Source organism: Leptospira jelokensis (assembly GCF_004769635.1).
GTDB lineage: Bacteria > Spirochaetota > Leptospiria > Leptospirales > Leptospiraceae > Leptospira_A > Leptospira_A jelokensis.
Window position 1 is genome coordinate 57672 of the sequence record NZ_RQGH01000033.1, and the last position, 115343, is coordinate 173014.

110 protein-coding genes (2 of these 110 cut by a window edge) are annotated in these 115343 nt (G+C 39.7%); 42 read left to right on the plus strand and 68 right to left on the minus strand.

All coding sequences use genetic code 11. The annotated features are described in order from the left end of the window. Both EHQ62_RS15745 and EHQ62_RS15750 read right to left on the minus strand, forming a co-directional pair. On the minus strand, nucleotides 1-768 hold the 5' portion of the coding sequence (locus EHQ62_RS15745) for a hypothetical protein (RefSeq protein ID WP_135644593.1). Its footprint begins 435 nt before the window's first position; 768 of the gene's 1203 nt are visible here — the first part of the coding sequence; it begins with the start codon at nucleotides 766-768; the stop codon falls past the left edge of the window. Nucleotides 769-838: 70 nt separating this feature from the next. Next, on the minus strand, nucleotides 839-1504 hold the full coding sequence (locus EHQ62_RS15750) for a lytic transglycosylase domain-containing protein (protein ID WP_135644595.1): 666 nt from the start codon (nucleotides 1502-1504) through the stop codon (nucleotides 839-841). Nucleotides 1505-1661: 157 nt separating this feature from the next. On the opposite strand from EHQ62_RS15750, the gene EHQ62_RS15755 reads away from it, so the two are divergent. From EHQ62_RS15755 to EHQ62_RS15770, 4 genes are all read left to right on the plus strand, one after another. After that, complete coding sequence (locus EHQ62_RS15755; RefSeq protein WP_135644954.1) at nucleotides 1662-4043, plus strand: HAMP domain-containing sensor histidine kinase; 2382 nt, start codon at nucleotides 1662-1664, stop codon at nucleotides 4041-4043. Nucleotides 4044-4187: 144 nt separating this feature from the next. Beyond that, nucleotides 4188-4994: a hypothetical protein gene (locus EHQ62_RS15760; RefSeq protein ID WP_135644597.1), complete on the plus strand. Its 807-nt coding sequence runs from the start codon at nucleotides 4188-4190 to the stop codon at nucleotides 4992-4994. 40 nt (nucleotides 4995-5034) lie between these two features. Further along, on the plus strand, nucleotides 5035-5841 hold the full coding sequence (locus EHQ62_RS15765) for a hypothetical protein (RefSeq protein ID WP_135644599.1): 807 nt from the start codon (nucleotides 5035-5037) through the stop codon (nucleotides 5839-5841). 159 nt (nucleotides 5842-6000) lie between these two features. Beyond that, the gene (locus EHQ62_RS15770) at nucleotides 6001-6783 is read left to right on the plus strand and encodes a hypothetical protein (RefSeq protein ID WP_135644601.1); all 783 of its coding nucleotides are present in this window, start codon (nucleotides 6001-6003) and stop codon (nucleotides 6781-6783) included. Nucleotides 6784-6896: 113 nt separating this feature from the next. Here EHQ62_RS15770 and EHQ62_RS15775 read toward each other — a convergent pair whose 3' ends face one another. The 4 genes from EHQ62_RS15775 to EHQ62_RS15790 all read right to left on the minus strand — a co-directional run bounded on the left by EHQ62_RS15775 (nucleotide 6897) and on the right by EHQ62_RS15790 (nucleotide 12058). Next, nucleotides 6897-10073 carry an efflux RND transporter permease subunit gene (locus EHQ62_RS15775; protein ID WP_135644603.1) on the minus strand — a complete coding sequence of 1059 codons (3177 nt, stop codon included), beginning with the start codon at nucleotides 10071-10073 and terminating at the stop codon, nucleotides 6897-6899. Next, nucleotides 10051-11463, minus strand: coding sequence for a TolC family protein (locus tag EHQ62_RS15780; RefSeq protein WP_135644605.1), 1413 nt, complete (start codon nucleotides 11461-11463; stop codon nucleotides 10051-10053). Before EHQ62_RS15780 ends, EHQ62_RS15775 begins: the two co-directional genes overlap by 23 nt. Before the next feature lie 4 nt (nucleotides 11464-11467). After that, a complete protein-coding gene (locus tag EHQ62_RS15785; protein ID WP_135644607.1) occupies nucleotides 11468-11692 on the minus strand; it encodes a YgaP-like transmembrane domain in 225 nt (74 codons plus the stop codon). Between the two features lie 99 nt (nucleotides 11693-11791). Continuing rightward, on the minus strand, nucleotides 11792-12058 hold the full coding sequence (locus tag EHQ62_RS15790) for a metal-sensitive transcriptional regulator (protein ID WP_135644956.1): 267 nt from the start codon (nucleotides 12056-12058) through the stop codon (nucleotides 11792-11794). 44 nt (nucleotides 12059-12102) lie between these two features. Here EHQ62_RS15790 and EHQ62_RS15795 point away from each other — a divergent pair, with 44 nt between their 5' ends. Continuing rightward, complete coding sequence (locus EHQ62_RS15795) at nucleotides 12103-12864, plus strand: class I SAM-dependent methyltransferase (protein WP_135644609.1); 762 nt, start codon at nucleotides 12103-12105, stop codon at nucleotides 12862-12864. Between the two features lie 7 nt (nucleotides 12865-12871). On the opposite strand, the gene EHQ62_RS15800 is transcribed toward EHQ62_RS15795, so the two are convergent. Further along, nucleotides 12872-14125 (minus strand): NAD(P)-binding protein, encoded by a 1254-nt coding sequence (locus EHQ62_RS15800; RefSeq protein ID WP_135644611.1) that lies wholly within the window; start codon nucleotides 14123-14125, stop codon nucleotides 12872-12874. Continuing rightward, complete coding sequence (locus tag EHQ62_RS15805; RefSeq protein WP_135644613.1) at nucleotides 14122-15624, minus strand: succinate CoA transferase; 1503 nt, start codon at nucleotides 15622-15624, stop codon at nucleotides 14122-14124. The genes EHQ62_RS15800 and EHQ62_RS15805 overlap by 4 nt, the downstream gene beginning before the upstream one ends. Before the next feature lie 71 nt (nucleotides 15625-15695). On the opposite strand from EHQ62_RS15805, the gene EHQ62_RS15810 reads away from it, so the two are divergent. Further along, complete coding sequence (locus EHQ62_RS15810; RefSeq protein ID WP_135644615.1) at nucleotides 15696-16106, plus strand: zinc ribbon domain-containing protein; 411 nt, start codon at nucleotides 15696-15698, stop codon at nucleotides 16104-16106. Between the two features lie 71 nt (nucleotides 16107-16177). Here the strand turns inward: EHQ62_RS15810 and EHQ62_RS15815 are convergent, their stop codons facing one another. Beyond that, entirely contained in the window at nucleotides 16178-18061 is a 1884-nt protein-coding gene (locus EHQ62_RS15815; RefSeq protein ID WP_135644617.1) for an ABC transporter ATP-binding protein, read from the minus strand. Nucleotides 18062-18063: 2 nt separating this feature from the next. Between EHQ62_RS15815 and EHQ62_RS15820 the strand changes: the two genes are divergently transcribed. Continuing rightward, nucleotides 18064-19557, plus strand: a complete 1494-nt coding sequence (locus EHQ62_RS15820) for an ABC transporter substrate-binding protein (protein ID WP_135644619.1) — start codon at nucleotides 18064-18066, stop codon at nucleotides 19555-19557. Here the strand turns inward: EHQ62_RS15820 and EHQ62_RS15825 are convergent. Genes EHQ62_RS15825 through EHQ62_RS15855 form a run of 7 tightly spaced genes read right to left on the minus strand, consistent with a single transcriptional unit; the run spans nucleotide 19514 to nucleotide 30013 of the window. Next, nucleotides 19514-21997, minus strand: coding sequence for a transglycosylase domain-containing protein (locus tag EHQ62_RS15825; RefSeq protein ID WP_135644621.1), 2484 nt, complete (start codon nucleotides 21995-21997; stop codon nucleotides 19514-19516). The two genes, EHQ62_RS15820 and EHQ62_RS15825, sit on opposite strands and share 44 nt — an antisense overlap. Then, a complete protein-coding gene (gene lon / locus EHQ62_RS15830; RefSeq protein WP_135644958.1) occupies nucleotides 21994-24366 on the minus strand; it encodes an endopeptidase La in 2373 nt (790 codons plus the stop codon). Before lon ends, EHQ62_RS15825 begins: the two co-directional genes overlap by 4 nt. 13 nt (nucleotides 24367-24379) lie before the next feature. Next, nucleotides 24380-26374 carry an excinuclease ABC subunit UvrB gene (gene uvrB / locus EHQ62_RS15835; RefSeq protein WP_135644623.1) on the minus strand — a complete coding sequence of 665 codons (1995 nt, stop codon included), beginning with the start codon at nucleotides 26372-26374 and terminating at the stop codon, nucleotides 24380-24382. Between the two features lie 6 nt (nucleotides 26375-26380). Next, on the minus strand, nucleotides 26381-27049 hold the full coding sequence (locus EHQ62_RS15840; protein WP_135644625.1) for an ATP-binding protein: 669 nt from the start codon (nucleotides 27047-27049) through the stop codon (nucleotides 26381-26383). Nucleotides 27050-27097: 48 nt separating this feature from the next. Beyond that, the gene (locus EHQ62_RS15845) at nucleotides 27098-27565 is read right to left on the minus strand and encodes a tRNA (cytidine(34)-2'-O)-methyltransferase (protein ID WP_135644627.1); all 468 of its coding nucleotides are present in this window, start codon (nucleotides 27563-27565) and stop codon (nucleotides 27098-27100) included. A gap of 7 nt (nucleotides 27566-27572) precedes the next feature. Continuing rightward, the gene (locus EHQ62_RS15850) at nucleotides 27573-28727 is read right to left on the minus strand and encodes a S1 RNA-binding domain-containing protein (protein ID WP_135644629.1); all 1155 of its coding nucleotides are present in this window, start codon (nucleotides 28725-28727) and stop codon (nucleotides 27573-27575) included. Beyond that, nucleotides 28724-30013 (minus strand): hypothetical protein, encoded by a 1290-nt coding sequence (locus EHQ62_RS15855; RefSeq protein WP_244241811.1) that lies wholly within the window; start codon nucleotides 30011-30013, stop codon nucleotides 28724-28726. The genes EHQ62_RS15850 and EHQ62_RS15855 overlap by 4 nt, the downstream gene beginning before the upstream one ends. A 117-nt stretch (nucleotides 30014-30130) precedes the next feature. Here EHQ62_RS15855 and EHQ62_RS15860 point away from each other — a divergent pair, with 117 nt between their 5' ends. Then, nucleotides 30131-30829: a histidine kinase gene (locus EHQ62_RS15860; protein WP_135644633.1), complete on the plus strand. Its 699-nt coding sequence runs from the start codon at nucleotides 30131-30133 to the stop codon at nucleotides 30827-30829. Nucleotides 30830-30836: 7 nt separating this feature from the next. Beyond that, complete coding sequence (locus tag EHQ62_RS15865; RefSeq protein WP_135644635.1) at nucleotides 30837-31679, plus strand: glycosyltransferase family 2 protein; 843 nt, start codon at nucleotides 30837-30839, stop codon at nucleotides 31677-31679. Here EHQ62_RS15865 and EHQ62_RS15870 read toward each other — a convergent pair. Then, on the minus strand, nucleotides 31587-31931 hold the full coding sequence (locus EHQ62_RS15870) for a hypothetical protein (protein ID WP_039928508.1): 345 nt from the start codon (nucleotides 31929-31931) through the stop codon (nucleotides 31587-31589). The two genes, EHQ62_RS15865 and EHQ62_RS15870, sit on opposite strands and share 93 nt — an antisense overlap. Nucleotides 31932-32006: 75 nt before the next feature. Here EHQ62_RS15870 and EHQ62_RS15875 point away from each other — a divergent pair, with 75 nt between their 5' ends. From EHQ62_RS15875 to mutS, 5 genes are all read left to right on the plus strand, one after another. Beyond that, nucleotides 32007-32897, plus strand: coding sequence for a shikimate dehydrogenase family protein (locus EHQ62_RS15875; RefSeq protein ID WP_135644637.1), 891 nt, complete (start codon nucleotides 32007-32009; stop codon nucleotides 32895-32897). A 28-nt stretch (nucleotides 32898-32925) separates the two neighbouring features. After that, entirely contained in the window at nucleotides 32926-34140 is a 1215-nt protein-coding gene (locus tag EHQ62_RS15880; protein ID WP_135644639.1) for a folylpolyglutamate synthase/dihydrofolate synthase family protein, read from the plus strand. Nucleotides 34141-34202: 62 nt separating this feature from the next. Then, nucleotides 34203-34823, plus strand: coding sequence for a TetR/AcrR family transcriptional regulator (locus tag EHQ62_RS15885; protein ID WP_135644641.1), 621 nt, complete (start codon nucleotides 34203-34205; stop codon nucleotides 34821-34823). Between the two features lie 16 nt (nucleotides 34824-34839). Further along, complete coding sequence (locus EHQ62_RS15890) at nucleotides 34840-35472, plus strand: phosphoribosylanthranilate isomerase (protein WP_135644643.1); 633 nt, start codon at nucleotides 34840-34842, stop codon at nucleotides 35470-35472. Then, complete coding sequence (gene mutS / locus EHQ62_RS15895) at nucleotides 35456-37978, plus strand: DNA mismatch repair protein MutS (RefSeq protein WP_135644644.1); 2523 nt, start codon at nucleotides 35456-35458, stop codon at nucleotides 37976-37978. The genes EHQ62_RS15890 and mutS overlap by 17 nt, the downstream gene beginning before the upstream one ends. On the opposite strand, the gene serB is transcribed toward mutS, so the two are convergent. Genes serB through bioD form a run of 7 tightly spaced genes read right to left on the minus strand, consistent with a single transcriptional unit; the run spans nucleotide 37949 to nucleotide 44548 of the window. Further along, nucleotides 37949-38866: a phosphoserine phosphatase SerB gene (gene serB, locus EHQ62_RS15900; RefSeq protein ID WP_135644646.1), complete on the minus strand. Its 918-nt coding sequence runs from the start codon at nucleotides 38864-38866 to the stop codon at nucleotides 37949-37951. The genes mutS and serB overlap by 30 nt on opposite strands. Nucleotides 38867-38868: 2 nt before the next feature. Beyond that, nucleotides 38869-39636: a GDSL-type esterase/lipase family protein gene (locus EHQ62_RS15905; protein ID WP_135644647.1), complete on the minus strand. Its 768-nt coding sequence runs from the start codon at nucleotides 39634-39636 to the stop codon at nucleotides 38869-38871. Beyond that, nucleotides 39614-39793, minus strand: coding sequence for a hypothetical protein (locus EHQ62_RS15910; RefSeq protein WP_002975048.1), 180 nt, complete (start codon nucleotides 39791-39793; stop codon nucleotides 39614-39616). The genes EHQ62_RS15905 and EHQ62_RS15910 overlap by 23 nt, the downstream gene beginning before the upstream one ends. A gap of 24 nt (nucleotides 39794-39817) precedes the next feature. Next, on the minus strand, nucleotides 39818-41365 hold the full coding sequence (locus EHQ62_RS15915) for an MFS transporter (RefSeq protein ID WP_244241813.1): 1548 nt from the start codon (nucleotides 41363-41365) through the stop codon (nucleotides 39818-39820). A gap of 59 nt (nucleotides 41366-41424) precedes the next feature. Next, on the minus strand, nucleotides 41425-42480 hold the full coding sequence (gene bioB / locus EHQ62_RS15920) for a biotin synthase BioB (protein WP_135644649.1): 1056 nt from the start codon (nucleotides 42478-42480) through the stop codon (nucleotides 41425-41427). Nucleotides 42481-42537: 57 nt separating this feature from the next. Then, entirely contained in the window at nucleotides 42538-43866 is a 1329-nt protein-coding gene (gene bioA, locus EHQ62_RS15925) for an adenosylmethionine--8-amino-7-oxononanoate transaminase (protein ID WP_135644651.1), read from the minus strand. Further along, complete coding sequence (bioD, locus tag EHQ62_RS15930) at nucleotides 43856-44548, minus strand: dethiobiotin synthase (protein WP_135644962.1); 693 nt, start codon at nucleotides 44546-44548, stop codon at nucleotides 43856-43858. The genes bioA and bioD overlap by 11 nt, the downstream gene beginning before the upstream one ends. A gap of 58 nt (nucleotides 44549-44606) precedes the next feature. Here bioD and EHQ62_RS15935 point away from each other — a divergent pair, with 58 nt between their 5' ends. Further along, nucleotides 44607-45128 carry a cyclic nucleotide-binding domain-containing protein gene (locus EHQ62_RS15935; RefSeq protein ID WP_015676953.1) on the plus strand — a complete coding sequence of 174 codons (522 nt, stop codon included), beginning with the start codon at nucleotides 44607-44609 and terminating at the stop codon, nucleotides 45126-45128. After that, nucleotides 45125-46183 carry an AI-2E family transporter gene (locus tag EHQ62_RS15940; RefSeq protein WP_135644653.1) on the plus strand — a complete coding sequence of 353 codons (1059 nt, stop codon included), beginning with the start codon at nucleotides 45125-45127 and terminating at the stop codon, nucleotides 46181-46183. The genes EHQ62_RS15935 and EHQ62_RS15940 overlap by 4 nt, the downstream gene beginning before the upstream one ends. 59 nt (nucleotides 46184-46242) lie before the next feature. On the opposite strand, the gene EHQ62_RS15945 is transcribed toward EHQ62_RS15940, so the two are convergent. Next, nucleotides 46243-47157 carry a DMT family transporter gene (locus tag EHQ62_RS15945; RefSeq protein WP_135644655.1) on the minus strand — a complete coding sequence of 305 codons (915 nt, stop codon included), beginning with the start codon at nucleotides 47155-47157 and terminating at the stop codon, nucleotides 46243-46245. A 43-nt stretch (nucleotides 47158-47200) separates the two neighbouring features. Here EHQ62_RS15945 and EHQ62_RS15950 point away from each other — a divergent pair, with 43 nt between their 5' ends. The 4 genes from EHQ62_RS15950 to EHQ62_RS15965 are packed head-to-tail and all read left to right on the plus strand — an operon-like array spanning nucleotide 47201 to nucleotide 50234. After that, complete coding sequence (locus tag EHQ62_RS15950) at nucleotides 47201-48412, plus strand: hypothetical protein (RefSeq protein ID WP_135644657.1); 1212 nt, start codon at nucleotides 47201-47203, stop codon at nucleotides 48410-48412. After that, a complete protein-coding gene (ung, locus tag EHQ62_RS15955) occupies nucleotides 48345-49058 on the plus strand; it encodes a uracil-DNA glycosylase (RefSeq protein WP_167482890.1) in 714 nt (237 codons plus the stop codon). The genes EHQ62_RS15950 and ung overlap by 68 nt, the downstream gene beginning before the upstream one ends. Further along, the gene (locus EHQ62_RS15960; protein ID WP_135644659.1) at nucleotides 49048-49935 is read left to right on the plus strand and encodes a DMT family transporter; all 888 of its coding nucleotides are present in this window, start codon (nucleotides 49048-49050) and stop codon (nucleotides 49933-49935) included. The genes ung and EHQ62_RS15960 overlap by 11 nt, the downstream gene beginning before the upstream one ends. Next, nucleotides 49932-50234, plus strand: a complete 303-nt coding sequence (locus EHQ62_RS15965; RefSeq protein WP_135644661.1) for a 4a-hydroxytetrahydrobiopterin dehydratase — start codon at nucleotides 49932-49934, stop codon at nucleotides 50232-50234. The genes EHQ62_RS15960 and EHQ62_RS15965 overlap by 4 nt, the downstream gene beginning before the upstream one ends. 151 nt (nucleotides 50235-50385) lie before the next feature. Here EHQ62_RS15965 and EHQ62_RS15970 read toward each other — a convergent pair whose 3' ends face one another. Further along, entirely contained in the window at nucleotides 50386-51318 is a 933-nt protein-coding gene (locus EHQ62_RS15970; RefSeq protein WP_135644663.1) for a porin OmpL1, read from the minus strand. Nucleotides 51319-51589: 271 nt separating this feature from the next. On the opposite strand from EHQ62_RS15970, the gene EHQ62_RS15975 reads away from it, so the two are divergent. The 3 genes from EHQ62_RS15975 to EHQ62_RS15985 are packed head-to-tail and all read left to right on the plus strand — an operon-like array spanning nucleotide 51590 to nucleotide 53406. Next, a complete protein-coding gene (locus tag EHQ62_RS15975; RefSeq protein WP_244241814.1) occupies nucleotides 51590-52063 on the plus strand; it encodes a hypothetical protein in 474 nt (157 codons plus the stop codon). 46 nt (nucleotides 52064-52109) lie between these two features. Further along, nucleotides 52110-53195, plus strand: a complete 1086-nt coding sequence (gene carA / locus EHQ62_RS15980) for a glutamine-hydrolyzing carbamoyl-phosphate synthase small subunit (protein WP_135644667.1) — start codon at nucleotides 52110-52112, stop codon at nucleotides 53193-53195. 25 nt (nucleotides 53196-53220) lie between these two features. Then, nucleotides 53221-53406 (plus strand): DUF5808 domain-containing protein, encoded by a 186-nt coding sequence (locus EHQ62_RS15985; RefSeq protein WP_135644669.1) that lies wholly within the window; start codon nucleotides 53221-53223, stop codon nucleotides 53404-53406. Here the strand turns inward: EHQ62_RS15985 and EHQ62_RS15990 are convergent. The 16 genes from EHQ62_RS15990 to EHQ62_RS16065 form a co-directional block, all read right to left on the minus strand. Then, nucleotides 53368-54411 carry a hypothetical protein gene (locus EHQ62_RS15990; protein WP_135644670.1) on the minus strand — a complete coding sequence of 348 codons (1044 nt, stop codon included), beginning with the start codon at nucleotides 54409-54411 and terminating at the stop codon, nucleotides 53368-53370. The genes EHQ62_RS15985 and EHQ62_RS15990 overlap by 39 nt on opposite strands. A gap of 17 nt (nucleotides 54412-54428) precedes the next feature. Beyond that, the gene (locus EHQ62_RS15995; protein ID WP_135644672.1) at nucleotides 54429-55826 is read right to left on the minus strand and encodes an MBOAT family O-acyltransferase; all 1398 of its coding nucleotides are present in this window, start codon (nucleotides 55824-55826) and stop codon (nucleotides 54429-54431) included. A gap of 8 nt (nucleotides 55827-55834) precedes the next feature. Continuing rightward, the gene (locus tag EHQ62_RS16000; protein WP_135644674.1) at nucleotides 55835-57982 is read right to left on the minus strand and encodes a GAF domain-containing protein; all 2148 of its coding nucleotides are present in this window, start codon (nucleotides 57980-57982) and stop codon (nucleotides 55835-55837) included. A 1-nt stretch (nucleotide 57983) separates the two neighbouring features. Then, entirely contained in the window at nucleotides 57984-60299 is a 2316-nt protein-coding gene (locus tag EHQ62_RS16005) for a hypothetical protein (RefSeq protein WP_135644676.1), read from the minus strand. Between the two features lie 9 nt (nucleotides 60300-60308). Then, a complete protein-coding gene (locus EHQ62_RS16010; RefSeq protein ID WP_135644678.1) occupies nucleotides 60309-60605 on the minus strand; it encodes a polysaccharide biosynthesis/export family protein in 297 nt (98 codons plus the stop codon). Between the two features lie 47 nt (nucleotides 60606-60652). Beyond that, the gene (gene atpC, locus EHQ62_RS16015; protein WP_135644680.1) at nucleotides 60653-61033 is read right to left on the minus strand and encodes an ATP synthase F1 subunit epsilon; all 381 of its coding nucleotides are present in this window, start codon (nucleotides 61031-61033) and stop codon (nucleotides 60653-60655) included. A gap of 5 nt (nucleotides 61034-61038) precedes the next feature. Continuing rightward, nucleotides 61039-62445 (minus strand): F0F1 ATP synthase subunit beta, encoded by a 1407-nt coding sequence (atpD, locus tag EHQ62_RS16020; protein ID WP_135644682.1) that lies wholly within the window; start codon nucleotides 62443-62445, stop codon nucleotides 61039-61041. Between the two features lie 21 nt (nucleotides 62446-62466). After that, nucleotides 62467-63336 (minus strand): ATP synthase F1 subunit gamma, encoded by an 870-nt coding sequence (atpG, locus tag EHQ62_RS16025; protein ID WP_135644684.1) that lies wholly within the window; start codon nucleotides 63334-63336, stop codon nucleotides 62467-62469. Nucleotides 63337-63347: 11 nt separating this feature from the next. Further along, nucleotides 63348-64862 (minus strand): F0F1 ATP synthase subunit alpha, encoded by a 1515-nt coding sequence (atpA, locus tag EHQ62_RS16030; protein ID WP_135644686.1) that lies wholly within the window; start codon nucleotides 64860-64862, stop codon nucleotides 63348-63350. Continuing rightward, on the minus strand, nucleotides 64859-65422 hold the full coding sequence (atpH, locus tag EHQ62_RS16035) for an ATP synthase F1 subunit delta (RefSeq protein ID WP_135644688.1): 564 nt from the start codon (nucleotides 65420-65422) through the stop codon (nucleotides 64859-64861). Before atpH ends, atpA begins: the two co-directional genes overlap by 4 nt. After that, nucleotides 65419-65943 carry a F0F1 ATP synthase subunit B gene (locus EHQ62_RS16040; protein WP_015677608.1) on the minus strand — a complete coding sequence of 175 codons (525 nt, stop codon included), beginning with the start codon at nucleotides 65941-65943 and terminating at the stop codon, nucleotides 65419-65421. The genes atpH and EHQ62_RS16040 overlap by 4 nt, the downstream gene beginning before the upstream one ends. 2 nt (nucleotides 65944-65945) lie before the next feature. After that, complete coding sequence (gene atpE, locus EHQ62_RS16045) at nucleotides 65946-66230, minus strand: ATP synthase F0 subunit C (RefSeq protein WP_002975055.1); 285 nt, start codon at nucleotides 66228-66230, stop codon at nucleotides 65946-65948. 48 nt (nucleotides 66231-66278) lie between these two features. Further along, on the minus strand, nucleotides 66279-67358 hold the full coding sequence (gene atpB / locus EHQ62_RS16050; protein WP_425269548.1) for a F0F1 ATP synthase subunit A: 1080 nt from the start codon (nucleotides 67356-67358) through the stop codon (nucleotides 66279-66281). Beyond that, nucleotides 67327-67707, minus strand: coding sequence for a hypothetical protein (locus tag EHQ62_RS16055; protein WP_135644692.1), 381 nt, complete (start codon nucleotides 67705-67707; stop codon nucleotides 67327-67329). Before EHQ62_RS16055 ends, atpB begins: the two co-directional genes overlap by 32 nt. A 230-nt stretch (nucleotides 67708-67937) precedes the next feature. Beyond that, nucleotides 67938-68315 carry a MarR family winged helix-turn-helix transcriptional regulator gene (locus EHQ62_RS16060; protein ID WP_208720716.1) on the minus strand — a complete coding sequence of 126 codons (378 nt, stop codon included), beginning with the start codon at nucleotides 68313-68315 and terminating at the stop codon, nucleotides 67938-67940. A 49-nt stretch (nucleotides 68316-68364) separates the two neighbouring features. Beyond that, the gene (locus tag EHQ62_RS16065) at nucleotides 68365-68850 is read right to left on the minus strand and encodes a glutathione peroxidase (RefSeq protein ID WP_135644696.1); all 486 of its coding nucleotides are present in this window, start codon (nucleotides 68848-68850) and stop codon (nucleotides 68365-68367) included. Nucleotides 68851-69179: 329 nt separating this feature from the next. Between EHQ62_RS16065 and EHQ62_RS16070 the strand changes: the two genes are divergently transcribed. Beyond that, nucleotides 69180-70469 (plus strand): ammonium transporter, encoded by a 1290-nt coding sequence (locus EHQ62_RS16070; RefSeq protein WP_135644698.1) that lies wholly within the window; start codon nucleotides 69180-69182, stop codon nucleotides 70467-70469. Between the two features lie 5 nt (nucleotides 70470-70474). Next, complete coding sequence (locus tag EHQ62_RS16075; RefSeq protein WP_002975072.1) at nucleotides 70475-70822, plus strand: P-II family nitrogen regulator; 348 nt, start codon at nucleotides 70475-70477, stop codon at nucleotides 70820-70822. Between the two features lie 50 nt (nucleotides 70823-70872). Here EHQ62_RS16075 and ilvB read toward each other — a convergent pair whose 3' ends face one another. The 3 genes from ilvB to lepB all read right to left on the minus strand — a co-directional run bounded on the left by ilvB (nucleotide 70873) and on the right by lepB (nucleotide 74110). Continuing rightward, nucleotides 70873-72591 (minus strand): biosynthetic-type acetolactate synthase large subunit, encoded by a 1719-nt coding sequence (gene ilvB, locus EHQ62_RS16080; protein ID WP_135644700.1) that lies wholly within the window; start codon nucleotides 72589-72591, stop codon nucleotides 70873-70875. Nucleotides 72592-72848: 257 nt separating this feature from the next. Continuing rightward, a complete protein-coding gene (locus tag EHQ62_RS16085; protein WP_135644703.1) occupies nucleotides 72849-73076 on the minus strand; it encodes an AtpZ/AtpI family protein in 228 nt (75 codons plus the stop codon). Beyond that, nucleotides 73073-74110 carry a signal peptidase I gene (gene lepB, locus EHQ62_RS16090; RefSeq protein ID WP_135644705.1) on the minus strand — a complete coding sequence of 346 codons (1038 nt, stop codon included), beginning with the start codon at nucleotides 74108-74110 and terminating at the stop codon, nucleotides 73073-73075. Before lepB ends, EHQ62_RS16085 begins: the two co-directional genes overlap by 4 nt. A 111-nt stretch (nucleotides 74111-74221) precedes the next feature. On the opposite strand from lepB, the gene EHQ62_RS16095 reads away from it, so the two are divergent. Together EHQ62_RS16095 and EHQ62_RS16100 are read left to right on the plus strand one after the other, a co-directional pair. Then, nucleotides 74222-75013 (plus strand): aldolase, encoded by a 792-nt coding sequence (locus EHQ62_RS16095; protein ID WP_135644707.1) that lies wholly within the window; start codon nucleotides 74222-74224, stop codon nucleotides 75011-75013. Nucleotides 75014-75265: 252 nt separating this feature from the next. Further along, the gene (locus EHQ62_RS16100; protein WP_341866984.1) at nucleotides 75266-76786 is read left to right on the plus strand and encodes a DUF2079 domain-containing protein; all 1521 of its coding nucleotides are present in this window, start codon (nucleotides 75266-75268) and stop codon (nucleotides 76784-76786) included. Nucleotides 76787-76849: 63 nt separating this feature from the next. On the opposite strand, the gene EHQ62_RS16105 is transcribed toward EHQ62_RS16100, so the two are convergent. The 3 genes from EHQ62_RS16105 to EHQ62_RS16115 form a co-directional block, all read right to left on the minus strand. Next, nucleotides 76850-77872 carry an MBL fold metallo-hydrolase gene (locus tag EHQ62_RS16105; protein ID WP_135644710.1) on the minus strand — a complete coding sequence of 341 codons (1023 nt, stop codon included), beginning with the start codon at nucleotides 77870-77872 and terminating at the stop codon, nucleotides 76850-76852. A gap of 9 nt (nucleotides 77873-77881) precedes the next feature. Continuing rightward, nucleotides 77882-79060, minus strand: a complete 1179-nt coding sequence (locus EHQ62_RS16110) for a MaoC family dehydratase (RefSeq protein ID WP_135644712.1) — start codon at nucleotides 79058-79060, stop codon at nucleotides 77882-77884. A gap of 71 nt (nucleotides 79061-79131) precedes the next feature. Then, complete coding sequence (locus tag EHQ62_RS16115) at nucleotides 79132-79314, minus strand: hypothetical protein (protein WP_015677483.1); 183 nt, start codon at nucleotides 79312-79314, stop codon at nucleotides 79132-79134. 84 nt (nucleotides 79315-79398) lie between these two features. On the opposite strand from EHQ62_RS16115, the gene EHQ62_RS16120 reads away from it, so the two are divergent. The 3 genes from EHQ62_RS16120 (at nucleotide 79399) to EHQ62_RS16130 (ending at nucleotide 83888) form a co-directional block, all read left to right on the plus strand. Beyond that, the gene (locus EHQ62_RS16120) at nucleotides 79399-81003 is read left to right on the plus strand and encodes an NADP-dependent glyceraldehyde-3-phosphate dehydrogenase (protein ID WP_135644714.1); all 1605 of its coding nucleotides are present in this window, start codon (nucleotides 79399-79401) and stop codon (nucleotides 81001-81003) included. Nucleotides 81004-81073: 70 nt separating this feature from the next. After that, nucleotides 81074-82384, plus strand: coding sequence for a DUF1554 domain-containing protein (locus tag EHQ62_RS16125; RefSeq protein WP_135644716.1), 1311 nt, complete (start codon nucleotides 81074-81076; stop codon nucleotides 82382-82384). A 226-nt stretch (nucleotides 82385-82610) separates the two neighbouring features. Next, nucleotides 82611-83888 carry an esterase/lipase family protein gene (locus tag EHQ62_RS16130; protein ID WP_135644718.1) on the plus strand — a complete coding sequence of 426 codons (1278 nt, stop codon included), beginning with the start codon at nucleotides 82611-82613 and terminating at the stop codon, nucleotides 83886-83888. A gap of 1 nt (nucleotide 83889) precedes the next feature. Here EHQ62_RS16130 and EHQ62_RS16135 read toward each other — a convergent pair whose 3' ends face one another. Both EHQ62_RS16135 and EHQ62_RS16140 read right to left on the minus strand, forming a co-directional pair. Beyond that, complete coding sequence (locus EHQ62_RS16135) at nucleotides 83890-84825, minus strand: histone deacetylase family protein (protein ID WP_135644720.1); 936 nt, start codon at nucleotides 84823-84825, stop codon at nucleotides 83890-83892. Beyond that, nucleotides 84822-85385 carry a hypothetical protein gene (locus tag EHQ62_RS16140; protein ID WP_135644722.1) on the minus strand — a complete coding sequence of 188 codons (564 nt, stop codon included), beginning with the start codon at nucleotides 85383-85385 and terminating at the stop codon, nucleotides 84822-84824. Before EHQ62_RS16140 ends, EHQ62_RS16135 begins: the two co-directional genes overlap by 4 nt. Before the next feature lie 86 nt (nucleotides 85386-85471). On the opposite strand from EHQ62_RS16140, the gene EHQ62_RS16145 reads away from it, so the two are divergent. Further along, complete coding sequence (locus EHQ62_RS16145; protein ID WP_135644724.1) at nucleotides 85472-86431, plus strand: putative glycoside hydrolase; 960 nt, start codon at nucleotides 85472-85474, stop codon at nucleotides 86429-86431. A 107-nt stretch (nucleotides 86432-86538) separates the two neighbouring features. Here EHQ62_RS16145 and EHQ62_RS16150 read toward each other — a convergent pair whose 3' ends face one another. The 6 genes from EHQ62_RS16150 to EHQ62_RS16175 form a co-directional block, all read right to left on the minus strand. After that, a complete protein-coding gene (locus EHQ62_RS16150) occupies nucleotides 86539-87561 on the minus strand; it encodes a lipase secretion chaperone (RefSeq protein WP_135644726.1) in 1023 nt (340 codons plus the stop codon). A gap of 111 nt (nucleotides 87562-87672) precedes the next feature. Continuing rightward, complete coding sequence (locus tag EHQ62_RS16155; protein WP_135644728.1) at nucleotides 87673-88584, minus strand: esterase/lipase family protein; 912 nt, start codon at nucleotides 88582-88584, stop codon at nucleotides 87673-87675. A 111-nt stretch (nucleotides 88585-88695) separates the two neighbouring features. Beyond that, nucleotides 88696-89733, minus strand: coding sequence for a hypothetical protein (locus EHQ62_RS16160; protein ID WP_135644730.1), 1038 nt, complete (start codon nucleotides 89731-89733; stop codon nucleotides 88696-88698). Nucleotides 89734-89826: 93 nt separating this feature from the next. Beyond that, a complete protein-coding gene (locus EHQ62_RS16165) occupies nucleotides 89827-90939 on the minus strand; it encodes a lipase family alpha/beta hydrolase (RefSeq protein WP_135644732.1) in 1113 nt (370 codons plus the stop codon). Between the two features lie 343 nt (nucleotides 90940-91282). Continuing rightward, nucleotides 91283-92650, minus strand: a complete 1368-nt coding sequence (radA, locus tag EHQ62_RS16170) for a DNA repair protein RadA (protein ID WP_135644734.1) — start codon at nucleotides 92648-92650, stop codon at nucleotides 91283-91285. Then, complete coding sequence (locus tag EHQ62_RS16175; RefSeq protein WP_135644736.1) at nucleotides 92650-93288, minus strand: ribonuclease D; 639 nt, start codon at nucleotides 93286-93288, stop codon at nucleotides 92650-92652. Before EHQ62_RS16175 ends, radA begins: the two co-directional genes overlap by 1 nt. 54 nt (nucleotides 93289-93342) lie before the next feature. Between EHQ62_RS16175 and EHQ62_RS16180 the strand changes: the two genes are divergently transcribed. The 4 genes from EHQ62_RS16180 (at nucleotide 93343) to EHQ62_RS16195 (ending at nucleotide 99226) form a co-directional block, all read left to right on the plus strand. Next, entirely contained in the window at nucleotides 93343-95229 is a 1887-nt protein-coding gene (locus tag EHQ62_RS16180) for a glycoside hydrolase family 36 protein (protein ID WP_135644738.1), read from the plus strand. A 69-nt stretch (nucleotides 95230-95298) separates the two neighbouring features. Then, on the plus strand, nucleotides 95299-95763 hold the full coding sequence (locus EHQ62_RS16185; RefSeq protein WP_135644740.1) for a putative lipoprotein: 465 nt from the start codon (nucleotides 95299-95301) through the stop codon (nucleotides 95761-95763). A 224-nt stretch (nucleotides 95764-95987) separates the two neighbouring features. After that, on the plus strand, nucleotides 95988-97613 hold the full coding sequence (locus tag EHQ62_RS16190) for a hypothetical protein (RefSeq protein ID WP_244241815.1): 1626 nt from the start codon (nucleotides 95988-95990) through the stop codon (nucleotides 97611-97613). Continuing rightward, on the plus strand, nucleotides 97610-99226 hold the full coding sequence (locus tag EHQ62_RS16195) for a dolichyl-phosphate-mannose--protein mannosyltransferase (RefSeq protein WP_135644744.1): 1617 nt from the start codon (nucleotides 97610-97612) through the stop codon (nucleotides 99224-99226). Before EHQ62_RS16190 ends, EHQ62_RS16195 begins: the two co-directional genes overlap by 4 nt. On the opposite strand, the gene EHQ62_RS16200 is transcribed toward EHQ62_RS16195, so the two are convergent. Genes EHQ62_RS16200 through EHQ62_RS16210 form a run of 3 tightly spaced genes read right to left on the minus strand, consistent with a single transcriptional unit; the run spans nucleotide 99183 to nucleotide 102038 of the window. Further along, on the minus strand, nucleotides 99183-100295 hold the full coding sequence (locus EHQ62_RS16200; RefSeq protein ID WP_135644746.1) for a SpoIIE family protein phosphatase: 1113 nt from the start codon (nucleotides 100293-100295) through the stop codon (nucleotides 99183-99185). The genes EHQ62_RS16195 and EHQ62_RS16200 overlap by 44 nt on opposite strands. Nucleotides 100296-100323: 28 nt before the next feature. Beyond that, the gene (locus tag EHQ62_RS16205) at nucleotides 100324-101139 is read right to left on the minus strand and encodes a hypothetical protein (RefSeq protein ID WP_135644748.1); all 816 of its coding nucleotides are present in this window, start codon (nucleotides 101137-101139) and stop codon (nucleotides 100324-100326) included. Then, nucleotides 101139-102038: a histone deacetylase family protein gene (locus EHQ62_RS16210; protein WP_135644750.1), complete on the minus strand. Its 900-nt coding sequence runs from the start codon at nucleotides 102036-102038 to the stop codon at nucleotides 101139-101141. Before EHQ62_RS16210 ends, EHQ62_RS16205 begins: the two co-directional genes overlap by 1 nt. Nucleotides 102039-102130: 92 nt before the next feature. On the opposite strand from EHQ62_RS16210, the gene pyk reads away from it, so the two are divergent. Beyond that, a complete protein-coding gene (gene pyk / locus EHQ62_RS16215) occupies nucleotides 102131-103567 on the plus strand; it encodes a pyruvate kinase (RefSeq protein ID WP_135644966.1) in 1437 nt (478 codons plus the stop codon). Here pyk and EHQ62_RS16220 read toward each other — a convergent pair. From EHQ62_RS16220 to EHQ62_RS16250, 7 genes are all read right to left on the minus strand, one after another. Continuing rightward, nucleotides 103560-104804: a BaiN/RdsA family NAD(P)/FAD-dependent oxidoreductase gene (locus EHQ62_RS16220; protein WP_135644753.1), complete on the minus strand. Its 1245-nt coding sequence runs from the start codon at nucleotides 104802-104804 to the stop codon at nucleotides 103560-103562. The two genes, pyk and EHQ62_RS16220, sit on opposite strands and share 8 nt — an antisense overlap. Before the next feature lie 3 nt (nucleotides 104805-104807). Next, nucleotides 104808-105230 carry a VOC family protein gene (locus EHQ62_RS16225; protein ID WP_135644755.1) on the minus strand — a complete coding sequence of 141 codons (423 nt, stop codon included), beginning with the start codon at nucleotides 105228-105230 and terminating at the stop codon, nucleotides 104808-104810. Between the two features lie 15 nt (nucleotides 105231-105245). After that, entirely contained in the window at nucleotides 105246-106430 is a 1185-nt protein-coding gene (locus EHQ62_RS16230) for a sterol desaturase family protein (protein WP_135644757.1), read from the minus strand. A 166-nt stretch (nucleotides 106431-106596) separates the two neighbouring features. Beyond that, complete coding sequence (locus EHQ62_RS16235) at nucleotides 106597-107208, minus strand: ABC-type transport auxiliary lipoprotein, LBF_0736 family (protein WP_135644758.1); 612 nt, start codon at nucleotides 107206-107208, stop codon at nucleotides 106597-106599. A 5-nt stretch (nucleotides 107209-107213) separates the two neighbouring features. Further along, nucleotides 107214-108161, minus strand: coding sequence for an MlaD family protein (locus EHQ62_RS16240; RefSeq protein WP_135644760.1), 948 nt, complete (start codon nucleotides 108159-108161; stop codon nucleotides 107214-107216). After that, the gene (locus EHQ62_RS16245) at nucleotides 108158-108925 is read right to left on the minus strand and encodes an ABC transporter ATP-binding protein (RefSeq protein ID WP_135644762.1); all 768 of its coding nucleotides are present in this window, start codon (nucleotides 108923-108925) and stop codon (nucleotides 108158-108160) included. Before EHQ62_RS16245 ends, EHQ62_RS16240 begins: the two co-directional genes overlap by 4 nt. Beyond that, nucleotides 108922-110046, minus strand: a complete 1125-nt coding sequence (locus EHQ62_RS16250; protein WP_135644764.1) for an MlaE family ABC transporter permease — start codon at nucleotides 110044-110046, stop codon at nucleotides 108922-108924. The genes EHQ62_RS16245 and EHQ62_RS16250 overlap by 4 nt, the downstream gene beginning before the upstream one ends. Nucleotides 110047-110135: 89 nt before the next feature. Between EHQ62_RS16250 and EHQ62_RS16255 the strand changes: the two genes are divergently transcribed. The 6 genes from EHQ62_RS16255 (at nucleotide 110136) to fliE (ending at nucleotide 114206) form a co-directional block, all read left to right on the plus strand. Next, nucleotides 110136-111224: a helix-turn-helix domain-containing protein gene (locus EHQ62_RS16255; protein ID WP_135644767.1), complete on the plus strand. Its 1089-nt coding sequence runs from the start codon at nucleotides 110136-110138 to the stop codon at nucleotides 111222-111224. Nucleotides 111225-111337: 113 nt separating this feature from the next. Continuing rightward, the gene (locus EHQ62_RS16260; protein WP_135644769.1) at nucleotides 111338-112192 is read left to right on the plus strand and encodes a sterol desaturase family protein; all 855 of its coding nucleotides are present in this window, start codon (nucleotides 111338-111340) and stop codon (nucleotides 112190-112192) included. Nucleotides 112193-112268: 76 nt separating this feature from the next. Continuing rightward, nucleotides 112269-112730, plus strand: coding sequence for a hypothetical protein (locus EHQ62_RS16265; protein ID WP_135644771.1), 462 nt, complete (start codon nucleotides 112269-112271; stop codon nucleotides 112728-112730). Nucleotides 112731-112823: 93 nt separating this feature from the next. After that, nucleotides 112824-113255, plus strand: a complete 432-nt coding sequence (flgB, locus tag EHQ62_RS16270; RefSeq protein WP_015676362.1) for a flagellar basal body rod protein FlgB — start codon at nucleotides 112824-112826, stop codon at nucleotides 113253-113255. 10 nt (nucleotides 113256-113265) lie between these two features. After that, nucleotides 113266-113727, plus strand: a complete 462-nt coding sequence (gene flgC, locus EHQ62_RS16275) for a flagellar basal body rod protein FlgC (protein ID WP_012387770.1) — start codon at nucleotides 113266-113268, stop codon at nucleotides 113725-113727. Nucleotides 113728-113840: 113 nt separating this feature from the next. Then, on the plus strand, nucleotides 113841-114206 hold the full coding sequence (gene fliE, locus EHQ62_RS16280; protein ID WP_135644773.1) for a flagellar hook-basal body complex protein FliE: 366 nt from the start codon (nucleotides 113841-113843) through the stop codon (nucleotides 114204-114206). A gap of 37 nt (nucleotides 114207-114243) precedes the next feature. Here fliE and EHQ62_RS18760 read toward each other — a convergent pair whose 3' ends face one another. Then, nucleotides 114244-114723 carry a DUF4430 domain-containing protein gene (locus EHQ62_RS18760; protein ID WP_244241816.1) on the minus strand — a complete coding sequence of 160 codons (480 nt, stop codon included), beginning with the start codon at nucleotides 114721-114723 and terminating at the stop codon, nucleotides 114244-114246. Between the two features lie 10 nt (nucleotides 114724-114733). Then, nucleotides 114734-115343, minus strand: partial view of an MBL fold metallo-hydrolase gene (locus EHQ62_RS16290; RefSeq protein ID WP_135644775.1) — the 3' portion only. 323 nt of this gene lie beyond the right edge of the window; 610 of the gene's 933 nt are visible here — the last part of the coding sequence; the start codon falls outside the window, past its right edge — the gene reads right to left on this strand; its stop codon occupies nucleotides 114734-114736.

Sequence of the window (115343 nt, forward strand, 5' to 3'; positions counted from 1 at the left end):
GGAACCGTCTTGTAAAGAATCAGTAAACACTCCATTAAACTCGGCTGGGATTGATGGACTGGAAAAAAAACTAGAGGTCAGAGTTGTTTTTAAGTTTTCAGGGCCATACGTAATGTCTGTAACGAGAGACATTTGCCCCCAATCTGCTTTTTGTGGTTTCCAAGAAAATGTATGGATGTTGTCTCCTCGTGTTTGGTCACCATCGGTTCCATTATCATTCACAGAAGCACTGACGACACCATACCTTTGTCCTTCCCATTCTTTGAATACTTGGTGGGAGTCTATGGATACCTTGACACGATTCCTTGATTTGTCACGGCATTCTAAGGTAACATACATCATGTCCTTGTTACCAATGACAGCCCATGTTTTAGGTTGGAACAAACAAACGTATCCAGTAGGTTCGTTCGTTTTTGCATCGATTGTATAATCAGGTGATGTTTCAATGATGAAAGGGAAGGCTAAGTCATGATTGAGAATGGACATTGGTCTTGAATATGGTGGGTATTCGGCCCATTCCATGTACTTTTCTAAAATGAATTCAGGTGTCGCACCATCATCTGGAATCCCATCACTGCCACCACCGTTCTCTCCACCTGATTCATACCCTTGCGTTGGATCAGAACTACTGGCCATTCTTTCTTGTCTTTTTTTTTCTTTGGAATCAGAATCGGTACCAAAACCATCTCCTGAAAAATAAAAAAACAAACCCACAACCAACAGTATAACAATGATTAGATACAATCCGTATCTACGAAATAAATCCATACGCTCCCTTCCTTTTCTTTAATAAAACGGTTAAGAGCCTTTTCGGTTTTGAAACGATGTAAAGTAAAATTTAAATCGAAATGAGACTGGCCAATGTTTCAGAAATTGGAATCTCTTGTGGGATAACCATCCCTTTCCATTCATCATAGTATTTGTATACTGTTCGTGAATAAGCAGGAACACCACCAAATCGTTTGTATCCACCGAGTCCTGCATTATAAGCTAACAGAGTCGCTTCGAGTGAATCAGTTCGTTCCATCAGGTAATTCAAATAAAGAACACCGAGTAAAAGATTGGTTTCTGGTTCATACAGTTCGTTTGCTTGGGAAAAGGAAATCCCTTCTTTTTTTGCAAGCCACTTCGCAGTTTCAGGCATCACTTGCATAAGCCCAAGCGCACCTTTATGGGATTTCGCATGTGTATGGAACTGTGATTCGGTTTGGATGAGACCCACAAGAAAACCCAATCGATCGACTGGGGGCGTATAGGAAACTTGGTTCCTTTTAGGAAATTGTAAGAGTTGTGATGCCCTCAAAGTGGCCTTTACCAATTGGTTCCTCTCTTTTTCTGAGAGACCTGGCCGATTTTTTGCGATCAGAAATTCCAATTTGCGTTTTGCATTTTGGTTTTGGGCTTCGTTCCCAATCGAATCCAATTTGCCGTACGATTCAAAGAAAAAGAGGAAAATCACTAGGATTCCCGTGAAAATTTTGGGGAAATGATTTGTTTTTCGCATGGTGACTGGATGTCTCCTTATTGTGCATCGCACAATAAGGCCAGTTTCCGGGATGCCGCTCTCATGGCAAGGGGAAAATTGTGCATCGCACAACGAATTCCAGAACCGAAAGGGAAATGCTTGCGGAAACTCCGTTTTTCGGTATATCTGGATGGGCTTGGTTCCTTCTCTCAACCTATACAGTTTCTTTTATTTTGGGCTTAGTTTGGTGAGTGGGATCGCCTATGTCTACTTTCGCTCTAAAAAAGAGGAACTCACTCCTAGTTTTCGTGGCCTCCTCATCCCACTTCTCAGTTTATTTTTTTGGTCCATCGCTTGGTCCATTTGTAATTCTTTTTTGAGCCCTCTCACAGCCTATGTATTTGTTTTTTTAAAAAATCCCGCCATTTTACTATTAGGTGTTTCTACCTCTGATTTGGCATTTCGATTCCACAAAGACTTGTTCCCCAAATGGAGGGAAGTGAGTCAAAAAATCCAAACTGGGATTGCCATCATTGCCGGTGCCTTCAATGCGATTGGTTTTTTCCAAAGAAGGATTCTCTTCGATCCCAAAATGGAATTTTATGTACCGGAACAATCCTCTCCCAATCTTTGGATCCGGCTTTCGATTTTATCGATCGCCATTGCACTTTGTTTCATTTTAATCAACACACTAACTTCACTCTTTATGAAATACAAACGATTGGAGGGTGTGCAAAAAAAAGCAACTGCTGGATTTATCATTGCCATCTTTGGGATTCTGGCTTTGGCTTTTGCCGACATCTTGGTGGATTTAAATTATGTTAGCAAACCAACTTACCTATTTATTTTAACCAACCTAACCATCATCATTATGACCATCCTTGTCCTTGTCTCTTTAAACCAAGAGACAGTGCCTTCTTCGGTTGGTTTCAAGATCATGACATTTAACTTAACGATCTTGTATTTGATCTTATCCATTGTGGCCAATTTTTTATTCAATCGGTTTAGGATTGATATCCAAAACGAGATGAGTCGCGAAAAACATAATATCAAAACACAACTTGAATTAGGCAATGTGTATCCGTTTGTGTATCTCACTGATTTAGTCATCGATATGCAGGCAAACAATTTTAGAATCAATAAAATCAGTTTTCCACAAAACAATATCCAAAACTTAAAAAATAGAATTCCTTCTTATGAAGAATTTAAAGTAGAAACGTTTACCAATTTACCCACAGGCATCTATTGGACTTCCGATTTTTATGCAAAAAACCATCATTTTTTAATCGCAATCCCTTATCTCGAATACCGATACAAAGTCCACCAAACCGTTGTTTGGCTCATAATCACCCTCCTATTTTCTATTTTTACGATATTTATGTTATACCCAGTTTTACACAAAACAAGTATTGTATACCCTCTCACTAGATTACTTTCTGGAATTCGAAGGATGCAATCAGGGGATTTGTTTGTTTCTGTTGAAGTTACAAGTAAAGATGAAATTGGTGAACTTTCAAAAAGTTTTAATGATATGATTTCGATTGTAAGAGAAGCAAGGTTCCAACTCGAACAAAAAATAGAAGAACGAACCGTTTCACTGAACAATACCATCTTAGAGTTACGAGACACCCAAGAACAACTTTTACATGCAGAACGAATGTCGACACTCGGTAAAATTGCAGCAAGTGTTGCTCATGAAATCAATAACCCTCTCGCTGCCATCAAAGGAAGCATACAATTCATAAGAGACAGCCAATTTTCGGAAGAGAAGGAAATCCTATCCAGTTTAGAAGTACAAGCCGACCAATTGATTGCCACATTTAAAAACCAAAAACGTTCTGAAGTCACGTTCCGTTTCAAACGAAAACGAGAGTTAACTCAATTTTTTAAATCCAAACAAATCCAAGATCCAGTTTCTTTGGCCGATACTTGTTTTGACTTTCACATTGAAACAATTCCAAATGAGTACCTCCACCTCTTTGATACAGAGGAAGGAAGGGAAATCTTTCAGGCACGTTTGAACGAACATGTTGTACGGTTCCACCTGGGCATCATTGAAACGGCCGTCGAACGTGCATCCAAAATCGTATTCGCATTGAAACACCACTCCTATTCGGGACCCAGAGAAACCCAAAAAGTCCTTTCGATCAAAGAAGGAATGGAATCGGTTCTCAGTATGTACTCAAAAAGTTGGAAACCCCATGTGGAAATTGATTGGGTATATGAAGGAGACCCATTGGTTTTGGGGCATGCGGACGAACTCATCCAAGTTTGGACCAATTTGATTTACAATTCCTTCCAAGCCTGCCCGAGTGAAAATGGCCGGATCCAAATCTCATTACGGCAATCCCAGACAAATGCCATCGTTCAAATCGAAGATAATGGAAAAGGAATCCCTCCCGAGATCCTACCGAAGATATTTGAACCCTTTTTCACAACGAAGGAACTGGGAATGGGCACTGGCCTCGGCCTTTCCATCGTACAAAAAATCATCGAAAACCACAAAGGCACCCTCTCTGTGGAAAGCCAACCTGGCAAAACCCTCTTCTCCATCACCCTACCCCTAGCAAATTCCTAGGATTTTTCTCGTAACTTTGTCATGGAATCAGCGACAATGGCAAAAATATGTTAATTTTCTGTCGAAATTAGGCAAAAAATTTCTTGTCAAACTTTTGCCAAACTTATACAACAAAGGAAACACCAATTGGAATAGGAAAAGACAATGCGAACTCTCCTCACAGCGATCACCACTTTACTTCTAGCCGGCTCACTCAGCGCGCAGTCATACACCATCTTCATTCATGGAAAGTCTGGAAAGAACCATAACGGAATTGGGACAACAGATGTGAACAGTTACTGGGGTTCCTCGGTGAATTCTGTCAGCGGGAATCGAATTTTCATCGGATACGATGGAACCACGGACCCAAGAACGTATGGTTCGTCCCGTGCCCAAACCAATATTTCCACTGGGCTCACAAACTATTGTAAGGCAGGCAAAACTTGTAAGATCGTTTGCCACTCGGCAGGTTGTTATGCGATTGAATACTGGTTGTCCAACTTAGGTTCTACGGCTTCTGCAAAAGGATTTAATATTTCAAAAGTGACTGCACTGGCAGCGGCTTCTGGTGGATCTGAACTTGCAAATGCCCTAAACGGAATCACATTCGGATTTGGTGGAAACGCCATGGATAAGTCCCTCATAGTCACAACAGCTCGCGGTGCTTTCAATCATAACAACACAGGTGGCGTTGCCGTAAACCATGTGCCTGGATACAAAGGGATGTTTGGTGCTTCGGCCATCCTTCCTGGGGAAGATGATTATGCAGTGGCATACCACTCCTCTTGTGCTTACAACCGTGCAGGGGGACTCAACAAATGCCAAACTTCACTCACACAATATGAAGGCCTTTGGCCATTTGGTTCGAACAGAACCTACACACAATACAGCGGGCATTACCGTGCTCCGTCTGTTTCTTCCACTGGATTGTATCTAGACCATGGTCAGATCAAAACAGAAGGTTGGAGATAAATTTTAGGAATCATTGAAAGAAAGGAAAAGGAAAATAGAGATGCGTAGCTCAATCACAACAATACTTGCGTTCCTGGTAGCGGGATCGCTTAGTGCACAAACCTATACCGTGTTCATTCACGGTAAGTCGGACAAAAACCACAATGGTGTGGGAACAACAGATGTAAATGGATACTGGGGTTCATCCACTAGTACCGTTTCTGGATCTAAAATTTTCATCGGTTACGATGGAACAACAGACCCTAGAACTTACGGAACAGCGAGAGCCCAATCAAACATCTCCACTGGTCTCACAAACTACTGCAAGGGTGCTAATTCTTGTAAAATCGTTTGCCACTCTGCTGGTTGTTATGCGATTGAGTATTGGTTGTCTAACCTTGGTTCTACTGCATCGGCAAAAGGTTTTAACCTAACTAAAGTGACTGCCCTTGCAGCTGCTTCTGGTGGATCTGAACTTGCTTCTGCTCTGAACGGAATCACATTTGGCTTTGCTGGAAACGCAATGGACAAGTCCCTCATCGTATCCACTGCTCGTGGTGCCTTCAACCATAACAACACTGCCGGTGTTGCTGTGAACCACGTACCAGGTTACAAAGGGATGTTTGGAGCTTCCGCAATCCTTCCAGGAGAAGATGACTATGCAGTGGCTTACCACTCTTCCTGTGGTTACAACAAAGCAGGTGGCCTAAACAAATGCCAATCCTCTCTCACTCAAAGTGAAGGGATCTGGCCATTCAACTCCAATGTCACTTACACACAATACAGCGGACACTATAGAGCGCCTTCTTTGACAGCAACTGGTCTTTACCTCGACCATAGCGAAATCAAAAAAGAAGGATACCGGTAATATCGGATCCTAACTCCAGACTACCTCAATTGTAGCTGTGGGTGCGAGACCAGCCAAATTGGCTGGTCTTTTTTTTGCCCTAATATTATTCAAATTGACACATTTGACTTATTTATGGAATTTGTGCTTAAATAAAGAAAATCAGGAAAGGGAAAATAGATGCGAAGCACCATCACAACAGTACTAGCGTTCCTCCTCGCAGGATCACTCAGTGCACAAACCTACACCGTGTTCATCCACGGAAAATCAGACAAAAACCACAATGGCGTGGGAACGAGTGACGTGAATTCGTATTGGGGAACCTCTGCGAATACCGTTTCTGGATCTAAAATTTTCATCGGCTATGATGGAACCACAGACCCAAGAACGTACGGAACAGCAAGGGCCCAAACAAACATTTCCACAGGACTTACCAACTATTGCAAAGGGGCAAACTCTTGCAAAGTTGTCTGCCACTCTGCGGGGTGTTATGCCATTGAGTTTTGGTTGGCAAATTTGGGATCCACTGCTTCTGCAAAGGGTTTCAATCTTACAAAAGTGACTGCACTTGCAGCTGCTTCTGGTGGGTCGGAACTTGCATCCGCTCTGAATGGCGCTACATTCGGATTTGGTGGGAACGCAATGGACAAGTCACTCATCGTATCCACAGCTCGTGGTGCGTTTAACCATAACAACACGGGAGGAATTCAGATCCACCATGTACCTGGTTACAAAGGTGCATTTGGACCATCTGCCATCCTTCCAGGAGAAGATGATTATGCAGTGGCTTACCACTCTGCTTGCGGATACAACCGTGCAGGTGGCCTAGACAAATGCCAATCTTCCATCGTAAGTGGTAGCACTACTTATACACAATACACAGGTCACGTGAGAGCTCCGTCTCTAACGGCAACTGGTTTGTATAAGAACCATAGTGAAATCAAAAACGAAGGGACAAGATAATCGTAGGTTAAAAAAAACCCAACTAAGAGATTAGATGGGTTTTCATTTGAGAAGCTGAAGGGAAACCTTCAGCTTTTTTTGTTTAGAAAACAAAGTTATTTGTGTTAAAACGTTTATCCGTGTTTGATCACACCTTGTCTTGATTTTCCAATGAACCAATAATACAACACTGGCACTGCAAATCGACTGAGAACTGTTGCCGCAATCTCACCAAACATAAGGGAGATGGCAAGACCTTGGAAGATGGGATCAAATAACATCACAAAGGAACCAACCACTACCGCTGAGGCAGTGAGTAACATAGGCCGAAATCTTACCACACCTGCATGCACCACAGCCTCTTTTAACTCAACTCCCTTTTTGATTTCTCCTTCGATGAAATCAACGAGGATGATGGAGTTACGAACAATGATCCCAGCACCTGCAATGAAGCCAATCATTGACGTGGCAGTAAAATACGCACCCATCACCCAGTGGCCTGGTAAAATCCCGATAAGAGAGATAGGAATGGGAGCCATAATGATAAGAGGGACGGTATAACTTTTAAACCATCCAAGCACCAATACATAGATGAGAAGGATCACCACTGCAAAGGCCCCTCCAAGATCGCGGAACACTTCATAGGTGATGAACCACTCCCCGTCCCATTTGATCACAGGTTTTGTTGTGTTCCAAGGCACATCGGCAGTTTGGGTTTCATATTTAATTTTTGGTGCCAGTTTTAACATTCCATATACAGGTGCTTCTTCTTCCCCAGAAAGTTCACTCATCACATAATTAACTGGTTTTAAGTTTTTACGAAAGAGTGCTCTATCTTCTTCGGTGTAAGGATTTCCTAACACTCGTTCGGAGGAAACCACTCCAGATTCCATCGACATGATGTTTTGGTTTTGGAAGGGAGACTTGGAGCTACGAACATTTTGTTTCACGGAAAGGCTTACGGAAACTTCTTCTGGTTCTTTAGCCGTCGCCAAACTCACAAGGGGTGATTCTGAAAAAAGGATGTTCCCTGTGTATGCAAGGGCAGAGGTTTTGATTCCAAAAAGTCCCGACTTTTCAAAATCGATTGGGTAAACCATCTTTGGCCTTCCATTCCGAAGGGAAGTGTCCAAATCAACCACACTTGGTTCCTCTTTGAAGATTTGGTAAATTTCTTCCGTAACTTTTTTCCTTTCGGAAGCAGATGGACCATAGACTTCAGCCACCATCGTTGCCATGACTGGAGGACCTGGTGGGATTTCTAAGACCTTTGTAACAGCATGATGGCTTTCTCCAAAGGATTTGATTTCATCTCTTAGGGACTCGATGATTTCATGGCTTGATTCTTTACGATCGTTTTTGTTTTTTAAAATGATCTGTAAGTCATTCATGGAATCCAAATTACGAAGGAAGGAGTGTTTCACCATTCCCGAGAAAGAAAAGGGAGCCGCTTCACCTCCGAAGATTTGAATCTTTTCTACATTCGGATTTTGTAATAAGGTTTTGGCCAACATTTCCGACTGTGACATACTTTCTGCCAAAGTTGTTTTTGGTTCATAATCAATCAGAACTTGGAACTCTTCTTTGTTATCAAAAGGTAACATTTTTACTTTTACCCATTTGAAAGCAACAAATGCCATGGATACAACGAGAAGTCCAATGGTGATGGCACCAAATACACTTGCATTTTTTTTAGTACCTAACAGCCAATTGGTGAACTTAATGTAAAGTTGGTCAAGTTTGGAAACCTGATGGCCCATTTCTTTTTCAGGATGGTGGTTTGGTTCTTTTAATAATCGAACAGAAGCCCACGGAGTGATCACAAATGCTACGATAAGAGATAAAATCATGGCAAGGCTTGCACCCACTGGGATCGGTTTCATATAAGGCCCCATAAGTCCTCGCACAAATGCCATGGGAAGAATTGCCGCAATCACGGTAAAGGTAGCAAGGATGGTTGGATTGCCCACTTCGGAGACCGCAATGAGAGTTGCCCGAATGATCCCAAGTTTTGGATTTTCTTCCAAATGCCTTTCGATGTTTTCGACGACGACAATGGCATCATCCACTAATATCCCAATGGAAAATATCAAAGCGAAAAGGGTCACGCGGTTGAGTGTATAACCAAGGAAATAATAAATCGCCAAGGTGAGAGCAAGTGTCACAGGGATTGCAATGGCAACAACAAGTGCAGACCTCCATCCCATCCAAAGCGCAATGAGAATTGTCACAGAAATAGTGGCAATGAGTAAATGTTCGATCAGTTCATGGGATTTATCTTCCGCAGTGCTACCATAGTCACGAATGATGCTAAAACTAATTTCTTTTGGTAAATCTTTTTGGAATAGTTCTGCCCTTTCGATGAGGTCCTTCGAAAGGTTGACTACGTTTGTACCTTTTCGTTTCGCAAATACAATGGTAACAGCATTTCGTTTTGATTCTCCAATGGATTTGTCATAAAGTATGGAAGATCTCGTTCTTTCTTCAGGTCCCTCTTCCACAAGAGCTAAATCTTGGATGCGAACCACTCGTCCCCCTCGTTGGGCAACTGGGAGTCGTTTCACATCGGCTATATTTTTTAATACCCCACCCACTTCCGTATCAAAAACAGATTCGGAAGACCAATTTTTCCCTGCTGGGATCAAAGCATCGTTTTGTTTCAAACTTTCAGCAACTTCAATGGAGGTGACACCGAATCTAGTCAGTAAATTTGGATCTATTTTCACTCGAACTGTTTTCTTTAGACCACCTAACATTTGCACACTTGCTAAATCAGGTGTAGACGATAATTCTCTTGCAAGCGGTGCCACTTTTTGTCTGAGTTCATAATCATTCATGGATTCTGAACTAAAACTAAGAGCAAGGAAAGGAACATCATCAATTGAAAATGATTTTACGATGGGTGGTAAGGTATTCCTTGGAAGGACGTTTTTTGCTTCCATGAGTTTGTGATGGATCTTCACAAGGGAAGGTTCTATTGGTTCCCCCACTTTGAATCGAACTGTTATGTAACTTCCATGCCATTTACTTGTGCTGTAAATGTATTCCACACCTTCGAGTCCCCAAACAGCTCTTTCCACTGGTTCCGTTACTTTGCGTTCCGTTTCCTCTGGGGAAAAACCAGGGCTTGGGATTTGGATGTCAATCATAGGAACCGAAATTTGCGGTTCTTCTTCTTTGGGAGTGAGATACACGGCAAATAATCCAAGTACCAAACTAGCTATCGCTATGACAGGTGTTAACCTTGAATGTAAAAATGTTTCTGCAAGTTTTCCTGCAAAACCGGCTCTAATTTCTTCCAATGGTTTCATTTGTGTCGTCCTTTTTTGAAAATATCGAAACTTCAGTTCTCACTTGTAATAACGCAATCTCTGATTCCATTAATACCCGTGATAACTCTAAAGATTTATTGAGTGTTTCTGCAAATTGAAGTGCGTTGATGGCTCCACTTTGGAATAACCTTTGCATGTTTGATACTTGCTCCTCTTGGTATTTCAAAGTTTCTCTTATGATTTCCAAACTTTCTTTTAACGTGATTTCTTTTTGGATAAGAGACTTGACGTGTGCTTCTTCTTCTTTTGTTTTTTCTTCAATTTTTTTAAGAGCTGACTCTGCATTTAATTTTGCTTCATCAACAGCACCCATATCTTTTGGATTATACAGATTCATTTGCAAATACACACCTGCTTGGTATGCGTTGGAAATATTTCGACTTCCTTGGTATCCGTAGGCTTCCGAATACGCCCCCACTTTGGGTAAAAATTTAGCCATCTCCAAATCCGCTTTCAGTTTTTCCCCTTCCGCATACTTAATCTGTGCATTCATCTGATTGGATCTTTCATAACCGGTGGGCCGTTTGAAATATGTATCTAAAAATACATTTAGATCCGATTCCACAATCTCAAGTTCGCTAGAAGGAACATCAGACAATACAAATAATGTTTCTTTGTAATCGCTGATTTGCAGTTCTGATTGTTTTTCAAGAACAGAGATTTGGTTTTTGATCGATTTGAGAGCGAGGTATCCCGCATATCCGACAGGATTTCCCTTATTGCCTAATGCATAGTTGGATTGGAATCGGTTTTCCACTTTTTTGATTTGTTCCAATCTCTTCCGATAATCATATAAAGTTTGAATGGCCCGGTAATAGAAACCAGCTTGTGCAAATTCTCTATCACGGATGGCCAACCATTCAAATTTCAAACCAGTGCTTCTTTTTTCATTCATTGCAGCAAAGGTTTTACCCGAACCACCTTCATACAAAGGTAAGTCTAGTCCAAGAGTCCCTCGTGAGTATTGATGGCTTCCCGGATAATTGAGAGTATCCTTTGCAAACAGATTCATCGTATCGGCATTAAGTGTCGTATACGGTTGGTTATTCGAATCTAAAAAGTTACTTGGTCTTGTGCGAGTAGACGCAGTGGAAAAGTCTGCATCCGTAGCACTCCTTTGGCTGAGTTTTCCCATAAAGTTGAGTGTTGGATCGTTTGTTTGGAAAGTTCTAAGATCTGCATACACTCTGGGTAACCAATGTTTGTCGGACCTATCCTTTGCAATTTCACCAGCTTTCCATTCCAAATATTTGGATTTTCTTGCTGATGAATTTTCTTCGATTTTTTTCCAAAGTTCGTTAAAACCAACTCCTTCAGCTGATAGATAAATCGGTGCCACAAGGAATAAAAAGCTAATGAAACGTTTCATAGGATTAGTCCTTTACCTTTGGTGTTGCACCAAGTTTGTTCAAAAGGATCGCCATGGGACAAAAACCTACCGTAGAAAACACGACTAAGTTTAACCCTACGAGTAGGTTTAAAAGATACCACCATGACGATACATAGGTCCCGAGTGCCACCCCTACCAAACTAAACACCCCTGCGATAAGAAATACCAATCGCTCCAAATACCATGTTTTTGTAGATGCCAAGAACATTACCATACCCCCTATAGTATATGACCTAAATCCACATATACCCTTCGGGGTATATGTGGCAAGGATTTTTTATAGGGTTATTTAGGAGGGAAAACGAATTTAGAGAGAGAATGCGGCTGAAATGGCTTTTTTTACATCTGTTTCGATGTTTTGAGTGGACTTCTTTTCTTTGAAGCAGGTATCCATATATTCATGGATGTAGGCTTCACCAAACTTTTTCATGGCCTGGTGGGCCGCTTTGAGGAGGAGGATTGCTTTTTCACAGTCTTGTTCCTCTGCTACAATGGTATTTTTGATCGCTTCCAACTGACCTTGGATGCGATTGATGCGGTGGATGAGTTTGGTTTGGTTTTCAGAAAGAGCCATTCCTATATACCCAGCAGGGTATGTAAATGTTGCAAGTAAAAAAAATGACACCCTTCCCATTTTCTAAATCCCCCGTCACGGAACTTTCCCAAACCCCTCCCTACTATGTTTCCAATTTTGGATTTTGGACAGGAGTCAGTGATTACAAAGAAGCAGGCATTCAATTTTTATCTGAATTTGCAACTGAATGTGCTCTAAAAAACAATGCTTTGATTTTAGAAGTTGGTTCAGGGCTTGGGGGAAGCCTTGTGTATTGGAAAGATCATTTCCATCCCAAAAAACTTTCTGCCATCAATTTGAGTGGGGAACAATCAAACTTCGCAAAAGAATTGTTTCACGAAATGGAGATGGTGGTCGATCCCTTCTTAGAAGGAAGTTGGGAAACAATGAAATCCTTACCTACAAATTCCTATGATTATATTTTTTCAGTTGATGCAGCATATCATTTTAAACACACCAAAGAGTTTTACATAGAGGCATATCGTTTGTTAAAGCCAGGTGGAAAATTTGTTTTTAATACATTTAATTTTGAAAAAGAAAACAAATTTCATTTACATTTCATATTACATCTTTTTTTAATTCCACCTAACGAAATCAAAACGAATGAAATTTCTATCAAAACACTCGAAGGGATCGGCTTTACAATCGAAAAAAACTTAGATTGGACAATACCTGTCATTCATGGATTCATCCAGAACTCAAAAAAAATGAATTTTTCTTTGCGTAGTTTTAGCTCCTTACTAAACGCAACAACGAAATCCCTTGGGCTTTCTTATCGTTACTTTGTCGCGATGAAACCACACTAAAAAGATTTTAGTTGTTGATGATAGAATTCACTGACTTATTTAAAATTTTAGAAGTCACTTGTAATGCAGATTTAGCCCCTGCTTCTAATAGTGGGATTCCATATAACGAATAGGAACCACATAACCATAACTTGCAATTTGGATTCTCATGGAGAGATACAATCCGATCAATTGCCAATCTTGTCCTTTCATCCATCACAGGCCTTTCAAATTTGGCAAGTTTCAAAGTATCATTTTTGTGTGGGAGTTTGTGTGGGTTCCAAGTTTGGAATACTTTTTTGCCTTGTAACTCAGGGATGATACGACCTAAGTCTAAGGTCACTTCAGGTTTGTCATAACCTTCTCGTATGTTAAATACCAGAGAGACATTCGGATTTTTAAAATAACTAGGGTCGGTGTGTAAGACCACATCACTTGCCTCATATCGGAACTCGGAAAGAATTTCCTTTTCTAACTCAAAACCTTTTCCTAATAAATGGTTTGCTTGGTTGGCCTGGGTAGAAAGGATCACATGTTCAAATTCTTTTTCTTCTGATTCAAATTCGATGATGGTCTTTTTGCCCTTTTTGACAATTTGTTTTATCTTGGCATCTAAGTGTAGGTGTTGTAAACCCTTTGTCATTCGATTCACGATGTCTCGTGTACCAAATTTTGCAGTTTCTTGGGGTGTATACGAATAACCTCTTGAGTGATAACCAATGATGGTCTCTGCAGGGTAAAGAGCCACCGTCTCTGTTTTACATGTATTGACCAAAGCAAAGGTTGGTAACAAAAACTCGTAAATGAACTCATTGGAATAATTGTAACGTTTTAAGAACTCCAAAATTGTGATTTTCGGATTTTCGTTTTTCCAATCCGCTTTTGCATTCGCATAAAACTTAAGTAAGTCAGAAAATATGGTTCTTCCTTTTTGGGATAAAAATACTTCTGAAGTAGGAATACCAAAATGAAACCCTAGAATATTTTTAGAAAAAAATCCAAATACAGATTCATCATTTGAATCCACACGAAAAGAATAATCAACTACCCTTGTTTCTATCCCAACCCGATCGAAAACTTGAAATAATGTAGGATAATAATCTTTTTTGATGGTACGAAACGGTATATCAAATTCGACTTCCGTCTCACCAATCATTTGTTTGGCGCCAAAGGCTGCCATTCCAATTTCAGGGTGTTTTTCATATAATGTGACTTCCCGAAATTGATTCAATGCCCAAGAAGCGGTTAAACCTGTAATCCCGGATCCGATAACAGCTATCACTTCATACTTCCTGTTTTGAGAAACTGGACATGCCAAGACAAAGCATTTTCCAAATCATGAGGAGTGTGTTTTCCTTTGGAAACTTTAAGGGCTGTTTCATAATAAGCGCGAAGTTTATCTTTGTAAATGGGGTGGGCGCATTTTTCGATGATGAGTTCCGCGCGTTTTTTTGGAGGGCATCCTCGTAAATCAGCCAATCCATTTTCTGTGACAAATATCATCGTCGAATGTTCGTTATGGTCCGTGTGGGAAACCATTGGAACGATGGCAGAAATATTTCCCTCTTTTGCAAGTGATGGAGTCATAAAAATACTGAGGTGAGAATTTCGAGTGAAGTCACCCGACCCACCAATTCCATTCATCATCGACGTTCCCATGACATGTGTTGAATTTACGTTGCCATAAATATCAATTTCGATTGCCGTATTCATCGCAATAAGACCCATTCGGCGAATGACTTCTGGATGGTTTGAAATTTCTTGTGGCCTGATGATGAATTTTGATTTCCATTTCGAAATATTTTCATGGAAACGTTTCAAACCTAACTCGGAAAAAGTAAGGGCAGACGTTGATGCAATTTCTAATTTCTCTGCATCAATCAAATCAAATACAGAATCTTGCACCACTTCCGTATACATTTGGATTGCATGGAAATTCGGGTCTTTTGCCATACTCGCAAGTACTGCGTTTGCGATATTACCAACACCATTTTGAAAGGGTAAGTATTCTTTTGGAATCCTTCCCATTTTGATTTCGTGTTGGATGAATTCGAGTACGTGAGCGGCAATGTTTTGGCAATCTGCATCCGGTGTTTTGAATACAGTGGCAGCGTCAGGTTTATTAGAACGAACAATTCCTTTTATTTTTTCAGGGGTTACTTGTACATAGGGATGCCCAATCCGATCATTTGGGTGGATGATGGGAATTGGAACAGATTTTGAATGGTGGTCTGGTAAATAGATATCATGGTAAGTTTTTAGTTCTAATGGGTGTGTATCGGTTAACTCGATATAGACGGACTCGGCATTTTTTAAATACGTGGCACTCATTCCCGATGAGGTCGATAAATAAATTTTCCCATCTGTTGTGACATCAATGGCTTCAACAATGGCCACATCAATTTTAGGCAAAATTCCATGTTCGATGTACTTTACCACATGGGAAAGATGCATATCTATGAAATCCGTTTCCCCTTGGTTGATCAAATTACGTAAATGTGAATTGGATTGGTATGGAATTCTTAGTTTTAAAACACCTGTTTTTGCAAGAACACCATCTAACTCTTCTCCGGTGGAAGCACCTGCATATAAATTGATGGAAAAAGTTTTACCAGATTTTTTTTCTTCTTCAATCCTTTTGGCGAAAGCTGCTGGGATGAGTTTTGGATACCCGGCGGGAGTGAATCCAGAACAACCCAATGTAACATGATTGGGTAATAATTGAGCAATTTCTTCGGCAGTTTTTAATTTTTTTTCAATCAGAGGATTGGTTACAGTCATAAATCTAAAATCTCTTCTTAGACCAAAGATAAAGAGATTGCCTAAAAATAAAAAGTCCAAATTCTGAACGTATGGATTTTCTCTTGTATTTCTATTCGGTATTATTTGGAATCATTCTGATTGCTCCTTTTGTATTGTTTTACTACAGGTTCCAAGTAGACGAATCTCCTTTTGGAAAGGAATCAGAAGCCCATCTAAAATCGATTCTTGAGAAAAAAAGAAATTTATTGGATTCTTTACGAGACATCCGTTCTGACTTTGATTCAGGCAAATTAACAGAAGAAGAATTCCAATCACAATCCATTCCCTACATCGAAGATCTAGAAAAGGTAGAATCGGATTTAACGGAAAAACGTAAACAGACAGCCACAGTGCCACAACCAAAAATCAATGAAAACTGGACCTGTGACAATTGTGGATCTTTTGTCCCTGTTCCCAATGCAAAATTTTGCCCCAACTGTGGGACAAGCCGAATGGCATAAAGAAGAACTTAAAACGATAAGGATCAAAGTTTAGATTTCGATTTTATCCTATTGGCTTGGACTGGTTCCATTCAATTGGAATTTGAAAACTGCATATCATACAATCGTTTGTATTTGGAATTGGGATTTTGTAGAAGTTCGGTATGGCTCCCACTTTCAACAATTTCTCCATTCTCCAAAAAATAGATTGTATCTGCAATTTTAACAGTCGATAGACGGTGTGCAATGATGATGACTGTTTTGTTTTCATACAATCGGACAAAAGCTTGTTGGATCAACCTTTCTGATTCTGTATCCAGGGCAGAGGTTGCTTCATCTAAGATGAGAACTTCCGGGTTTGCAAGTAAAGTGCGAGCAATGGATATCCTTTGCCTTTGACCACCTGACAACATCACTCCCCTTTCACCTACGATTGTATCATAACCATCTTCAAATGATTCGATGAATTCGGAAGCAAAGGCATCTTCTGCCGCCCTCCTGATTTCTTCTTCTGAGGCATCGGGTTTTCCAAAGGCAATATTTTCGCGTATGGAGCCATTAAACAAAAATATATTCTGTGAAACCACACCGATCCGTTTGCGAAGGTTATCTAAGCTTAAGTCCTTTGCATTCACTCCATCCCAAAAGATCCCACCATCTGTAGGATCAATGAGTCTAGGCAAGAGATCCACTAACGTTGATTTGCCGGCTCCGGAAGACCCAACAATCGCAATGGTTCCACCTTTCGGTAATGTTAAATTGATATTATTAAGTGCAAATAAATCAGTGTTTGGATAAACATAGGTGACATTTTTATATTCAATCGCGTTTGTCAAACTTCCAAGCGGTTTTGGCGAAGTTGGTTCTTTGATGCCATCATCACGACCTAGGATTTCAAATACTCGGTCACTTGCAATGACAGATGCTTGGATCAAATTCACTAAAATGCTCATTTGTTTGAGTGGACGCATCAGAAAAATCAATGTAAGAAAAAAGGCAATGAACATACCTTTTGAAAAACTAGCATCTTCTAATAAATAAGCACCAATACCCAAAAATACCATCGTCACAACTGAACCCGATAACTCTGTTAAGGCGGGACCAATCTGGTGGTAAAAGTGAGTTTTGAAGGTTTTATCGGATAGGTTTTGGTTAACCTTAAAAAACCGTTCTGCTTCTTTGTCTTCCATGGAAAAAGCCCGTATCACACGGATTCCAGAGATCACTTCTTGTAAGTCACCGTTCAGTTCCGACAACTGCTCTTGTTGGTTTTTGGTGGTTCTACGAATTCGGTCAGCGAATGTACTCACAGGACCCACAATCAAAGGGATCACTATGAACAGTAAAAAAAACAATTTCCAACTTAACACAAGTAAGATGATTAGATGTGTGATGATATAAAAAAAGTCATTGATGGCATCTTTTAAATCATTAGATACCACTTTTCCGACAATGTCTACATCATTGATGACACGGCTCATGAGAACACCCGTTTTCTCACGGTAAAATTCATTCAGTGGCAATACTTGTAATTTTTTATACAAGGCTTGGCGTAAGTCTTTGACGGCGAGTAACCCAGCTGAATTGACAAAGTATACTGTTCCCGCAAGACAAAGGAGTTTTAAAAAATAAATGGGTAGGATGATGAGGCAAAATAAATACACCAAATCGTCTGGTTTTTTTTCAGCCAGTTCTGCATTGGTTTTTTCTTTGAGATTGGCAAACTGCCATTCCCAGTATGTTAGCCCTTGTAATCGCTCTGGATTCTTGTGTTCGTTTAAAAGGTTTTGGTCTTTTTTTGTAAGGGCAATTTGGAATTTGTAATTTTCACCGGTGCCTAAGGAATCAAAAATTGGGATCAGGGAAGTGAGCGAAGCCCCGTTAAAAATAGAAACAAATATAGACAGAAAAACTCCTAAGCTCAGTCTGTATTTGTATTTTGCCAAATATGGCCAAAGTTTTCGGTAAATCTTCACGTATGAGAACCTTATCCCTCGTTTTCTTTCTCTTGTCCCTCACTTTTTGTGGGAGAGAAACGGAGGAGTTTGCCATTCAAATTGCTCTCCCTTCAGACCCTGCCCATTTGGATCCCTTGTTTAGCACAGACCTAACAAGCCAAAAACTAGCAAGATTCCTCCACCAAGGAATTTTCCAAGTGGAAAAGGAATCATTTGTTTCGCCCTGGATTTCCAATGCAAAACGAGTGAGCAATGCTTCGGAAGAAATTTGGCGTATCGAGTTCAATGAGACAAGTCCTCCCATGGAAGACATCCATTTTAGTTTATCCAGATTGATCTCTGAATCCTATCCAAGAAAAGCAGACTACCAATTCTTAAAATCGATTCGGATACTTCCTTCACAAGTTGCCGAGCCTTCTCCCTCTTTGTTAAGATCAAATGATCCTTCTGCATCCAAAGCCCATTCTAAATTTTCACTCGAGTTCCATTTCCAAAAGGGAACCACTGAAACAGAATGGAAAGAAAAGTTCAGTTTGCCTTTCGCATCCATCATTGGAAAAGAAGAATGGCAGGATCATCATTTAAAATCCTATGGGAAATACAAACTCAAACAATGGAAAAAAAATGAATTCATTGATTTAGAAGCCCAAAAAGAATTAACGGAAAACTTACCTAACTCGATACGATTTCGTATTTTACCCCAATCCACAACATCGTTATTTTTGTATCGCAAATCAGAACTGGATGCATTTAAACTCTCTGATTTTTTACTTTCCATCCCAGAAGCAACTTCTGAGTATACTCTCACCAAAAAAGGAAGGTCCGTACAATACGTAACCATCAACCAAACCAATCCTTGTTTTGATCTCCATTTTCGGAATGCATTAAACTTCAGTATTCCAAGGGAACAAATCATTCAAAAACTATTGGAAAATCATGCTGATTTGACTTATGGACCCGTCCCTTTGCCCTATGTAGAGAAGTTAAAACTCAACCTAAAGAAAATCGAAATAGGTTATCATAAAGAAAAGGCTAACTCTGAATTAAAACTTTCTAAGTGTTATCCAAACATCCTAAAAAAAGAAATTGATTTTCGGATGAGAGGGGATGATGAAAACCAAACCAAAGGAAGAGCCATTAAACAAGCATTAGAAGAAATAGGTTTAAAAATTAAATTGAGACCAATGGAAAAAGCCCCTTTATACAAAGAAAATGGAGAAGGAAAAGGAGACCTAACGCTACTTACATGGTATTCTGATTACGATTCCATTTGGAATTTTTTAGATCCACTTTTCCATCCAGAAAAAACTGGGAATGGTGGCAACCGGTCCTTTTACCAAAACCATATGATTGGCCAACTACTTAGTAAACCCAATCGTAATTTAAATGATGCCAAACAGGTGATCGAAACTGTCACAAAAGAGAAACCTTGGATTTTCCTTTGGTCCATCCAAGAAAACTATCTTATCTCTAAGGAGTTTCTTCGTTATACCGAACTCGCCGATTATCTATAAGTGGCGGTTCTAACTCAACGGAATCCACTGCTGTAGGCTGTATTTTCGTCCCATCTGACTCATAAGTGGAAATTTCAGAATCTTCTTCCATAGCACCATTTGGCACATTACTGATATTAGGTTGTGGATCCGATTTATTGAAACCACTTCTCTTCGGTGGCAAATCCCCAATATAATAATACTGAGCATACAGTGGGACTTTACATACATATTCAGGACTTTGCTCAATCATAGTTCCATCATCAGCACATACATCAACTTTGACAAAATCACCAACAAAACTCGAAATCAATTGGTTCCCCATGCCCAATTTCGATTTCACATTTTGGATGTATTTGTACCAAATACCACCGGATACTCCTGAACCAGATCCAGGGAATGGCGCACCTTCGTCATGACCGACCCAAACAACTGTTACATTTCGTGGAGTGAGTCCTGCAAACCAGACATCCCTAACACCTTTGATGCCTTTCCATTTTGATGATTTAAGTTTGGGTGATTGGACCGTTCCCGTTTTTCCCGCATACAAAAAAGGTTCCCCTTCTTTTCGTTTTAATGTCATGGTCCCTTCTTCCGTTAAAACAGATTGAAGGGTATTCACTGCCATTGCACAAGCTACAGGATCTAATATTTGTTCTGCGGCCTCATTGGGGACGGTATTATAAAATTCGTTCCCATCCATATCAGTGATTTTAATGATTTTTCTAGGTGTGACCCGTCTTCCCCCATTCATCAGTGTCGCATAAATCACTGATAACTCCATGGGACTAAGTTCCCCAGAACCAAGCGCTAGTGATAAGTTCCTTTGGAATCTTTGTTCGGCTTCTTCTTCAGGTATGGAGAGAATGGCACTGAGTTTTTGGATGAAATAAGAAATACCAACTTCATGGAGGAGTTTTACAGAAACAGTATTCACCGATTGAGCCAAGGCTTGTCGGACTGTGATTTCCCCTTTATACCCTTTGTACCAGTTTTTTGGTGAGTAACCAGAGAAGTCTAATTTTTCATCTTTGATCTTTGATGAAGGATTCACGATTCGTTTTTCAAATGCAAGTGCATATACTAAAGCTTTGATTGTAGATCCCGGTTGCCTTCTTGCTTCTTCTGCGCGATTGAAACGAAAGACGTTGGATATTTTATACCCTCCCACAAGTGCTTCCACATCTCCAGTTTCTGGATCAAGTGAAATCATGGATCCACTGAGTTGAGGTAAAATACTCCTTGTCACTTCTGCTAAGTCAGCTTTTCCATTCCCTTGGTATTCTAACTCTTGTTTGGAGAGGTCAGACCGAACCGAATCAACTCCAATTCGTAACGCTTCTTCCGCGAATCTTTGTTTTTCCAAATCAAGTGTGGTATAAACCAGTAACCCACGTTCCTCCAAATCTTCGTTTGAAAATTTTTCTAAGATAAACCTTCTGATCTCTGCATTGAAATCAGGTGCTAGGTTGACCCTAAAATCTTTGTCTGCACCATACTTCCCAATTTCGCTGGAATATTTGGGATTTCCTTCATCGTCTTTTGTTTCTTTCACCTTATAGATGGTTCGAAATCGTTTTAAGTTCACTTCAATGGAATCAGAAAATTTAACTGGGATATCTTTTTGGGATGGATGTAATTCGGGATTTCTTGCCATGTCATATAACACTCGTTTTTGGCGAGAGAGGGCAATATTTAAGTTCCTTACTGGATTGTAAACACTTGGTGCAGGGATGATCCCCACAAGTAGTGCGGCTTCCTCAGGACTGAGTTCGGATGCTGGTTTACGAAAATAATACCGCGCCGCTTCTTCTACACCAGTATTGCCTTCTCCCAAAAAGATTTGGTTGAGATACATGGCTAAAATTTCTTCTTTTGAATGATGGCTCTCTATATAAAACGTACAGTATAACTCCGTAAGTTTATTAAATAAATTTCGTTTGCCAAGATTGAGAGTAAGCTTTGCTAACTGTTGTGAGATGGTCGAACCACCTTGTGACAAACGAAACTGCACCAAATTGGTGACAACAGCCCGCATAATGGCCGTATAATTAATACCTGAATGTGAAAAAAATTCTCTATCTTCTGAAGACAAAACAGCCCAAACAATCACATTGTGTTTGTTTAGATTATCCGTACGAATGGGACGAAAATTGCGACGGTAAAACTCACCCATCACCTTCCCACTTCGATCAAGGATCTTCACTGATTTAGGTTGGAAAGTGTCATAAAAATTTGAAACTTCTGATCTATATTTTTCTAAGGATTTATGTACCCTAGTTTCCTCACCAGACCAGACGACGTAGGCTCCACCCAAAAAGAAAAAAGTAAGAAATACACCGGAAATGAACCCAATCACCAAAACCTGGTTTTTCTTTTGCCATAAAAACCGCATTAGGTCCGTTAGATGTCCGTACAATACTTCTAAAATCAAATAAAAGGAATTATTTTTATAGTTCATTTTTTCTTACTCTTTGTTTTAGGAAAAACCAATGCCTCAACTTCTTCAAACCTTGTAACAGGATAAAAGGTAACACCTTTTTTTACATAATCCGGGATTTCTTGGAAAGCTTTTTCATTATCTTTCGGGAAAATGATTTTTTTGATTCCCACTCGTTTTGCCGCCACTATTTTTTCGCGTAATCCACCGATTGCCAAAACTTCACCTGTTAACGTTAGTTCACCTGTCATTCCAAATCCAGGATTTACCACTCGGTTTGTCACAAGAGACAAAATGGCTGTTGCCATAGTAATCCCAGCACTAGGCCCATCCTTTGGAGTGGCACCGTCTGGCACGTGTAAGTGGATGGCTTTTTTCTCAAACAAACCATCGTTGTTTAAATAATTTTTTACAAACGAAAAAGCTATGTTTGCGGACTCTTCCATCATTTTACCCATTTGGCCAGTAAGTGTTAATCCACCTTTCCCAGGGATTAAAACCGCTTCGATGAGTAAAGTTGATCCACCAGCATTGGTCCATGCCAAACCCAAAGCAGTTCCTCGTACTTTTGGAATGGTCATCCTGTCATCCACAAATGGAGGTGGTCCTAAGTATTCCACCAGATCTTTTTCTCTGATTTCTTTTGAGAATTTTTCCTTTAACACTTGTTTGAGGGCAAGTTTACGCACCAATTTATCAAATGTTTTTTCGAGACCGCGTAACCCTGATTCTCTGGAATAGGAGTTGATGAGATGGGTCACGGTCTCTTTTTTCATTGTAAACAAATCAGGGTTTAATCCATTTTTAATAAAAATTTTACTCCATAGATATTTTTGGAAAATCTGGACTTTTTCTTCTGTGATATAACCGGAAAGTTGGATCACCTCCATCCGATCGAGTAACACTCGCGGAATGGGTTCAAAGGTGTTGGCTGTGGCGATAAACAACACATCCGATAAATCGAAAGGTAAATCTAAATAATGATCTCTGAAATTAAAATTTTGTTCTGGATCGAGTACTTCTAACAAGGCCGCTTGCGGATCACCTTGGTATCCTTGTGACATCTTATCAATCTCATCAAGTAAGATCACTGTATCCCTTTCTTTTGTGATTTTCAATGCGTTGATGAGTTTTCCTGGCATGGCACCAATGTAAGTCCTACGATGCCCTTTGATCTCAGCTTCGTCCCGAACTCCACCAACACTAAATCTGTAAAATTTCCTACCAAGTGCTTCCGCAATGGATTTTGCAATTGAAGTTTTACCCACACCTGGTGGGCCAACAAGACATAGGATGGATCCTTTACTTTTTGGATTGAGTTTGTGTACTGCCAAAAATTCAAAAATCCGTTCTTTTACATCTTCCAATTTATGGTGGTCACGATTTAAAACTTTTTTGGCATGAAGTAAATTGATATCTTTGGGTTTTGGTTTTTCCCACGGCAGGCTATCCACCAAATCTAAATAGTTTCGAATTACATTATAATCACTAGAAATTGGATCTGAGTTTTTGAATTTATCGATTTCCCTTTCCACTTCCACAATAATTTCGTCTGCAACTGGAATTGATTTCAAACGTGTGAGCAATTTATCGTATTTTTGTTCGGTTTTATCTTCACCAACACCTAATTCTTGTTGGATGGCTTTTAATTGCTCTCTTAAAAAAAACTGCCTTTGTTGGTTATCAATTTTATCATTGATTTGTTCTTTGATTTTTTTCTGTAATACAACTAACTCGATTTCTTTTTTTAAAAATAATAAAACCTTTTCTAATCGGTCATTGATTTGGATGGCTTCAATGACCGACTGGTATTCTTCTTTTTCTAAATTGAGAATGGAACATACAAAATCAGCCATTTTTGCAGGTTCGTTCACATTCATCATGGTTAACTTCATGTCTTCCGTGAACAATGGATTGTTTTGTGCCAATTCTTTTGTTAAGATGAGTAAAGTTCGCATCAATGCCTTAATGTTATTTTTGCTTGTACCCAATTCTTCTTCCGGATAGGACACATTTGCGATTAACATTGGTTCTTTGGTGTGAATTGAATTGATTTTAAATCTTTGGATTGTGTTGACTAAAATATTCATCCCACCATCAGGTAGGTTGATTTTTTTGAGAATCCTTGCAACCACTCCAATCTGAAAGATATTATCTTCTGAAGGAAGTTCTGATTCATCTTCTTTCAGCAATATAAGTCCAAGAAAACCTGCTCCTTTCGACGATTCTTCAATGGACTGGATGAACCTGCCTGGTGGTACGATAAGAGGTGTGATGATTCCAGGGAAAACGGGTCGCACTTTGATCGGAAGTAAAAAGATCTGTTTGGGTAAAGTGTCTTCTAGTCTTGCCAATTTGTTTGGGTTTTCCCAAAATTCATTTGTTTCCAATCCGTATCCTTCCTTATGTTTCAATTTTATCTGGACCAAGTGCTAACATTTTATCGCGAAACATGGCCGCTTTTTCAAAATCCAAGTCATTCGCGTAACGTAACATTTCACGCTTCAAAGCTTCACGTAACTTGTCTTTGGTTTTGTATTTCTTCAAGGTAAATTCTTTTTCCAGGTCTTTTAAAGCTTCTTCTTTGCTATCTTCTTCCGCCATTTCTCTCGGCAGGATATCATGAATTTCCTTTCGGATCGTTTGCGGAGTGATTCCCATTTTTTGGTTATGAGCTTCTTGGATCAATCGCCGGCGTTCCGTTTCACTGATGGCTTTTTTCATGGAATCGGTCATACGATCCGCATACAAAATTGCTTTGCCATTCACATTCCTTGCGGCCCGACCTATGGTTTGGATAAGAGATTTATAGTTTCTGAGAAAACCCTCTTTATCTGCATCAAGGATGGCAACAAGAGATACTTCAGGAATGTCTAGACCTTCTCGTAATAAATTGATCCCAACGATACAATCATACACACCCTTTCGTAAGTCCCGAATGATTTCTGTTCGTTCGATGGTATCGATTTCCGAATGGAGGTATGCAATTTTTAAGCCCACCTCTTTGTAATAGTCCGTTAGATCCTCTGACATTTTTTTTGTGAGAGTTGTGATGAGGATCCTCTCTTTTTGTTCGATACGAAGTCGGATTTCGTTGAGTAAGTCTTCGATTTGATTAGTGGTTGGTCTCACTTCCACAATTGGATCAAGAAGGCCCGTTGGTCGAATGATTTGTTCAAACACCGCTTCACTTTTTTTGATTTCATTCTCATCCGGTGTGGCTGAAACATATAAAGTCCTTGGTGTCATTGCTTCAAATTCTGTAAAATTCAAAGGCCGGTTATCCAAAGCACTCGGCAAACGAAACCCAAAATCAACTAACGTCTGTTTTCTGGACCTATCTCCTGCATACATCCCTCCAATTTGAGGAAGTGTAACATGGGACTCATCAATGATGAGTAAAAAATCTTTTCCTGGAAAATAATCGAGTAAACAAGCTGGCCTTTCCCCTTCCGACCTACCCGTCAAATGTCTAGAGTAGTTCTCAATCCCACTGCAATAACCAAGCTCAAGTAACATTTCCATATCGTAGTTGGTTCTTGATTCGATTCGTTCCGCTTCAAGGTGTTTGCCTTGTTTTAAAAAATATTCTTTTTGTGCCGCCATCTCTTCTTTTATCTTTTCCATGGCGTCTTTGATTTTAGGACCAGAAGTGATAAAGTGTTTGGCAGGATATACGACAACTCTGTCGAGTTTTGTTTTTACCTTTCCCGTAAGAGGATCAATTTTAGAAAGGCCATCAATTTCATCTCCAAATAGTTCGATCCGAATCCCTTCTTCTTGGTAGGAAGGCATGATTTCAATTGTATCCCCACGCACTCGGAAATTTCCCCGACTAAAATCGATATCGTTTCTTGCATATTGGATGTGCAAAAACTTACGAATGATTTGGTCACGATCAATTTTATCCCCCACATGTAACATGACAACCGAGTTCATGTAATCTTCCGGAGAACCCAAACCGTAAATACAAGATACGGAACTTACAATGATCACATCATCACGTTCCAAAAGGCTAGATGTTGCACGTAACCTAAGTTTGTCGATCTCCTCATTCATCGACATATCTTTTTCAATAAAGGTGTCAGACGATGGGACGTAAGCTTCGGGTTGGTAATAGTCGTAATAGGAAACAAAATACTCTACAGCATTCTCTGGAAAAAATTCCTTAAACTCACGGAATAACTGTGCCGCCAATGTTTTGTTATGGGATAAAATTAACGTGGGTTTTTTGACTCGTGTGATGACCTCGGCCATCGTAAATGTTTTTCCAGAACCAGTCACACCAACGAGTGTGATTTTGTTTTTACCTTCACCGAATGACTTTGCAATATTTTCAATTGCTTTCACTTGGTCTCCGGCAGCTTTGAAGGGAGAAACCATTTTGAAATTTGCCATAGGAACCTATGTTAATTTACGAGTTGCTTTTAGAATAGCTTGTTTTCTGTTATCAGTGATTTCTAAATCCACTGAATCAAAAAGTTTTTGCATGACCATCATGCCACGCATCAGGGTTGCCGTAGAAGAAAACTTGCCCCTTTGGATATCGTCTTCCAAATTAAAATCTTTTACTGTATTGATCATTTCAATCGTAAAAACTTTTTGTTTATCGATTTGGAAGGTGACTTCCACTCCACCACCATCCCCATACTTCGCCGCATTTTCCACGGCTTCGACTGTGGCAATGCAAAGGTCCATCCGTAACTCTTCATCAATCCCATTCCGTTTGAGAAAATAGGCAAGCCTTGCACGAACATACTGCATAGGATTGAAGTGGAGCGCACCAAGGATGACAAAGGTTTCAGAGTTACCCATTTTACGAACAATGGGAGATTCGTCTGTGATGTAATATTCACGAGGGTCGATTGGATTTGTGGTGATGAGTCCATCTTTCACAAACTCATCCATAACCGTAATGACCGTTTCCAAAGTTGTATTTGGTACATCTTTGAACTTTCTCTGGGTTTCCATAATCACCCAAGAGTAAAAATCGTTCACATTCCCCGAAAGTCCATTGGAGAACAAAGTTTTGATTTCTTTCTCTAACTCGGTTCTGGAGAGAGGGAACGGCATATATTCCCATTCCAATGGGAACGGAAGAGTTGTAAATTGTTTTATCCTTTAGGGGTTAGTCCGCGATTTTTCTTGGCGCAGTGCTTCATAAAGGATGATGGCAACGGCATTGGACAAATTGATCGAACGACTCGCTTCTGCCATAGGTATGGAAATGATTTGGTCAGAAGGGTGTCCTTTGTGAATTTCTTCTGGAAGCCCTGAGGTCTCCCTACCAAATAAAAACACATCTTGCGCTTGGAACGTTACGTCCCAGTAGACTTTTTTTCCAAATTTGGAAACGAGGAAAATTCGTTTCCCTTCCGTTTCTTTGGCCTTTTGAAAGGTTTCCCAAGTGGCAAACCGATACAATTCCAAATCCTTCCAGTAATCTAGGCCTGCTCGCCTCACCGCTTTTTCAGAGAGGTCAAAGGAAGGTTCCCCAACAATGGAAAGTGGCACCCCAGCATTCACACATAGACGCGCGATATTACCAGTGTTAGGTGGAATTTCAGGACGGTATAAGGCAATTTCCAAAGGAAGTTTACTTCTTTTTTTGCTTTTCCAAAGATTTCTTTAACGCAAGACCAAAACTGGAAACCGAGGCACCCGCATCATCTTTGGAAAGATACTCTTGGTATTCCATACGATCTTTTGCTTCCGCCGCCTTCGATATCGATAACGCAATTTGTCTTTTTTCTGGATTGATTTCCAAAACAAACACTTCTAGTTTTTGGCCTGGTTGGAAAACAGTATTGAGTGGTGTCCTTTGTGGGATCCCTGATTCCTTATTGGGAACAAGTCCAGAAAAATCCTCACCCAACCGTACAAAAAGTCCGAAGGGTTTGATCGATTCCACTGTCCCTGATATGATATCCGATTCCTTAAAAGGAAGTTTCCCTGACCATGGGTCTGATAAAAAATCTTTTACGCTGAGTGAAATTTTATTCATCGACCAATCTAAGGTTAAAATTTTCGCACGAAGGGTTTCTCCCACACGAAACTCTGTGGTCAGATCTGGATTTTTTTTGTACGTTGCTTCCGACTGAGGGACCAATGCATCCAGTCCATCCATGTCCACAATGAGTCCAAATTTATGAATGCTTTTCACAACACATGAAACAAACATCCCCACTTTCAACTCATCGCGTAACAGTTGTTTTTTTGTTTCTCTTTCTTTATCCGCAATTTTCTTTTGGGAAAGCAGGATTTTGTTTTGTTTTTTCCCAAGTTCGGAAATGATAAACTTAATTCGTTTTCCGGAAATATTTTTTCCTTTGAGTGAACTGTCCAATTGGCTAAAGGGAACAAAGGCCGTATGACTGCCAAGTTTTACGTCCCATCCACCATTGCCTTCTTGTAATAATTGGCCAAGCACAGGAATTTCAAATTGATTTGCTAGTTCTAAGTTTTCTTCTGTTAGGTTGTCTTGGGACAAACAAGTGGTAAAATAAAAATCACCTGAGTTTTCTTTTAAAAAATAAACAACCAGTGGATCGCCAACCTTTGGCAATACATCATCTCTCCACTCTTCGCTTGCAATATTTCCTACAACTTTATTGTCTAGGGTGCGAATGAATACATAATCGTTTTTAACAGCTGTTACTTTTGCTTCGTGGCGTGATCCAGGTTCAATGGATTGCCTTTTTTTAAAACTTTCTTCTAATAAACGGTCAAATTCTGAGGATGGGCCTTTCATTTTGCGGTTCCTTCCTTGGTGGGTTTCGAGGTATATACCAATTTTCCTCCCAATACCATGGATTCAATTGGAAATATTCCCGAAGGGCGTTTCAGTGGATTTTCTGTCAGGATGGAAAAATGAGCGGGTCCTCCCAGTTTGATCCTTCCCCCATGATCCGCACCAACGTATTGGCAGGTTTTTTCCGTAAGGGTTTGGATGAGACGGCGGCGCACCGCGGGGAGGCTATCGACATCCCGATGGGTTGGCAAAATTTTATCGGTACGTTTTCCAAAAAGCGAATCCCAAAACCCTTTGGATTCTGATTCTTGTGATTCACCAAGGTTCGCTGATTCTTGTAACAGGTTTTCCCAAAGCCTCACTTCCACCACGGCAGCTTGGCCCGGGAATAAACCCCAATGCCCTGCCCCACTTGCAAATAACAAATTGGAATGTGTTTCTCTTTCCGAACGGAACGCTGAGGCATACACCGAAAAAGGAGTGAGGCTTTCATTTTCCGAAGGTTCCTCCCAACCCAGATTCCCTTTCCAAACTTTGCCAAAATAAGGACTTAAGGTTCCCCAAAGGATTTCTTCTTCTTTTCCGAGTGTTGGATTTCGTTTTAATTCCTGGAGGTATAAGATTCCAAAAAGAGGGGCCCATAAAAAATCACGTTTTTGGGTGCGGTAGAGATTTGTCCCTTCTGGCATGGGATGGAAGATCACGGAAAAACCAGTGTCCAAGGCATCTTCCCAACTGGTTTTGTCGGCGAAGGTGTAAGCAATCGCCAATTTCCTATTTGATTCCAATTCCTTTCGTTTGGCAAAAAGTTCCGTTTGGGAGAAACCGCGGTTTTCCTTTTCTTTCAAAAAAATAGGGGTATGGCTATTTCGTTTGGGATCAAAGTTTCCCTTGAGACCTGAATGGTAATTCGAGCCTTCACCCACTTCGAGTTCCGAATACAAATGTGGTTTTTGGGATTGGGTCAGGATGGGTGCATTCCATTTGGACTTAAGTACCAGTGGTTGGAGGGAATTGAGGTTTGGATCACCCACTGACTCAACGTGGCTAAACCCAGCCGAAAGGAATCCAAGGAAAACCTTGGAAAGTTCGGACAAATTCGTTTTCCCACCTTGCCCATTGGCACTTAAGGTAACGGAAGCATCACAAAATCCAGGCAAAAGGAATTCTGGATTTGGTTTTGGAACTGCGGGTTTGATCGATAGAATTTTGCCCTGGCCCACTTCCAAATCCACAAATCCTGAAAAATTGGCTTTTTCGCTGTCCCAGATCCGAACAGATTTCATTTTCAAAGATTGGGACAAAAGAATGGTAGGGGTAATGGCCGATAGGAATAAGGTGAGGGATAGAAGCCTGCGGTTTTTCATGCTAGCGGTCTTAGTACCTTGACAGTAAGGACTAGAATGGAAAAGATTTCGGGTATGGGAAAGGAAACAAGCGAGATTTCTGATCACATCAAATTACATATCGAAAACGGGAAAATTCTCTCGCTAAAGACCCATCGGGTCTCCAAATCCGTGGAAGAGCACATCAAAGAGGCCGTAGGCCTCATTTTAGACCGCCTTACCTACCCAACTCTTGTCCCCACACTGTATACCATCATCAAAGAACTTGCGATCAATGCTTGTAAGGCCAACCAAAAACGTGTTTTCTTCGAAGAACGTGGTTATAGCATGTTAAACCCTTCGGAGTATGCGAAAGGGGTCCGCGAGTATCGAGAGATGTTTTCGGAAGAGATGTCGAATGAATTCGGGATCAAGGCAAAAAAAAAGGGTTACTACTGCTTAATTAATTTTAAATACAATGATGATGGCATCCTCATCGAAGTGATCAATAATACCCCCATTGCCAAAGAAGAAGAAAAGTCAATACGGGAACGTTTGGAAAAAGGTATGATGTATGATGACATTGCTCAGTTTTACATCGACAACGCGGATACATCAGAAGGAGCAGGCCTTGGACTTGCCCTCATCCTCATCATGTTAAAAGGGGAAGGGATTGATCCCAATTATTTTAGAATCATCATTGGCGAGGATTCTACCATTGCAAGATTGGAAATACCACTCAGCGAAAATTTTGTTTCAAGCCGCGAATCTAATTAATTTTTAAATGCCATCAATTCCCCTTTCTTGTGCCATCATCACTTTAAACGAAGCAGACAATCTCAGTCGCACCTTAGATGCAATATCCTTTATTGATGATATCATCATCGTAGATTCAGGTTCTACAGATGATACAGTCTCCATTGCGAAATCATTTGGGGCCAAAGTATTCCAACGCACATTTCAAAATTATGCAGACCAAAAAAACTTCGCGATTTCTAAAACCAAAAATGATTGGGTCCTTGCCATTGACGCTGATGAGGTGGTTTCTCCGAAATTAAAAGAAGAAATCCTCTCCCTTTTCGCCAATAATAAATTAGATCCAAAAGGTTTTTTGGTTCCGAGACTCACGTTTTATTTAGGCAAATGGATTCGATTCGGTGGGTATTATCCTAATTACCAAATTCGGTTGTTCCAAAAATCGGAAGGACAGTTTAGCGGTGGTTTGGTGCATGAAAGAGTCAAACTCAGTGGCAACCCAAACAAATTAAAAACTCCATTATTTCATTATTCTTATAAAAATATCTCGGACCATTTAAAGTTCATCGATCGTTACTCAAGTTTATTTGCGGAAGAAGAATTTAGGAAGGGGAAACAAAGCTCAGTGCTTTGGGCTTTTGTGAAGGGATGTTTTAAAGGATTTTATATGTACTGGATCCGATTAGGGATCTTAGATGGGAAACAAGGATTTGTCCTTGCGCTGCTCGGATTTTATTATAATTTTCTAAAGTATCTAAAACTGTATGAGAAATCGAACTCAATCCCGTCGTTCTTTGTTATGGTTGATTCGGTTCATCACGTAGAGAGCAAAAAATCCACCAAGAAAAATAGCGACCAAATTCACGTTTGATAATTGAGTGGAGCCAATTTTAGGAGACATGAGCCACATAATGATGTCTCTGATGTAGGTTTGTAAAGTTGCGAATACAATCAAAGCACCAATGCCTGCGACAAAGGTGGAACCCCAAAATTTACCAAGTAAGTCTTTTCGTTTGTAATAATAAAAATAATAGGCACAGGCTGCAGATGCGAGAAAAAAGAATAAAATATCAACGAGAATTGTCCATGGTTCCGATGGTGCGGCGAGCGGTAATGAAATCATTGGTCTTGTACCTATCTATTACCTATTTTCGGTAACCCATTGATTCGTCCATTAGATAAAAAAAAGAGGTTTTCCTTGTATTCAAAACACACAGAGATCTTTGGCATATTGGGATTTCCCTTAGGCCATACCCTTTCCCCTTGGATCCACAATACATTATTCCAACTCTCTGGTTATGATGCCGTGTATTTAGTGTTTGAAAATGAACGATGGAAAGAAATCGGAATGGGCCCCCTACTCGATTTAGGTGTGAAAGGAGTGTCTGTCACCATTCCATTTAAGGAATGGGCCTATACCCAAGCAAACAAGGTTTGTGAGGCTTCTAAAGCCATGTTAGCATCCAACACACTCATCCTCCGGAGTGGAATCGAAGCAGTCAATACCGATGGAACGGGAGCTCTCACTTCCATTATGCAGAAGAATTCTGATCTCGTAGACCCAAGCATTTCAAAAAATATCCTCGTCCTTGGTAGTGGAGGCAGTGCCAAAGGGATTTTATTTTCCATTGCAAAGGAATTGGAATCCAAAGGGAAAAATGAATCCATCAAACGAAAGGTACATCTATTGGCAAGAAACCAGACAGCCATGAGTGAAATCGAACAATCGTTAGGGAATCCAACATGGTTAGAACGAACCACAATGGATCGTGTATTGGAAGAAAAAGAGAATTACGATCTCATCATCCACACAACACCCATTGGAATGAAAGGTGTGGGTGGAGACCCCATCTTAGACTCTCGTTTTTTTACCAAAAAACACACGTTATTCGATATTGTTTACAACCCTTTGGAAACGGAACTCGTAAAAATTGCCAAAAAACAAAAAGCAGAAATCATCCCTGGTTACCATATGTTACTTTACCAAGGGATCAAACAGTTTGAACTGTTTACCAATTCAAAAGCCAAAACAAAATGGATCCGAAAGGTAGAATCCATTTTATTACGTGAATTAAAAAAAAGAAAGTAAAACGAATCCTTTCCCTTTGATGCTGAATATGAAATTTTTAGATTTTTTAAACCAAAGGCAAAACATCGAAAAAACAAGGAACTTTAATGTGTTCCAAAACTATACTTTGGATTCTCTGAATGAAGTTTTTGAACCAAGTAAATTGTTTTTCCATAAAAAACGGCATGCCCCCATTCGGATCAGTGTAGTGGGTACAAACGGAAAAGGTTCCACCTCACACTACTTAGCTTGTTTGGCTTCAAAACTTGGTAAAACAGTTGGAATTTACACTTCCCCTCACCTACTCTCTCCACTCGAAAGGTTCCAAATTGTGAAGGACGGGATTCCCTACTTGCCTCATCCCATTGAGGTAGAGAGTTGTTTTCAAAACGAGTTCCTTCCAAACCTCTCTCATTTTGATTCTTTGTCTTACTTTGAATTTTTGACAGTGTTTGCGTATCATTTTTTCCAAAACCAAAATGTGGATTTCGAGATTTGGGAAGCGGGGCTTGGAGGTAGGTTAGATGCTACAAAACTAGTGGATGCTGACTATGTTGTGCTTACAAAAATTGGTCTCGACCATTCAGAAATTTTAGGGAAAACAAAAGAAACAATTTGTAAGGAAAAATTAGGAATTATCGGCGACCACACCAAAGCCCTATTTGCTTTGCAAGAGGAAGTTGACTCTTTACCTGAACCATTCCAAAACTACCCCAAAAAAAACATTGTCCCTCTCCATGTGATTCCATCTCCACCTAAGGAAAGTTATCTCGAGGCAAATTTTTTATACGCGAAAAAAGTCCTCTGCCTTATATTTCCAGACCAAAAATCAAATCTGGAATTGGTACAATTCCAAGACATACCAAAACCCAAAGGAAGGATGGAAGTATTGGCAAACGATCCTCTAATCGTTTTTGACCCGTCTCATAACCCCGACGCTGTCCAGAGAACCACCCTCGAATTTGCAAAAACCCATCCCAAATTCCATGCCCTAGTCGCAAGTCTGCCCGATAAAGACCTCGCTGGGATCACAAACGCCTTACTCGAGTCGGAGGCACAGCTGGAAACCCTCACCTTTTGGGAAGGGAGTGGGTTTGGAAGGTTCCCAGAGCCCAAAACACCGCTCTCCCCTCGCGTCCTACGGGCGAGGACAGAATCGGAACTTGTTCCTTTATTCCGAGGCAGAACTCCGGTTTTGGTGTTAGGGAGTTTTCGACTTTATGGAATTGTGGCAAATTTAATACAAAATACAATAAAGATGTAAAATTGGACTTTACAAATGAATCCTGAACGAGATTGTTCTTTTAGGAAACATCGTTCAGGACTATGCAAACTCCAAAAGAACATACTAGAAAAGAAATTCTACAGGCCGCTCGGGAAGAGTTCATCCAACTTGGTTTTGAAAAAGCAAGTATGCGCACCATTGCCAAAAAAGCAAAGGTTTCCACGAGTAATATCTACAACTACTTTGAAAACAAAGAACACCTACTCACCGAAATCTTACAACCTGTGTTGTCTGGATTGGAAAAGGCGTTCGCTTACGTTTCACACCCGGATTATTTTGAAAAACGATTTAACGACAGTTATGAGGCTTGGAAAGAAAGATTCCACATCGCCTTAGATTACGTAGATTCAAACCGAGATGATTTTATCTTACTCCTCACAAAAGCACAGGGTTCTCATCTAGAAGAATTTCCTGATACTGTCCTCACTAGGCTTACCAAAATCAATTTTGAACAGTATACAAACTTCAAACAAAAGAATCCTAGCTATAAAGGAGAGGTGGATGAGTTTGTGGTACGGAACATCCTATCATTTTTCCTAAATATCTTTGTGCAAATGGTTAGACAAGGGATTTCCAAACAAGACATGCTTGTGTACCAAGACAGTTTCCTTAAATTTTTGCACTATGGATACAAAGGATCGATTGCCTCCGATTTGAGTTAAACCATTCTGGTTCTCGATGGGAACCAAATACCAAATTAAAATTTGTGGGATCAAAGACCTTGCCACACTGGAGTTATGCCACGAACTCGGTGTGGATTATGTTGGTCTCAATTTTTCTCCCCTTTCTCCGCGAAAGATTGATCAAACTGAAGCAGAAGAACTCCTTTCCATCCGCCAAAAACCTAATTTCCCTAAAGTGGTTTTTTTATTTTTTGAAAATACAACCGAAGAAATCCTTCAGATCACAAAAGAATTTTCACCCGATTTGATCCAACTCATAAGGGGAGATCAGTTTGTAAAAGATATCCTTTGGGACTCACTGACCACAGAGAAAAAGTTACTCCCAGCGATCCGAGTACAGTCTCCCGTTGTTTCGGATGAAGCATTAGAACCGAAATCACCCTTAGTCATCTTAGATAGTTTTCAAAAAGGTCTTGGGGGTGGGAGTGGCCATAGTTTCCCTTGGGAATACATAACAAATGTTAAACGTCCATACCTACTTGCGGGTGGGATCACACCAGAGAATGTCCAGTTTGCCTTAAATAGTTTGAACCCAACAGGGATTGATGTGGCAAGTGGTGTGGAAACAAACGGCAAAAAAGACCCAAATAAAATCAAAGAATTGGTACACAATGTCCGAAACCTATGAAGCATTGAACACTCCGGTGATGCGCCAGTACCTGGAAGTAAAAGAACTCCACCCCGATGGGATTGTATTCTTTCGGATGGGTGATTTTTATGAAATGTTTATGGAAGATGCTAAAATTGCGGCTCAGATTTTAGACATCACTCTCACAAAAAGGCAAAATCAAATTCCCATGGCCGGAATTCCCTACCATGCCACAGAAAGTTATATATCAAGACTTATCTCAGCTGGGAAAAAAGTTGTGGTTTGCGAACAAACAAAACCTGACGACCCGAAAGCAAAAATCATGTCAAGGGAAGTGGTGCGAATCATCACTCCTGGAACAGTTGTGGAAGACAACTTACTCGGTGGTTACCAAAACAATTATTTATCGCTTTACTACAAAGAAAAAACTTCCGTATATCTTGCGTTTGCTGATGTATCGACATCGGAACTCGTTTATTTTTATTTCGCAGAAACAGAAACAGAAAGGATTCTTGATACGATCAAACGATTTTCTCCAAAGGAAATGATTTATACTGAAGAAGTCCCTCCTCTTTCCAAAGAATCAAAAATCATCCTATCACAAATTCCAAAGGAATTTTTACCTAAAAAAAAGGGAGTTGGAATTGATTCCGTTGTACACGTATTAGATGCCTATTTACAATACAATTACCGAAATCAAAATTTTGTATTTAAATCCCCTCGAAGGATCGATGAAACCGAATATTTAATTTTAGATGAACAAACAGTTTCCCATTTGGAACTTGTCGAAAACCCAAATGATAAAAACCACACTCTCTTTGGAGTTTTGAATCGGTGTACCACAGCTACCGGAAAACGATACCTCAAACAAAGGATACTTTTTCCCACTCGCGATGAAAACAAAATCAAAGACCATTGGGACAAAATAGAAATTTTGACTCAAAACAAAAAAGAAAGACTGAAAATCAAAGAATCACTCGGTGATCTCATTGATTTGGAACGAGTGATCACTCGGTTCCGTGTGGGTAAAGCACTACCTCGCGATTTCAGAGGCATCGAAAAAAGTTTATCGGCCGTCAAACAAATGAAAACCATTTTGGATGGGATTGGTTATGACTTTTCCAAACTTCCAAAGGAATTAGAGTCTCTTGTCTTAGAATTCCAAACTACCTTATTCGACGGGGAACTACCTGTTTTTTTAGGAAACTCACCTTTTTTAAAATCTGGATTTAACAAAGAATACGATGATGCGATCCTTGCACGGGAAAAAGGAAAAGATTGGATCTTAGAACTCGAGGAGAAGGAAAAAAAAGAATCCGGTTGTTCGAGTCTCAAAATTCGGTACAATAAAATCCTTGGGTACTTTATCGAAGTATCAAAAGCACAAGCCAAAGATGTTCCCTCACATTTTTTGAAAAAACAAACTCTCGTTACAGGAGAAAGATTTACCTCTCCAAAATTGGAAGAATTGGAAAGAGCCATCTTACAAGCAGATGAAATCATTGAACGAATCGAAAAACAAGTGTTTGATCGTTTGGTAAGTTCTTGTATCTCACTCTATGAGGCTTTTTTAACCTTATCCAACGAAGTGGCTTCCCTTGATTACCATCTTTCTCTAACGGAAACTAAAGAAGAATACCAATGGACAAGACCAGAAATCCGAACCGATGGGATCATCGAATACATCGATTCTCGCCATCCTGTAGTGGAAACGTTTTTACCCATTGGCGAACGATTTGTTCCGAACAACCTGGAACTCAATCCAAAAGATAATGCGATTGCTGTGTTAACGGGTCCCAATATGGCAGGTAAGTCCACTTTTATGCGCCAAATTGCGATCAACCAAATCCTCTTCCAAATGGGTTCCTATGTTCCAGCGAAAAAAGCATCCCTTGCCATTGTGGATCGAATTTTCACTCGCATCGGATCTGGAGACAACTTAACCAAAGGTGAATCTACTTTTTTTGTAGAGATGAAAGAAACTGCCACGATCTTAAACCAATTTACTGAAAATAGTTTGCTTATTTTTGATGAAGTAGGACGCGGAACATCCACTTACGATGGTTTGTCGATTGCTTGGGCGATTTTAGAATTTTTAAGCAAAAACTTTCCTAAACCAAAAACCATTTTTGCCACTCACTACCATGAGTTAACGGAACTTGAAAAAGGTGCCGGCATCTTCAATCTTTACTTAGATACATTTGAAAAAGATGGAGAAATTCTATTTTTAAAAAAAGTGAAACGGGGGAAATCAAAACAATCTTTCGGAATCTATGTAGCAAAACTAGCAGGGATACCAGAATCCGTTTCAGAAAGAGCAAAGGAGATTTTATCTGGTCTCGAATCCAAAAAACGAGAAATCAAAATCAAAAATGATGAACCAAGTTTATTTGGAAACTTACTAGAAAAAGAACCAAAAGGAATATCAGCAAACGAAGAGAAGGTGCTAAAAAGAATTTCAGGACTTGATCCAAATAAAATCCCACCTCTCGAAGCACTTTCGATTTTAGATGAATTAAAACGAATTCTCAAAGAGGAAAACTAAAGCTGATAAATCAGTAAACTCAATCCAATTGGTAATCTGGTCTTTTAAACCTTGTTTTGCATGAATTCCAATTCCAAAACCTGCTGCATTTAACATCAGTGCATCATTTGCACCATCACCAACAGCAACTACCCGATCCAATGGAACGGAAAGTTCGTTTGCAAATTGTTTTAAATAGAATTCTTTTTTTTCTCGGTTGATGATCTCACCAAGGATTTTTCCTGTAAAAAATCCATCCTTCTCTTCCAATCCATTGGCCCTAAAAAAATCAACCGGGTATTTTTGAGAAAACAATTCCAATACGGGGCTAAATCCCCCACTTAAGATTCCAATCTGACAACCGTTTGCTTTTACAAATTGAAATACATTCTCCATACCATCATTTAATTGCAAAAGATGATAAACTTCTTTAAAACTTTGGATCGATAGTCCTTTTAAATGTTCCACCCTAAGGCGAAGGGCTTCATCAAATCCCATCCCACCTTCCATGGCTTTTTTGGTAACACTTGCAACCTCTTCAAAGACACCATGTTTTCTCGCCAATTCATCTATGACTTCTTCTTTGATGACAGTAGAATCCATATCAAAAACAAAAAGGGATTTTTCCGATTTTGGTAACAAAGAATTGAAAACTAAAAAATCGATTTTGTCTTTTGCCAACTCATTTCGAATTTCCAAAATTTGGTTTCGACCCAAACTTTCATTTCGTTCGATTCTCACACAGTGTAATCCCAACTTGTTTGAAACTAAAATCTTGGATTCAGAAACAGAGTCTAAAGGATTCCCATGAATGGAAGGATCACCGACATTTTTGGTATGAGTTGGGAAAGTTTTAGGTAAGATAAAATCAGGAATCGGAGAACGAGAAATAAGAAGCAGTGAATTCATTTTTATTTTTGCAAATAGGGTCTTAGTTTTTTACCCCAAAGTTCATATCCCTTTTCATTAAAATGTAAACTATCACCATTGGGTCTGATAAACTCTTCACTGAGTGTGGGAGAATCAAGTTTTCGCATCACATCCCAAACTTCGATGTATTCTACATTTGGAGTGGTTCGAGCCACTTGGTTCAAAAACAAATTGTATACAGGAACAATTTGATTGAGTTCTTTCACTCGAGTGGGTGGTACCGCAATCAAAAAGATACGAATTTGTTGGTTCTTGGAATGGATTTTTTTAATGATGGTGAGTAAATTGTTCTGCACAAGACTCAAACATTTGCCTTGGATGAAATCATTCCCACCGATTTCAATCGCAACTGTTTTCGGATTTAATACTAATACATCCTCTTCAATGCGTGTTAACAATGTTTCTGTCATATCACCACCGATCCCTCGATTGGTGACTGATTTTCCAGGGAATTCTTTTGCCATAAGGTCTGGCAAAAATAAGTGAACCAAACTATCTCCTGCAAAAACTATTTCTGATCGTTTGATTCTGTTATTATCTTCGCCATATAACAGGCGTGTGGGGAGCCAACCCTTCTCAATGTACTTTTTGAAATTGGATTGGTCACGCCAGCCTGGCTCGGCAAAACATTTAAAGTTTGTGTCGAAGTAATCTCGTTTTGAGGTGGAATTACAGTTGGTAACACTCAAAACTAGGGCGAAAAGAACGCCCCATCGGAGGAAGAATTTAGTCCTGTTCTTGTGGTTCATTCATTCGGAAGCGCTTTTGCCAATCTTTGATTTGGGCCTGCGCATATTCTTCCGTGTCACAAATCCGAAATTCAATCGGGTTATTTGTGGTTGTCTCGATGAGTTTGGCTTCGATATACCCGTTCTTTAACTTGGTTGTCTCAATGCGATATCTCATCTGAATAGCTCCAAAAACCAGGATTTATTTACCACGTATCTTTGCAATCTCTTCTAACGTTTCATCCTCTTTGTATTTTCCAAAGAGAAAAATTGCAAGTAAACAGAATGCAGAAGCCAGTGGTCCTGTCAATCGAACTCCAAGCTCCCCACCCGCTTCTACTTCTTCGACTTTACAAATGGCGGATTCCTTACTTATTTTTGCCTCAGTCTCACTATTTTTTTTCGGTTCTGACTTAGAATCGGACACAGACGGTGCAATGATCCCTGTCACATTGGGAGATACTTGTTGTTTTGAGTCTCGGTCAAGTCCTAACAAAATCACAGAACTAAAAATCAAAACTGCAAGTGTTTGTCCTAGTTTTTGCATAAAGGTACGGCCTGCATAAAAAAGACCTTCCCGTTTCGACCCTGTTTTTAATGAATCAAGTTCAGCAATATCGGCTAATATCGCATTTGGTAATATTCCAAGAATTGCAATTGGAATGGCAGCCACGGCAACGATCATATAACCTTGGATATATGGGGAGATTGGTAAACTGTTTTTCCCGATAAAGTAAATGGATAAAAACAAAGCGAGAAAGGTATAAAAGCCAATGAGAACGGTTCTCTTTTTGCCAATTTTCCGTGCGACAAAATTCACAACCGGATAAAAGGCAAAGGATACGAGTAACATCACAGTCAAAAGTTGTGTCACAAAATCTCTTTCCAATTCCAAAAGAACGGTAACATAATAAGAGATCCCTGTCGTAAGGATGGTAAGGGCTAGGAAGTAACACAAATCAGAAAGTGCAAAATACAAAAAGTTTTTGTTTTTGAAGGTAAGAACGATGGCTTCTTTGAAGGGAACACTGGATGCTTCTGATTCACAATATGTTTTTTCATGGATGGTAAAAACAGGAAAGTACATACAAATCGCAGCAAAGATACAAAGGATTCCAAGAGCATATTGGCGAGCCGCCAGTGTTTGAAGGGATGGATCGGTATCAAAAACAAAACTTGATTGTAAGGCACTGGCAATCATTGGTTCTGTGGAGGCTACAATGATACCCAGTGCATACGTAACAGAGATATAGGTTGATAGATTGAGTCGTTCTTCCGGGGTATGGCCAAGCTCTGGGATGAGTGCAAAAAACGGTGTGACATACACTGTTAAAAATAAATAGAAGAGCAACATAAAACTCGTCATCCAAACCAAGTTGGTCGAAGAGACAAAGTTATGTGGCGGCACAAAGATTAACCAACAAAAGACGGCAGATGGTATCCCACCTAAAAACAAAAAAGGAATCCTCCTTCCAAACCGTGAGGAAAATCGATCGGAAGAGTTTGCAATGAGAGGGTCTGTGAAGGCATCCCACAATCGTCCTACAGCGGCCACCACTCCGATGGTGGAAAGGCCCCAGAATGCCATTTTTTCGATTAAATCAGGGAAACAATCCTGGCCTGGTTTCGGTGCAGGCGGAAGGTAAAAATATACTTGGTGGAGGCCGATGATATTGATGAGTGTAGACCAACCAAGTTGGCCTACCGCATAACTAATTTGTTTTCCAAATGGTAGAGAAGGTTTTTGCATGTGTTTCACTAGAGGCGGTAAAGTAGGAGCATGATACCGCCAAAAGTGAAAAAGGCAAACTACTTTTTATGTTTATAGAGTTCCGGAAAGTTTTTCTCGTCGTATAAGAACTTTGATTCGTAGTCTTCCCAACCTTCTGGAATCCCTTCTGTAAACTCAGGCACCATATTGCAATCACGAATGAGAGTCATGGTTTGTTCCATTTCACTCCCTTTCACATTTAAATACCCTTCTGCAAATAAGGAATTCGCAACATACAACGCCATGGATTGTAAGGATCCCAAATGCCCTTCACGACCAGCACCCACACGGATTTCTGAATCAGGGTTTACCAAACGAAACACTGACAAAACACGAAGGCAAAATTCTGGAGTGAGTGAAGATTTTTGAATGGCATGCCCTTTGATGGGAATGAAAAAATTCACAGGAATGGAGATGACACCCAAACGTTTTAATTCAAAGGCAACTTGGACAATGTCCTTTAACTCCTCTCCCATTCCCACAATGATCCCAGAACATAATCCAATCTCTGCTTCTTTTGCCGCCTTAAGAGTTGTTAGTCGGTCTTGGAAGGTATGTGTGGAACAAATTTCATTGTATTTGGATTCAGAAGTATTGAGGTTGTGGTTGTAACGATCAAGACCTGCGTCTTTTAGTGCCTTTGCTTTTTTCGCATCCAAAATCCCAGCAGAAAGACAAACCTTCATGCCGAGCTCTCCATTGATTTTGGATATGGTTTCCGCCAATTTGTCGACTGCCTTGTCGGTTGGACCTCGGCCAGAAGTCACCATACAGAAACGGTAAGCTCCGTTTTCCTTTGCCTTCTTTGCATCTTCCCAGATTTCTTCGGGAGATTTTAAGGAATACTCTTGGATCCCTGATTCCCCACCTTTTCTTTGTGCGCAGTACCCACAGTCTTCGGGGCAATACCCGTTTTTGATATTATCAAGAATATGAATGCGGACTCGGTTCCCAAAATGACGGAATCGTTCTTCAGATGCTTTTGCTACAATCGGCAAAAGTGGGACTTCTCCCCTTAAAATCTGAAGGGCATCTTCCTCTGAAATGACTGAGGGTGAGGAAGACGTGGTTTTTTCTTGGACACTTGCGATCATGAAAACAAAATCTTTTCAAAGGGTGACTCTGTAAACGAAGAAAATAGAAAGGATTCCTTAGTCTGTTTCCGGTTCTAAAAATTCACTGAGACTTGTTTCGAGAGCTGAGAATATTTTAGTAAGCGATGCATCGGAAATTGTGTAAGGAGGTGTGATGTAAATCGTACGCCCAAGTGGCCTAAGTAAAATATGAAATTTGCGGAGGGAGTTTTTGATTTGTTTTCCGATTGGATTTAAGTATTCATCCGAAGCAACCGGCTCTTTCCACTCAAAGGCAAAAATGGCACCCATCACACGGACATTTTCTACTGATTTCCCCATCTTTTTTTGAAAGGCATCTGCGTATTGTTTTAACTTGGTTTCTAACGTTTTGACCTGTGATAGTCCTGTTTCTTGTAAAAGACTGACAGCCGCATAACCAACGCTACATGCAATTGGATTTCCTGTCATTGTGTGGGCATGGAAAAATGCTTTGTATGGATCTTTGGAAACAAAAGTTTCATAGATAAACTTTGAAACCAATGTGGCGGCAAGGGGCAGTACTCCGCCAGTCAAACCTTTTGCAAACACTAAGAGGTCTGGTTTTACTCCTGCCTTTTGGTAAGCAAACACTTCCCCAAGTTTTCCCATCCCAGTGAACACTTCATCAAAGATGAGTAAAGTGTTCGTGTACGTGGCAAGTTCTCTTAGTTTTTCCAATACCTTTTTGTCATAAAAAAGCATCCCATTGGCCCCAAAAACCAAAGGTTCTATCACAATCCCTGCATATTCTTTTTGTTTGATGGTTCGTTCTAAATCGGACAAACATTCAGTTTGGCAATCCGTTGGTTTTTTGCCCCAAGGGCAATTCATACAATTGGGAGCAGGAAATTCTTGTGTGGGGAATCTAAGTTCTGAAAAGATTCGATTGAAATAATTTTTTCCAGAAACATTCATCGCCCCGATGCTATCCCCATGGTAGGAATTCGAAAATACCAAAAATTCAGAACGAGGTTTCAAATCAGGATGATTTTCATAAAATTGGATCGCAAGTTTTAAAGAAATTTCTATCGCATTTGAACCGTTATCCGAATAGAATACTTTTGTATAATCAAAATTTGTAAGTTCCAAAATCGCTTTTGATAATTTTTCTGCAGGTTCATGGATATTGCCTGCAAGTAAAACGTGGTCTAAGGATTCTGATTGGGATTTTAAAGCAGAGAGAAGTTTAGGATGGCGATGGCCATAAATCATTGTCCACCAACTAGAGATGGCATCGATCCAAACATTCCCTTCATCATCTGTCACAAATTCTTTTTCTGCAGAAACAACTTTTAACAGGGATTCGGATTCGTCTTGGATGGTAAGAGGAACCCAAGTGTGTGTATGGACTGGATTAAGTTTCATCGTCTCCATCTAAAACGACACTGATGACATTTTGATTTCTGTCAAACTGATCCAACGCAAAAGTTTTGAATCCTTCCGAACTCAATTTTTGTTCTGGAAAATTTGTAATACCCAAAAAGGAAACACCACCTAATTTCTGTATTATGAATGCGTTGTCTTCTTGTAATGGGTTATTAGGTCCTACCAAATAAAATCCAAACACTGGTATAAAACGGGATGTCAATGCTTCTAAGGTCAATAAAGTATGATTGATTGTTCCAAGTTCAGTGGAACCAACCACAACGACTCCCAAATTCGATTCTTGGATGAAACGAATCGTTAGGTAATCTTCCGTGATGGGAACAAACACTCCTCCTGCACCTTCAATGAGAGTATTGTTTTTCCTTTCTTTGGACATGGATGTAAGTAACGTTTTGGGATCGATGGTTTGTCCTTCCAACTTCGCAGCGAAATGGGGACTTGCTGGTGTTTTAAAAACAAAACCGGGATTCAAAAAATACGTTTCAGGCAAACTAGTTGTCTTTTTGATAAAACTGGTATCGTCTGCACTCACTGTCCCCGTTTGGATGGGTTTCCAATACCGAAATCCATGTTTTTCGGCATATTTTGCCATAAAGAGACTGGAAAAGAAGGTTTTACCCACGTCAGTGCCCGTGCCAGCTACGTAAAAAGCTTGTCCCATAAGAGCAAGTTTTATCAATTCCAGACCTCGTCTATCCGATTTATAATAGAGAGGCACTATGCAACTTCCCCTTTGGAAATCCATTCTCAAACGCGATGACAATCCGATTACGGAGATTTCACATTTTTTGCGTGAAACCGCAATCTTTCATGGTATGTCACGAAGGACACTTCGTGAAGTCGCAAGACTGATCCACAAACGTAAGTACTATGCAGGTGAAACAATTTTTTACCAAGGCCAAGCAGGTACTGGGGTGTATTTGATCTTACAAGGGAAGGTAGAAATTTATTCGGAAAGAGAAGGTGTCACTTTAAAGCTCGCCGAACTTGAAAAAGGTGCTTTTTTTGGAGAACTTGCCCTATTCCAAGATTTTCCAAGGTCAGCAACCGCCGTTGCGTTAGTTGATTCAATTCTGCTTGGATTTTTCCAACCAGAATTGAAAACTCTATTGGAAACAAAACCACGAGTGGGAAATGATTTACTCTTAAGTTTTGCATCCATCATTGCCGACAGGCTTCGCAAAACAAATGATACTCTAGAAGCTGCATACTTTAAAAGTAAAAAGAACAAAAGTAAATGATCTTTAAAGAAAATAGTATCTCTTCCTTGGTTTTACGAACTGCTTTTTTTGGATTGATCGCATTAACAATCCTCATTGGCATTGTAGGTGTAAAATTTTTAGCAATCCCACTTCTGATCTCTGGCATCCATTTTTATATTTTCCATGGAATCGTTGATTATTTTGAATCAAGAGGAATCCACCGTGCCATCACCATCATTGTTATCTTTACATTTTTAATCGCAGGTGCCTATTGGTTTTTAGCATTTTACCTTCCGAACCTGTTTGAAAAAGCACAACCCATTGTTTCGGAATGGTCATTAAAAATGGATGATCCCAATTTCCAATTATTGGATTTTTCAAAACTTCCTGTTGTTTCCAAAAATCCTGAACTTTGGAAAAAGATCATAAACCCCGAGGAAATTGCAAAACTTGCCACTAACAATTTAGAAGAATTTTTAAGAGGAATTGTCGTCATGATCCCAACTTTTATCAGTTGGATGATCATCATTCCAATCATCAGCTTCTTTTTGTTACTCGATGCCAATTTAATTTATAAAACAATGATTAGTTTTATACCGAATCGTTTTTTTGAAATGTTTTTAATGGTATTTTACAGAATGAACCAACAGATCACCAGTTACCTAAAAAGTTTGGTTGTACAATGTGGGATCATGGCAATCGTTGCCTCTATTGGTTTTTATTTTGTTGGAGTGAAGTTTTTTTTCCTATTTGGAATCTTTTTAGGAGTCGCTAATTCCATTCCATACCTAGGACCATTGATTGGGGCCATTCCACCCATACTATTCGCCATATTATTTCCTGAAATGTCGCCTTCGATTGGATCCATCGCTTCTGTCGTAGTGATTGCACAATTAGTTGATAACGCGATTGTCCAACCAGTAGTCATCGCAAATGCAGTCTCCTTACACCCACTTGCGATTTTAATTGGGATCGCTGTTGGTGGGAATTTTTTCGGAATATTTGGTATGTTACTCGCCATACCAGTGTTATCTATCTTAAAGGTGACAATTGGCATCCTTTACCATGCCTTAAAAGAACACCAAATCATTTAATTTTAGGTTACAAAGAATCTTGGGGCTACAATCGAGAAGAGAAACAATTTGCAGCTAATTCACTCTTCTCTTTTGTTCCATTTTCCCATTTCAGAAAATAAAATCCCAAACAAGGTTAAAAAGGATCCAATCGCCCCAACGACGCCGAGCCTTTCACCTAATACAAGATATGCTAGAAAAAAAGAAAATACGGGTTCTAAACTGTACAGTAAACCTGCCCTCGCAGGTGACACAGCCTTTTGGTATCGGGTTTGGATTTGAGTTGTGAAGATCGTAGCAAATACGGAAGTATAAAAAATGCCAATCCAAAATTTAGAATCAAATTGAACAGAAATCGGTTGGGATAAAAATACCGACTCCACTGGAAACAAAAATGTAGAGACGATGGCAATGAGTAAGATTTCAAACGATACAAGGATTTGTGTTGGGATTTTTTTACTGTAGATATCAATCAAAATGATGTAAACCGCGAAGAAAAAGGCTCCGATCAGTGTGATCCCATCACCAAAACTAAATCCAAATTCATTTTGAAATTCTTCATAGGACTTCCCATTTTGAGAAATACAAAAGAGGCCGACAACTACGATCACAACCGCAATCCAAGTGCGTAACGAAGGAAGTTTTCGTTCAATGGCGATTTCTAACAAAGGAACAAAGATCACATAGGCTCCTGTCATAAAACCTGATTGTGTTGCCGATGTATAAACAAGTCCAATGGTTTGGAAGGCATAGCCAAGAAGGGCTGAACAAGCCACAAAAAAAGCAGGTAAAATATAATCCCACCTGCGATTTGCCTTGGAAAAAAGGGTTTTTCTGTAGATGAATAACGTGATGATTCCTGCTAACCAAAAACGCACTGCCAAAAAGAGAAAGGGAGGCACGGAATCGAGTGCAAGTTTGATGACCACAAAGGTTCCACCCCAAAGAATGGCGGCAATCACCAAAAAAAGTTCTGGAGTGAAGATCCTAGTCATGTTAGGACAATCTTTCCAAAGAAATCGGTAAAGCAAGGAAAAGATGAATTGGAAATTTAGAATCCGAAAGCCACAACATGGGACAACGCTAACTTGGGAATTGTACTTTCCTCCCGGAACCTCTCGTTGGGTTGGAGGAAAAGTCAAAGAAATTTTAGACAATGTCCCACTCCCGAACCAACCAGAAGCAAACGTACGCGTATTTTCCGAAAAAATCAAAATCGAAAATGCAAATTCCCACCAAATCACCTATCTCTTGTTTCATGGGTATTTCATCAGGGATTTACGATTAGTGATCGCAAGGACTACTGATTGGGATACATCTTCCGAAAAAAGGGAATCAGAATGGGAAAGAATTTTAACAGAAGCGGTATCCATTGCAAAACCCCTTTTTTTATCTCCCGATATCAAATTTTATGAGGTCAAAGAAAACCTACACATTAGTTTTTTTGAAAACGAAATCACAGTTTCTATTTCTGTGTTAGGTGAACCAGGATACAAACGAGGTATCAAAGCAAATTTTCCAACGAGTGCACCCATCCCGGAAGACCTAGCGCACATTTTAATGGAAGAATGTTTTGAGGTTTTTTCAGTTCCAAAACATAAGGTAAATACAGTGTACATTCCCTTTGCAGGGACAATGACATTTGCCACCGAATGGAAATTAAACGAAGAAAAAATTCCCTTTTTAAGCTTACCTAGGGACTTTGTATGGAAAAAATTAAATTTATTCCCTACAAAATCGTTTGATCATTTTTCAAAAAAAAATAAGGAACAAAATAAAGGCCATCAATCATTCACTCCTATCGTTTTACAAGATTCGGATCCTGCATTGGAACCGTATTGGACAAAAGAATTCACGCATTGGCGAAACATCATTCATGTCAAAAGCATTGACCATACGATCTCTGATTTTTTAAGGACCTTACCAGTTTTTCCAGAGGCTGACCCTAACCAAACCCATTATTTTTTGCCATTAAACCCTCCCTATGGCTATCGTAAAAATGAAAGGACTGGCCCTGATGAAGTTTTGTATTCCAAAATTGGGAACCGAATCGCAACCCTTTCCAAACAATTCAAAAACGATGTTTCACTCATTGGCATCATCCTTTGTCCTACAGAAGAGAAATGGAGTGATTGTATGAAAGAACTTCGTAACTTTTCTAAAAAAACCATTCATGTGACACATGGAGGAATCGATTTACGCGTGTTATTCTTTCATTCGGAGGGACAATCTGAAAGACGTTCAAATTGAATCAGGTTGGAAAGAGGTTTTAAGGGAAGAATTTGGAAAACCTTATTTCACAGAATTAAGAGAATGGGTAAGAAACGAATACAAATCAAAAGTAGTTTACCCTCCTGCAAAACAAATTTTTAATGCCTTTGATTTGTGCCCTTTCGAAAAGGTAAAGGTGGTTATCCTTGGACAAGACCCATACCACGGACCAGGACAAGCGCATGGACTCTGTTTTTCTGTGTTAGACGGTGTTCCGTTTCCGCCTTCCCTTCAGAATATTTTTAAAGAGATAAAAGACGACATTAAAAAACCAATTCCAAAATCTGGTGATTTGAGTTACCTAGCGAGACAAGGAGTTTTTTTACTCAACGCAACGCTCACTGTTGAAAAAGACAAAGCCGGTTCCCACCAAAACAGAGGATGGGAGATCTTCACAGATTCAGTCATTAAGATTTTAGCAGAACAAAAATCGAATTTGGTTTTCCTTTTGTGGGGAGCATTTGCTGGCAAAAAAGAGAGTTTAATCCCACCAAACAAACACTTGGTGTTAAAATCTGCACATCCATCTCCCTTATCTGCTTATCGTGGATTTTTTGGAAATTCACATTTTTCCAAAACCAATGAATACTTACTAAAGTTTGAGAAAGAACCCATTGACTGGTAATGAAAAAAAAGGTTATTTCTTTGTTTTCCTCACAGGTGTTTTTTTTGCTTTTGAGGTGATCGGATTCAAAGAAGTTTTTCGAAGGACTAACCTTTCTCCAGAAATGGCTGCTTTTTATGGAGTTGGCTTTGCGTTTTTGGTTGTGACTCCTTTTTTACTAGGTTCCAAACATAGAAGGACAAAACTCGTAACTACCGTTCGACGAGATGGTTTTATTTTACTTCTCGGAACATTTTCAAATGCAATGGGAATCGTATTGTACTATTATGCTTTAAAACAAACTGATTTAGGTCCAGCGGCCATCCTCATCAAAACCACTGTGCTCTACAATGTGATCCTTGGTGTTGTTTTTTTAGGAGAAAGATTCAAAGACCGTGAGTTATTGGGTTTCTTTCTTTCGGTAGTAGGGATTTATTTGATTTCCACGTTAGAAGGGCAAATCCATCTATTATCAGCCTTTTGCATTTTACTCAGTGCATTTTTATTTGCCATCCAAAGTTATATGATAAAAAAATACATCCCTGAAATTTTAGGACTTGAATATGCATACCTTCGTTTGTTTTTGTTATGTGTATTTTTTTTAATTTATTCTTTATGGATTGGATCCTTTTTAGTGCCTGATTGGCATATCATACTCATTCTTGGTTTTTTTTCATTACTCGGCTATTTTTTAGGAAGGGCTTTTTATTTCGAAGCCCATAACTATTTACCCATCAGTAAACTCAATGCAACCCTTCTCTTTGAACCAATCTTCTTAATGGTCGTTGGGATATTATTTTTGAACGAACCCTTTGATCTGCAAAAGATATTAGGTGGAGCGATCATTCTCCTTGGATTGTATTTAATTGTATTTCACAAACGGAAGGTAAAAATATGAAACAAGGTTTGCAAAAACTTACAGATTCGGAAATCCAATTGGTTTTGGACAGATACCCCGAATGGAAATTAGAATTGGCGAACGGACTTCATTCCTTTCGCTTTGAAAAAAAATTTTCATCCTTTTCTTCGGCATTTTCTTTTTTAACAAAACTTGCACTCGTATCGGAATCCTTAGACCACCATGCAGAAATCTGGAATTCGTATGACCTTGTACGATTGAAATTGTATACCCATGACCAAAATGGTCTTACAAAAAAAGATGAGGCATTCATCGAAAGGCTGATGAAATTTGATTGAAATCTACCAGTAACAAAATCCAGTTTGGTTTTCAATGTTTCATTTCACTGGTATTTGAGAATACAGAAAGAAACGAATTCGTTTTGAACATAAAAAAAGCCGGAGTTGGTTACCCAAGTCCGGCTTTTTCCTAAACAACGAAGTGTTGTTTTTAGATTTCGATTTTGTAACCTACGCGGTAAGTTTGTCCACCGATTACCACTGGGTATGCAACCCAAGGAGCAAGAGCAGAAGCACCACCAACGGAGCTAACTCCACCAACACCCATTCCAGCAGAAAGGATAGTTTCCAATTCGAAGAAAAGGTGACCTTTGTCAGTGACTTTTGTTTGCGCACCAACTAACCAGTTGAGACCAAATCCACTTGCGCCGAAACGTACGTTTTCTTTGTAGATTCCAGGGTTTGGAGCATCAGAGATAAGAGCTCCACCGGAACCAACTAGAGTTGTACCACCAGGTCCTAAACCAGCTGTAAACGCTTGCAATGCAGGTGCGTTGATGGTTCCAGAAACTCCCCAAGATCCTTGGAAGTAGTTTACCCCTGCTCCGATATAAACAGCAGTGTCATTCGCAGCATTGTATAATTTGATACCTAAGTATGTTGGAACTGTCCAAGCAGTGTAATGCCACTCTTGGTCTAACCATTTGTAACCCATTACAGTAGAAGATGTTTCACCACCAGCGATTTTAGTCGTGTAGTTCACATTGATTCTCCAGAAAAGGCTATTCAGTCCAAAAATCCCTTCTTTTTCGTAACCTACGTTGACGTTACCACCAACCATAGCTCCGCTTGTTTTCGCACCAACAACACCACCAGTAGTACGTTTTAAACTTACGAGTGTGTTTTCAGGATAAATTGCTTTTTGCGCAGGGTATCCAGTGATGTTTCCGCTTCCGTCTCTTGAAGCCGTAGCGTTTCTTGAATCGAGACCATCTTTTGTAATGGTTCCACCGAGTTGTGCGAGGTCGAATTGCATACCCAAACCGACCATAAAATATGAACGAGGACCTGTTTGTGCGCTTAAGCTACCAGCCAAGCACATAAGTAAGAACCCCATCATTCCAAAGCGTAGAGATTTCAGCATTTGATGATTACTCCTTAGTGAGTGTTTCCTGAATTTTTTTCGTTCCTGTGGATAAACGAATGCCTACCGACAACCGTCTATACCGACAATTGCAATGAAACTAGTGCTTCTCATAGGATTTGTCAAATAAAATTGTTAAATCTTCACGAAAATTGTGTTAATTGTGGAATTTCGAATGAGTCTAACCCTGTCTAAACAACTTTTCCTTATTTGCAGATTTCTTTGGCTTTTTGTTCTTTTTTCGATCACTATCGAAGCGAAAGAAAGGAAGATGATTCGCATTTCTGGTGAACTTGTCTCTTGGGAAGTCGAGGGAGAGAATCCAAACTTTCGTTTTTTGGATCCAACCAATTTACGAGAACGAACCATCCATTGTGATTCCGAAACCATGCGTCTCAGTTTTGGAAACAAACCCAAAACAAATCTTTATGTGGAAGGAAAAGCAACACAACTGAGCCCTACTTCCGATGAATGGCTTTGTGTTGGCAAACCTCATGTCTTCCAAAAGTTTAAAGTAAGTTCACCCGTAAAAACCTCTCAAAGCAAAACCGTCCAAGGCCAAGTTGTGGAAGCAGATGCCACTACAGGTCAAATCGTATACCTTGTGCGTGGTAGACGATTTTACCTTACGATTGACCCGGTCGAAGCAAAATCGATGGCAGAAGCACTCGCAAAGCTCGAAACCGTTTCCATCGATGGGGAATACCGTTATGACCGAATCAGACGTTATTATGTAAAAGATTGATGAATTTTTGTTCGCAAGCCTGGCCTAGTTCTTTGGAATGGATTTGATGCAGGCTTTTTTGGTTTTAGCAAACGGAACGGTCATGAAGGGCCGATCCTTCGGTGCAAATAAGAATTCGATCGGAGAAGTAGTGTTTAATACTTCGATGGCTGGGTATCAGGAAATTCTCACTGACCCTTCCTACAAAGGTCAACTTGTCACACTTACCTACCCAATGATTGGGAATTATGGAATCAATCCCGATGATATGGAATCAGACCGAATCCAAGCTTCTGGACTCATTGTCAAAGAATACGTCAAACGTCCCTCCAACTTCCAATCCAAAGAAACCTTGAGCGAATTTTTGATTCGATTTGGTGTGCCTGCCATTGAAGGCATTGATACACGTAAGCTAACACGCATTCTCCGAAACTCAGGTGCCATGAATTGTGGAATCTTTATCAGCGAAACGTATGAAGATTCTTTTTTAGAAGCGGTGAAAAATGCTCCGTCTATGGAAGGCCAGGATTTAGCCCAAGTTGTGACTTGTGAAAAACCGTATGTGTTTGGTGCTCATTCGCCCAGTAAGTTTAAATTGGCTGTTTATGATTTTGGAATCAAACGGAACATCCTTCGCTTACTTGACTCTGCAGGTTTTAATGTCCATGTTTTCCCAGCCAAAACAAAAGCAGAAGATCTTTTGAAAGATGGATTTGATGCGTACTTTTTATCAAACGGCCCTGGTGACCCAGCTCCACTTGATTATGCGATCCAGTCGGCAAAAACCATTATGGACGCAAAAAAACCACTTTTTGGAATTTGTCTCGGCCACCAAATCATCGGTCTTGCCTTAGGGAAAAAAACATCCAAACTCAAATTTGGTCACCGTGGTGGTAACCATCCTGTACGAAATGAAGAGACAGGAAAAATTGAAATCACATCCCAAAACCACGGCTTTCACGTGTTAGGTGAATCTTCTTCTGACATGCCGATCACAAGGATCAACCTTTTTGACAATACGGTTGCAGGACTAAAAACCAAAAATTTACCTGTGATGGCAGTGCAATACCACCCAGAAGCATGCCCTGGACCACATGATTCGGCATACCATTTCCAAGAATTTTATACTATGGTAGAATCCTCAAAATCGTAAGGTTTGGTAAATTTGAGGGGGCAATATGTCATACAAAGAAGATAAAAATTTTTGGGGGATCCCTTACGGGACTGAAATTTCAGCTGAAGCGTTCGTTAAAGATATTTGGGATCCGACCACAGAAGAAATTCTCACACCAAAACAATTTTTAGGCATTGGTTGGGGAGTTAACTTACATGCCCTTGGCCGTAGGGTCGGAGTGATTAAGTAACTCTTTTTTTAACACCTTTGCAAACACGTCTCTTCCCTTTTGGTTGAGATGTGTTAAATCAGCAAAGTATTCATATTGATTTAAAAAAAATGATTTAAAATTATAAACTTTCACCTTACTTCCGTTTGCTTCCAATTGGATTGATTGTAAAAGTGAATCGGAGACTCCATTCCCCTGTTTTTGATTCAAATCCATTTCCATTTGTGGCGAAAATGGAATTCTTAAAACTACCACTTCGATTTGTTTTTCCTTCCAAGTTTGTATGGCTTTGTTCCATAATTGGATGGAACCATTTCGTTTGCCTGCAAGGATCGTTGTATCCAAATTTTGGAAAACTTCGTCTTTTGTGATCGATGGATCTTTGCCTATGGATTTCCAAATCCAAGCTCCACTTCTTTCCTCCATACTTTTTTGGATGGAATCAAACTCTAAGCGACGATGTTTCAAATCAGTTTGAACTGTTTGGTCATAAAAGATTCGGTTCAAATTTGAACTTAGGCCAAAGTACGGAAAAATTTGAATGTTTACCTTCCAAAGTAAATCCGTTACATTAGGAAAATAAACATTTCTTAGCATTGGGTCCATCAAATCAGTGAAAACAAGTTTCGAAAAAGAATAATACAATTGTTTGTGGGCATCGGTGATGGAGTTTTTACTTGTATTCAGAGGAGAAAGGTTCACATATATTTTTTTTAAATTAGTTAATTTTGGAATTAAATATAAGGTATCGGAATAAATTCCTTCTGGTTGTTGGCTAGGTTTCGGTAAAAAAATGACCTCTTCTACAGGAACATTTTCCAAAGCAGCAATGGTTTCTGGTAAAATTCCACTTACAATTTGGCTATCACCTAATACCAATATTTTGCCAGATGGATTCCATTTCCTTTGATTGGCAAGGTACCAATACATGGAAGTGGTATCACAAAACGGAACAAGATACTCCCAAGTAAAATGCATAAAAACAGAAAGTAAAACAAGTGATGTAAAAAGATAACGGAGTTTCATTTTGAATTTTGATTTCCTTAAAATTGAAAATAGAAAAAATCTTCCTTCGCAAATGGAGAGACAAGTGAAAACCAAATGAATCCTAAAACAAAAATGAAACTTGCTTGTAATGGTTTTTGAGTAAGGAAAAAACTCGGACGATTTGTATCCTTCCATTCTTGCCAAAGGTCAAAAATAAGCAGTGGTAAGATGATGAGAAGTAATGCATAGGGAATTTGTCGAATGTTTGGAAGTGACAGTAAATTTTCTATAATGAGAAAAACATCCGAGGGAGAACTGATGCGAAAGAGTAACAAACCAAGGGAAAAAGTAGTAAACGTAAAAAAGATGCCAAAAGTTTTGAATGTGAAATGTTCGTATTTTGTAAATCCCAGATACTTCAAAAATCGATAACCAACCAGGCAGATTCCTAAGTAAAGCCCCCAAATGATAAATCCGTAACCGGCGCCGTGCCAAATCCCAGTAAGAAACCAAACCAACATTAAATTGATATTTTCACGGACAAATCCTTGTCTGTTACCACCTAACTTTATATAGACGTAATCACGCAACCAAGTTGAAAGTGATATATGCCATTTCGACCAAAACTCAGAAGGATTGGATGAAAAAAATGGTCTTTTGAAATTATTCATAAGATCAAATCCCATCGACTGAGCAAGCCCCATGGCACAAAGAGAATAACCAAAAAAATCTGCATACACTTGGAAAGCAATTGTTGGTGCAATGATCCACAAAATCCCTGGCTCTAAAGTATGGAAAGAGTTTACATTCATTTCCACGTAACGAGACAAAGGATCTGCTATACTTGACTTGATAAAAACTCCAAAACAAAAAAGAAAAAAACCATTCCAAATTTGGTCCTTTGTGATTGGCCTTTTTGATTCAAGTTGAGGGATTAAATTTCCAGGTCTTTCAATGGGACCTAATAACAAAAGTGGAAAAAACAAATCATACAGAGTGAAGGTAAAAAAATTTTTACAAACCGGAATCTTTTCATCATACACTTCAATCAGGTAACTTATATTATGAAATGTATAAAACGATATCCCAATTGGTAAAATTAAATTTGGTTTCCAAACGAATGTTTGCCCGCCAAGTTCTACATTTACATCAGAGACCATTCCCCAGAGGAATAAAAAATATTTAAATACGCCTAAGTACAAAACATTTGTAACGATTCCGAAAACAAATATAGGTTTTCTTTTGTTAGAAAGAGTTTTTTCCAACCAGATTGCAATGGAATAATTAAAGACAATCGATCCAAATAATAAAAACGTTGCCCCAATGCCCCAACGAGAGTAAAAATAGATCCCAAAAAATAACAGTAAAAGTTTTCGGATACGAAAAGAAGAATGGTAATATATGATATAAAAAACGGAAAAACTAAGGATAAAGGAAAGAGAATTGAATAACACGAAGAGTTTTAGGCTTCTTCAACCATTTCCAAAAATTGATTTTTGTCCTTTGTATCGTGCGGATAAGACAAAGTTAATACACGGTAACTCGCTCGGAAATTTCCGATGATTGCATCCTCTTTCTTTGCAAAAGATGATTTGATTTTTTTAATCACAACATCCGTTTCTTCTTTGTCTTTTCCATGTAAAACAAGTACAAATTTCCCCTGACCAACACGAGTAAAAAAGTCCAATTCGCTGATATGATCCATCATCGTTTTGCGTAATGTATCTGCATATCTTGCAAAAGTTCCAGTTCCAACTAAGTGAATCATTCTGGAAACATTTTGGATTTTGAAAAGAGAAACAGTGAAGGAAGCTTTGAGTGAGGAAGCCTTTTCTATCTCCGCGATAATTCTTGATTCCAACGGATTAAATGGATTTCGGAATAAGGCTTCTTTTTCTTGTAAAATTAATAAATTTGCAAAAACAGGAGCGGAGGTTTCTAACATAGAAACAGCAACATCTCGGATGGTATCTGTCCAAGCAGTTCCTGTGGAATGAATGATAACCATACCCACTAACCAATTGAGATTGATGATAGGAAGAATTGTAAATTCATTCATGATCCCAAGTTCATCATTGGTGAATATTGATTTGAGTTCCGAATCTTCTCTAAAGTTTTCTAATTTATAAACACCTGATACGTTTGAGACCATTCCTACAATATCAGAGTCTTTGTTTAGTCGAAAGTCTTTGGTTCGTTCTGGTAATATAAAATTGGAACCAAACACGATATAGTCGGATCTAGTTTCAGAGTCTAAAACTAAAAAGGAGAATTGTTTTACGCCAAGTTTAGATTTTATATGATCAATCAATAGATCATACGCTTCATCCATTTTCCTGACTTTTGCAAAATCTCTCGCAAACTGTAAAACAGATTCATTGATTTCAATCACTTCTTTTGCATGGACTAAATCATCGGCCATCGATTCAAATTCAGATACCCTTTCAAAAACGGAACCGGCGATATCTCCAACAATTTTTGCAAATTCTAGGTCATCTGTAATGTATTCTTCACCATTGATGAGTTTCCCAAGTGAAAGAATTCCAAAACACTTTTCTCCGTGCCGAATGGGAACGAGGATTTCAGACCCCATTTCATTGAGTAAAACCAACTCTCTGTTAGGCAATCGCGAGGATTTGAATTCACCTGCATAAATAACAGTTTCTGAATCGGAGATACGTGAGTAAATTTCATCACCTGGAGATAAATACCAAGAGTCCTTCGATTGGATTCCTTGGGCAGCAACCGCTTCCCATTTTGAATTTTTTACGTTCGTCGACGTGAGGATCACAACAGAATGGCATCCAACCTGCCCAATCAAACTATAAACTAAATTATCAAAAAAATCTGAAAATTCTTTGGATGAAGCAATTTCTTTAGTGATCTCAAAAATAGCTTGGTAATTTTCGATCCTTTTTTTGGAAGCGAGATGGTATGCCATCGGTGCAGTTCCAAAATCAGATTCGTCATCGAATAAAACCTCTTCGCCAATTGGAGCAGGGTCTTCTTTTGCTGGACGTAATGGTTGTTTTGCGGCCTCTTTTTTAGCATCATTTTCCCATTCATCAAACAAATTCACTTCCGGCAAAGGTACATCAGGTTCAAGCAAATCATCGTGGTAATCACGATCAATTAAATCATCACCTAACTTTGATTCGTTTTCTAATTCAGGTTCCGGTTCTAAGTCGTTGTCAGTTTCAGTACTTACTGGCTCATACGGATTTGATTCTTCATGCAAAGAATCCAAATCATCTTCTAAATTGGAGACGGGATCTTCATTCCACCTTTCATGTTCTTCTGACAAATCACCGAAATCGGAATCTGTGAGTTCAGGAATATCACTTAAATCAAATTCCTCTTCTCCATCTGGGCTCGGTAATTCACCAATTTCCGTTGCTAAAGAATCGGAGATTGCATCGTCTAACCATTCCGAGTCGGAATCGGGAATAGGCAAAGACTCTTGCTTTATAGGAGGAGAGGAAGGTTCTTCCTCTCGAAAATGTTCTGCCTTTTTTAATAAGGATGGGGTTTCTTTTTTTGCAGATGGAGCTTGGGATACTTTTCCTTCCGAAGTTTTTTTGATTTCTTCGGCCTTGTCGAGCAGTCCCACCTTACAACTCCAATTCTTTCATCATTTTTTTGTATAACTCGAAATACTGAGATTTCGAGAATTCACGAATGACCTCATCAGGTAGGTTACCAAGTAAATTATCCAAATATCCAAGAACTTTTTTGCGATCGCCAACTGATAATTGGTCTCCACCTGCTTCTGAAAACGCATCTGCCGATTCTTTGTTGGTTTCAGGAGCTGATACATCGGATTTTCGTAGTTCTTCTAGTGGAGAAAGTTTTCCCTCCATCGCATACTCATCAAGATCTACTTCAAATTCTTCAGAATCATCTGAGGCAAGTGTAGGTGTTCGTATATCTTGCGTTAGGTTATTTGTTAAATCAAAACTATCGTCTACAGTTGCTTCAGATGTGATGTCAGCGAAATCGGAATCAGATTCGTGTTCCACTAAATCGATGTCTTCCATCGGTTCTAAATTGAACTCGGAAGTTGAGTCCTCTTCATTCGGTTCGAATTGGAAATCAGAAATAGGTTCTTCTTCAATTTGTTCGGAAAGAGTGAATTCTTCTTCTTCAGGCAAATTGGCAATGTCTTCTAATCCTTCACCTGGAAGTTCGTCTCCAAGGATTGCATCCAAACTTTCAGGAGATAAAGTGACATCTTCTTCTTCAATTTCTGCTTCCAGTTGGCTTACACCACCGGTAGCAGATTCACCTTCTTCCTCTTGAAGGCCTGCAATATTTTCCAACTCTTCCATTGATAAAGCAATGGATTCGTCTTCTTCCTCTTCGGCTAATAGATCAGATTTCGGTGTTAGGTCTTCTTCATAAGGGAGTGGTGCTCGGTCTAAACTATCAACTAACTCTTCTTCAGATACTTCTTCTGCATCGGCAGCAATAGAATCTAATTCTTCGAGAGAGAGGGCAATCGGACCTTCATCCTCTTCCTCTGAAGAAGATTCAAACCCTTCCATTTCCCCTTCCAATCCTTCAACAGTTGGTTCGCTGCCATCAGATTCAGGTTCTCCAAAATCAAAACCAAAATCATCTCCTAGGTCCGTATCCAATTCATGGTGTTCTTCTTCCGAGTCGTCTTCAATTGGATCATTTGCAATGATACTACCCAATTCATCAGCACTGAGTGTGATGGATTCATCTTCGATTTCTTCGGAAAGTAAATCGGAAGTTGGTCCTTCCATATCCTCAGGGATCGCTCCATCGGAGATGTTTTCTAATTCTTCTAAAGAGAGAGTGAGAGGACCCTCTTCCTCATCTTCAAGGGTTGCAGGTTCCTCTTCTTCGGATGGTAAATCACCACCGAGTAAGTCAAACCCACCATCTTCATCAGAAAAACTAGGGAGATCAGCGTGATCATCAGTTGTAAAAAATTCCTCTTCGGAAGCAAGGGTTTCCTCAAGGCTTGCTTCGCCACCCGCTCCCAGGATACTTCCTAATTCTTCATCTGAAAGAGTCAGATTTTCATCTTCTTTATTATGACCAAATAGTTCCTCTTCTTCTGGATCGACTAGGGATTGGAAACTGGTTTCTTCTTCTCCACCAGGACCTAAGTCATCTTGTGGGACAAATGTTTCTTCATTATCATAATCGGTAAGATCAAATTGAGGTTTGCCCTCTTCATCAAAGGCAAGTGTGGTATCGATTTCGGAATCATCTAGGTCTAAATCCAAATCGGAATGCTCATCAATTAACGCATGCTCATCGCCATGACTTTCATCGGTAGGCATTTGCCTTTCCGGTAAACCTGAATGTTCTTCTTCAGGAAGTGAACCTGTGATGTTTTCCAATTCTTCCAAAGAAAGGGATATCGGACCATCTTCTTCATCTTCTGGTGTCTGTTGTTTTTTGGATGTTAGAATTCCATCTTCACCATTGAGAATGGATTCGATTTCTTTATCGAGATCAATTAAATCGTCATCAAATTCAAGTTCGAGGTCTTCATCCTCATCGTCAGCGATTGATTGTTTCGGTGATTGGGAACTTTTTGTTGGTTGTGAGATTTCTTTGTCTGAGTCGTCTTCATAGTCTGAAAAGTCAGCATGAATGTCCTCATCATGCAATATCGGATCTTCTTCTCCGAGTAGGTTTAAATCAGAATCTAAATCAATATCTAAAATATCATCATAATCATCAGAAGACGCAACCATATCGGAAATAGAATCTTCTTCCTCATCAAAAGCGGAGATATCATCTAAGTTTGGAGCTTCAATCCCAGGTGAGACATCCAAATCATCATCACCAATATCAAAGTCATCCAAATCCAATGAAAACGAGTCTTCATCGAGTACAGGTTCGATGTCATCTAGATCTTCGTTTTTATTCTTTTCTTGATCCGCCATTCGCCTCGATTACCGTTTTCCCAATTTTAGTACCTGGCCATCCTCTAACGGCTGTTCCAAGATACTGTCCTCCGTTTTGATTTGCGCTCCTGGTAATCTTCCACCAGCGATCTCAATTAAATCGTTTCCATTGGAACCTGCATCTAATGTATAAACTCCAGGGTTCACAACGGGCCCTTCAATTTTAACACGGATTGGTGCTTCCGAATAGATTCTTTTTCGCAAATCAGGGTTTTCCTTTAAGTAATACATCCCGAGAAATAGTATCACAAACAATACAATTCGTCGGAGCCAGATTGGATTCAAAGGAAATCCCCCTCTGGTATATTTTCGGCAAGAAGGGGGGAAAAAAATTAACGTTCGTGCAGTAAAATGCGAACTTTTGCTTTCTTTAGGAGATTTTCTTTCTCTTTCGAGGATGGGAGTGCTTCCGCTTCCTGTAAGAGTTCGATGGCGTGGTCATGGGATAAATCGTCTTCAGAATCCCCACCTTCGGTGAGCACTCGGATTTGGTCATTTTTCACTTCGCAGAACCCACCATCAATGGCGATTCGGAATTCTTTTCCAGATGTATGCAATTTGATCAGCCCAAAATCAAGTTGGGATACGAGGGTTGCATGGCCTGGTAAAATTCCAAAATAACCCACAGAACCAGGCAGAATCACTGATTCTGCCTTTCCTTGGTAAAGGATTTTGTCTGGAGAGATGACCGTTAGAGTCAGTTCTTTACTCATCCGAATTAACCTTTGAGTTGTTTCGCCGCTTCGATCACTTCATCAATCGATCCGACCATATAGAATGCTTGTTCTGGAAGAGAGTCATACTTACCTTCGATGATCCCTTTGAAGGAACGGATCGTGTCTTCCAATTTCACATACTTACCAGGTCGACCAGTGAACTGCTCTGCCACATGGAATGGTTGAGAGAGGAATTTTTCCAAACGTCTGGCACGAGCCACAAGGATTTTGTCATCTTCAGAAAGTTCGTCCATACCAAGGATCGCGATGATATCTTGGAGGTCTTTGTAACGTTGTAAGATCCTTTGTACTTCACGTGCTGTGCTGTAGTGCTCTTCCCCAACGATTTGTGGGTTCATGATGCGTGATGTGGAATCAAGTGGGTCCACAGCAGGGTAAATCCCTTTTTCAGAAATCGCACGAGAAAGAACCGTTGTTGCATCTAAGTGTGTAAACGCTGTCGCAGGAGCCGGGTCCGTTAAGTCGTCGGCAGGAACGTAGATCGCTTGCACAGAAGTAATGGAACCTCTGGTTGTGGAAGTAATCCGTTCTTGTAATCCCCCCATCTCAGTGGAGAGAGTTGGTTGGTATCCTACCGCAGAAGGCATACGACCTAGAAGGGCTGATACTTCAGAACCTGCTTGGGAGAAACGGAAGATGTTGTCGACGAAGAGAAGGATATCGGATCCGGATTCATCACGGAAGTTTTCTGCCATTGTCAAAGCAGAAAGAGCCACACGAAGACGGGCACCTGGTGGTTCGTTCATCTGACCAAAACAAAGTACAGTTTTGTCAATAACACCTGAGTCTTTCATTTCATGCCAAAGGTCATTTCCTTCACGAGTCCTTTCCCCCACACCAGCGAACACAGAGTAACCACCGTGTTGTTTTGCGATGTTGTTGATGAGCTCTTGGATGAGAACGGTTTTCCCTACCCCGGCACCACCGAAAAGACCAGTTTTTCCCCCTTTGATGTAAGGAGCAAGAAGGTCGATGACTTTGATCCCTGTTTCAAAGATCTCTGTTTTTGGTTTAATTTCTTCGTAAGAAGGAGCATTTCTGTGGATCGGACGAGTTTGCACGTCTTTTGGAAGGTCACCCATTTCATCGATGACTTCACCAAGCACGTTGAAGATACGTCCCAAAGTTTTTGTTCCAACAGGAACAGAAATCGGAGCTCCCGTATCCACTACATCCAATCCTCGTTTCAAACCGTCAGTGGATTGAAGGGAGATGGCACGTACCGTGTTGTCTCCAATGTGCTGTTGGACTTCTGCAGTGATGGTAACATCTTTGCCGTTTACTTTCGATTGAATCTCTACCGCATTGTAGATCTCAGGCATATTGCCGGAATCAAAACTGATGTCCAATACCGAACCGATGATTTGTTTAATTTTACCTTTATTCATATATACTCCGAAAGACCTTTGTTAGGAGATCGCTTCCGCTCCCCCTACGATTTCTGAAATTTCCTGCGTAATTTTTGCCTGACGAACTCGGTTGTATCCGCGAGTCAGAAGTTTGATCATCTCACCAGCTGCATCAGTTGCCGCCTTCATCGCCACTCTTCGTGCAATGTGTTCGGAAGCGACTGACTCCAATATGATCTTAACAAATGTAGTTTTGATCACCATTGGTAATAAGTTTTCCAAAATGGTTTTTGGATCTGGTTCGTATAATACTTCTGGGCCCGAAGAACCTTTGGATCCTGTTTCTTCCATTTGAAGGGGAAGGACAGAAGTGATCTCAGGTTTTTGATTGGCCGCTGAATAATAATGAGTGGAAATGATTTCAACTGAATCCACCGACTCGTTTGCAAAACGTTCCATAAAATAAGAAGCAAGGTCATTTGCCTCTTTACTTCCAGCTTTGTCATCGATGTTGGTGTATGATGTTACCAATTCAACTTTTGCAAATTTAAAGAAAGAGATCGCTTTTTTTCCTGCAGCATGGACTTCCACTTCCACACCTTTTGACTTCAACTCTTCAATACGGTTTTTGACCATACGAAGAAGGTTGGAGTTAAAACCACCGCATAACCCACGGTTTGCGGCGATTGCAAGGATAGCAACTTTTCGGATTTTGTCCGGCTTCCTTAAGTAAGGGCTGTGGATGATTCCCGCAAGGCTAGACAAAGAAGAAACCAATTCACGAGTTAAATCGGCGTATGGTTTCGCCGCATTCACTTTGTTAGTGGCTTTTTTTGCCTTAGCCGTGGAGACCATCTCCATGGTTCGAGTGATTTTTCTCGTGTTTTTAACCGAGTTAATCCTCTTTTTTATCTCACGCGGTGTCGCCAAGATCTTTCCCCTTAGTTATTCTTTGCTAAAAAATGTTCTACAATCGCTTTGATTGTTTTTTGCAGAGCCGCTTCTTGTTTTACTTCTTTGGCAGTTCTGATTTCTTCCAAAATTTCTGGGTGTTGCTCTCTCATTGTTTTCAAAAGGAAAGCTTCGAATTCTCTTACTTTTGCAGTAGGAATTGTATCCATAAATCCTTTCGTCACAGCGAAGATGGAAATCACTTGTTCTTCCACTGGAGTGGGAGAGTTGTTTGGTTGTTTGAGGATTTCGAGTACTCGGTATCCACGATCAAGCTGAGCTTGTGTCACTGGATCAAGTTCTGTTCCTAATTGTGCAAACGCTTCTAAGTCACGGAACTGAGCGAGGTCTGACTTCAGTGTTCCCGCTACTTTTTTCATCGCTTTGATTTGCGCCGCAGATCCAACCCGTGATACAGAAATTCCCACGTCCACCGCAGGGCGAAGGCCCGATGCAAAAAGGTTAGACTGTAAGTAGATCTGACCATCAGTGATGGAAATTACGTTTGTCGGAATGTATGCTGATACTTCCCCTTCTTGTGTTTCAATGATTGGGAGTGCAGTCATTGACCCACCACCGAATTTATCATCAAGTTTCGCCGCTCTTTCAAGGAGGCGAGAGTGAAGGTAGAATACGTCTCCAGGGTATGCTTCACGACCTGGTGGACGGCGAAGGAGGAGTGACATTTGTCGGTAGGCAACAGCTTGTTTCGAAAGGTCATCATACACCACAAGTGTAGCTTTCCCTTCTTCATACATAAAGTATTCAGCCATTGTCGCACCAGAGTAAGGTGCAATGTATAACATAGGAGCAGGTTCAGATGCGTTTGCCGATACGATGATCGTATACTCAAGAGCACCTTTTTCGCGTAACATTTCGATGGTGGAAGCAACAGTTGATGCTTTTTGTCCAATTGCTACGTAAACGCAGATCACACCTTTTCCTTTTTGGTTGATGATGGTGTCGATCGCGATGGAAGTTTTTCCAGTTCCACGGTCACCAATGATGAGCTCTCTTTGTCCACGTCCAATTGGGATCATCGCATCAATCGCTTTGATTCCTGTTTGCATTGGTTCATGAACTGATTTCCTCATCGCAATCCCAGGAGCTGGAGACTCAACTGGTCTTGTTTTTTTTGCGTTGAGTGGTCCTTTCCCGTCGATCACTTCCCCAAGAGGGTTGAGCACACGACCGAGAAGTTCTGGTCCCACTGGCACTTCGAAGATTTTTCCCACACGTTTAACGGTGAATCCTTCTTCGATTTTGATATAATCACCAAAGATAACAACCCCAACTGAATTTTCTTCTAAGTTGAAGGCTTGGCCTCGAACTCCGTTTTGGAATTCAACGAGCTCTCCTGACATTACGTTTGTGAGTCCGTAAACTCTCGCAATCCCGTCCCCGACTTCGAGAACTGTTCCGACTTCTTCTACTTGAAGGTCTTTCTTGAAGTTTTTAATTTCTTGTTTTAGTACCGACGTTACTTCGTCTGTTTTAATTTTCATTCAAATGCTCCGACTGGGATTTTCTTTTGGAGGAGAGCCTCTCTTGTTCCGGCAAGTTTTGCACGGATTGAGGCATCGATTAAAAAGTCGTCTATATAGATTTTGAATCCACCGATGAGGTTTGGATCCATTTGTTCGGTCACACGAATTTCACGTCCGAACTTAGATGCAATGGACTGTGTGATTCGGTCTACAGCTTCTTTTCCTAATGAATCTTTGGAAACGATACGGAGGGAACTACGATTTTTAAGTCGGTCAACACCTGCACGGTAATCTTCCAAAATATCCTTTAGGTAAAGGAAACGATTTTTACGAACCACAAGTGTAATGAAGTTGGCAACAAATTCTGAAGCCTTTCCTTGAACTGACTTTGCGGCAGTTTGTTCTTTCTCAGATGGATCAACTAACGGAGAAAGAAAATAATGGCGAATCGAATCATCGGAAAAGAAAATACCAACTAAGCTTGATAATTCCTCTTCCGTTGACTCAAGTGAGTTAGTTTCTTGAGCTAACTCTAAAAGTGCCGTTGCGTAAACCTTTGAAATTTGGTTCAGACTCATTTGATTTTAAGTTTATCGAGTTTTGCGATCTCTTTTTCAACAAAGGAAGCATAGTCTTCCTTCTTCAATTGTTTCTCCAAGATCTCACTCGCGATGAGAACGGACATTTCCACAATTTGATTTTGTAACTCGGACAAAGCTCTGCCTTTGGCAAGTTCGATTTCTCGAACAGCATTGTCTTTGATACCTTTCACTTCATTGTGTGCTTCTTCCGTCAATTTAGTGCGGAGAGCAACTGCATCTTTCTTAGCTTCATCGACAATTCTGTGTGCTTCTTCTGTTGCTTTGAAGAGTTGGTCTTTGTATTCTTTTAAAGACTTTTCTGCTTCAACACGAAGAGATTCCGCTTTGTTGATATCACCTTGGATGCCGGAAGCACGTTCTTCGAGAGCATGAAGGATCTTGTCCCATGCAAATTTTTTAAGAACGAAGACAACAACTGAGAAAGTGACCAGGGTCCAGATGACCAGACCCGGATTGACTTTCAGCAAATTGAAGCCGGAAGCCGCGAGGAGTACCAAGACTATTGTCCTTGTTCTACTTTAGTGGCACCAGCACCAATTGTTTTGTCAATTGAGCCATTGAGTTTGAGCGCGATAAGAAGAGCGATTACCACTGCGAAAAGTGCTGCACCTTCAATCATACCTGCTGCTACGTAAAGAACGAGTTGGATCTTTCCCGCTGCTTCTGGTTGGCGGCTAATGCTTTCTGCCACTGATCCACCAATTCTACCAATACCGATTCCTGCACCAAGTAATGCAAGTCCTGCTGCGAGTCCTACTGCGATGTATCCTAAACCGAATTCCATTGTTTTCGTTTCACTCCTGTGTGTTTTATAATATAAATAAAACCAATGTTAATGTCTATGCATCACAGTTCCGATGAACACGGCTGTGAGCAAAGAGAAAATGAACGCTTGTAAAAAGGCTACAAGTAGTTCTAAAAAGTAAATGAGCACTGAACTGAGAACAGATACAGGTGCTATGAGCCAACTTTCGCTCATAAAGATAAAACCAAGTAACGCAAGGATCATAACGTGTCCTGCTGTCATGTTGGCAAGTAACCTCATCGTTAACGCAAAAGAGCGAGCAATATGAGTTACGATAAATTCCAATGCCCACATCAGTGGCCATAAAAGGAGGGGAACTCCTTTAGGTACAGCATGTGCTACGAAAGAAATCCCTTGGTAGGAAAATGCTGTTCCATAAATCGTAAGTAAAGTGATAGAAGCGAGTGAAAGAGTCACACTGATGTCACCAGTAGGTGTGATCCCTGACCAAATTTCTCCAAACGTGTGGAGAGAATGAGGTGTGTGGTCCATAACACCCACTGCGACAAGCGCATCGGATGCCGCAACCGTGAGTTCTCCAATGGATGGGATAAGGCCGAACAAGTTACAGAAAAGGATAAAGAAAAACAATGAGAAGATGTAGTGGTAATACGAATGCCCGTGGTGGTCAAGAGAGGAATCCACAACATTTTCTTTTAAATAGCTGACAAATGCCTCTACACCGGAAGTGAATTTGTTATGCACCTTCTTCGGGTTCTTAGAGATGAGGTTCGCAGCTGGGATAAAAACAAGGAACATAAAGAAACAAGCAATCCACATCATGGTCACTCGTTTGGTGATATGAAGATCAAGACCACCTAGGTAATGGTATTTCACCCCATCATGGTTGATAAACACGTCATGGTTTTCTGCATCAAAACCAGGTTGTCCTTCTGTAACAATGGTTCCACCGAAGTTGAGAGGGAAAACCGGTGCATCACCTAAGTGGTGTGCCATCACTTCGCTGAAATCGAAGCCCTCATCAGAGCCGTGCCCTTCCGAATCGTTTGCAAAAACATTCGTAAAACTAAGGGAAAAAACTAATAAAAATGATAAAAAAAACCGATATTTAGACTTATTTTCCACTGAAATAGCTCGCAAATACAAGGAAAAGAAGGTGGACGAAATAGGCAATTAAAAATCCAGAAGTTGCCTCAAAAGGGTACTCTAAGACCTGAAACGCAGTCAAAATGCTTAAATTGAGAAAAAAGGAGAGAAATACTGTAAAAAAGGGGAATCCGGTCTCTGCTAAAGCCGGGATTTTACGAGGTAGGAACCTAAGTTGTAAAATGGCCATTTGGATCGCAAAAGAAATGGCCCCTCCGATATAAAATAGAAATCGGTATCCCTCCTCCACCAAACCTATTGTTAGCGGGAAACTCAACAACAATAGAACGAATAAATAACTGAAGTAATGCAAATGGAATCGTTTGAGATTGATTGAGTTTAGATCCATAGGTTCCAATGTGGATTGCCTGGGATTTGTGGGCAAGAAGGAATGGAGGAAGGTTTTTGGGGGATAGAATGGTATAGATCCCCGCCCTAATCGAACTGGGTGGGGTTAACCACCCGCCGCCCAATGGCTTCCATATATCACATGTTTGCTGAAAGGGGAATCAATTTCTGAAAATCAAAAAATAAAAAAAAGAAAAAGTTCATGTTTTTACTCAAACGGAAAAAATACAACTAATGGCTTCCCAATTGGTCCAAAATTGATTTCAATTGCATTGCTTGCGACTCTTCAATTCCAGAAAGGCAAAAAATCTTTTCTGGAATGGATTTCGCTTTTTCACGAAGTGATTTCCCCTTTTTAGTAAGCATGATGTTTACGATTCTTTCATCAATGTTACTGCGAATTCTAGAAAGAAATTCCATTTGCTCCAATCTTTTTAAGAGCGGAGTCAATGTTCCAGAATCCAATTGAAGGCGATCGCCTAACTTACTTACAGTCGCCTCCCCCTCTTCCCACATAACAAGCATTACTAAATACTGTGGATAGGTTAACCCTATGTCCGCGAGGAGCGGACGATAGAGTTTCATCAATCGATGCATAGAAGAATACATCGAAAAACAAATTTGGTTCTTTAACAAAAGAACCTCATCTTTCGGTGTCTTAACCTTGGACAAGTTTCTCTATATCCTTTTCGATCGCTTCTGGTTTTGTGATAGGAGCGTAACGTTTCACAACGTTTCCATTTTTATCAATGAGAAATTTTGTGAAGTTCCATTTGATATCGAGTGAACCAAAGATACCAGGTGCACTTTTTTTCAAATGAGAATAAAGTGGGTCTGTATTCGGACCGTTTACTTCAAGCTTTGAAAATATTGGGAATGTTGTAGAAAAGGTTTTTTCACAAAATAATTTTATATCCGCATCAGATCCTGGCTCTTGCTCACCGAACTGATTGCACGGGAAAGCCAATATTTCAAAACCTTTTCCCTTCCAACGATCATATGTTTCTTGTAATCCTTTGTATTGTGGAGTAAACCCACATTGGCTAGCGGTATTAACAATCAATAAAACCTTATCTTTAAATTGTTCCATTGGAATCTCTTCCGATCCACGTTTTACTTTAATTTTGTAAAAATCTTCTGCCATTGCCTACTCCAATATCTTGTTTACAATTAGATTGTGCACAATTTAATTTTGTTCAATCTTTTTCCTTCCGGAAATTCAAAAAAAGTTAGTTTTTGGATTTTTTGGGGAATTCAATCCCCGCCCTGGTTTGGGTGGGGAACTACAACCCGCCTCCCATTGCGAACCGTTTAACATACCTTGCTTCCACTGACAAATCCCTATCTCAAATCCCAAATTTTTCTAAAAAAAAGTTCACCTTATTACGATTTTTACTCGCTTTCATACTCCTCCCGTCCTTAATAATACGAATTTTATTTCGGAAATTGAATCTAAATCCTCTGGAGTCATTTATGAACTTACACATGGTCTTAAGACCTGTATTCCTCTGTTTTTTCTTGTTTTTGCCAACTTTGCTTCTGGCAGAAGGGGAAACAGCGACAACAAATCCGATCGATAAATCTGATACAACTTGGATGTTAGTTTCATCAGCGTTGGTCTTTTTTATGATCCCTGGCCTTTCTTTATTTTATGGAGGGATTGTTCGATCTAAAAACGTATTATCGACAATGATGCATAGTTTTGTCGCCATCATCGTCATGACTTTACAATGGACGATTTTCGGTTACAGTTTCGCATTTTCAGGAGACAATCCTTATATTGGGAATTTTGATTTAGCTTTCTTAAATGGAATTGATGTTAACTCAACAAAAGGATCAATTCCTACCTACGTTCATTTTTTATTCCAAGGTATGTTTGCTCTGATCACACCAGCTTTGATTTCAGGGGCCATTGCAGAGCGTATCAAACTCTCTGCATATGTTGTCTTCATTTTGCTTTGGTCAACCTTAGTTTATGACCCAGTAGCACATTGGGTGTGGGCAGATTCCGGTTGGTTACTCAAAATGAATGCCTTAGATTTTGCTGGTGGAACAGTTGTTCATCTAATCTCAGGGATTGCTGGTTTGTCAGCAGCGATTGTCATAGGGAAACGAAAAGGTGACCCTGGGCTTCTCACCCATCCGAATAACATGACTTATACGTTACTTGGTTCAGGATTATTATGGTTTGGATGGTTCGGTTTTAATGCGGGTTCTGGACTTGCCGTCAATGGACTTGCCGCAAGAGCATTTTTGGTAACACTCATTGCCCCAGCTGCTGCAGGTGCGAGTTGGTTACTCATTGAATGGTATCATACAAAAAAGGCAACTGCACTCGGCGCCGCTTCTGGTATAGTAGCTGGACTTGTTGTTATCACGCCAGCATCAGGTTTTGTTGATGTAAAAGGTGCTCTCATCATGGGTTTACTAGTTTCACCTATCTGTTATTTGGCGATACTTCTAAAAGGGAAACTAAAATACGACGATACCTTAGATGCTTTTGGAATCCACGGAGCAGGCGGAGCATTTGGAGCCATTTTAACCGGAATCTTTGCATTAGAATTAGCAGAAGGAATGACATTTGAAAGCCAAATGATGGCACAAATCATAAGTGTAGTTGCGACAGGTTTTTATTCTTTTGTTGTGTCCTACATACTTGCATTAGTCATAGAAAAAACAATTGGATTTAGAATTGAAGAAGATAAAGAAATCACTGGACTCGACCAAGAGATTCATGGTGAAAAAGGATATGATATAAGGTAAAAAATATGAAATTAGTAATAGCAATCATCCAACCACACAAACTGGAAGAAGTTAAAAACGAATTAACTAAAAATGAAATCTATCGCCTAACAGTGAGCGATGTCCAAGGTTATGGCCAACAAAAAGGAAAAACGGAGGTATTCCGTGGTCACGAATACCAAGTCAACTTACTGAGAAAAGTACGTTTGGAAATAGCAGTCAACGATGAGTTTGTGAAACCAACAGTTGATGCCATTTTGAAAGCGGCAAAAACTGGACCAGAAGGTAAAATTGGTGATGGAAAAATCTTCGTAATGCCACTGGAAGAAGTGATCCGAATCCGAAGTGGAGAACGCGGGAACAAAGCCATTTAATCTGCAATGGAACTCCCATAGAGCAAACTTGAATCTATGGGAGCACCAAATTACGTGTTTACCAAATCCAAAATGTATTCTTGGTTTGATTTCCCACCAGGGACAAAAGGATACACTCCCCAATCGGAAGGAATTTTGATTTCTACAATGGCTGGCCCTTCTGAATTGAACAGGGATTCTAACATTTCATTATTTTGGTCTTTCTCCCATAATAAATAAGAGATTCCAAATGATTCACTTAACATTGAAAAGTTGGGATGGAAATGGAATTCTGATCCTGAATATACATTCCCATAAAACAAATCTTGTTGTTGTTTCACCAAACCTAAATGCCTATTATTCAATAATATAATTTTTACATTTAAATTCTGTTCTCTTAACGTGGCCAACTCTTGTAAATTCATCATAATGGAACCATCACCAGTAAAACAATACACTGGTACATTCGGATTTGCTAAGGAAACACCAATGGAGGCCGGCAATCCAAATCCCATAGTGCCTTGCCCACCTGATGTGATCCATTGTGATGGTTTCGAAAATGGATAATACTGAGCCACCCACATTTGGTGTTGTCCTACATCCGTAAGGATAAAGTGATCGTGATTTGATATAGTTGTAGCAAGCGATAGAATCAAATCCTTTGCTGGATGGATCTCGGGGATTTGTTTCCATTTTTCCATCTGGGAAAAAGATTCCTCATTTTTGCATCCAGCTTTTCTGATTTCATCGATCAACTTGTCTTCCAATAAATATGGAAGCAAAACTGATATATCGATCTGTAAACTTAAATCGGGTTGTTTGATTTTACCGATTTCATTTGCCGTAATATCAATGTGAATGATATTTGCATTGGGACAAAATGTATCCTTGTTCCCTATCGCACGATCATCAAAACGAACTCCAATTGCAATAAGTAAATCACAGAGACCAAGTGCTTCATTGGCCGCAATCGTTCCATGCATTCCCATCATTCCCAAATTCATTGGATCATCTTTTTCAAAGATCCCCAAACCCATAAGTGTAGTCACAGCCGGAATTTGGGTTCGTTTCACAAATTCACGTAACTGTTTGCATTCTTTTCGGGCACCACCACCAACGTATAACAAAGGGAACTTTGAATTTTTTACTAGATGAGTAAATTCAAAACAAAAATTTTCGAGAGTTTGGGTCTGATTATGATCTCCATCTGGATACCATTGGATGATTGGATTGATAGAACCTATGGATTCTTGATGCGCACAAAATAAGTCTGGAACGGATATCAGTTTTGTTTGGATGTCCTTTGGCAAATCAATCCAAACTGGACCTTTTTTTCCTTCCAATGCAAGATCATAGGCTTCGTTTAATACCATTGGGATACGATTTGGGTCTTCAATGGAATAAACTTTTTTTACGAGTGTTTTCACAATTGATTCCGTATCCAATTCCTGGAAGGCATCTGTGCCTTTTAGTGAAAGAGGAACTTGGCCTGAAAAAATAAGTAATGGTATAGAATCTCTATCCGCATCAGCAATGGCTGTGATCAAGTTGGCAACGCCTGGTCCTGAGGAAACAAAAACAACACCAACGTTTCCGCTACTCCTTGCCATGCCTTGGGCTATAAATCCAGCACCTTGTTCGTGTCTTGCAAGGACATGTTTGATGTTTGAAGCCGCCAAACATTCGTACAGTGGGAGTATGGTTCCTCCAGGGACACCTGCGATACTTTGAATTCCTTTAAATTCTAAAAATTGTATGATACATTGACTTACAGTGATTTCGTTCGGCATAACCTGTCTCCTCTATTGGTTTCCCCGTCGACTGGTGCTTTCTGTCGACCGAGGAAACGAGTGAGGATTATGACAGAAAGCTACGTATGTACGGAGAAACGACGACGAGGACGACAGACATGAGGGCATAAGAAGGCATACCAAATTCGAGGTTGGTTGAGTTTCCAATCTTGATTGATGCTTCTTGTTTCTGCATGGTCAGTTTCTTTTATTTTGTAAGGAAGTGATTTGTCAAGAATTTATTTGGATGATTCCCTTCATTCGTTCTCTTTGGCCCGTTTGATAAGAGAGTAAAATGCGAAACTAAAACCCAAAAAAAATCCAATGAGTAACCATAGAGGTTCCGATTGCAAGTATTCATCCAAATAGTAACCACCAAGGACAAAAAGGATGATGGATGATACAAATTCAAATCCAGCACCGGCCATTGCCATTGGTGATTTTTCTCCCTTTTTTGGAGAGGGTTTTTCGGGAGTATCTGTCACTGCAAGATGCGACCAATCCGATCAAATCGTACACTCAACCGCCAAATACGATATCGCAGTGTCCTTTCAATCCAACCGAATCGCGACTCATCACTATAATAACGAGAATTATGCGATGTAAAAACTTCTGAGTAATGACACCTTCTTTCAAGAGCATCCCCATCGAATCGTTCAGCGACTTCGGGGCCTTTCTCTGCTAATTCTTGGCCATCCTTGTACTCACAAGTTGCGTCCTTCCAATCAATCGAAAAATAAATGATGAGGGCTTTCCCAAGAATGTCTTCCCGTTTCACAAAACCCCAAGCTCTTGAGTCGTGAGAATCATCGCGGTTATCTCCCATTACCATGTATTGGCCTTCGGGGATTTCGCAACCATGTAAAAAATCACAATACTCAAATATATGAGCACGACGATCGTCTTCAAATCCTTCCAAAATGTAATGTTCAAATCCAGGTTTTACTTCTTTGAACAAAGCCCTTTGTGTTGCTTCCAAATTATCTAAATCAGATAGTTCTTTGCCAATTGGAACTTCCTTTGGTTCATATGATTTAAATTCTTCACTGCCTTTTTCTTTGTATTCAACAAGTGCAAAGTGTACGCGGCCTCGGTCTTTTGTATCGATGAATTTTCTTGTGATGCGAATGGTATCACCAGGTAGGCCCACCACACGTTTGACAAATCGTTTCGCAAAAATTCCAGACCGTGATTCTTCTTGGCCTAGTGCAGAAGCAGGTGGGATAAAGGTAACGATATCACCACGTTTTGGATCATCAATCCGAAAGAGTTCTTTTTCAGTGAAAGGCATCCGAAAGGAATAACGCATTTTATTCACAAATAAAAAGTCCCCAATTTTTAAGGTTGGGATCATGGAACCTGAAGGGATATTATTTGCATCTAATATGGATGATTTGAAGGCAAATACGATAACGACAATGATCCCGAAAGAGATACCTGAGGCTGCCGCGCCTTCTTTTTCTGGTTCTTTGGATTCTGATTTTGGAGTGGATTTGAAAATGGAGGAAAATAATCCCATAGTTCGAAACTAAGGAATTCGAAAATTCTGTCAAGAAAGGGGGAAAAAAAGCGCAAAAGACTTGTACTATTTTCGGGAATCGACGATACCATACTTGGAGATCTTCTGCTTATGGAAACATCAATCCGTGGACTACGAAATACCCTACTTGAGATGAAGGAGAACTATTCCTTTGTCTGCGTGAAAACGGGAACTGAAACAGAAGACATGGGCGAAGAAGAAATTGCTCTCCTAAAAACCATCACTTCAGGGATTTTACCACTTTACGTCAAAATAGGTGGGCCTGAAGCCAGAAATGATATCCGTATTTGCCAAAGGATTGCTGTGTCTGGGATCTCTGCCCCTATGGTGGAGTCTGAGTATGCATTAAAAAATTTCATCCAGACGATGAAAAACCTTCTCACACCCTCAGAATTTGAATCCTACAATAAGTCGATCAATATGGAAACGATCACAGGTTATCGGAACTTAATGGATATTTTTGATTCTCCATCCTTCCAAGAGTTGCAACAAGTAACAGCTGCTAGGTCAGATCTCAGTGCGTCCATGGACAAAAAACCGGATGACAAAGAAGTCACAAGAGTTGCCAAAAAAATCATTTCCGAAGCCAAAAGCAGAGGGAAAAAAACATCGGTTGGTGGAACCATCACCAAAACCAATTTTGAACTCATCGCAAATGAAATCCAACCAGACTATATCAATTCAAGACATATCATGGTTGATACCAATGTGGCCATGAAAATTGGTGCTGCTGATGTCGCAGAATGTATGTTAGTATTTGAAATGGACTTATTTGAATTTTTCTCTAAAACATTTCCAGAAAAAGGATACTATTACCGCAACCGAGTGGAAATCAACAGAGAACGAATCGGTGAAAGAAAGGTATTGTATTTCATTCGATAAGTGGTTTATTTATTTTTTCTTTCGAGTCTCGTCACCTCCTTTCTTTTTGTTTCTCCTAAAAACTTTCATGCCCCCTTGCAAAAGGGGGTATCTCTTTTTTTCTTCGCTCTTTGCATGTATCAATTTTGTAAAAAGAAAAATGAAACACCATCTTCTCATCAAAATCGATATTCCAATTTAATTCCTTTTTCGATTCAAAACCAAAAAAAAATTCTCCCATACTTAGTTGGGATCAGTTGTTTCTGTTTTCTTTTGGCAAGTACTGTCCACGCTTACCAACTAACAGATTATTTTGTCGGATCTTTTTTATTCCATGACGCCGACTATATTGGAATTTCCGATATTCTAATTTCAGTTTGGGAAGGGAAAGGATTCGAAAGCCATTATTATAGTGAATCCATTAACGGAAGTTATCTTAGCCACCACTTTGCACCTGGGATGATTTTCCTTTCTCCATTTGTTGGCCTTGTCCCCAATCGGTACGGACTTGCCGTGGCAGTATTTTTTTTCTACCAGCTTGCAACGATGCTCTGGATTTATTGGGCTTACCGTTCCCACGAAAGAAACGATTCGAATCTTTCTTTTAAGTTTTTGGTATTGTGGGTTGTCTTTACCAACCAATTGTATTTATACCGGATAGGATCCAGTTACCATTTTGAAATCCTCGTCGTGGTAAGTGGGTTTTTCTTTTTTTTCTTTTGGGAAAAATGCAGATCGTTAGTCATTCGCGAAACGAAACAAAAATCGCAAACTTATATTTTCACACTTTCGTTCCTTCTTCTAAGCCTACTTTTTTTCCTTTCGCAAAAGGAAGATGTTGGAATTTACTTACTTCTCTTTTTGTTACCAAGATCTCTTTATGAGACTTACCATCTATTGGTTGTGAAACAATTCAGATCTTGGAAGGATCTAAGTCCCTTCCAGAAACATCCATCTTATGGCCTGCTGATTGTGGTAGTGTGCACCTCAATCGTTTACTTAGTTTATGTATTTTTTTTGTATCCATACTCCAATGGCTCAAATTCTGCCTTTGTTTGGTCAAAAATCCTAAGACAAGACTACCACCCTTTTTTCAAACAAGTCACAAGTGTTACCCAATCCTTACAAATTTTTATAGAACTTCTTGTGAGTGGAGGCCTTGGCATTCTGCAGATGCTGCCAGAGTTTTTTGGAATTGGATTGGTGTACCTCACACATTTTTTTTCATCGAGGCCTTGGCACCATGAAGTGTATTCGTATTACAGTTATTCGCTTGTGCCTTTTTTATTGTATTCAGGGATTCTTTGGCTCAGGTCAAAAAAAGAAATTTCACTTCCGATCGTTTGCCTCATTTTATCATGTTTGTTTTGGAAAAATGCATTGGACCAACACTTCCCACTCGGAATAAAATCAAAAAATCAGTGGTTTGACCAAACGATTCAATCGGAAGTGGTAGAAGATCTACCACGGGCCAATGAAATTCTCATTTCAGATTCGCATCCAATCCATTCACAGTCCTTGAAACAAAATCCAATTGTATTCTCCCAATACAATTTGTCCTTTTTGATCACTGACAAAACAAAAGTATATCCTCTCGAAAAGATAGAGAAACAAAATGAAATTTGCAGAGAAACAAATATTTGTTATGTGGTAATTGCACCACAGTTCACAGATGAGAAACTTTGGCCGAAAAAAAGAATTTTAGATTTGTTTAGCACTTCAAAACCACAACCCTATCAAAAAATTTGGCAAGGGAAACAGATTGAAGTTTGGAAACGAATGGAAACCAATTGACTTGGTCTCTCTAATTTTGGATTCGAAAGAATCAAATTCAATTTTTTTTAAGAAACTTTAAGCTTACACAACGATATGAAATACTTCATATCCGTTTTCTCTTTTTTCGATACGGATTTGGCCTTCTAACACTAGTTTTTGGATGATACTATACACAAGCCCAAGAGCCGTTGGAAGGTGGCCTCCATTATGGACTTTTTTCCCTATGGCTGCTTCCATTAACACTTTTAAATCGGATTCCCCTTCGCGGAGCCGACGAAGCACTCCCTTCTCGAGGATACTCAATGTTTTTTTCACAAGAGTGATGGTTTTTTTTGGATCTTCAATTTCACTCCCATGTGCAGGTAACATTCGTTTGATGGGTTCTTCTAATAACTTGGAGAGTGTGAAATAATAATCCCCTAAATTTCCATCCATTTCAGAATATATGGCCGTGAGGTTGGCAATGATGAGGTCTCCCGAAAAGTAAACACCCGTTGCAGGGTCAACAGGTGTGATGTGGTACAAATTATGACCAGGTGTATACAAAAAACGAAAAAGTCTTCCACCTAACTCCAAACTGTCGTTATGATCTATGGCTACATCAATTCGTAATACAGGATCCCCTTTTTTTGTTTCCCCAAATTTACTAAAAAATTGGCGCCATCCTTTCCTGGATTCCGTAAGGATACGATCCAGTTCCTCTTTGTCACCAAAGGCTTTGTGAAACAAATCTTCTGTTGCCTCTTCAAAGAGTAACATCGACTCTAAATAATTCCCCACCCCATCTGCCATTGCCCGGTAACCATAGTATGTTACATTTTTGGCATACGACTTCAGTACAAGTGCCGAAGAGATATGGTCTAAGTGGTTATGTGTATAAATGATATGACGAATGTCATTTAAAGAAAATCCCTTTGTTTTTAGGGAGGCTTGTAACATTGGGATCGATTCGATATAACCTGAATCGATAAGTGTTAATCCATCATTCCCTTCATACAAATAGATGTTATTTGGTGCGTAGAATGGTTGGGGTAATACAATTTTAAAGACACCATCCCCGATGTCTTCCATCGGAGGAATTCGTTTGGGGATGGTAACTTTCAAAGTTTCACCTTATGGTTGCTTTTTGATGATCAATCTTCTTTCAATTTCGAAGATTTTTTCTGGGATTTTGTCTTTTCCCAATTTCTTTTTGTCATTTTCTTTGAGGAAAAGATCTGCACCGAATTTGTCCAAGGCATCATTGGCTTTGATGTTCTTGAGTCCAATGAATTGGATTTGTACTTCGCCAGCTGGGATTCCGTATTCTGTTCCTTTGTCTTCTGTTGTGAGGATTCGAGAAATACAAGTTACCGTATCACCTGAGAATGCCGGTTGGGTGTGGTATCCTTCCGTGAAACCTAGTTCCCAAATTGCGTTTTCGGAAATATCACGAGAAGCCATACCAGCTAACCAACCAAATACGAGTCCACCATACACAACTGGTTCTCCACCCATCGGGCCAGAAATTCCTGCTGAATACAATTTGTCATAATGGAGTGGGTGGGTGTTACCAACTCGGTAGGTCCATTGGTAGTGTTCATCCGTAATGGTCCTTCCATTTTGGTGAACGTAAATTTGACCTGGTTTGAAGTTTTCAAAATAGGTGTGTCCCCAAGTGACATCTTTCATTTCTGTTGGGAATTTTAAATTCGGAAGTTTGAGTTCTGGTGTTTTTGACTCAGGGAAAAATGCAGAAGAATCACCAGGTTTTGGATTTCCTTTTGGTTTTCCATTGGATTGGTAAATCATGATTTTACGTTCGTATTGTAAGACCACTTCGTTTTTTTGGTTGAGGCAAAGTGTTCGCACACTTACGATTCCTGGTTTGTCTGGTCCCTTATCATCAACTGCCAAAATTTTTGTGCGGGAAGACAATGTGTCACCTGGGTACACTGGCATCAAAAATTGTGCGTTGTAATACCCAAGGTTTGCGAGCGCCTTTTCACTGTTATTTTGAACACCAATGGAAAGTGCTAAGTTGAAAACCATCAGTGGGTGGACAAGTAAGTCTGAAAAACCATGTGCCTTTGCATATTCGCTAGAGAGATACAAAGGATTGGCATCCATAAACACAGTGGCAAATTCTTGGGCAAAACTTCTGTCGACTGTGAATTGGCGAGGGTGAACATAAATGTCACCAACATTGAATTCTTCGAGGTATCGTCCGTAAATGTTCTTTTTGATATCAGAGAGAGAGGCAGGAGTATTGGGAGCTAACTCACCAAAGGGGGACATTGCTTTTTGGACCATGGGAATTCCTTTTTCGAATGGGATAGGACTAATTTTCCAAGAGAGGTCCTACGGAAAACGATTTTTCCAGTTCATCCGGTGGCTCGTTTGGCGTATTCCTCCTTCCAGGCACTATGCCAATGGTACCATTCTTCCCTGACAGCGCGATATCTTACCAAATCACTACGGACTTCTAACATCAGTGATTCTAGCTCTTCCACACGACGAAAGAGTCGTAAGGTCAAAGCTTCCCATTCTTCCTGATTCTCTGCCATCCATGGCTCCATAATTTATCTATCGGTCGATCGTTTCTGTAAAATGTTGCTTTTTTAGTCTAGTGCAGGTTCGATTCATGGATCATGAGCTTTGTTTTTCCTACTGAAGATTCCATTCCCCCCGAGTACCGTATCACTCCGATCCACCAAAAAAAATACCTCCTCGGTGGCGAAATTTTGGAATGGAATGGGGAAACACAAACTGTCAAATCTCCCATCTTCCTCAATCGGAATGGAAACTTGGAGCAGGTGGTCCTTGGATCCTACCCTAGTTTTGATGAAACACAAAGCCTGAAAGCCTTAGAGGCAGCGGTGACTGCTTACAACCACGGAACAGGCGTTTGGCCCTCTTCCACACCCACAGAAAGGATATCAGCCGTGAACCACTTCATCAAATTGATGAAGGAAAAAAGAAACCAAATCATTTTACTGTTAATGTGGGAGATAGGCAAAACAGAAAAAGATGCCACAAAAGAATTTGATCGTACAATTGAATACTTAGAAGATACGGTTGAATCACTGCTCGAACTCGAATCCAATTCTTTAAAGTACATTTCCGAAAGTGGAATTATCGCACAAATCAAACGTTCTCCGTATGGAGTTGTGCTTTGTATGGGACCATTTAACTATCCGTTAAACGAAACATTTTGCACTCTGATCCCAGCCATTCTAATGGGGAATACTGTTGTGTTCAAACCAGCTAAATATGGTGTTTTACTCTTAGAACCTCTCCTTGAATGTTTCCAAAAAGCCTTTCCACCAGGAGTCATCAATACCGTTTATGGTGATGGGGCAAAAGTGATCTCACCCATTATGGAATCTGGGAAAATTGATGTATTTGCCTTTATTGGTTCCAGCCAAACTGCAAATCTCATTACAAAAAAACATCCCAAACTCAACCGCCTAAGGTCTGTTTTGGGATTGAATGCAAAAAACCCTGCCATCATCTTACCAGATACTGACCTAAAAACAATGGTACCAGAAATTGTTTCTGGCTCCTTGTCTTATAATGGCCAGAGGTGCACTGCTCTTAAAATTCTGTTTGTCCATAAAGACATTTTGGACGAATTCCTAAAATTGTATTTAGAAGAATTTTCGAAGTGGAAAGCAGGAATGCCTTGGGATCTAGGTGCCAACTTAACTCCACTCCCAGAAGAAGGGAAAACAAAATGGCTAAAGGAACTTTTAGATGATGCAACGAAACATGGTGCAAAAGTTTTGAACGCTCATGGTGGTGAGATTACAGAATCGTTTATGACTCCTGCCATCCTCTCTCCTGTCTCGCCTAACGCACGTCTGTATCATGAAGAACAGTTTGGACCTCTAGTTCCCATCGTGCCCTTCTCTTCTATTGAAGAACCATTGGAATACATCATCAATTCCAATATGGGACAACAAGCAAGTGTCTTCGGAGAAGATCCGAAGGTCATTGGGAAACTGATTGATACCCTTGTGAACCAAGTGGCTCGTGTGAATTGGAATGCACAGTGCCAACGTGGGCCGGACGTGTTTCCGTTTTCTGGACGCAAAGATTCAGCAGATGGAACCCTATCTGTTTCCGATGCACTCCGTGTGTTTTCATTAAGGACTATGGTTAGCCTCAAAGACACAGAAAAGGGACGTAATCTTCTAGGGGAAGTACTGAAGACAAAAAGTTCTCGATACCTTTCCGAAGAATTTCACTTGTAAGTCCTCCACTTTTCGCCGATCTTTGAGAAAGGGGTTTCCCTAATTTGTTGTAAGGATCAGGGAGGGAAAGATGCGTTGGAACCGGTTATTCACTCTTGTGTTCACACTCAGTTTCCTTTCTTGTAACCCGGTAAAATCCAATGATGCGTTTTTATTTACGCTGATCAATGGGCTGACAACAACGACTTCGGCCAATTCGTTTACAATTGGCCCTTCTTCCAAGATTAATGTGACCAGTGCAAGTGTGGTATTAACTTATGGAACCTCACAAACATTTGGAATCGCACTTGGAGTTGTGCCTACATCAAATGTTACCATCAATTTAGCCTTTGATACAAGTAAACTCTCTATTGATGGAAATGTCACAACACCCCTTACAGCACACCTAACGTTTACACCCGCGAATTATAATACTCCTCAAACAATAACACTGGCTTCTCTTGCAACAACACCGACTACTTCAAACTTAAATATTTCATCATCTAGTCTTGACACAAACTTTAATAGTGTATCTGGCTCAATTTCGATAAGACACCGAGTTATGTTTTATACAGGCAGTTCTTTTTTGTTCAGAGAAGATGAAGCGATTGCATCTTTAACACCTTATGGAACATTTCCATATAACTCCTGTTCCGTGAATCCTTCATTACCAAGCGGACTTAGTTTGCATCCAACAACTTGTGTGATCTCTGGAACACCTACAGATTCACAATCAAGTTCCAGTTATACCGTAACAGCAACCGATGGAACAAATACTGATACAGAAACAATTTCTATACGTATCGATACCACAGTTTATAAAGTATTCGTAACTGCCTCCACATACAATGGGAACTTGCAAGGTGCGGCGGCAAATGGACCTGCCGGTGCAGATGCAAAATGTAACGCGGATGCAAATAAACCATCAACTGGTAACTTCAAAGCAATGCTAACAACGAGTGGTGGTGCAAGAAGGGCATGTGACGGAACTGCAAATTGTACTAATGCCGCAGAAAATATCGATTGGGTTTTCCAATTTGGAAGAAACTATATTCGTTCCTCCGATTCTGCCTTTTTGTTTACACCAAACTCTGCGGGAATATTGCCTGCAAGTGGTACTGAATTTACCACAAGTCCATATACAATGTCCCATGCATTTGATTCTGGCACTCTTAAAACATACTGGACTGCTTTATCAACTTCTCCAACTGCTCAATGGAGAGTTGCATCTGCAGCGGCAACTTATAATTGCTCTAACTGGACAAGCTCCGCAGCAACTGCGCCTGCAAGTGACGGAGGAAGGGTTGGGAATTCTAACGCAACTAACTATACAGCATTTCGAAATGGCGCAAGTGGGGTTTCATGTGCAAGCCTCAACCACCTAGTCTGTGTAGAATATTAACCTTATATGCCCTCGTAAAGAATCCCAGGAATTCAACTCGATTGACCAAAATTGCAAACAAATCATCACCGAACGAGATGATTCCTATTTAAAAAGGACTAAATAGCATACAATTCTTTTCAAATTCTCATACCATTACCTGACGCTTTAGGTTATTTCCAAAAAGCCTATCCTTCTCTTTATTTTCTTCTCGCTTTCTTTTTAAAACTCAGTAAACTGATCCACCGTGATCCAAATCCTTATCAATTCCCTTGCAGGGAAAACAGTTTCCCTCACCCAAAAAACAACGGATTCCCTCTTAAAAGGAGTTCAATTTTTAGTCCATGGCAGTTTGACAAAAACAGGAGATGGTTTGGATCTATTGTCCAATGCGTTTTTTTACAAACCAGAATGGAGGGATTCCCTCCAAAAACTAGGTGTCCAAGTGAGGGACACGGGGCTCCGTTCCAATGAAGAATTACAAAAAACCATCGAACTCACAAACCAAGCCTTTGACAAAGCCCTCTTTAAGGTAGAACTCACGGCTAAAAAAAGTGATGATATGGTGTTTGATAACAGAATGGTATCCAGTATATTAGGAAGTTCTCATAATCAAAAATTCAAACTTACCAAAATTGATATGAGCTTTCGCACCTTTGGAAAGGACATCACAGCCAAAGAAACCATCACCGAGTTCCATAAGTCTCGTAAAACCAAATCGGTATTATTTTTACCAGGTCTATTTACAGACGAATCCGTATGGCAAGAACAAACGGTTGAATACAAAAATAGACAAATCACTTCTCCAGGCCTTGCCACAGAACTGGAAGCATGCGGATACTTTTCATTTTATCTTCGTTACAACCATGGTCTTCCTATCCATGAGAATGGGAAAAAACTTATGCACCTTTTAGATGTTTTTTTTGAAGAAGATAAAGAGGTGAAACCGGATATCATTTGTTATAGTTTGGGTTGCCTTATCTTTCGTTCGTGTATCTATTATGCGAAGTTGGAAAACAAACCTTGGATCCATCGGCTTGGTCGGATCACACTGATAGCAGCACCAAACAAAGGTTCGTATTTGGAGAAAATCGGTTTTTGGTTGGGGTTTCTATTTGAAAAAAGTCCCAATGTTGCCATGAAGATCATTGGTATGATTGGGAACTTACGAAGTGATGCCATCAAAGATTTATCTTTTGGACTTATCCGAAAAGAAGAAAAAGGTTGGAAGGAAACCATCTCTGGATATTTTGCTGAAACCTATTTCGGTGAATTGGATGATTTGGATGTCTACCAAGCCTATGCTCTGATGGAAGGACCTGAAAATCCCTTACAAAACTTTTTGGGAGATGGGATCGTTGAGAAAAAAAGCCTCACCTACCTCACGGACAAAGTGTTCGACAAAAAAACAAACCAAGCCCTTCGCACTTTAGAGCTTAAAAAACATAACCATTTTTCCATCATTAGTTCGCGACCTCTCATCCATTGGGTCAAGGAAGTGTTTGGAGTGGCACCTAAAGCCTAAGTTAAGCTGTGGCAAGGGTTTCCAAATGTACTTTCACGGATTCAGAAAGTGCTTGGAAATCATACCCACCTTCCAAAAACGAAAGGAGTTTTCCACCTGCGTAAAGACGAGAAATCTCTTTCACTTCATTTGTCATACGCGCATACGATGCAGTTTTTAAATTCATTCCAGCGAGAGGGTCATTCACATGGGCATCAAACCCAGCAGAAACCAAAACAAACTCTGGTTGGAACAACTCCATTTCTTTATGGATTAGAGAAAACTGGTCCAGGTAATCTTTCTCTTCCGAGCCTCGAGCCATTGGCAAATTTAAAGTTGTGCCGAATCCTTTGCCCTTACCACGTTCCTTCTCCGATCCCGTGCCTGGATAAAAGGGATATTGGTGGAGGGAAACAAAGTAAACGGATTCATCTTCGTAAAACTGGTGTTGGGTGCCATTGCCATGGTGCACATCCCAATCCAAAATCAAAATGCGTTTGATCCCCTTACTTTGCAAATATTTGGCAGTGATGGCAATGTTATTGAACAAACAAAACCCCATCGCGTGATCAGACTCTGCATGGTGGCCTGGAGGGCGGACAAGTGCCATTCCATTTTTTAACTTTCCATCTAAAATATCTTGTGCAAGAGCCACTCCCGCACCAACGGCAAGAGATGCCGCCTGAAAGGAGTTTCGTGAAAACACAGTATCTCCATCCAAATACCCACTCCCTTTTTCCTCACAAACCTTTGCCACCAAACGAACGTAATTTGGATCATGGATCTCAGAAATTAGAGATAAAGGAGCTTCCTGAAAGGATTTGTTCCATAAAAAGGAATTTGATGGCAGATCGGATATGGCTTCTAAAATGGATTCCAATCGAACATGGGTTTCTGGGTGACCAGGGCCAGTTTTATGGTCCAAAAAAGATTCGTGAAAGGATATCCCTGTTTTCATTGGAATAACATAAACCTTTCGATGAACACAATCATTTCGATGATTTCAGCAATGATACGATCAATTTGTTTTGTGATTTGTATTTTCTCCTCAGGAGAAATGGTTTTGTCAAGCCCCGCATTACCATAAACTGCATAAAAGGTTTTGATTTCATTGGAAAAATCCGTATTAAACCATTCGCGAAACACACGTTGTTTCATTTTGTATTCAGGTCGTATAGCTCCTGTTAGCTCCCATATTCCACCTTCTCCAAAACGCAAACGTAATTCAAAAAGACCTCTGTCTTTGCGAATGTAAACTTCTTCATCCATTTGCGAAAAATCGAGTTTTCGTAACATCACAAGAACCAGTAAGATATTCTCTAAGTATTCGTTTAATTCCTTCTTTTCTAATCCACTGATCTTGGAATCATCCCCTAAATGTTGTAAGTAGGACTCACCCATCGCTTTGTAAAGCCGTGATACTTCCACCATCCGGTCTTTGAATTGTGCCTGTTCCGAAAGAACCTCTGGGAAACGACCGTACGATTTGATTTGGAAGTCATTTGTGATTTCAATCATGCCCAAATTTTAGGAAACCAAGGGAATTTCGTCAATCGATTCGATTTGAATTTTCATTCGTAGGGAAAAAACTTGTCATAACTGCTATGAAACCACTATTTTCCTTCCTCCTATTATTTGTATTTGTCTCTTGCCAATCCATTTCCCAGACAAAGGGCCAAGAACGATCTGCTTCCTCAAACGAGGCTCCTGAATTCATAGAAGGGCTTTACATCAATACCAAAACCATTCGTGACAAAAAACGATGGAGTTTACTTTTCCAAGTGATGAAAGATGCCGGAATGAATGCGGCTGTTGTGGATATGCAACCCCACCCCCCGACTCCAGAACAAGTGGCAGAAGCAAAGGCACTAGGGATTTATATGGTGGCTCGTGTGGTAAACTTTGAAGGTGGACTAATAGAGAAGTCACCAAACACAAATTTAATGGCATCCATCCAAAAATCCATTCGTAAGGCATGTGAACTGGGTTTTCCTGAAATCCAACTCGACTACATTCGTTATGCGGATGGGGGCACAAACTTCAGTATGAGTTATGAAAAACGATATGAGTCTATTTTAGGCATCATAAAAGACCACAAAGAAAAAACAAAGGACAGTTGTCCAAGTGATACAAAGTGGACGGCTGATATTTTTGGAAGGGTTCCATTCATCGAAAACGATGTGATTGGCCAGAAAGTAGAACCTTTCAGTGAAGAACTAAATGGACTTTATCCTATGCTGTATCCATCTCATTTTTATGGACTGACCAAACGTGTGGCAGATCCATATGGAACCATTAAAGATGGACTCGACCTCACAGTCAAACGAGCCAAACAAGGGACAAAAGCCATCGCCTGGGTACAAGGATTCAATATGATGGTGGGTCCAAGTAAATTGAGTTATACCGATTACATCAAAGTCCAAATGCAAGGAGCTCGTGATTCAGCTGGGCATGGCTTTATTGTATGGAATGCGGGAAACGAATACTTAGAAACGATGAATGCGTATGAGAAGTATAAAAAAGAACCCACTCCAAACCAGAGTAGCCTTTCAAAAAACGAATGACCTTTAACCCAAATTAAAATTGAGTCAGATTCTTTTTGTCTTCAAATCCTATACACATTTGTACTTACAAAAAGAATCTGTACATTTTTACTATGAATGGATCGGGTTTATTTACCCGCTTCCTCTATATTTTTCCTACGTAAATAAGCATCGGCTTCTTCTTCCGAACCGAGGATTTGGATGCGAAGTTCTTTTAATTTTTTCTCTTTCTCTGCTGCAGATAAACTAACATTTTCTCTTAAAAATTCTTTTTCTTTCGATTCGTAAGTAGAAATGGATTCCGAAAGTTTGGTTTCCTTTTTACGTTCGTTTGCTAAGGCTTCCGCTTTTTCTTTACCAAAGTATTTGGATTCAATTTTAAAAAGATATTTTTCTTTTTCCTTTGGATCTGCAATGGAAGAAAACTCTTTATCTCGAAGGGACATCTCCATTTGGAAATGATCGAACTTATCTTCCCTGGAAACCAAGGAATCATAATAATTTCCATAGGTTTTCTTCTTAAAATCCTCAAATTGTTTCACACGTTGTTCTGCAGGAAGATTTGCCGTTTGTTTTATAAAATGAGTGGTCCCTTCTAAAAAGGAAACTTGTGATTCTTCCATTCCAAAAATCAGTTCTGCTTTATCAGAAAGGATTTCCCTTCGTTTGGCCTTTATTTTTTCATACAGTTCGTTAAAATTTAAATCTGTTGGTTGTTCCCATTTACGGTATTCTTCTTCATATCGGAAATAAGAAACAAAAAGATCTTTCACCTTTTCTCTGTCAGGTGAATCATATTCGGCATCTATGTAAGCAAGGATGGTCGCATTGCATTGGTCAGGGGTAAAATCAGGTTTACACTTCCGACGCAGTGCCCATACTTCCCAAACAAAATTCACTTTGCCCGATTTCAAATCTTCGAGTAACTCTAAATAAGGTTTGGTCCTATCTTCACGAAAGGGAGAGATGGCCTCATCCCAAAACCCTTCGCCATTGCCTAACGGAGAAATCCGATCCGAAACCATTTGTTCTTCGGGTGATAAGGCATCATTCGAAGTTGTATGGGAATCACTTTGTTTAAGAAAGTATAATAAACTTAAAAATAGAACAAGGAAGAGGACAACAATGAGTATAATTTTTTTAAAATCCATTTGTGTTAATGAGAAAACCTATGGGAAACATTCTGAATCTAGAATCTGAAATGGGAAGGTAGGAAAAGAAAAGCCGATGGAACCACCGGCTTCTCATTTTGTGTGGATTAATTACAATCCAGCTTTTGCATTTTTTGCGATGTTTAGGTACCAACCTTGCACATCAAAAAAGTTTTGTCCACTCCATGCCAAGTTTGTTGCTTGGAGGTGGTCAATCCCAGTTGCATACCAATATGCATTAGGAGTTCCTTTCCATGCACCCCATTTTTGGGAATTCAAAGGAACCACTCCGTCATTGCCTCCACCTAAACCGTAAAATAGTCCACCTGCCCAAGTGATTGGGTGAGTGAGGGCCATGATTGGGTGTTGGATGAGGTCAGCCCATGCCATTTGGCTTCCGTAAGAGTAGTACTTGATTCCAGATTTGTTAGGCGAGTTTGCATTGAATGTTTTTACATAACTTACTGTGAGAGATTTTCCCATAGCAATTGCATCTTGTGGTCGACCGTCGCGGTACACAAGTTTTGCGAGAAGGCCAAGCGCTGAGTTTGCAAAAGGTTGTAACCAACTTGGGATCACAGCAAGAACGATGTCTGCCATTGGAGCCCCTTGGTGGAGAGAATTGATTGTAGTGACTGTTTGTGTTTTTCCAGAGAATCCTAAATTGGACACCATATAACGAATGACAAGTCCACCTTGGCTGTGTCCCATAAGGTGCACCTTAGAACAGCCGTTTGCTGTCATCCAAGTATTGACTGCCGATTGGATTTGGCTTGCGCGAACGGGAATGGAGTTTGTAGCAGAACTTCCAGGTGTTGTTACCTTAGCACCTTGGCTACGGAGGTAACCATCAAGGCCTCCCCAATACTTAACGAGACCACCAGCGAGACCTTGTGTGTCGTCAAATCCAAGAATCCCGTGCACAAGGGCGATGCATTGGCCATCCAATGGACCAGCAAACAGACCTGATGTGGGGAAGGAGAGAAGGGTCGCTAAAAACCCGATCACAATTTTCTTTTTCATATTTCACCTGAACTTTCTATGTTTTTGGCTAATTTACCCCACACAGGCGCCATAAGTCAACTTTTTATGCCATAATGATGGCAAATGTTTCGGAACGGTGTTCCAAATCCCTCAATTGACTCCATAGGTGCGTTCTTCAGAAGCTCGGAAGTATCCACTTGCTTCTTCATTTTTGATGATTTCTGCTTCTTCCCCAAAGAGTTGTTTCCGCATGGCATCGAGCTCTTTTTCATCCTCAGCTGTCATGCCCCCTTTTTTGGTCGAAAGTTGGTTCCGTTTTGCAGCATATTTCTGTTGGTTTTGCCAGGACTTTTCCCTTTCCTCTTCGAGTGCATCCCACCGGTTTAGGGCTGCCTGGTCCATACCCATGGTTTGTCGGATCTCACGCAGGGCTGATTTCCTTTCTCCAAACGACAAAACCTTTAGGTCCTTTTGCACTGATACCATAAACCCTTCCGTGAGTTGTTGGCGTTTATTTTCCATAAGCCTTGGGTAATCTTTTCCAAATTGATCTTTTAGGGTTTTTGCATAATTGGAAAGTTTTGCATCCAAATTCCCCGGAGGACTTTCTTGGATCCGTTTCAGAGTATCTCCAATCACGGTCATTTTCTTTTCCATCGCCCAAATCTCGTCTGCTTTTTCCCCAAACAAACGGTATCGTTCTTTCCACATCATCTCACGGCGGGCTTCGTCTGACATCAGACCCACCTTACTCATGTTTGCTTCTCTAAAACGATTGTAGTTGTATAAACTCTCTGACATTCGCAAAAGTTCCAATGCTTTGTTTGGAAATGCATAACCCAAAATTTGGTTTAGAACCTTTACCCAATCATTTGGATACAATTTGGGAAGGTCTTTCATTAACTCTTCGATCATGGCAATTTGGACCGCAGGGTTATCGATATTTTTACCGTACTTTTCTTGTAGGATCCGTGCGATCTCTTCCATGGAGTATTCCATAAGTTTATGATCCGCATAATCTTCTGGTAAGTTTGGTAATTCTTTTGACTCTGCAATTTTTCCTTCGTTCAGGATCCTTTCAAAGTCTTTTTGGTTTTTGTCTTTTGTTGGTCTAAGAATTAAGATCGCAACAAATAGAATGATGAGTGCCGAAAGTACGCTATATAAGATTTTTTTATTTTGAAACATAATGATTGGATGTGAATGATGATTTTTTGTAAGTTGAATGATTAAAAATTGAGAGAATGGCAGTAAGTGTTTTCCTTACTGCCAAAGAGGTTGTTAACCGCCTTTTGTGACGATAAACTCTAAAATCGATGCATAAAATTCTTCTTCATCAAATGTATCTGGTGGAACCCCTACCACATCTAAATGGTCTTGGCTTACCACAGATGACTTAGAAGTCATTTGCGCAGACGTTGGTGCATTTAAGTTACTAACGTAACCAAGGCTTGTATTGACAGTGATCCAATCAAAACAAATCGCACATTCGTTGTATTGCAAACGATCACCCATTTGTTGTGAGTTGATCCCAACAAGTCCGTCATCGTCATTGTTCCCACGAGTGCCATCCCCTTTTCCGGCAGCACCATCATTGTCGCAATCGTCAACACAATACCCGTCACCATCAATGTTATAAAATCCTTCCTTAAGAAGGTACAACGCAGGGTTGGTATTGATACTGTCTTGTGCTGTGACGATGGATCCGTAGTAAGCTGCATTACTAGAATTCACATTGTAATTTGTGTTAAATGCCTTCATACCAGTGGTGATCCCATCGGTAGATGAATAGTCATTATATACCAATTGTTTTGCAGCAGCGATTCCATCATTTCCGGAACCGTAAATTGCGTTTCCAAAAAGTTTGGCAAGAGCGTTCACAACGGAAGTCACACCAGGACCTAAATCAAGGATGTACTTAGCAGTGGGAGAACCTCTATGTGGACTTGATACTGAAATTAAAGCATGGACAACTTGCCTTCCGTAACGAGCACGTAACACAGCTGCTGCTTTTCTTGCATCAATTCCCCCTTGGGAGTGACCAATGATATTCACCTTGGTGGCTCCAGTGGAGGTCATATAGTTTTGGATGCGGTCCGCAAGTTGGGTTCCGCGCACTTCCGAAGATTGGAAGGGAGTGACACTTGCTGCTAATGCCTTTTGGCTCGAGTGGATGCTACCGTTACACGCTGTTTCCAAAAACTCGTCACAAGGATCCCCAACGAAGGTACCGTAGTCGTTACCAAAGTAGTAGTATCCGAGTAAGTTGTCGAATCCAGATAATCCATGTGCGAACACCACTGGATATACTGTTTTTCTTGCGCCTGCATGCACCCCTGTTGTGAAGAGTAGGAGTGCCAGGAGGCAAACAAGATTTTTCTTTTTAGAGTTCATAAATCACCTCTGAACAATCTACAGATGAGTTCCGATAGCATAGAAAAAGTCAAGTTAATTGTGTTAAATTTGAGTCATTTTTTAAATTGATGACACACTTAGTACTTATGCGAGCGATTTTGCCAAATTTAGGACATATTTGAGGGCATCGCCTAAAAGAGAATGCTAAGTTTGGTTAGATCTCCGGACAAGTGTTGTGTATTGATAGGAGTGAATGTCAAATCTCAATTTTCTTTTATCCTGTTGGAAACTCTCTCCTTTGGCGGAACAGAGAATCGATTGGGATATTCCAGATTGGAAAGGGGTAATGAAATGAAACGAAACGGAAAGATTTGCCCTTCCTTTACAAACCTAACTCTTGTAAATGTTTGATCGGAGTCAGTTTGGTGCTAGGAAACATCCCTTCCACTTCTTTCCAATTTCCATGAGGGAGGAACACTTGGCTGATTCCAATCCCCACTAATTCTTTGATGCGTAGGCTAATTTGGCCAACACTCCTCACCTCTCCAGAAAGTCCGACTTCTCCTAAGTAACCTGTTTCCCTTGGGATGGGTTTGTCTCGGAAGGAGGAGACAATGGAAGCGGTGATGGCGAGGTCAAGGCTTGGTTCATCCACACTGAGACCACCAGCAAGGTTACTAAAGATATCTGACTCCGAAAGGGGGAGTCCTAAGTATTTTTCGATCACAGCTGAAAGTAAAATCACCCGCCGATTGTCCAGGCCTTCTGCCATACGCCTTGCCTGGCCAAACGATGATTTGGTGACAAGGGCTTGTACTTCTACACTGATGGCACGGGATCCTTCCATCACAGAAGAGAGAACACTCCCTGATCGTTCTTCCGTTTCAGGTGAGATGAACAATCGGTGGCGGTCTAGGACTTGTTTTAGTCCACCAAGAACCATTTCAAATATTGCAGTATCACCAACTGCCCCAAATCGGTTTTTGACGGCACGAAGGATTCGGTAATAATTGAATCTATCACCTTCAAAGTACAAAACTGTGTCCACCAAATGTTCTAAAACTTTCGGACCAGCAATTTGTCCTTCCTTTGTGATATGACCAATCAGAAAAATAGGAACTGACGTGCGTTTGGCGGTTTCAAGAAAAACTTGGGAAGATTCACGAAGTTGGGTGACTGTACCGGCTTGGTTCACTAAACTTTCTTTTAGAATGGTTTGGATAGAATCAATGAAAACAACTTTTGGTTGTAGATCCGATATCATCTGGGAAATATTTTCTGCATACACCTCTGATGACAAAAGGATATTCTCAGAGGATACACCCATCCGTTTGGCACGAAGGCCAATCTGAGAAGCTGATTCTTCTCCTGAAATGTACAATACCTTCCCTTGGTCTGCGATGTTTTTTGCAATTTCCAATACAAGAGTAGACTTACCCACACCTGGCTCACCACCAACTAACACAAGACTCCCTGGGACGATCCCTCCTCCTAATACCAAATCAAGTTCTGTAAACCCTGTATGGATACGGGAATGGGAATCACTGACCACAGAACCAATGGATTTCGGTTCCGTATACTTCCTGTCCCTCGGTTTCGTTGGCCCATGAGAATCAAACCTTCCTTGGGAAGTGTTTGTCACTTCTTCAATTTGGTTCCACTCGCCACACGATGGGCATTTCCCGGCCCAACGGCTAAAGGAATCACCACAAGCTTTGCATTGGTACTGGGGGAGTTGCTTTTTTGCCATCAGTGTTCGAAGAGGTTGTACACTTCGAGTAAATCAAGTTCCACTTGAGTTTCTAAAAATCCAAAACATTTTTCTGCGATCGTAAACCTGTTTTCCCGAATCATCATCTCGGTTAGAGTGGATTCGAGTGAAATTAAGAAACGAACATCAGTTGAGGCATAGTCCACTTGGTCTTTGGTTAGGATTTTTTTACCCCAATCAGAGCTTTGGTTTTTTTTATCGATATTTTCTTCAAAAAATTCTCGGATTAGTTCTTTTAACCCGTGTTTATCGGTATAGGTACGAGCCAGTTTACTTGCAATTTTTGTACAAAATACATTTTGCACTTTGATGCCAAGCCTTGCGCGTAGGAAGGTCATATCCATCCGTGCAAAATGAAAGATTTTTGTAATGTCTTTTGATTCGAATAATTTTTGGATATGAGGGGCTTCTTTTTGGCCAGGCAGGATTTGCACTAATGCAACTTTATTTTTAGAATCGGATATCTGAACAACACAAAGCCTATCCCGGCGGGGATTGAGCCCCATCATTTCACAATCCACTGCTAACCTGTCGTCTTTTTTAAATGCTTCAAAAAAATCTTCGTTAAGATCTCCTTGTAAAACGACTGGTTTTATAGTTGAACGTTTTTGGGTCATAATGGCTTACTATGGAAACCACCCTAACAAAATCATCAAATAGATTTTTCCAAGATGAAAATTCAATATAGAGTTCATAATTCCGTCACCATTTCCCATTTCCTTCCTGTAAAAGCAGGTGTTTTCCAATCCGAATGTAAAAAATTCGAACTTTTACTCACCACAACAAAAGACTCAAAACTGGGAACTGTCCTGAGTCCAAAACTGATTTGGCGCGAAAGTACAAGGCCAGAAGTGGGATTTTCTGTAGACCAACTCGAGTTGGAACTCACAGACCTTCCTGAAGGGAATGGATTTTCTCTTTTCCAACATGGATACCAGTCTTGGTCGATCTCAAGAAAAATGGAAAGTACCGGAGTAGACAAACCTCCCTTTTTATCTTTTTTACACTATTCGCAAGAAAACATTTATTCCAAAAATGAATCGAAAGTTGGGAAATTTATTTCTGAATACCTCACTTTAATTTTCAACAAAGAAACTCAAAATGGTGTTTTGTATGCACCACTCGAAGCTGGTGAATTTGGAACCAAGTTTGAAGTTGTTTTTGGCGCCGAAGGAAATGTAACATCCGTTAAGGTAGTATATGATATCCATTGTTTACCTGACTTAAGACCCAATGCAAAATTGAATATTTCCAAAATCAAAGTATTGTTTTTTAAAGGCTCCCCCGAAACCAAATTACTAAAATATTTTGAAGAACTGGGTAAAAAAGAAGGCCCGAACAATTTACCAAAAAAAGTCCCAACTGGTTGGTGTTCTTGGTATTATTATTACACAAATATTGATCAAAAAACCATATTAGACAATCTAACAAAGGTTAGAGAACTGAACTTACCATTTGAATTTTTCCAAATTGATGATGGTTACCAAAGAGAAATCGGTGATTGGCTCTATCCAAATGATAAATTCCCTGGTGGGATGCGAATCCTTGCGGATGAAATCAAGAGGGTAGGACTTAAACCCGGGATTTGGCTTGCTCCATTCCTTGTTCGAAAAAAATCAGAATTCTTTCGTAAGTACCCAGAAGCGATCTTAAAAGACCAAAATGGAAAACCAGTCCCTGCTATTTACCAACCACTTTGGGGAAGAGGTTATACCTATGCTTTGGATATCACACATCCAACGGCACTTGGTTATTTAGAAAAAGTGTTTTCTACCATTGTCAAAGAATGGGGTTACCCTTATTTGAAATTAGATTTTTTGTATGCTGGCCTATTGCCTGGGGATATATATAACAAAAGTTTATCGCCACAAGCACGATACCAAAATGCCCTAGACCTCATCCGAAAAGTTGTAGGGAAAAATACATTTTTACTTGGATGTGGAGCTCCCATGTTACCTTCCATCGGCTATTTTGATGGGATGAGAATATCCTGCGATGTGGCACCGTTTTGGTATCCGGAAAGGTTACGAGTATTTCTCAAAGACAGAAACGCACTTTGTACAAGGACAGCACTTATCAATGACATCACACGTGCATCTATGCACAGGCATTTATGGTTAAATGATCCAGATTGTTTGCTTGTTCGCAAAAAAAAGAACAAAATGAACGAAGCCCAAACGAAACTGATGGCGTCCGTCATGGCAGTGTCAGGTGGGATGTTACTTGTTTCAGACGACTTAACAAAATTAGAAATGGATCGTTTGGACCTGCTCAAAAAAGCCTTCCAATTGAATCGGGAATGCCAGGCCTACACTCCAATCCCAATTGGGGTTTTTGAAAATGAATTCCCACTCGCCCTCTACAATCCAGGTGGGTATTTAGGGATTTGGAATCCTACAGAAGAAGAAAAAACAGTTCACATCTCCCTACCACCTGGAGTCAAAACGAAGGCTCCCTTTTTGGATTTTTGGACGGGAACCCGAGTGGATTTACATGCTGTGGACGGTGGGTTTACAACTACTTTGCCCGCTTTTGGTTCCGTAGTGGTTTCCGTTTAAGAAAGAAAATTCATTGACGGTTTTCAAAAAAAACTTAGTATTTTTGCAATTCGACGTAAGAGGTTTTTTATGCGTTCCATAAAAGTTTTCACAATGATATCTGCTATGGCTTTGTTCATTTCAGTTAACAATTGTTCCTTTCTAGATTCTGCTTCCGGAAGTATTAGCCGTTTGACAATGTCAGTCTCTGATTCCACTTCTGCACTTGTAAAATCAATTTGTAATAGTATTTCCTCCATTTCTGAAGAAAGCAAAGAAAAAGTGATGAACGAATACCAAGAAGACATCATTGCAAGTGTTGCCTTACAAATTCGATATGAAAACCAATCACAAGAATTAGAAAACCAACTTTCCCTTATTGCAAAAAAACATGGTCTCGTATCTTGGAGATCCAAAGCAGCAACTTACATTGCCATCGGACAAGGTTTGAAACAAGCAAACCTCACTCCTTCGGAAATGAAAGAAGTTGCCGATGATGTTTCAAAACAAAATATAACAGTTGCTAAATTAATTTTAGAAGGATACCACCTATAATCCACGCTGTTTTAGGGCGGAGACATACCGCCCTCCTTGCCTTCATCACATTCCTTTCGGCAATCTCCCTCACTGCATCACCAAAACAAAAGGAATCAAACCACTACGGGTTTTTATACATCGATTCCAATTCAGGCCAGTCCAGCGGTGGGCATTCAGCCTTACTTCTCGGTGACCGTGTTTACCACTTACAATATTCCTTTGATGACCGAATCTTTCATATAGTGAGAGAAAGTTGGGATGACTTTCGATTCCAATATGGTGTGATCGAAAATCGTAACATAGAGTTTTACGAATGGAAACTAAACGATAAAGCAAAACGAATTTTACGCCAGAAATGGAACGAGTTGTATTTGGTCCAGGAAACTCATATCCAAAACCAGAAACGATTGGAAGAAGATTGGGAATGGAAAGATGCCACAACCAAAGAAGATCCACTTTCCTATTCCATTCCTGGTTTTGGTTACTTTACCAATCTTCCTGATCCCGATGCAACCTATCCAAATCTATTTTCTTTTACGAATGAAGAAATGGAACAAATCAATGCGAAAATTGAATCACTAAAATCTTCACAAAGAGAATCCATTCCAAAAGAAGAAAACAATACAAACCCTTTACCAGAAACTAAGTCTGCTTTCCAATTGGTACCAAGCATTCAAACTGATACCAATACATTTATCCAAACAGAAAGGAAACTCTTTGTCCGACAGTTTCTGCAAAACCCTGTACAATTGTATGAACAGGCATTTGTTCATTTAAATCAAAATGAATTTTTGTTAACAGAGAAAGAAGTGGCAACCTTCCAAACTTACCTTTCTGAATTGAAAAACGAGTTAAAATCCTGCCTACTTTTCGAAGAATGCAATGATTGGGAAGAAATGACACTCCTTTTAAGGATCATTTACACCAATCGTTCCATTGCAGAAAAAACTATTGTATTCCCTAGAAAAAATTTCCAAGGATTTTCTTACATTGAATACCTCAGTTTACCAGAAACGGTTTTTATCACCAAACAAAATGAATACGGACTACTCATCAAAGAAAAACGTGACGAGTTTATGAAATCTTACCATCCCATTCATTATTATAACTGGGAATCGTTACTCGGGAAATATCTTAGTTTTATAGAAGGGAAAACTTATACCGAAGGAATTGAATTCAATTGGTTGGGCAAAAATCCGTATCCAAATCCAAAAATCCATCAAACAAAAAATATAGATACAAAAGTTTATCTCAGATCCAAATCCAATTGGGAAACTTACACAAAAAATGTGCAGACTTTGTATTCCTATCATTTGGTTTTTCAAAATTGTACGAATGAACTTTTCCAATATATGAATTTGATGTTTCCCAATGGGAGTATTGAGGGCCAACGATTCTGGGAACCTCTCGGAAGCCATTGGATTCGCTTTAATTTTGTTCCTTCCATTGCTGCCTTTAAACTTGCAAACAGCAGTTATACTGAAAAAATCAAAATTGTCCCCTCCTATCGAAATCTGAAACGAAATCAACTCAAATCTTGGAGTGTAAAAAACATAAGAGAACGAATTGTTTTCACTTCGGAAATCTACCAACCAAACCCACTAGACCATTCATTTTTATTTTTTACGGAAGAATCGATCTGGAATAGACCCATATTAGGATTCGCCAATGTGATTTGGGGGATTGGTTATACGGGAATGGGTATCGTCAAATCACCAATGGACAAAGGGAAAGCGTTTATCGAAGGAACGGAAACCATCTTTTATAGCATCCCTGAACTTTTTTTCTTTAACATTCGCAAAGGTCATTTCCCATTGATCACAGCCGAAGAAATTCCAAAAGAATACTACGAAAACACACTCGAATGAAATCCTTAATTTTATATATCCCATATATCTTTGTATTTGTTTCCCAAATGTTACCAGCAAAGCCCTGGTTTTTTCCAGGGGAATCTTCCACCTACATCTCATTGTCAATTGTCTTTTTTTCCATTCAATCCATTCTGTTGTATGGAAAGAGTAAGAAGGGTTGGAATTTACAATGGATTGAAACATTTTTTCCACCCAATTGGTCCATCGCAGGTTTTTATTTTTTATTTATGTTACTCTTCCCATTGCGAAATCGTAATTGGGGGGATGGACTCTTACTGCTTGAAACCAATTTACTCGAAACCAAACTCTTTGGCTTTCAATTTACCTTGGATGAAATTTTGGAAAGTATCCTCCACAGTAACCTCACTCAAGTTTTAAACTATTTTCACATTTCAGATGATCCTGTGGTTTCGTATGCAATTCTATCCTATGCTGTTGGAGTATTTTTTTTATTTGGATTTTTAATACTTGGCAAACAGAAACCAAAGGATCTTTCCATCTTAATCCTTTTATCATCCGGGGGAATTTTACTTGGGTTTGGGTATGCTGAACATTATACATTAGTAACAGCTGTTCATTTGGGATTGTATTTATTTTTATATAGGTTTGCAAAAGACCCAAAAGATTGTAATACCCTTCTGTATGGCAGCACAAGCATTGTCGCCTTAGCGATGTTATTCCATTTGGTATCAGGATACCTGGTAATTTTATTGGTTTATCTGTGGGTTACCCATTCACCCAAAGAGAAAAAAATACAACATCTATTTTACTGCACAATCCTTGGGACTTTAATACTATTCCCATGGTTTCTATACTTTAGTATATTCCATGATCCTACTGTGGATCAAAATAGTACTCACCTCATCCATCCTCCGTTTTATCCTATGAAACGTTGGATCTCTTTGAACCATGTGAAAGAAATCAGTTCTGTTCTAATATGGAATGTTTTCTTTTCTGCTTTTTATTTACTCTACCAATGGACTTTCCAAAAAGAAACTTGGAAACATTTCGTTTCAAAACCAAACCACCAAACTTTGTTCGTTGTGGTATTTTGTTTTTTCCTGCATGGTTTTTTTCACAACCCTCAATTAGGTTTTCCAGCTGATTGGGATTTGATGGGATTTTATTGGTTGCCGATTACTGTTTTGGCTTTTTTGTTTTGGAAAGAAAAAACAAAACTTGAATGGGAATGGATCCCAGTCCTTGTTTTTTCAGTTCTTTTGGTGATGGTATCTGCCTTCACACTCAACAAATCAAACACAAAAGATGATTTGGTTTGGGAAATTACGAAGAAAGCGATTCACAAGTATTCAGAAGAAAATCAATTGCTCATCCAAAGTTTTCCCAAAGAAGAGAAAAAATTTTTTGCGAAGGGTGATTTTTTATTTTTTAAAGGGGAATACATCACAAATCAGCTCTGTGATTTTCCAGAAAAAGAACTTTTGAAGAGCCAGATGATGGACCATCGTAAAAATTGGAAGGCCGGTTTTCTCAGTGGAAAATTTAAAGTCAAAACAGAGTTAAATGCATTTTTGACGGAAGCAACAAAAACAAATGTATTGTATCTTAAATCTCTAGAAGCAAATACGATATGTCATCCGAAGCTTTAGATGAAGTCACCAAGTATTGGATGTAATTTGAAATTTCCACTTTCATGCCATCAAAACGGTTCTCACCCTTTGGCAATTGGACCAGAGTTTGTACAAGAGGATGAGTGCTAGAAGCCAATAGTCCATCAGAGTACAAAAACAAAATATCACCAGACTCCACTTGGATTTCTTTTTCTGCAAATTCCATCTCTGCCAAAATGCCGAGGATTTGTCCAGATTGGTCTTGCAAAATGAGTGGCGCCCTACTTTCTTTTTGAAAAACAATTGGGAAAGGATGTCCCCCTCTTGCATACGTGATTTTTTTTTGTGAGTGGTCAACAACGATGCTAATCGCTGTCATGCTATGAGTTCCAATTTCATTACACAATTCACGATTGAGTCGAGACAACAACTCTTTAGGTGCAATGGTTGTTGTTCGAGCCAATTCTTTGTGAATGGTAGTCATGAGGATTGCGATAAGACCCGAAGTCACACCATGACCTTCGATATCACCCATAAGGATTAAGGTTTTGTCTTCCGTCAGAGGAACCACTTGGAAAAAATCACCCGAAACAAAACTAACTGGTTTGATTTCTGAATGAATTTTATGTTTTAAGGTAGGCAAATTCATTGTTTTCGATTGAATTTTTGCCGCAAGCCTCAAATCACGTTTGATCGCTTCATCCATCGACTCTTTATCTTTTAAAAAATTATAATATTCAAATGATCTCGAAATTGCCGCTTCGATAGATTTTGTATGGAATGGCTTTAAAATAAAATCAGAAGCTCTATGATATAAGGATGAAACAACAGTTTGGATATCACGTTCCCCGGTCATCATAAGCACTTGGGTTTTAGAATCAATGGCTTTGATTTTTGGTAAGAGTTCCAAACCAGTTGTTTGGGGCATATTCACATCCAAAAAGACGATTGGATTTTTTTCCCTTTCGAAGTATTCCAAACCTTGTAGTGGATTTGTAAAGTAACGTACGAAATAACCGAGTCCATTTACAATCAACTCCAATGTTTCACAGATTTCAGTGTCATCATCAATGATGAGAATTTCTGGTTTGAATGAATATTCGGACATCTACTATGATTATCGGAATTTAACCCGCTTATTTTGAGACCAATCGGAATTTTAGTTTTTCTTTTACTTCCTCTACTTTTCGAAAATAAACCTCGTGAAAGACTTTTTTTTCTAAATAAGGGTCGGTACAAGAAATCATTTCACCATATTTCCATTCATAGGGTTCACCATTTTCATATTGAACTCTGTTTTGATGGATCTGGGAGGATAAACTTCGTAAGTTTGTGCCCCGGAAATTTTTCACAAGCGCACGAAATGTACCTTCTTTTTCAGGATCAATGAAACGAAACTTCCTAGAAAATAAAACGGCATCATGAAAGTATTCGGGAACATTAAAAGCACCTGATGTTCCCAATTTTTGGGATAACACTCGAATGAAATCAGTAAACTCGTTTAGGACATTGAGCCCAGGATACTCTTGTCCAAAGTACAATTCCTTTTTGAGATCACCTGGTTCAAAATTGATATTTTGGGTAAGAAGCCAATCGATGTAAATCATAGGGAACTGTTCATCATCCCCTTTTAACTGGAACTGAGATACTTTTAATCGAGTGTGGACTAAAATCTTTTTTGATTCAGTTTTAATATAAATACGATTGTCAAAGTCATTCAGTATCTCAAGTTCGATGATGGGATTTTGGAATCCTCGTTTTTCGACTGCAGAAATTAACCCTGCACTTACTAACAATTGTTCTACTTCATAATGAGTAAAACGATTGAATAGTTTTGGTTCCATGTTTAAGGATGTGTTTAGTTCCTTCGATACATCTACTAAAGACAGATCATCTAAATTTAACCAATCAGATTGATTTTTCTTTTTGTCTGTAGATGAAAATACACCCATTATTTTTCACCAAATGCTGTGATCGTATTAAAATGAATTTCGACAGTGTCGCGAAAGTCCCTAGCGTATCCACCTGCCAAGGTCACAACACAGGGAATGTTCTGTGATTCGGCAAATTTTCTTACCATTTGATCCCTTTCCTTCAGACCTTTCATGGATACTTTTAGTTCTCCCAGTGAATCATCTTCATAAGGATCAGCCCCTGCAACATAATAAATAATATTCGCATCAAAATCCTTTCGAATTTGTTTTAATGATGTATCTAATATCGATAAATATTCATCGTCCTTTGTGTTCGGTTCTAAATTCACATCTAAGTTAGATATTTCTTTCTTGGGGTAAAGATTACCTTGGTGCATCGAAAATGTGTAAACTTTGTCATCATGTTGAAAAATATACGAATTGCCATTGCCTTGGTGAAGGTCTAGGTCAATGATAAGGGCATTTTGATTTGGTTTTGTTTCACGTTGTTTACGAATGGCAATCGCAACATCATTCAAATAACAAAATCCTTCTGCCTTGTCAGGGAAACTATGATGGTAACCGCCACCCATATTAAAACCAAATCGGTGTTTGTCGCAAAGTTCACTGGCGTAAATCGTCCCACCAACTCCATACATAAAACTTTCCACAATACTTCGATTTAACGGTAATTCTGAATACATGGTTCGTGCAGTGTGCTCGTAACCAAAAAGATCGTCTAAGTATTCTTTTGTGTGAACCAATTCTAATTCTGCATCATCTGCCTTTTTTGGTAAAAGGATGTCGAAGGAAGCATACACTGGATCTCTTTTGACACGGTTGTATAAATGTGAATATTTATGAGCGGGGAAAACATGACCAGGTAATTCGAGGTTGTACGAAGAATGGTAAATGAGAGCGAGTGCATTTGATGCCATTAAATTGAACTTTTTTTCGAAAAATGACACAAGTCAATTCAATCCATACAATTTACTTGCAGGAAAAAACAAAAAAGCCAAGGTTAGGGTCTATGCCGGAAGACGATAAAATCCCAAAAAAACGCACAAAAATTATCTGTACCATTGGACCTGCTTCAGCAAACCGCGAAACCATTCTCAACTTGATTTATGCAGGTATGGACCTGGCCCGTATGAATTTTTCTCATTCCACTCATGATTACCATAAAGAAATCTTTGAGTTACTCAGAGAATGTGAACAGGAATCGGGCAAATCCATTGGGATATTGGCAGATTTACAAGGGCCAAAGATACGTACGGGTAAACTTGGGTCTGGCCCCATCGAATTGAAATCGGGTGACCAAATCGCCATCAACAATAAAGGCGATTTTTTGGGGGACAAAAATGAGATCGGTTGCACCTACCAATACATTTTAAATGATATCGACGTTGGGCATAAAATTCTTATCGATGATGGGAAACTTGCTTTTGTTGTAAAATCCAAAACAAAAGACCGAGCCATTTTGGAGACGGTGATTGGTGGAGTATTAAAAGACAATAAAGGGATCAATTTACCAGGGACTCCCATTTCAGCACCTGCCCTCTCGGAAAAAGACATAGAAGACTTACAATTTGCACTCTCACTTGGTGTTGACTATATTGCATTATCGTTTGTTAGACGAGCAAGTGATTTAGAAATGGCGCGCCAATTCATGAAAGATAGTTATGCTGGCCTCATTGCAAAGATAGAACGACCTGAAGCCATTCAAAACATAGAAGAAATCATCGATCATTGTGATGGAATTATGATTGCAAGGGGAGACCTTGGAGTAGAACTCGATACACAATATGTCCCAATCATCCAAAAAGAAATGATCACAAAACTAAACCAACGCGGAAAACCAGTGATTACCGCCACACAAATGTTAGAGACCATGATCGACAACCCACGTCCAACAAGGGCTGAGGCAAGTGATGTGGCAAATGCGGTTATGGATGGAACAGATGCAGTGATGTTGTCAGGCGAAACAGCTTCTGGTAAATACCCAGTGGAAACTGTCAAAACGATGACAAGTATCATCCAAGCGGCCGAGGAATCAGAAATATACTTATCTCATTTGCGAAGTATGGACCGATCCGAATTTGAAGTGGAACGAACTGCTCTCGGTAGTGCCGCAGAATCAATTTCCCGTTCCATTCATGCGAAAGCGATTATCAATTTCACTCGTTCAGGTTATTCATCACTTTTATCATCTGAATTTCGTCCCTTAAATCCGATTTATTCTTTCACTCCTTTTTTAGGAACCGCAAGGAAGATGCAATTGTTTTGGGGGGTGGAATCTTATGTGATGCCGATGATGGATAAGTTTCCCGATATGATTGCGTTTATGAGTAAAACACTTAAATCAGAAGGAAAATTAAAATCTGGCGATACAGTTGTGATTTTATCTGGGGCACCAGGTTCTGTTGCACAAACAGTGGATTTTATCCAAATCCACAAAATCAAGTAAGATAGTTTTTTCGAATTCCTTGGGCGGCGATCACACTTGTCGTCCAGGCATTTTGAAAATTAAACCCACCTGTAATTCCATCTACATCAATCACTTCTCCAACAAAGTACATTCCGGGGCAAATTTTACTTTCCATGGTTTGGAATTGGATTTCCTTTCGACTCACACCACCAGCGGTTACAAACTCATCCTTAAATACACCTTTTGCTACCATTTGTATTTTTTTTTGCGTTAGGTTTAAGGATAAATTGCGAATTTCAGATTTGCTTAAATCGGAATAACGTTTGTTATCTGGAATATTTGATTCCTTTAGTATCCAATCAAAAAAACGCGAAGGCAGTTTCCATTCGGGATTTGCGGATAGTTTTTCTTTGGGAGAAACTTCTTTTTTTTTCCAATAGGTTTCTTCCACGATTTGTGTGGTTTCACCACAAACCCAGTTGATTGATAATTCAACTTTGTAATTGGCTTCAAACAAGGTTCGTGCTTCCCAAGCAGAAAGTCTTAATGCAGCTGGCCCACTCAATCCCCAGTGGGTGATGAGGATTGGACCTTTTTGTGGTTTGCCCTTTGGTAAAATTTTGATCTCTGCATTGGGAATGACAAGTCCTGTTAATTCCATCAAATCGGTATTTTCTAAAGTGAGCGTGAATAACGAAGGCACCGGATCTACGATGGTATGATTCAGTTTTTCCAATATACTCCAAATTTTTCGGTTAGAACCAGTTGCCATCACAACGATATCAAAAAATTCTTCTTTACCGCCCTCCCATAATAAACGAAACTTTGCAATTTGATTTTCTAGTTGGTAAATTCCGACTAACCCTTGTTCAAAGTGAATCGGGATTTTATACTTTTGGAGTTCATTCAAAAAACAATTGATGATCGTTTCGGATTTATCTGTTGAGGGGAACATGCGACCATCGGCTTCTGCTTTGAGAGCCACACCTCTTTTGGCAAACCATTCGATTGTGTCCTTCGGTTGGAAACGTTCAAAGGCCCAACGCAATTCTTTTTGGCCACGGGGATACTTTTCTGATAGAAGATCTGGTTCAAATAATTGATGAGTGACATTACATCTGCCACCACCAGAGACACGAAGTTTTGCTAACGGTTCTTTAGATCTTTCGAATATTTGAATGGATGCCTTTCCTTCCAAATGTTCAAATATCTGTAGAGCAACAAAGCAACCTGAGGCACCAGCCCCAATGACTGCAATTTTGGGTTTAGGTCCCAAGTTTTACCACTCTCCAGAATTTGGCATGGAAACCCATGGTTCTTTTGGTGGTAAGGGATTCCCTTTTTGTAATAACTCAATGGAAATTAAATCAGGTGACCTAACAAAAGCCATACGACCATCCCTGGGAGGTCTGTTGATCACAACACCCATCGATTGAAGTTTTTCACAAAATTCATATATATGATCCACTTCATAAGCAAGATGGCCAAAATTCCTACCGACAGAATAAGGTTCTGCCTGCTCCCAGTTATAAGTAAGTTCGATTTCAGAAGCACTCTCTTCTCCTGTGTTTAAAAACACGAGGGTGTATTTTCCTTCAGGGTAATCTTTCCTACGTGAGATTTTTAATCCCAGCCCATCCACAAAAAAATGAAGGGAATTCTCCAAATTTTGAACTCGGATCATCGTATGTAAATATTTCATATATTTAACTTTCTATTATCTAAAAAAATAAACAATCAGAAATACCCAAGAGAAATACTTGGGAACTTCGACGGTTAACCATTGTTTTTTTCCTTCAAGCAACTTGCCTAAAGAATAAAAGGAAAATACAAGTAATACAAATACAGAGCAGACCTCTAAAAGACTAAACAAATGCATTCGTTTTAAAAAGTACAAAGTAAGTATGGTAGGAATTGCAAATTGAAATCCTAAGTACACCCGGTAGATGGTTTGTCCTGAAGGGATTCGAAAAACAGAATTATATACCTTATGTGTGAGTTCCAATTTGTGGTGTGACAACCAAACCTTGGGATCTCTTACCCCGCGGTCGATAGACATTTGTAAATCATCTGGCCGAACAGAAGGGTATGAAAAAAACGAAACAACACCTTGCCATTTGTATTTCGTTTGGATCAAATCCGAAAACAAATCTTTTAACACATGTACATTTGCATTGATTGGATCATAATTGTGCAGTTGGGTGGTGAGTCCATAACGAGGTTCAAATGTTTCCTCACAATATGTGCCAAAAAGTTTATCCCAAACAATGAAAACTCCACCATAGTTTTTATCAATGTATTCGGGATTCATCGCATGGTGCACTCTATGGTGAGACGGCGTGACAAATATTGCTTCAAACCAATTAGGAAGTTTTTTGATTGTACGGGTATGAACCCAAAATTGATACGTTCGGTTGAGTGCATCAATGATGAGATAGGATTCAACTGGGAAACCTAGGAGTGCGAGAGGCAAATAAAACATACCAATCCCAATGTTACGAATGAAAGATTGCCGTAGCGCAACAGACAAATTAAACTCTTCACTTGAATGGTGGACCACATGTGAGGCCCAAAGGATTTTGATTTCATGGCTATACCGGTGTGCCAGGTAAAACAAAAAATCCAAAAGCACAAACAATACGATCCAATGTAAAAAGGAATTTGTCCCAAGAAAAACTTTACTAAGTCCCTCGACACCGATTGATAAAGCGTATAATTTCGAATAAATAAATACAATTCCAAGTAAAATGATACCATCGAATATGCGACTGAGAACACCCAAACTCAAATCAGCAAGTGTGTCTTCGTAAAAGTAAAAATCTTTTTTTGTATACCGAGTGTAGACAATCTCGATGAGCATCAATATAAAATAAAATGGAACGATGGTTTCGATCAGTCTCATATGTTACCTTAAGGATTTTTATCGATGAAAGGATTAAGGAAAGCAAGTATCTTTCCTAGGATTCAATTGAGAAATATAATTTTAAATTGGAGATTGGCCCAGTGGCTAAGTGTTCAGAACTTGTTCGTTTTTGGAAGCCTACTTTAAACAATAACGAACAAGTTTGTTATTTCAATTGTTTACTCAATTCGAGATTCATTTCAGATAAAGTTTTACTCAAACCAGAGTTCCAACCAATCACAAGAGATTCTGCATCCTTTTTTTCAATAGTGGTGTATTCTTTGTATGTTTTCCGAAACACAGGAGCAGAAATACTATCCTTATCTTCATACACAACAACTTCAAATTCGATGACAGCCTTTGGTTCTTTGGAACGAAAGTCACCGTACAATTGAGAAAGGTTTAATTCGATAAAATGGGTGATACTAACTCTGGTATGAAGGTTTGCATCCCATTCAAAATTCCCGGAACGGAGCAGTGATTTCGAAAATTCCTCTTTGAAATTATGAGCAGGTGGAATGAAAAACCCATTATAAAAATCGGATTCATACACCACATTGTCTTTACGGTAAACAAACTCTTTTCCTTCAAACCTCGGAGAAATGAATACTTTTCTCACAAGAAATGTTCTGGGCTTGGGAGAGACAAACAATGGTTTGGTTTCAGTTGTTTCCATAAGAAAAAATCTTTTTTCAGGAAAGGTTTTGGTGACTCCAAAACATTGGGTAAACAACATACTCGTCGCGATAAACAATAAAATTCGAATTGATATTTTCATTTAAATCATTTCCAAAGTTTAGACTTGTTTGGTGCATCTCCAAACAGGAACTGTGAAGGGTATTTTTTTGCATTGGCAGTAACTTCCTTTAAGTCTTCCGAAGCAATGCGTAAATTTTCAATGGAAGTGGAAATATCTCCTTGGTTCGAAGCCAGTAGGGTATCCAACCGTTTTAAAGTTGTTTGTAACTGTGTGACAGATTGGTCTAGTTTTTTAGGAAGGTTTTGTGTTTCGGGACTTGCAATCAGAGATTTTACTTCTCCATTTGTTTTCCGAAGGTCCACCAATAAAGATGTGGCTTCCCTAGACAAATCTCCCAATCGCGCATCTAAAATGGTTTGGTTTAAATTTTTGATGAGATCTCCCACACCTAACAATATTTTATCGACGTCTGCTTTTTCTACCTTGTCAAAAAACTTATCAACTGAAGCAGTAAACCTTGAGATCGTACTTGGAGCAGAAGGAATATATACAGTTTTTGGTTCCCATTCTATTGAGAGAGGTGGATTTTTTTCAGGATTTAGATAATCCACTTCTAAATATGCAGTTCCAGTCAAACCTTGTGAAGCAAGGCGTACCCTGAGCCCACTTTGGATCATCCTTTGGACTGTTTTTTTCAAATCATTCCCGTAAACACCTTTCACAAAATCAGGAACCGACATTTTAATGAGAACATACCTTCCATAACGAAGGGCAGTATCATCGTTTAATTTCTCTGCATACTCATTTTGCACAAAGGTGATCTCTTGGACCGTTCCTACTTTTACACCTCGGTGTTTGACGGGAGATCCGATATCCAAACCTTGCACGGATTCATCAAAGTATGTTTCTAAACTCACTGACCTTTGGAAAATATTCCCTGCAGTAAATACAATGAGAAATAAAATCAATGTAAAAAAACTAACTAATACAAATACACCAACTTTGAAATAAATTTTATTGGATTGGTTCATAAGGATACTTCCTCCTGTGGGATACGATTGAAAAACTGACGGACAAATGGATCCTTCGACTTCTCTTTTAAATCTTTAGGTTTCCCTTCTGCAATGATCCCTTTTTTGGATTTGTCGAGAACGATGACACGATCTGCCATCGTAAAAACAGAAGGCAATTCATGTGTTACAATAACAAATGTTACACCAAGAGTTCGTGATAACCGAATGATGAGATAATCAAGTTCCACGCTGGTAATCGGATCAAGACCAGCACTTGGTTCGTCCAAAAAAATAATTTCAGGGTCCATTGCCATGGCACGAGCAATGGCTGCCCTTTTTTTCATCCCACCTGATAATTCAGACGGTGTTAGATGCGCAAAAGGGAAAAGACCTACCATTTTTAATTTGGTCATCACAATTTCATTCATAATGGGTAAAGGAAGGTTTGTAAACTCTTCCAACGGTAATCTTACATTTTCTAACAGGGACATAGAACCGAACAAAGCACTTTGTTGGTACATCACACCAATTCGATTCCAAATTCCTACCTTCTGTTTGCCCTCTGCTTGGACAATGTCATCCTCATCGATCCAAATCTTGCCACTAAAGGGTTTCGTTAACCCAATCATATTTTTCAGAACAGTCGATTTTCCACAACCAGAGCCACCGAGAATTCCAAAAATCTCTCCTTTGTAAACATCAAAGGATATATCTTCCATGACAACAGAATGTCCATATCCAGTTGTTAGGTGTTCGACTTTAATGATTGGTTTCTCTTTCATATGCGTAGATAAAAATATAATACAGAAAAAATCCCATCTAAGATGGAGACAAGGATGATGGATCCAACAACTGCCGAAGTTGTAGATTCCCCCACAGCACCTGCGCCAGACGCTGTCTTCAAACCACGATAACATCCAATGGATGCAATGATCATTCCAAAAAAATAAGATTTAAGCAGTCCACCTAATATATCGGAAAGTCCAACAGCAATGTTCACTTGGTTTACGAAGGTAACAAGAGGAAATCCAAAGCTAACAAGGACCACTGCTCCACCAATGAGACCAAACAAATTGAATACAATTGTCAGGAGTGGAGTGACAATAAGGGAAGCCACAAGCCTTGGGATGATGAGAAATTGTACAGGAGGAAGGCCCATAGTTGTGAGTGCATCAATCTCTTCCGAAACTTTCATGGTTCCAAGTTCTGCAGCAAACGCGGATCCCGATCGTCCCGATAAAATAAAAGCGGTCATCAGTGGTCCGAGTTCCCGAAAAAGAGAAAGTCCAACCAAGTTAGCGACAAAGATCTCCGCGCCAAACCTTCGCATCGGAATGGCAGACTGGAAGGACATGATAAGTCCAAGTAAAAACCCAATCATGGCAATGATGGGAAACGCATTCACACCCATGGATTCAGCTACCCGGAAGCTGTCTTTCCATCTGATTTTGGATGGATGTAAAAAAGACCGCCAAAAGGAAACTGTGAGTTCCCCAGTAAAGGTTACTAGGTATTTGAATTCCAATAAGGAATCAATTGTAAGTTTTCCGATTTGTTCTGATTTTCGTAAGGCATCGGCTAACTGCTCTTTGTATTTTTTGCTATCGTCATTCGTGATATTCAATCGATATTGAAACTTTTCGTCTAATCCAAATAAGGTGAACTGGATCTTTCTTGATTCACATTCAAGACGGACTAATTTTAGAAATGAAATTCCGGAACTATCAGCTTCTTTTAAATCATTTGCATGAATCGAAATATTTCTGGGTAAATCTTTTTTTAAGTGATCCAAAAACCGGTTCCAGTCCTTGGAAACTTCCATTGTGTTAAAAACGATGGGTAAGTGGATTTCTAATGTATTCCCCTCCCTCAAAAATGATGATTGCCTTTGGTTTGTTTCCACGTTCCAAACGTAAAACTAATTGGGAAGGAACGCTAGGCAAGTGATTTTATTTTACATTCTAAGGCAATTCTTAAGAGTCTACTATACCGATGTGGAATGCTATTTTATATTTAATTGTGTTTTCTGCTGGATTATCATTTCTCTTCGCTCTAGGCGAATTGATTAGGACGAATGCGAGTCGTCAGGTTTTTGTTCAGGGACTATTATTTTTATTTGTAGCGTTTTTCCAAACCCATACCTATCTCACGTCTACGGAACTCTACCAGTATTTTCCACATTTGTATTTGGTCCACTTACCGTTTACGGCATGCCTAGGACTGCTTCTCAAACTATATTTTTCTGAACTTTGGAATGAAAACCCAAACAAAAATCGATTTTCGTTTTGGGAATTTGTACCTGCGATCATCGTAATTGTCCTTATGTTTCCGTTTTATATTTCTACTGCGGAAGAGAAAATTGCCATCCACAACTCCTATTTAGAAAAAGGTGTCCCCCTTCTTTTCCAATTCATTATCTTAATAGCAGTCCTTCCGATTTTTTATGCGACATACTATGTTTTTTCCCATATGGTTCGCTATGTGCGTTGGGAGGCAATTAAAAAGTCAGCTCACCTTCGTTTGGTGGGACTCGTCGTCGGAATTGGTGCTTTCGCAAGTGCAATTGGTGTATATACTTTATTTTTCCACCAGAAACATGGGCTGCAAATCGTATCCTTTTTCGTTGCATGTCTTGTGATTGGAATTTACCTATTACGCCAAAAAAGCCCAGAATTATGGGGTGAAGTGCAAAGGATTGTCATCGAAGAAAAAAAATACCAAACGTCACAATTGGGTTCTTTTGATTTGGAAACCCTGCACATTCGTTTGAAAACGCTGATGGAATCAAAAAAAGTTTATTTGGATGATACGATCAATTTAGAAAAATTGGCCAATCAAATGCAATTGTCCGAACACCAACTCTCTGAATTCCTCAATTTGCATTTGAAAAAAAGTTTTTTCCATTTGGTAAACCACTACCGCATCAAGGATGCAAAGGATCTCATCAAAAACCATCCTGAAAAAAATATTTTAACCATTGCCTATGAGGTTGGATTTCCATCCAAATCTACTTTCTACGATGCTTTTAAAAGAGAACTAGGTCAAAGCCCGAGCGATTACCGAAAGAATTCCAAAAAATAAAAACGAACGGACCGATTCGGAACTTTTTTTCATTCCGAATTGACCGAGTCGGTCGATCGCGGGGAAAAAGGAAGTTATGATGGTGGGAGTCTAAGATAGACCAGGAGATGAATATGTTTGGTGGTCCGGTACAATGTGAATTGGTTCTCGATTGTGTAACCAAAATTGGTTTTGCCCAAGGTGTTTTGAATTTGTTACGTTATTATCCCATTGCGGGATTTGCATTCCTTTTATTCTATGTTTGGCGAAAGGATTATTTTGAAACCTACCGCATCCAAAAACTTTACCCAAAAGCAGAAAAGGTTTGGAAGGAATTTCGCCAATCAGCTGTTACATTACTCGTATTCACACTTGTAGCTGTCACTAACATCACCTTAATGAAAGCAAAAATTTTCCCGAGTGCCGTTTACTTTGGACCTGTTTCTGGAGTATGGGAGATCAGTTATCTTTTTATTAGTTTTGCGTTATTTACCATTTGGCATGAAACTTGGTTCTATTGGATGCATAGGTTTGCTCATTTAAAAAAAGTTTACCCACATGTGCACTCCGAACACCACCAATCAGTGAATCCCTCTCCACTGGCCGCCTATCGGTTCCAAGCAACGGAAGCTTTTTTAGAAGCGATTTACATTGTTCCGTTTGTGATATTTGTACCCGTTCATTTTTATGTCGTCCTATTTCAAACATTCTATGCGATGATCCTCAATATCTGGTGGCACCTTGGATATGAATTTTTTCCGAAAGGTTGGGCAACCCATCCCATTTCAAAATGGATCAACACATCCACACACCACAACCTCCACCACCAAAAATTCCATGGGAACTATTCCTTGTATTTTAATGTTTGGGACCGCTTGATGGGAACAAACTTCCCGAATTACGAAGAGTATTATGAACAAGTTGTAAGCGAACGAGATAAAAAACTCAAAGAAAAAGAAGTGAAACATTCAAATGTTTTAGTGGCTTAACATGATCATAAGAAAGGTTTACTAAAACCATAATTTAGAATGACAATTTTTTGAATCGATCCATACTGCAAAGATTATGTGGTTATGGATCATTCTCATCGTTGTCATTGTTCTCATTCTGATTTATTTTACGTTTGGATTCTACTTACAAACGTCGATTCCCTTGGTGGAAGGATCGTTAGTCGATGTGGATGAGAACCTAACAAAATTGATCGCAAAAAATGATTATGATTCATTTCTCGTCATTCAAATTTCCCACGATGATGAATTTGTCCAATTTAAGTATTCGGAAGAAGATGGTTTACTCATCGATTTTCCTTTGGTAACGGATAACCAAAAGGCAAAAACCAACCAAATTTTATCATTTTGCAAACGTGAGGCTTTAGAATATGAGTTTCTCAACGATGAAGAAGACCAACAAATCGATATCTTCCCCAAAGGGAATCAGGACCAACTCGTCCAAATTGTAAAGTCCATTCTAACCGAGATTTTTGGAGTGTCTGAAGGGACAAAGGTCTATTTCCAACTCCAGTTGTAGCCATTCCCCTCCTATTTTTTTCAGTTTTGCGACATAAATGCCTTCAGGAGGAAGGAAAACCGTCCGAAAGGGAGTGTAGAGAGGAAAAGAAATATGTTTGAAGCAACACATTTCATGAAAACTCAAGACCTATTGGAACGAGGCCTTGGCGCAGCCACACAAAGACGGAAAGTGATCACCGACAATATTGCCAATGCGGACGTCCCCAATTTCAAACGTTCTGAAGTTGTTTTCGAATCCATGTTAAAACGTGCGATTGAATCGGAAAAAATTGAGAAGGAAAAAGCAGTTCCAACAAAAATCACAAACGATCGTCATATTGAATTTTTTAAACCCCTCGACTACCGTGATGCCAAACCGAAAACCAATTTGGATTATTTAACCACAATGAGACCAGATGGAAACAACGTGGACATTGAAAAGGAAGTGGTAGAAGCAAACCAAAACCAAATGAGTTATAGCTTGATGATTGATCGTCTGAACCAGAATAACCGGCTCCTCAACATTGTCATGAGAACCAACTAAGGAGTAATGTATGGGTATGTTTGATTCGATTAATATTTCAGCGACTGGGCTTTCTGCCCAAAGACTCCGTATGGATGTTATCTCCAATAACATTGCCAATTCAACCACAACAAGAAATACCAATGGAGATGGCCCGTTTCGACGTGACCGCGTTATCCTCACACCGATTAACCTTAGAACCCAATGGAAAAGTCCTGTGTATCCTTTTGGTGTGGCTCCAGGCGAAGGCAAAGGGGTCAAAGTGATGAAGATCGAAAAGGATATGAGCCCTCTTCGTTTGACTTATGACCCAACCCACCCCGATGCCATCCAAACGGGTCCGAAAAAAGGGTATGTCGAACTTCCGAATATCAACATTGTCACAGAGATGACAGATATGATCTCCGCATCACGCTCCTACGAAGCCAATGTGCAACTCATCAATGGTTCGAAAGCGATGATGAACAAAGCCATGGAAATCGGTCGGGCTTAAAAAACCTGGCCATTCGCTACCATTTTCACTGTTTCTACCTGTTTTTCTTATGTGACATAATTTTTTACTTTAGATTTTTTAGATCTGACCGATGATTGGAAGGAGGATTCACTATGTCCATTGATCGCATCACAAACCTATCATCTTCCACATACAAACCACATTCTTTATTGCCACAAGGGGACAAAGTGGGCATCCTTCGCACGAATGAGCGCCACTACGGCAAAACGAATGAAGCCAAATCCCCTGATGAAGTGGCTGGCACATTTGCAGATGCATTAAAAAAAGCATTTGAACAAGTGAATGACCAACAAGTGGAAGCAGATGAACTCACACAAAAAATCGTTTTTGATCCAAACTCAGTGGAACTGCACGATGTGATGATCGCTGCAGAAAAAGCGAGGATCTCACTTACCTTTGCTAAAACCATGTCAGATGGATTTGTAAGAGCTTACAGAGAACTCACAACCTTAAGATAATCGTATCCACAGTAAAAAAAGTTTGTTGTCTTATCAATCAATTGATAGGACGACCAAACACTCGTTCCACAGCTTCATACTTAATCTGGATTTGGTCAGTGGGACGAACTTTCACACCTCGTTTCATTTGTACTCCGTCCATCTTTTCTCCGTTCACATACACCACCCATCCTTCATTCCAAGTATTTCGCACTCCGTTCACCTCCATGATTTCTTCTGTACGATTGGTGGAAATAAAACGCATAGAAGGATCTTCTTTTTTGGAAAGTTCCGCAAGTAAAAAGAGCAAGTCCTTCGTTTCAAAGAGTCCTGATGGAAACAATTTGGTTTCTTCATACTCACGGGAGAGGAATTGGATTTGGATTTCTGGTGGTTTTGTTTGCTTTGCGTTAGGAGTCGATTTGCAACGAACCAAAAGAAGAATGCAGGTTACTAAAACGAGACAAGTTAGGGATTTGTAAGTCTTTTGCATTTGGTTACGATTTGACTTTCGTTTGGAAACTGAAATCGGACTCATCTGGTGGGATTTAAGAATGTTTATCCGATTTTTCAAACGCATATACCAAACCTTGTGCATTCAAATTCACATCTAAATGTAAGAGAGACCAATCTTTTTCTGTGAGAGATACTTGGTTCTCTTCGGCTAAAAATTGGATCATTGCTTTTACTTTTGTTTCCATAAATGGAAGTCGATTTTCTTTTGGAATGTTTTTTAATTCCGTCATGGCATCTTGACAAAGTCCCAATCCTTTTTTTAAATCCCGAGCAGAGTGACTTAAGTTTTCAACAGGTCCAAAATGGGTCAAATAACATACATCAGCTCCTGTACCCAAGATCAAATCGATCGAGTGAATGGCTTCTTTTGCATCAAAATCCGTAGGAGTGGTCGTTGGAAAAATAAATGATTTTCCATTTTCAAGATGTGGGTAAGAGATTCCAAAAGAATCACCCGTAAACACTCCATTCAATTTTTTGTCATAAATACAAAAGTGATGATTCGCATGCCCCTTTGTATAAATGAATTCAAAACTATGGCCCCTCCAATCCAAAAACTCACCATGTTCCATGACACGAACTCTTTCCTTCGGAATGGGTTTGATTTCCCCATACAATTTATGGAAATTCTCTTTTCCATAA

Coding starts and splice junctions, on each gene's coding strand:
- EHQ62_RS15750 (WP_135644595.1), bottom strand. CDS start 1,504: ATGCGAAAAACAAATCATTTCCCCAAAATTTTCACGGGAATCCTAGTG.
- EHQ62_RS15760 (WP_135644597.1), top strand. CDS start 4,188: ATGCGAACTCTCCTCACAGCGATCACCACTTTACTTCTAGCCGGCTCA.
- EHQ62_RS15765 (WP_135644599.1), top strand. CDS start 5,035: ATGCGTAGCTCAATCACAACAATACTTGCGTTCCTGGTAGCGGGATCG.
- EHQ62_RS15770 (WP_135644601.1), top strand. CDS start 6,001: ATGCGAAGCACCATCACAACAGTACTAGCGTTCCTCCTCGCAGGATCA.
- EHQ62_RS15775 (WP_135644603.1), bottom strand. CDS start 10,073: ATGAAACCATTGGAAGAAATTAGAGCCGGTTTTGCAGGAAAACTTGCA.
- EHQ62_RS15780 (WP_135644605.1), bottom strand. CDS start 11,463: ATGAAACGTTTCATTAGCTTTTTATTCCTTGTGGCACCGATTTATCTA.
- EHQ62_RS15785 (WP_135644607.1), bottom strand. CDS start 11,692: ATGTTCTTGGCATCTACAAAAACATGGTATTTGGAGCGATTGGTATTT.
- EHQ62_RS15790 (WP_135644956.1), bottom strand. CDS start 12,058: ATGGCTCTTTCTGAAAACCAAACCAAACTCATCCACCGCATCAATCGC.
- EHQ62_RS15795 (WP_135644609.1), top strand. CDS start 12,103: ATGACACCCTTCCCATTTTCTAAATCCCCCGTCACGGAACTTTCCCAA.
- EHQ62_RS15805 (WP_135644613.1), bottom strand. CDS start 15,624: ATGACTGTAACCAATCCTCTGATTGAAAAAAAATTAAAAACTGCCGAA.
- EHQ62_RS15810 (WP_135644615.1), top strand. CDS start 15,696: ATGGATTTTCTCTTGTATTTCTATTCGGTATTATTTGGAATCATTCTG.
- EHQ62_RS15820 (WP_135644619.1), top strand. CDS start 18,064: ATGAGAACCTTATCCCTCGTTTTCTTTCTCTTGTCCCTCACTTTTTGT.
- EHQ62_RS15825 (WP_135644621.1), bottom strand. CDS start 21,997: ATGAACTATAAAAATAATTCCTTTTATTTGATTTTAGAAGTATTGTAC.
- uvrB (WP_135644623.1), bottom strand. CDS start 26,374: ATGGCAAATTTCAAAATGGTTTCTCCCTTCAAAGCTGCCGGAGACCAA.
- EHQ62_RS15840 (WP_135644625.1), bottom strand. CDS start 27,049: ATGCCGTTCCCTCTCTCCAGAACCGAGTTAGAGAAAGAAATCAAAACT.
- EHQ62_RS15850 (WP_135644629.1), bottom strand. CDS start 28,727: ATGAAAGGCCCATCCTCAGAATTTGACCGTTTATTAGAAGAAAGTTTT.
- EHQ62_RS15855 (WP_244241811.1), bottom strand. CDS start 30,013: ATGAAATCTGTTCGGATCTGGGACAGCGAAAAAGCCAATTTTTCAGGA.
- EHQ62_RS15860 (WP_135644633.1), top strand. CDS start 30,131: ATGGAAAAGATTTCGGGTATGGGAAAGGAAACAAGCGAGATTTCTGAT.
- EHQ62_RS15865 (WP_135644635.1), top strand. CDS start 30,837: ATGCCATCAATTCCCCTTTCTTGTGCCATCATCACTTTAAACGAAGCA.
- EHQ62_RS15870 (WP_039928508.1), bottom strand. CDS start 31,931: ATGATTTCATTACCGCTCGCCGCACCATCGGAACCATGGACAATTCTC.
- EHQ62_RS15880 (WP_135644639.1), top strand. CDS start 32,926: ATGAAATTTTTAGATTTTTTAAACCAAAGGCAAAACATCGAAAAAACA.
- EHQ62_RS15885 (WP_135644641.1), top strand. CDS start 34,203: ATGCAAACTCCAAAAGAACATACTAGAAAAGAAATTCTACAGGCCGCT.
- EHQ62_RS15890 (WP_135644643.1), top strand. CDS start 34,840: ATGGGAACCAAATACCAAATTAAAATTTGTGGGATCAAAGACCTTGCC.
- mutS (WP_135644644.1), top strand. CDS start 35,456: ATGTCCGAAACCTATGAAGCATTGAACACTCCGGTGATGCGCCAGTAC.
- serB (WP_135644646.1), bottom strand. CDS start 38,866: ATGAATTCACTGCTTCTTATTTCTCGTTCTCCGATTCCTGATTTTATC.
- EHQ62_RS15905 (WP_135644647.1), bottom strand. CDS start 39,636: ATGAACCACAAGAACAGGACTAAATTCTTCCTCCGATGGGGCGTTCTT.
- EHQ62_RS15910 (WP_002975048.1), bottom strand. CDS start 39,793: ATGAGATATCGCATTGAGACAACCAAGTTAAAGAACGGGTATATCGAA.
- EHQ62_RS15915 (WP_244241813.1), bottom strand. CDS start 41,365: ATGCAAAAACCTTCTCTACCATTTGGAAAACAAATTAGTTATGCGGTA.
- bioB (WP_135644649.1), bottom strand. CDS start 42,480: ATGATCGCAAGTGTCCAAGAAAAAACCACGTCTTCCTCACCCTCAGTC.
- bioA (WP_135644651.1), bottom strand. CDS start 43,866: ATGAAACTTAATCCAGTCCATACACACACTTGGGTTCCTCTTACCATC.
- bioD (WP_135644962.1), bottom strand. CDS start 44,548: ATGGGACAAGCTTTTTACGTAGCTGGCACGGGCACTGACGTGGGTAAA.
- EHQ62_RS15935 (WP_015676953.1), top strand. CDS start 44,607: ATGCAACTTCCCCTTTGGAAATCCATTCTCAAACGCGATGACAATCCG.
- EHQ62_RS15940 (WP_135644653.1), top strand. CDS start 45,125: ATGATCTTTAAAGAAAATAGTATCTCTTCCTTGGTTTTACGAACTGCT.
- EHQ62_RS15945 (WP_135644655.1), bottom strand. CDS start 47,157: ATGACTAGGATCTTCACTCCAGAACTTTTTTTGGTGATTGCCGCCATT.
- EHQ62_RS15950 (WP_135644657.1), top strand. CDS start 47,201: ATGAATTGGAAATTTAGAATCCGAAAGCCACAACATGGGACAACGCTA.
- ung (WP_167482890.1), top strand. CDS start 48,345: ATGGAGGAATCGATTTACGCGTGTTATTCTTTCATTCGGAGGGACAAT.
- EHQ62_RS15965 (WP_135644661.1), top strand. CDS start 49,932: ATGAAACAAGGTTTGCAAAAACTTACAGATTCGGAAATCCAATTGGTT.
- EHQ62_RS15970 (WP_135644663.1), bottom strand. CDS start 51,318: ATGCTGAAATCTCTACGCTTTGGAATGATGGGGTTCTTACTTATGTGC.
- EHQ62_RS15975 (WP_244241814.1), top strand. CDS start 51,590: ATGATTCGCATTTCTGGTGAACTTGTCTCTTGGGAAGTCGAGGGAGAG.
- carA (WP_135644667.1), top strand. CDS start 52,110: ATGCAGGCTTTTTTGGTTTTAGCAAACGGAACGGTCATGAAGGGCCGA.
- EHQ62_RS15985 (WP_135644669.1), top strand. CDS start 53,221: ATGTCATACAAAGAAGATAAAAATTTTTGGGGGATCCCTTACGGGACT.
- EHQ62_RS15990 (WP_135644670.1), bottom strand. CDS start 54,411: ATGAAACTCCGTTATCTTTTTACATCACTTGTTTTACTTTCTGTTTTT.
- EHQ62_RS16005 (WP_135644676.1), bottom strand. CDS start 60,299: ATGGCGGATCAAGAAAAGAATAAAAACGAAGATCTAGATGACATCGAA.
- atpC (WP_135644680.1), bottom strand. CDS start 61,033: ATGAGTAAAGAACTGACTCTAACGGTCATCTCTCCAGACAAAATCCTT.
- atpD (WP_135644682.1), bottom strand. CDS start 62,445: ATGAATAAAGGTAAAATTAAACAAATCATCGGTTCGGTATTGGACATC.
- atpA (WP_135644686.1), bottom strand. CDS start 64,862: ATGAAAATTAAAACAGACGAAGTAACGTCGGTACTAAAACAAGAAATT.
- atpH (WP_135644688.1), bottom strand. CDS start 65,422: ATGAGTCTGAACCAAATTTCAAAGGTTTACGCAACGGCACTTTTAGAG.
- atpE (WP_002975055.1), bottom strand. CDS start 66,230: ATGGAATTCGGTTTAGGATACATCGCAGTAGGACTCGCAGCAGGACTT.
- EHQ62_RS16055 (WP_135644692.1), bottom strand. CDS start 67,707: ATGGATCTAAACTCAATCAATCTCAAACGATTCCATTTGCATTACTTC.
- EHQ62_RS16060 (WP_208720716.1), bottom strand. CDS start 68,315: ATGTATTCTTCTATGCATCGATTGATGAAACTCTATCGTCCGCTCCTC.
- EHQ62_RS16065 (WP_135644696.1), bottom strand. CDS start 68,850: ATGGCAGAAGATTTTTACAAAATTAAAGTAAAACGTGGATCGGAAGAG.
- EHQ62_RS16070 (WP_135644698.1), top strand. CDS start 69,180: ATGAACTTACACATGGTCTTAAGACCTGTATTCCTCTGTTTTTTCTTG.
- EHQ62_RS16075 (WP_002975072.1), top strand. CDS start 70,475: ATGAAATTAGTAATAGCAATCATCCAACCACACAAACTGGAAGAAGTT.
- ilvB (WP_135644700.1), bottom strand. CDS start 72,591: ATGCCGAACGAAATCACTGTAAGTCAATGTATCATACAATTTTTAGAA.
- lepB (WP_135644705.1), bottom strand. CDS start 74,110: ATGGGATTATTTTCCTCCATTTTCAAATCCACTCCAAAATCAGAATCC.
- EHQ62_RS16095 (WP_135644707.1), top strand. CDS start 74,222: ATGGAAACATCAATCCGTGGACTACGAAATACCCTACTTGAGATGAAG.
- EHQ62_RS16110 (WP_135644712.1), bottom strand. CDS start 79,060: ATGGTCCAAAAAGCAATGTCCCCCTTTGGTGAGTTAGCTCCCAATACT.
- EHQ62_RS16115 (WP_015677483.1), bottom strand. CDS start 79,314: ATGGCAGAGAATCAGGAAGAATGGGAAGCTTTGACCTTACGACTCTTT.
- EHQ62_RS16120 (WP_135644714.1), top strand. CDS start 79,399: ATGAGCTTTGTTTTTCCTACTGAAGATTCCATTCCCCCCGAGTACCGT.
- EHQ62_RS16125 (WP_135644716.1), top strand. CDS start 81,074: ATGCGTTGGAACCGGTTATTCACTCTTGTGTTCACACTCAGTTTCCTT.
- EHQ62_RS16135 (WP_135644720.1), bottom strand. CDS start 84,825: ATGAAAACAGGGATATCCTTTCACGAATCTTTTTTGGACCATAAAACT.
- EHQ62_RS16140 (WP_135644722.1), bottom strand. CDS start 85,385: ATGATTGAAATCACAAATGACTTCCAAATCAAATCGTACGGTCGTTTC.
- EHQ62_RS16145 (WP_135644724.1), top strand. CDS start 85,472: ATGAAACCACTATTTTCCTTCCTCCTATTATTTGTATTTGTCTCTTGC.
- EHQ62_RS16150 (WP_135644726.1), bottom strand. CDS start 87,561: ATGGATTTTAAAAAAATTATACTCATTGTTGTCCTCTTCCTTGTTCTA.
- EHQ62_RS16155 (WP_135644728.1), bottom strand. CDS start 88,584: ATGAAAAAGAAAATTGTGATCGGGTTTTTAGCGACCCTTCTCTCCTTC.
- EHQ62_RS16160 (WP_135644730.1), bottom strand. CDS start 89,733: ATGTTTCAAAATAAAAAAATCTTATATAGCGTACTTTCGGCACTCATC.
- EHQ62_RS16165 (WP_135644732.1), bottom strand. CDS start 90,939: ATGAACTCTAAAAAGAAAAATCTTGTTTGCCTCCTGGCACTCCTACTC.
- radA (WP_135644734.1), bottom strand. CDS start 92,650: ATGGCAAAAAAGCAACTCCCCCAGTACCAATGCAAAGCTTGTGGTGAT.
- EHQ62_RS16175 (WP_135644736.1), bottom strand. CDS start 93,288: ATGACCCAAAAACGTTCAACTATAAAACCAGTCGTTTTACAAGGAGAT.
- EHQ62_RS16180 (WP_135644738.1), top strand. CDS start 93,343: ATGAAAATTCAATATAGAGTTCATAATTCCGTCACCATTTCCCATTTC.
- EHQ62_RS16185 (WP_135644740.1), top strand. CDS start 95,299: ATGCGTTCCATAAAAGTTTTCACAATGATATCTGCTATGGCTTTGTTC.
- EHQ62_RS16195 (WP_135644744.1), top strand. CDS start 97,610: ATGAAATCCTTAATTTTATATATCCCATATATCTTTGTATTTGTTTCC.
- EHQ62_RS16200 (WP_135644746.1), bottom strand. CDS start 100,295: ATGTCCGAATATTCATTCAAACCAGAAATTCTCATCATTGATGATGAC.
- EHQ62_RS16205 (WP_135644748.1), bottom strand. CDS start 101,139: ATGGGTGTATTTTCATCTACAGACAAAAAGAAAAATCAATCTGATTGG.
- EHQ62_RS16210 (WP_135644750.1), bottom strand. CDS start 102,038: ATGGCATCAAATGCACTCGCTCTCATTTACCATTCTTCGTACAACCTC.
- pyk (WP_135644966.1), top strand. CDS start 102,131: ATGCCGGAAGACGATAAAATCCCAAAAAAACGCACAAAAATTATCTGT.
- EHQ62_RS16225 (WP_135644755.1), bottom strand. CDS start 105,230: ATGAAATATTTACATACGATGATCCGAGTTCAAAATTTGGAGAATTCC.
- EHQ62_RS16230 (WP_135644757.1), bottom strand. CDS start 106,430: ATGAGACTGATCGAAACCATCGTTCCATTTTATTTTATATTGATGCTC.
- EHQ62_RS16235 (WP_135644758.1), bottom strand. CDS start 107,208: ATGAAAATATCAATTCGAATTTTATTGTTTATCGCGACGAGTATGTTG.
- EHQ62_RS16240 (WP_135644760.1), bottom strand. CDS start 108,161: ATGAACCAATCCAATAAAATTTATTTCAAAGTTGGTGTATTTGTATTA.
- EHQ62_RS16245 (WP_135644762.1), bottom strand. CDS start 108,925: ATGAAAGAGAAACCAATCATTAAAGTCGAACACCTAACAACTGGATAT.
- EHQ62_RS16255 (WP_135644767.1), top strand. CDS start 110,136: ATGTGGAATGCTATTTTATATTTAATTGTGTTTTCTGCTGGATTATCA.
- EHQ62_RS16260 (WP_135644769.1), top strand. CDS start 111,338: ATGTTTGGTGGTCCGGTACAATGTGAATTGGTTCTCGATTGTGTAACC.
- EHQ62_RS16265 (WP_135644771.1), top strand. CDS start 112,269: ATGTGGTTATGGATCATTCTCATCGTTGTCATTGTTCTCATTCTGATT.
- flgB (WP_015676362.1), top strand. CDS start 112,824: ATGTTTGAAGCAACACATTTCATGAAAACTCAAGACCTATTGGAACGA.
- flgC (WP_012387770.1), top strand. CDS start 113,266: ATGGGTATGTTTGATTCGATTAATATTTCAGCGACTGGGCTTTCTGCC.
- fliE (WP_135644773.1), top strand. CDS start 113,841: ATGTCCATTGATCGCATCACAAACCTATCATCTTCCACATACAAACCA.
- EHQ62_RS18760 (WP_244241816.1), bottom strand. CDS start 114,723: ATGAGTCCGATTTCAGTTTCCAAACGAAAGTCAAATCGTAACCAAATG.